Source organism: Streptomyces sp. NPDC003038, assembly GCF_040611115.1.
Lineage (GTDB): Bacteria > Actinomycetota > Actinomycetes > Streptomycetales > Streptomycetaceae > Streptomyces.
Genome location: NZ_JBEXNN010000001.1, coordinates 483,441 through 584,687 on the forward strand (window position 1 = coordinate 483,441; position 101,247 = coordinate 584,687).

At 72.5% G+C, this 101,247-nt stretch carries 79 protein-coding genes, 1 tRNA gene and 1 pseudogene (1 of these 81 cut by a window edge); 45 read left to right on the top strand and 36 right to left on the bottom strand.

The genetic code is table 11. The features are described 5' to 3' along the window. On the top strand, window positions 1-331 hold the 3' portion of the coding sequence (locus ABZX75_RS02240) for a MarR family transcriptional regulator (protein WP_355406847.1). 197 nt of this gene lie to the left of the window's left edge; 331 of the gene's 528 nt are visible here — the last part of the coding sequence; its start codon lies beyond the left edge, outside the window; it ends in the stop codon at window positions 329-331. Between the two features lie 159 nt (window positions 332-490). On the opposite strand, the gene ABZX75_RS02245 is transcribed toward ABZX75_RS02240, so the two are convergent. Continuing rightward, window positions 491-730, bottom strand: a complete 240-nt coding sequence (locus ABZX75_RS02245) for a hypothetical protein (protein ID WP_355406848.1) — start codon at window positions 728-730, stop codon at window positions 491-493. 20 nt (window positions 731-750) lie between these two features. Beyond that, window positions 751-2,889 (bottom strand): 4-alpha-glucanotransferase, encoded by a 2,139-nt coding sequence (malQ, locus tag ABZX75_RS02250; RefSeq protein ID WP_355406850.1) that lies wholly within the window; start codon window positions 2,887-2,889, stop codon window positions 751-753. Between the two features lie 439 nt (window positions 2,890-3,328). Between malQ and ABZX75_RS02255 the strand changes: the two genes are divergently transcribed. Next, entirely contained in the window at window positions 3,329-6,310 is a 2,982-nt protein-coding gene (locus tag ABZX75_RS02255) for a beta-N-acetylglucosaminidase domain-containing protein (RefSeq protein ID WP_355406852.1), read from the top strand. Between the two features lie 101 nt (window positions 6,311-6,411). On the opposite strand, the gene ABZX75_RS02260 is transcribed toward ABZX75_RS02255, so the two are convergent. After that, entirely contained in the window at window positions 6,412-6,948 is a 537-nt protein-coding gene (locus ABZX75_RS02260) for an HNH endonuclease (protein WP_355406854.1), read from the bottom strand. Between the two features lie 297 nt (window positions 6,949-7,245). On the opposite strand from ABZX75_RS02260, the gene ABZX75_RS02265 reads away from it, so the two are divergent. The 14 genes from ABZX75_RS02265 (at window position 7,246) to ABZX75_RS02330 (ending at window position 26,773) form a co-directional block, all read left to right on the top strand. Continuing rightward, window positions 7,246-8,334, top strand: a complete 1,089-nt coding sequence (locus tag ABZX75_RS02265; RefSeq protein WP_355406856.1) for a mechanosensitive ion channel family protein — start codon at window positions 7,246-7,248, stop codon at window positions 8,332-8,334. A 120-nt stretch (window positions 8,335-8,454) separates the two neighbouring features. Further along, window positions 8,455-9,720: an ROK family transcriptional regulator gene (locus ABZX75_RS02270; RefSeq protein ID WP_355406858.1), complete on the top strand. Its 1,266-nt coding sequence runs from the start codon at window positions 8,455-8,457 to the stop codon at window positions 9,718-9,720. 91 nt (window positions 9,721-9,811) lie between these two features. Further along, a complete protein-coding gene (locus tag ABZX75_RS02275) occupies window positions 9,812-11,146 on the top strand; it encodes an ABC transporter substrate-binding protein (RefSeq protein ID WP_355406860.1) in 1,335 nt (444 codons plus the stop codon). A 6-nt stretch (window positions 11,147-11,152) separates the two neighbouring features. Then, window positions 11,153-12,106, top strand: coding sequence for a sugar ABC transporter permease (locus tag ABZX75_RS02280; RefSeq protein ID WP_355406862.1), 954 nt, complete (start codon window positions 11,153-11,155; stop codon window positions 12,104-12,106). Next, window positions 12,106-12,942, top strand: a complete 837-nt coding sequence (locus tag ABZX75_RS02285) for a carbohydrate ABC transporter permease (RefSeq protein ID WP_355406864.1) — start codon at window positions 12,106-12,108, stop codon at window positions 12,940-12,942. Before ABZX75_RS02280 ends, ABZX75_RS02285 begins: the two co-directional genes overlap by 1 nt. Before the next feature lie 5 nt (window positions 12,943-12,947). Further along, on the top strand, window positions 12,948-14,222 hold the full coding sequence (locus ABZX75_RS02290; protein ID WP_355406866.1) for a 6-phospho-beta-glucosidase: 1,275 nt from the start codon (window positions 12,948-12,950) through the stop codon (window positions 14,220-14,222). A 212-nt stretch (window positions 14,223-14,434) separates the two neighbouring features. Then, entirely contained in the window at window positions 14,435-15,352 is a 918-nt protein-coding gene (locus ABZX75_RS02295) for a BadF/BadG/BcrA/BcrD ATPase family protein (RefSeq protein ID WP_355407025.1), read from the top strand. 296 nt (window positions 15,353-15,648) lie between these two features. Beyond that, window positions 15,649-16,932 (top strand): hypothetical protein, encoded by a 1,284-nt coding sequence (locus ABZX75_RS02300; protein WP_355407027.1) that lies wholly within the window; start codon window positions 15,649-15,651, stop codon window positions 16,930-16,932. Window positions 16,933-17,165: 233 nt separating this feature from the next. Further along, window positions 17,166-18,098, top strand: coding sequence for a glutamate ABC transporter substrate-binding protein (locus tag ABZX75_RS02305; RefSeq protein WP_355407029.1), 933 nt, complete (start codon window positions 17,166-17,168; stop codon window positions 18,096-18,098). 116 nt (window positions 18,099-18,214) lie between these two features. Then, window positions 18,215-19,474, top strand: a complete 1,260-nt coding sequence (locus ABZX75_RS02310; RefSeq protein ID WP_355407030.1) for a hypothetical protein — start codon at window positions 18,215-18,217, stop codon at window positions 19,472-19,474. Window positions 19,475-19,527: 53 nt separating this feature from the next. Continuing rightward, window positions 19,528-22,536 carry a tetratricopeptide repeat protein gene (locus ABZX75_RS02315; protein ID WP_355407032.1) on the top strand — a complete coding sequence of 1,003 codons (3,009 nt, stop codon included), beginning with the start codon at window positions 19,528-19,530 and terminating at the stop codon, window positions 22,534-22,536. 3 nt (window positions 22,537-22,539) lie between these two features. After that, window positions 22,540-24,210, top strand: a complete 1,671-nt coding sequence (locus tag ABZX75_RS02320) for a protein phosphatase 2C domain-containing protein (RefSeq protein WP_355406868.1) — start codon at window positions 22,540-22,542, stop codon at window positions 24,208-24,210. Between the two features lie 82 nt (window positions 24,211-24,292). Beyond that, on the top strand, window positions 24,293-25,657 hold the full coding sequence (locus ABZX75_RS02325) for a VWA domain-containing protein (RefSeq protein WP_355406870.1): 1,365 nt from the start codon (window positions 24,293-24,295) through the stop codon (window positions 25,655-25,657). A gap of 45 nt (window positions 25,658-25,702) precedes the next feature. Then, window positions 25,703-26,773 (top strand): FHA domain-containing protein, encoded by a 1,071-nt coding sequence (locus ABZX75_RS02330; RefSeq protein WP_355407033.1) that lies wholly within the window; start codon window positions 25,703-25,705, stop codon window positions 26,771-26,773. Here the strand turns inward: ABZX75_RS02330 and ABZX75_RS02335 are convergent. After that, window positions 26,770-27,762, bottom strand: a complete 993-nt coding sequence (locus ABZX75_RS02335) for a methyltransferase domain-containing protein (protein ID WP_355406872.1) — start codon at window positions 27,760-27,762, stop codon at window positions 26,770-26,772. The genes ABZX75_RS02330 and ABZX75_RS02335 overlap by 4 nt on opposite strands. A 97-nt stretch (window positions 27,763-27,859) precedes the next feature. On the opposite strand from ABZX75_RS02335, the gene ABZX75_RS02340 reads away from it, so the two are divergent. Then, complete coding sequence (locus ABZX75_RS02340) at window positions 27,860-28,264, top strand: globin (protein ID WP_355406874.1); 405 nt, start codon at window positions 27,860-27,862, stop codon at window positions 28,262-28,264. Window positions 28,265-28,353: 89 nt separating this feature from the next. Here ABZX75_RS02340 and ABZX75_RS02345 read toward each other — a convergent pair whose 3' ends face one another. The 9 genes from ABZX75_RS02345 to ABZX75_RS02385 all read right to left on the bottom strand — a co-directional run bounded on the left by ABZX75_RS02345 (window position 28,354) and on the right by ABZX75_RS02385 (window position 40,158). Then, entirely contained in the window at window positions 28,354-29,127 is a 774-nt protein-coding gene (locus ABZX75_RS02345; protein WP_355406876.1) for a hypothetical protein, read from the bottom strand. Then, entirely contained in the window at window positions 29,124-29,585 is a 462-nt protein-coding gene (locus ABZX75_RS02350; protein WP_355406878.1) for a thioesterase family protein, read from the bottom strand. The genes ABZX75_RS02345 and ABZX75_RS02350 overlap by 4 nt, the downstream gene beginning before the upstream one ends. Window positions 29,586-29,590: 5 nt before the next feature. Then, on the bottom strand, window positions 29,591-31,255 hold the full coding sequence (gene ettA, locus ABZX75_RS02355) for an energy-dependent translational throttle protein EttA (RefSeq protein WP_355406880.1): 1,665 nt from the start codon (window positions 31,253-31,255) through the stop codon (window positions 29,591-29,593). 301 nt (window positions 31,256-31,556) lie between these two features. Beyond that, window positions 31,557-32,789 carry an ALF repeat-containing protein gene (locus tag ABZX75_RS02360; RefSeq protein WP_355406882.1) on the bottom strand — a complete coding sequence of 411 codons (1,233 nt, stop codon included), beginning with the start codon at window positions 32,787-32,789 and terminating at the stop codon, window positions 31,557-31,559. A gap of 115 nt (window positions 32,790-32,904) precedes the next feature. Next, window positions 32,905-34,392, bottom strand: coding sequence for a phosphatase PAP2 family protein (locus tag ABZX75_RS02365; protein ID WP_355406884.1), 1,488 nt, complete (start codon window positions 34,390-34,392; stop codon window positions 32,905-32,907). 246 nt (window positions 34,393-34,638) lie between these two features. After that, window positions 34,639-35,814 (bottom strand): thioester domain-containing protein, encoded by a 1,176-nt coding sequence (locus tag ABZX75_RS02370; protein WP_355406886.1) that lies wholly within the window; start codon window positions 35,812-35,814, stop codon window positions 34,639-34,641. Between the two features lie 329 nt (window positions 35,815-36,143). Further along, a complete protein-coding gene (locus tag ABZX75_RS02375; protein WP_355406888.1) occupies window positions 36,144-36,551 on the bottom strand; it encodes a single-stranded DNA-binding protein in 408 nt (135 codons plus the stop codon). Window positions 36,552-36,650: 99 nt separating this feature from the next. Then, entirely contained in the window at window positions 36,651-38,501 is a 1,851-nt protein-coding gene (locus ABZX75_RS02380) for a GTPase (RefSeq protein ID WP_355406890.1), read from the bottom strand. A 4-nt stretch (window positions 38,502-38,505) separates the two neighbouring features. Next, complete coding sequence (locus tag ABZX75_RS02385; RefSeq protein ID WP_355407035.1) at window positions 38,506-40,158, bottom strand: GTPase domain-containing protein; 1,653 nt, start codon at window positions 40,156-40,158, stop codon at window positions 38,506-38,508. A gap of 332 nt (window positions 40,159-40,490) precedes the next feature. Between ABZX75_RS02385 and ABZX75_RS02390 the strand changes: the two genes are divergently transcribed. Continuing rightward, window positions 40,491-40,563, top strand: a tRNA-Arg gene (locus ABZX75_RS02390). A 730-nt stretch (window positions 40,564-41,293) separates the two neighbouring features. Beyond that, the gene (locus ABZX75_RS02395; RefSeq protein ID WP_355406892.1) at window positions 41,294-41,422 is read left to right on the top strand and encodes a hypothetical protein; all 129 of its coding nucleotides are present in this window, start codon (window positions 41,294-41,296) and stop codon (window positions 41,420-41,422) included. Window positions 41,423-41,641: 219 nt separating this feature from the next. On the opposite strand, the gene ABZX75_RS02400 is transcribed toward ABZX75_RS02395, so the two are convergent. Beyond that, entirely contained in the window at window positions 41,642-42,124 is a 483-nt protein-coding gene (locus tag ABZX75_RS02400; protein WP_355406894.1) for a phospholipase, read from the bottom strand. Between the two features lie 283 nt (window positions 42,125-42,407). Here ABZX75_RS02400 and ABZX75_RS02405 point away from each other — a divergent pair, with 283 nt between their 5' ends. After that, window positions 42,408-42,923, top strand: a complete 516-nt coding sequence (locus ABZX75_RS02405) for a hypothetical protein (protein ID WP_355406896.1) — start codon at window positions 42,408-42,410, stop codon at window positions 42,921-42,923. A gap of 65 nt (window positions 42,924-42,988) precedes the next feature. On the opposite strand, the gene ABZX75_RS02410 is transcribed toward ABZX75_RS02405, so the two are convergent. Next, window positions 42,989-43,801, bottom strand: coding sequence for an alpha/beta hydrolase (locus ABZX75_RS02410; RefSeq protein ID WP_355406898.1), 813 nt, complete (start codon window positions 43,799-43,801; stop codon window positions 42,989-42,991). 73 nt (window positions 43,802-43,874) lie between these two features. Between ABZX75_RS02410 and ABZX75_RS02415 the strand changes: the two genes are divergently transcribed. After that, on the top strand, window positions 43,875-44,573 hold the full coding sequence (locus ABZX75_RS02415; protein ID WP_355406900.1) for a 4'-phosphopantetheinyl transferase superfamily protein: 699 nt from the start codon (window positions 43,875-43,877) through the stop codon (window positions 44,571-44,573). Between the two features lie 79 nt (window positions 44,574-44,652). Here the strand turns inward: ABZX75_RS02415 and ABZX75_RS02420 are convergent, their stop codons facing one another. After that, a complete protein-coding gene (locus ABZX75_RS02420; protein WP_355406902.1) occupies window positions 44,653-45,207 on the bottom strand; it encodes a deaminase in 555 nt (184 codons plus the stop codon). A gap of 95 nt (window positions 45,208-45,302) precedes the next feature. On the opposite strand from ABZX75_RS02420, the gene ABZX75_RS02425 reads away from it, so the two are divergent. Both ABZX75_RS02425 and ABZX75_RS02430 read left to right on the top strand, forming a co-directional pair. Further along, the gene (locus ABZX75_RS02425) at window positions 45,303-45,716 is read left to right on the top strand and encodes a GNAT family N-acetyltransferase (RefSeq protein ID WP_355406904.1); all 414 of its coding nucleotides are present in this window, start codon (window positions 45,303-45,305) and stop codon (window positions 45,714-45,716) included. Between the two features lie 153 nt (window positions 45,717-45,869). Beyond that, complete coding sequence (locus ABZX75_RS02430; RefSeq protein WP_355406906.1) at window positions 45,870-47,042, top strand: S8 family peptidase; 1,173 nt, start codon at window positions 45,870-45,872, stop codon at window positions 47,040-47,042. A 130-nt stretch (window positions 47,043-47,172) separates the two neighbouring features. Here the strand turns inward: ABZX75_RS02430 and ABZX75_RS02435 are convergent, their stop codons facing one another. The 4 genes from ABZX75_RS02435 to iolC are packed head-to-tail and all read right to left on the bottom strand — an operon-like array spanning window position 47,173 to window position 52,436. Further along, window positions 47,173-48,672 (bottom strand): CoA-acylating methylmalonate-semialdehyde dehydrogenase, encoded by a 1,500-nt coding sequence (locus tag ABZX75_RS02435; RefSeq protein ID WP_355406908.1) that lies wholly within the window; start codon window positions 48,670-48,672, stop codon window positions 47,173-47,175. A gap of 11 nt (window positions 48,673-48,683) precedes the next feature. Next, window positions 48,684-50,570 (bottom strand): 3D-(3,5/4)-trihydroxycyclohexane-1,2-dione acylhydrolase (decyclizing), encoded by a 1,887-nt coding sequence (gene iolD, locus ABZX75_RS02440; RefSeq protein ID WP_355406910.1) that lies wholly within the window; start codon window positions 50,568-50,570, stop codon window positions 48,684-48,686. Beyond that, a complete protein-coding gene (iolB, locus tag ABZX75_RS02445; protein WP_355407037.1) occupies window positions 50,567-51,448 on the bottom strand; it encodes a 5-deoxy-glucuronate isomerase in 882 nt (293 codons plus the stop codon). Before iolB ends, iolD begins: the two co-directional genes overlap by 4 nt. 7 nt (window positions 51,449-51,455) lie before the next feature. Then, a complete protein-coding gene (gene iolC / locus ABZX75_RS02450) occupies window positions 51,456-52,436 on the bottom strand; it encodes a 5-dehydro-2-deoxygluconokinase (protein WP_355406912.1) in 981 nt (326 codons plus the stop codon). 69 nt (window positions 52,437-52,505) lie between these two features. On the opposite strand from iolC, the gene ABZX75_RS02455 reads away from it, so the two are divergent. The 3 genes from ABZX75_RS02455 (at window position 52,506) to ABZX75_RS02465 (ending at window position 54,989) form a co-directional block, all read left to right on the top strand. Next, window positions 52,506-53,417, top strand: a complete 912-nt coding sequence (locus ABZX75_RS02455) for a sugar phosphate isomerase/epimerase (RefSeq protein WP_355406914.1) — start codon at window positions 52,506-52,508, stop codon at window positions 53,415-53,417. A gap of 27 nt (window positions 53,418-53,444) precedes the next feature. Then, entirely contained in the window at window positions 53,445-54,458 is a 1,014-nt protein-coding gene (locus tag ABZX75_RS02460) for a Gfo/Idh/MocA family oxidoreductase (protein ID WP_355406916.1), read from the top strand. Between the two features lie 330 nt (window positions 54,459-54,788). Next, window positions 54,789-54,989, top strand: a complete 201-nt coding sequence (locus tag ABZX75_RS02465; RefSeq protein ID WP_344156417.1) for a MerR family transcriptional regulator — start codon at window positions 54,789-54,791, stop codon at window positions 54,987-54,989. Between the two features lie 205 nt (window positions 54,990-55,194). Here ABZX75_RS02465 and ABZX75_RS02470 read toward each other — a convergent pair whose 3' ends face one another. Next, the gene (locus ABZX75_RS02470) at window positions 55,195-56,424 is read right to left on the bottom strand and encodes a cation:proton antiporter (protein WP_355407039.1); all 1,230 of its coding nucleotides are present in this window, start codon (window positions 56,422-56,424) and stop codon (window positions 55,195-55,197) included. Window positions 56,425-56,589: 165 nt separating this feature from the next. Here ABZX75_RS02470 and ABZX75_RS02475 point away from each other — a divergent pair, with 165 nt between their 5' ends. Next, the gene (locus ABZX75_RS02475) at window positions 56,590-56,823 is read left to right on the top strand and encodes a heavy-metal-associated domain-containing protein (RefSeq protein ID WP_355406918.1); all 234 of its coding nucleotides are present in this window, start codon (window positions 56,590-56,592) and stop codon (window positions 56,821-56,823) included. Window positions 56,824-56,911: 88 nt separating this feature from the next. Continuing rightward, window positions 56,912-59,215 (top strand): heavy metal translocating P-type ATPase, encoded by a 2,304-nt coding sequence (locus ABZX75_RS02480; protein ID WP_355406920.1) that lies wholly within the window; start codon window positions 56,912-56,914, stop codon window positions 59,213-59,215. A 326-nt stretch (window positions 59,216-59,541) separates the two neighbouring features. On the opposite strand, the gene ABZX75_RS02485 is transcribed toward ABZX75_RS02480, so the two are convergent. The 3 genes from ABZX75_RS02485 to ABZX75_RS02495 all read right to left on the bottom strand — a co-directional run bounded on the left by ABZX75_RS02485 (window position 59,542) and on the right by ABZX75_RS02495 (window position 64,456). Continuing rightward, complete coding sequence (locus ABZX75_RS02485) at window positions 59,542-60,831, bottom strand: citrate synthase (protein ID WP_355406922.1); 1,290 nt, start codon at window positions 60,829-60,831, stop codon at window positions 59,542-59,544. 167 nt (window positions 60,832-60,998) lie between these two features. Continuing rightward, window positions 60,999-63,248: an ATP-dependent RecD-like DNA helicase gene (locus tag ABZX75_RS02490; RefSeq protein WP_355406924.1), complete on the bottom strand. Its 2,250-nt coding sequence runs from the start codon at window positions 63,246-63,248 to the stop codon at window positions 60,999-61,001. 221 nt (window positions 63,249-63,469) lie between these two features. Next, window positions 63,470-64,456 carry an EamA family transporter gene (locus ABZX75_RS02495; RefSeq protein WP_355406926.1) on the bottom strand — a complete coding sequence of 329 codons (987 nt, stop codon included), beginning with the start codon at window positions 64,454-64,456 and terminating at the stop codon, window positions 63,470-63,472. A gap of 100 nt (window positions 64,457-64,556) precedes the next feature. Here ABZX75_RS02495 and ABZX75_RS02500 point away from each other — a divergent pair, with 100 nt between their 5' ends. Continuing rightward, window positions 64,557-65,513, top strand: a complete 957-nt coding sequence (locus tag ABZX75_RS02500) for a LysR family transcriptional regulator (RefSeq protein WP_355406928.1) — start codon at window positions 64,557-64,559, stop codon at window positions 65,511-65,513. Between the two features lie 10 nt (window positions 65,514-65,523). Beyond that, a complete protein-coding gene (locus ABZX75_RS02505; protein WP_355406930.1) occupies window positions 65,524-67,362 on the top strand; it encodes a glycoside hydrolase family 3 N-terminal domain-containing protein in 1,839 nt (612 codons plus the stop codon). A gap of 42 nt (window positions 67,363-67,404) precedes the next feature. Here ABZX75_RS02505 and ABZX75_RS02510 read toward each other — a convergent pair whose 3' ends face one another. Together ABZX75_RS02510 and ABZX75_RS02515 are read right to left on the bottom strand one after the other, a co-directional pair. Further along, window positions 67,405-68,838: an aminopeptidase gene (locus ABZX75_RS02510; RefSeq protein ID WP_355406932.1), complete on the bottom strand. Its 1,434-nt coding sequence runs from the start codon at window positions 68,836-68,838 to the stop codon at window positions 67,405-67,407. Window positions 68,839-68,921: 83 nt separating this feature from the next. Beyond that, window positions 68,922-69,284, bottom strand: coding sequence for a hypothetical protein (locus ABZX75_RS02515; protein WP_355406934.1), 363 nt, complete (start codon window positions 69,282-69,284; stop codon window positions 68,922-68,924). 265 nt (window positions 69,285-69,549) lie between these two features. On the opposite strand from ABZX75_RS02515, the gene ABZX75_RS02520 reads away from it, so the two are divergent. Then, entirely contained in the window at window positions 69,550-70,104 is a 555-nt protein-coding gene (locus tag ABZX75_RS02520; RefSeq protein WP_355406935.1) for an EF-hand domain-containing protein, read from the top strand. A gap of 106 nt (window positions 70,105-70,210) precedes the next feature. Here ABZX75_RS02520 and ABZX75_RS02525 read toward each other — a convergent pair whose 3' ends face one another. Then, complete coding sequence (locus ABZX75_RS02525; RefSeq protein WP_355406937.1) at window positions 70,211-74,137, bottom strand: ABC transporter ATP-binding protein; 3,927 nt, start codon at window positions 74,135-74,137, stop codon at window positions 70,211-70,213. Window positions 74,138-74,378: 241 nt separating this feature from the next. Next, window positions 74,379-75,143 (bottom strand): GntR family transcriptional regulator, encoded by a 765-nt coding sequence (locus tag ABZX75_RS02530; protein WP_355406938.1) that lies wholly within the window; start codon window positions 75,141-75,143, stop codon window positions 74,379-74,381. 170 nt (window positions 75,144-75,313) lie between these two features. Here ABZX75_RS02530 and ABZX75_RS02535 point away from each other — a divergent pair. Then, window positions 75,314-75,598 (top strand): annotated as a pseudogene (locus tag ABZX75_RS02535) (ATP-binding protein); the annotation flags it as partial. Window positions 75,599-75,709: 111 nt separating this feature from the next. Here the strand turns inward: ABZX75_RS02535 and ABZX75_RS02540 are convergent. From ABZX75_RS02540 to speB, 5 genes are all read right to left on the bottom strand, one after another. Continuing rightward, window positions 75,710-76,324 (bottom strand): hypothetical protein, encoded by a 615-nt coding sequence (locus ABZX75_RS02540; RefSeq protein WP_355407041.1) that lies wholly within the window; start codon window positions 76,322-76,324, stop codon window positions 75,710-75,712. A 43-nt stretch (window positions 76,325-76,367) separates the two neighbouring features. After that, on the bottom strand, window positions 76,368-78,515 hold the full coding sequence (locus ABZX75_RS02545) for a hypothetical protein (RefSeq protein ID WP_355406939.1): 2,148 nt from the start codon (window positions 78,513-78,515) through the stop codon (window positions 76,368-76,370). Between the two features lie 12 nt (window positions 78,516-78,527). After that, complete coding sequence (locus tag ABZX75_RS02550; protein WP_355406941.1) at window positions 78,528-78,965, bottom strand: hypothetical protein; 438 nt, start codon at window positions 78,963-78,965, stop codon at window positions 78,528-78,530. 61 nt (window positions 78,966-79,026) lie between these two features. Continuing rightward, window positions 79,027-80,712 carry a thiamine pyrophosphate-binding protein gene (locus tag ABZX75_RS02555; protein ID WP_355406942.1) on the bottom strand — a complete coding sequence of 562 codons (1,686 nt, stop codon included), beginning with the start codon at window positions 80,710-80,712 and terminating at the stop codon, window positions 79,027-79,029. 35 nt (window positions 80,713-80,747) lie between these two features. Continuing rightward, window positions 80,748-81,713, bottom strand: coding sequence for an agmatinase (speB, locus tag ABZX75_RS02560; protein ID WP_355406944.1), 966 nt, complete (start codon window positions 81,711-81,713; stop codon window positions 80,748-80,750). 121 nt (window positions 81,714-81,834) lie between these two features. Here speB and ABZX75_RS02565 point away from each other — a divergent pair, with 121 nt between their 5' ends. The 3 genes from ABZX75_RS02565 to tesB all read left to right on the top strand — a co-directional run bounded on the left by ABZX75_RS02565 (window position 81,835) and on the right by tesB (window position 85,401). Further along, window positions 81,835-83,220, top strand: coding sequence for a PucR family transcriptional regulator (locus tag ABZX75_RS02565; protein ID WP_355406946.1), 1,386 nt, complete (start codon window positions 81,835-81,837; stop codon window positions 83,218-83,220). 104 nt (window positions 83,221-83,324) lie between these two features. Then, window positions 83,325-84,482 carry an acyl-CoA dehydrogenase family protein gene (locus ABZX75_RS02570; RefSeq protein ID WP_355406948.1) on the top strand — a complete coding sequence of 386 codons (1,158 nt, stop codon included), beginning with the start codon at window positions 83,325-83,327 and terminating at the stop codon, window positions 84,480-84,482. A gap of 40 nt (window positions 84,483-84,522) precedes the next feature. Beyond that, window positions 84,523-85,401: an acyl-CoA thioesterase II gene (tesB, locus tag ABZX75_RS02575; protein WP_355406950.1), complete on the top strand. Its 879-nt coding sequence runs from the start codon at window positions 84,523-84,525 to the stop codon at window positions 85,399-85,401. Window positions 85,402-85,431: 30 nt separating this feature from the next. Here tesB and ABZX75_RS02580 read toward each other — a convergent pair whose 3' ends face one another. Then, on the bottom strand, window positions 85,432-86,247 hold the full coding sequence (locus ABZX75_RS02580) for a phosphatase (protein WP_355406952.1): 816 nt from the start codon (window positions 86,245-86,247) through the stop codon (window positions 85,432-85,434). 68 nt (window positions 86,248-86,315) lie between these two features. Further along, window positions 86,316-86,894, bottom strand: a complete 579-nt coding sequence (locus tag ABZX75_RS02585) for a TetR/AcrR family transcriptional regulator (protein ID WP_355406954.1) — start codon at window positions 86,892-86,894, stop codon at window positions 86,316-86,318. A gap of 112 nt (window positions 86,895-87,006) precedes the next feature. Between ABZX75_RS02585 and ABZX75_RS02590 the strand changes: the two genes are divergently transcribed. From ABZX75_RS02590 to ABZX75_RS02635, 10 genes are all read left to right on the top strand, one after another. Next, the gene (locus tag ABZX75_RS02590) at window positions 87,007-88,623 is read left to right on the top strand and encodes a carboxyl transferase domain-containing protein (RefSeq protein ID WP_355406956.1); all 1,617 of its coding nucleotides are present in this window, start codon (window positions 87,007-87,009) and stop codon (window positions 88,621-88,623) included. Window positions 88,624-88,639: 16 nt separating this feature from the next. Further along, window positions 88,640-90,820: a biotin carboxylase N-terminal domain-containing protein gene (locus ABZX75_RS02595; RefSeq protein WP_355406958.1), complete on the top strand. Its 2,181-nt coding sequence runs from the start codon at window positions 88,640-88,642 to the stop codon at window positions 90,818-90,820. Then, window positions 90,817-91,767: a hydroxymethylglutaryl-CoA lyase gene (locus tag ABZX75_RS02600; protein WP_355406960.1), complete on the top strand. Its 951-nt coding sequence runs from the start codon at window positions 90,817-90,819 to the stop codon at window positions 91,765-91,767. Before ABZX75_RS02595 ends, ABZX75_RS02600 begins: the two co-directional genes overlap by 4 nt. A gap of 7 nt (window positions 91,768-91,774) precedes the next feature. Continuing rightward, window positions 91,775-92,935 (top strand): acyl-CoA dehydrogenase family protein, encoded by a 1,161-nt coding sequence (locus ABZX75_RS02605; RefSeq protein WP_355406962.1) that lies wholly within the window; start codon window positions 91,775-91,777, stop codon window positions 92,933-92,935. 204 nt (window positions 92,936-93,139) lie between these two features. Further along, window positions 93,140-94,177, top strand: coding sequence for an ABC transporter substrate-binding protein (locus ABZX75_RS02610; protein WP_355406964.1), 1,038 nt, complete (start codon window positions 93,140-93,142; stop codon window positions 94,175-94,177). 48 nt (window positions 94,178-94,225) lie between these two features. Next, on the top strand, window positions 94,226-95,125 hold the full coding sequence (locus tag ABZX75_RS02615; protein ID WP_355406966.1) for a siderophore-interacting protein: 900 nt from the start codon (window positions 94,226-94,228) through the stop codon (window positions 95,123-95,125). Between the two features lie 156 nt (window positions 95,126-95,281). Next, a complete protein-coding gene (locus ABZX75_RS02620; RefSeq protein ID WP_355406968.1) occupies window positions 95,282-96,772 on the top strand; it encodes an aspartate aminotransferase family protein in 1,491 nt (496 codons plus the stop codon). Beyond that, window positions 96,756-98,066, top strand: coding sequence for a SidA/IucD/PvdA family monooxygenase (locus ABZX75_RS02625; protein WP_355406970.1), 1,311 nt, complete (start codon window positions 96,756-96,758; stop codon window positions 98,064-98,066). Before ABZX75_RS02620 ends, ABZX75_RS02625 begins: the two co-directional genes overlap by 17 nt. Then, window positions 98,063-98,653: a GNAT family N-acetyltransferase gene (locus ABZX75_RS02630; protein WP_355406972.1), complete on the top strand. Its 591-nt coding sequence runs from the start codon at window positions 98,063-98,065 to the stop codon at window positions 98,651-98,653. The genes ABZX75_RS02625 and ABZX75_RS02630 overlap by 4 nt, the downstream gene beginning before the upstream one ends. Further along, the gene (locus ABZX75_RS02635; protein ID WP_355406974.1) at window positions 98,650-100,431 is read left to right on the top strand and encodes an IucA/IucC family siderophore biosynthesis protein; all 1,782 of its coding nucleotides are present in this window, start codon (window positions 98,650-98,652) and stop codon (window positions 100,429-100,431) included. The genes ABZX75_RS02630 and ABZX75_RS02635 overlap by 4 nt, the downstream gene beginning before the upstream one ends. 145 nt (window positions 100,432-100,576) lie before the next feature. On the opposite strand, the gene ABZX75_RS02640 is transcribed toward ABZX75_RS02635, so the two are convergent. After that, a complete protein-coding gene (locus tag ABZX75_RS02640; protein ID WP_355406976.1) occupies window positions 100,577-100,810 on the bottom strand; it encodes a hypothetical protein in 234 nt (77 codons plus the stop codon). Window positions 100,811-101,247 lie beyond the last annotated feature (437 nt).

The window sequence follows — 101,247 nt, forward strand, 5'->3', positions numbered from 1 at the left end:
GCGCGGCGAGTTCGACGTCATCGCCACCCTGCGCCGCTCGGGCGACCCTTACACCCTCTCGCCCCGCCAGCTGTCGGCCACCCTCATGCTCACCACGGGCGGCATGACGGGGCGTCTGGACAAACTGGAGAAGGCCGGGCTGCTCCGCCGCACGCCCGACCCCCACGACCGGCGCGGGCTCCAGGTCACCCTCACCGACCGCGGCCTCGCACTCATCGACGAGGCCGTCACCGTCGGGCTGGAGGTGCAGCGCGCCGCGCTCACCGGGCTGACGCACGAGGAGGTCGGCGTACTGACCGGCCTGCTCCGCAAGCTCATGGCCGGCGTCTGAGGCGCCGGGCCCGAACAGCCGGGGCCCGAAGAGCCGGCGTCTGAACGGCCGGGGTCCGAAAACGGACACGCCAAGGCGCCGGGGGTCGCACACGGCCGAATGGCTCGGCCGTGCGGACCCCCGGCGCCCGGGAAGTCCTACGGGGACGACCCGCCGGGGTCAGCCCTGCTTCTGCTGCTTGCGCGACTTGTCGCCGACCATCACGAGGCCCGTGATGACCAGGAACAGCACGATCGGCGCGGCCACGTACAGGCCGAGCGTCTCGGCAATGCTCAGACCCGGACCCGGGTCGTCACCGTCGTCGCGGGTCAGCGCGAGGGCGGGAGACGTCATCAGCAGCATCATCAGCGTCGTTCCGGCCGTGACGGCGCCGGCGCGCAGAGCGTTCTTCTTGTCCACGGTGCCAACGTAGCGAACAGCTAAACGGCCCGCGCGCCCGGGGGTGCCGTACGGGGTCCCGCGCCGGGCCCCAGCCCTTCCCGCACCGCGCTCAGCAGGGCGTTCGCCCGGGGCGACGCGGTCAGCTCCTCCAGGGTCAGCGGCCGCCCCTCGGCGTCGGCCACCGGCAGCCGCCAGTTGGGGTATTGGTCCCAGGTGCCCGGAAGGTTCTGCGGCCGCCGGTCGCCCACCGCGTCCGGCAGCCATACGCCGACCAGCCGCGCCGGGGTGCGCAGCAGGAACCCGTACAGGGCGCGTACGGCGGCCTCCTCACCCTTCGTCTCCAGCCCGAGCCCCTCCAGCACCTCCAGCCACTCGGCGGTGTCGGCAGCGTCCTCCGCGCGCTCCAGCTCCACCGGGCGGGTCAGCAGGCCGAGCCGGTCGCGCAGCTCCACATGGCCCCCGGAGAGCTTGGCGGCCGTGGGCGGCAGGTCGTGGGTGGTGGCGGTGGCCAGGCAGTCGGGCCGCCAGGCCGCAGGTCCGAGGGGACGGCCGTCGCCGCCCCAGTCCCGCTCGAACCAGAGCACCGAGGTACCGAGCACCCCGCGCCGGGTCAGTGAGTGGCGGACCCGCGGCTCCACCGTCCCGAGGTCCTCGCCGATGACGAGGGCTCCGGCCCGGTGGGCCTCCAGGACCAGGACCGCCAGCATCGCCTCACCGTCGTAGCCCACGTACGTGCCCTCCGCGGGCGGGGTCCCCCGCGGGATCCACCAGAGCCGGAACAGGCCCATCACGTGGTCGATGCGCAGGGCGCCGGCGTACCGGAACACCCCGCGCAGCAGGGCCCGGAAGGGCGCGTACGCGGAGCGCTCCAGCGAGTCCGGCCGCCAGGGGGGCAGCCCCCAGTCCTGACCGCGGGCGTTGAAGGCGTCGGGCGGCGCCCCCACCGTCGCCCCGGTGGCGTGGACGCGGGGCTCGGCCCAGACGTCCGCGCCCTCCGGGTGCACGCCGACGGCCAGGTCGTGGACGAGCCCGACGCTCATCCCCGCCTCCCGGGCGGCCCGCTGGGCGGCGGCGAGCTGGGCTTCGGTCAGCCAGGCGAGCCAGCTGTGGAACTCCACCCCCTCGGGCGACGCCTCGGCGCCCTCGGGCCAGCGCGCGCGGTCGGCGCCGTACTGCTCGGCCAGCGCGAACCAGGCGGCGTGCCGGGCCAGGACGGCTCCGCCCTCGGCGCGGAACCGGGCGAAGTCGGCGGCGCGGCCGGGCTCGCGCGGGACGGCGTACAGCAGTTCCAGGGCGGCGCGCTTGAGGGCCCACACGGCGTCCCGGTCGATCAGCGCCCCCTTCTCCAGGACCTGGCGGCGCAGCTCCCCGCCCCGGGCGGCGAGGTCGGCCAGGCGCTCCTGACGGGCGCACCGCGCGTGCTCCGGGATGTCCTCGATCCGCAGGTACACCGGGTCGGGGAAGCGGCGGGAGGACGGCCGGTAGGGGGAGGGATCGGTCGGCGTTCCGGGCACGGCCGCGTGCAACGGGTTGACCTGGATGAAGCCGGCGCCGTGGGTGCGGCCGGCCCAGCGGGCGAGCGAGGCGAGGTCGCCCAGGTCGCCCATGCCCCAGGAGCGTTCGGAGAGCAGCGAGTAGAGCTGGACGAGCAGCCCGTGGGTCCGCTCGGGCGCGGCCGGGGCCCGGTCGGGGGCCAGGATCAAGGTGGCCTCGGCCGTACGGCCGTCGGGCAGGGTGACGCCGATCCGGTGGACTCCCAGCGGGAGCCCGTCGGGCAGCGGCCCGCCGGGGCCGGTCTCCCACTCGGCGGCCCCGAGCCGGGCCCCGCCTCCGGCTTCGCCCCCTCCCGCCGGTCCGGGCTCGGGGTCCGGCCGCGGCGTTGGCTCCGCCGCCTCCGGCTCCAGGCGGATCCGGGTTCCCGGCGGCAGGGCGGACAGTTCGGGCGGCGGCGGCTCGCCCTCCCACCGCACGAGCACGGGCGGCAGCAGCCGCGCCGCTGCGGCCCGTTCCGCATCGGCCAGCCGCTCGCGGATGTCCTCGGGGGTGCCGGTGACCACGCCGAGCAGCGCGAGTACGGCGGCGACGGAGGCCTCCGGTACCGGGACGGTGACGTCCGCGGCGGGCTGGTAGGCGGTGGCGATGCCGTGCAGGGCCGCGAGCCGGGCCAGGTCGTCCATGTACGCACTCCTTCGTGCCTGAGTGGGAGTCAAAAGGCATGGAACACGGTCGGGAGGACCGCGGCCATGCCTTTCCTTACCGAGTCGGCCGGTGCTGACCGGTCTCGGCCGGTGCGGGCCTGCGCCGGCCGGTGCCGACCGGTGCTGACCGGTGCCGACCGGTGCCGACCGGTGCCGACCGGTGCTGACCGAGTGCGCCGGCTCCGGACGTGATCCGGTTACTCCCTCCGAAAGACGTCTCCGCCGAGGACCGCGTGCCCAGGACGCCCCCCGTTCACCCGTACGAGATGTGCCGACGGTCCGTCATGTCACGTTCTCGCGGCCCCGATGCGCCCGCGATGCGGCCCAGTGGCCGGCCACCCGCATTGACACTCCCGGCGCACAAGTGATGGGCTCGGGCGCATTCGTACGAGCGGGAGACGTCGAGACGGGAGGCCCGGTGCGGCTCAGGGGCAGGAAGCGGGCGACGGCCGTCGCCGTCGCCGTCATCGGGACGCTCCTGGGCGGCGCCGCGGCCTCGGGGCCGCCCGGAGCCTTGACGGCGCCGTCCGCACCGGTGAACCCGGCCCCGGACCCGGCCGCCGGAGCCGCCCCGCAGCCCCTCCTCGACCCCCGTTCCGACCCCCCGCGCACCACCGCCGAGGGGCCGGCCGTGTGGCCGCGGCCGCAGTCGATGACCGCCGACCCGGCGCGCGAGGTCCCGCTGGGCGCCGAGGCCGTGCTGGTGGCGCCGTCGGACGCCGATCCGTACGCGGTGCAGGTGGTACGGGACGCCCTGCGCGGGGCGGGCGTACGGACCCTGCACGAGCGGGCCCCCGGCGCGGCGCTGCCCGAGCGGGGTACGGTCGTACGGCTCCAGGGCCCGGACGCCCGGGAGGCGCTGCGGGCGCTGGGCGCGGCCGAGGCCGGCGACCTGCCGGACGGGGGCTACCGGCTGGCCGTGGGGCGCCCCGGGGGCCGGGACACGGTCGCGCTGGCCGGCATAGGGGAGGAAGGGCTGTTCCACGCGGCGCAGACGCTGCGTCAACTGCTGGCTGCGGGCGGGGGAAAGGCGCCCGGGGTCCTGGTGCGGGACTGGCCGACCGCACCCGTACGCGGGATCACCGAGGGCTTCTACGGGCAGCCGTGGACGCAGGAACAGCGCCTCGGGCAGCTGGACTTCATGGGCCGCACCAAGCAGAACCGGCTGCTGCTCGCGCCCGGCGACGACCCGTACCGGACGACGGGCTGGCGCCAGGAGTACCCGCGCGAGCGGCAGGAGGAGTTCCGCGCGCTGGCCGAACGGGCCCGTGCCAACCGGGTCGTGCTGGGCTGGGCGGTCGCACCCGGCCAGTCGATGTGCCTGTCCTCGGCGGCCGACCGGGCGGCTCTCGCCCGCAAGGTGGACACCATGTGGGAGCTGGGGTTCCGGGCGTTCCAGGTGCAGTTCCAGGACGTCAGCTACACGGAGTGGGGCTGCCGGGCGGACCGCGAGCGGTACGGGAAGGGCCCGGCGGCGGCCGCGAAGGCGCACGCGGAGGTCGCGGACGGACTGGCCGCACACCTCGCGGAGCGCCACCCGGGGTCGGCGCCGTTGTCGCTGCTGCCGACGGAGTACTACCAGGAGGGCGCCACCGCCTACCGGACGGCCCTCGCCGGCGCGCTGGACGGGCGGATCGAGGTCGCCTGGACGGGCGTGGGCGTGGTGCCGCGCACGATCACCGGGAAGGAACTGGCCGGGGCGCGCTCCGCCCTGGGCCATCCGCTGGTCACCATGGACAACTACCCGGTCAACGACTGGGACCCGGGCCGGATCTTCCTCGGCCCCTACACGGGCCGTGACCCGGTGGTGGCGGGCGGCTCGGCGGCGCTGCTCGCCAACGCCATGCCGCAGGGCACCTTGTCCCGCATCCCGCTCTTCACGGCGGCGGACTACGCGTGGAACCCGCGCGGCTACCGCGCCGGGGAGTCCTGGGCGGCGGCGGTGCGCGAGCTGGCGGGCCCGGATCCGCGGACGCGGGAGGCGGTGGCTGCGCTGGCCGGGAACACCGTCTCGTCGGGTCTGAAGCAGGAGGAGTCGGCGTACCTGAAGCCGCTGGTCGAGCAGTACTGGCGGGCCCGCGCGACCGGTGACCCGGCGGCGGGAGCCGATCTGCGCAAGGCGTTCACGGTCCTGCGCGAGGCCCCGGCCCGGCTCCCGGCCCTGTCGGGTGAGGCGGGGCCCTGGCTGGAGCGCCTCTCGCGCTACGGGACGGCGGGCGAGCTGGCGCTGGACGTGCTCCAGGCCCAGGCGCGCGGCGACGGCGCGGCGGCCTGGCGGGATGCCCGGGCGCTGGCGGCCGCCCGGCAGAAGCTGGCCGAGCCGGGCCCGGCGCGCGTGGACAAGGCCGTCCTGGACCCCTTCCTCGCGAAGGCGGCGGAGGCCGCGGACGCGTGGACGGGAGCCGCCCGCCGGACGGGCACGGTGACCGAGGATCCGCAGGCCTGGACGGTACGGCTGGACGCCGCGCGCCCGGTGTCGGCGGTGACGGTGATGACGGACCCGCTCGCGCCGGGGGTACGGGGGGCGGTCGTGGAGGCCCACGTGCCGGGCGAGGGGTGGCGCAAGGTCGCCACGGCCGAGGCGTCGGGCTGGACCCAGGTGGACACCGCCGGGCTGCGCGCGGACGCGGTCCGCCTCTCCTGGGCCGGAACCGCCCCCGCGGTGCACCAGGTCGTGCCCTGGCTCGGGGACGGTCCGGAGGCACGTTTCGAGCTGGCGGGCGGCGCCCGGACCGACGCCGAGATCGGCGGCGCCCCGCAGCGCGTCTCGGCGGAGCTGTCCGCGCTGCGCCCCGGCGAGGTCCGCGGCCCGCTGACGGCCCGGCCGCCCGCGGGCATCGAGGTCCGCCTCCCGGAGAGCGCCGTCGCCCCGCGCGGCACCCAGGTCTCGATCCCCCTGGAGGTCGTGGTCCCCCCGACGACCCCGCCGGGTACGTACGAGGTACCGGTGACCTTCAACGGGCAATCGCGCACCCTGACCGTCCGGGCGGTGGTCCGCACCGGCGGCCCGGACCTCCTGCGCACGGCGCGGGCGTCCTCCTCGGCGGACGAGACCCCGGACTTCCCGGCGTCGGCGGCCCTGGACGGCTCCGCGGCGACCCGCTGGTCGTCGCCGCCGGTGGACGGGGCGTGGTGGCAGGCGCAGCTGCCGGCCGCGGCCCGGATCGGCCGCGTCGATCTCCACTGGCAGGACGCCCACCCGTCGGCGTACCGGGTGGAGACCTCCGCGGACGGGGTGACCTGGCGGCCGGCCGCGGCGGTCCCGTCCTCCGGGGGCGGCCACGAGTCGCTGCGCATGGACGCCCCGGACACGCGGTTCCTCCGGGTGACGTGCGAGACGCGTGCGACGCGGTACGGCTGCAGCCTGTGGTCGGCGCAGGCCTACGCGGTCGTCCCTTAGGTCGTGTCCGGGCGCGGGGTCCGGGGCGGAGCCACGGCTGCCCGGACGCTCCGCCGGGCAGCGGGCGCGACCCGGCGGAGTCCCGGGCAGCGGAGCGCCCGTCAGGACGCCGCGACCCCGATGCGTTCCAGTGCGTCCTCGGCCCCGTACGGCTGGAGGTACGGCATCCACCGGGGATCCCGGTGCCCGGTGCCGATGATGCGCCAGGCCAGTCCCGACGGCGGCGCCGGCTGGTGGCGCAGGCGCCAGCCGAGCTCCAGCAGGTGCCGGTCGGCCTTGACGTGGTTGCAGCGGCGACACGCGGCGACGACGTTGTCCCACGCGTGCTGGCCACCCCGGCTGCGCGGGATGACGTGGTCGACGCTGGTGGCGACCCCGCCGCAGTACATGCAGCGGCCGCCGTCGCGTGCGAACAGCGCGCGCCGGGTGAGTGGAACGGGCCCCCGGTAGGGGACCCGCACGAAGCGCTTGAGCCGGACCACGCTGGGAGCGGGGACGACCCTCGTCGCGCTGTGCAGATAGGCGCCGGATTCCTCCAAGGAGACCGCTTTGTTCTCCAGGACGAGGACGAGCGCGCGGCGGAGCGGTACGACGCCGAGGGGCTCGTACGACGCGTTGAGGACCAGGACGTGCGGCACGGACTGCCTCCTTGTACGCCGGCGGCGCGTGGCTCGCGCCGGGACGATCTGCTCTCCAGTCTCTCCTCACCGCTGGTCGAAGCGCCACCACGCGCCCGTAACGGGTCCGAGGTGTTTTCGACCACACCCGGTCCGCGGGCCGCGAGCATCCGCAGGTGAATCCGGTCTCCGCGCTCCGACGGCACGAGGTGAAGGGAATGCCCCGTTAGTGTGGTTGGTCTGCCCGCACACTTCCTCCGGACTCCGTCCGGGGGACCCCCGTCAGTGGGCAGACCGCTACGCCTGGAGGTTCCCGCCGTGCCCTGGCCTGCCGCCTTGCTGCCCCTGGCAGCCGACAACCCGGACGCGTCCACCACGCTCAAGGAGACCCACGAGAGCGTCACCAACGCCGCGAGCTTCATCGAGGAGAACTGGGCCGGATGGCTGTACCTCGGCCTGCGGATCCTCCTCATCATCGTGATCGCCGCCGCGCTGCGCTCGGTGGTCCGCAAGTCGCTGACCAAGCTGATAACGCGGATGAACCGGGGCGCCGAAGCCGTCGAGGGCACGGCGCTGGGCGGGCTCCTGGTCAATGCGGAGCGGCGGCGCCAGCGCTCCGAGGCGATCGGTTCGGTGCTGCGCTCGGTGGCCTCGTTCCTGATCCTCGGCACGGCCGGGCTGATGGTGCTCGGGGCGCTGGACATCAATCTGGGCCCGCTGCTGGCGAGCGCCGGTGTGGCCGGTGTGGCGATCGGTTTCGGCGCCCGGAACCTGGTGACGGACTTCCTCTCCGGCGTGTTCATGATCCTGGAGGACCAGTACGGCGTCGGGGACAAGATCGACGCGGGGGTGGCCTCCGGTGAGGTCATCGAGGTCGGGCTGCGGGTGACCAAGCTGCGCGGGGACAACGGCGAGATCTGGTACGTGCGCAACGGCGAGATCAAGCGGATCGGCAACCTCAGCCAGGGCTGGGCGACCGCCGGTGTCGACGTCCAGGTCAAGCCGTCGGAGAGCCTGCCGCGGATCCGCGAGGTGGTCCAGCAGGTCGCCGACGGCATGGCGAAGGAGTCCCCGTGGGACGAGCGCCTGTGGGGCCCGGTGGAGGTGCTCGGCCTGGAAGAGGTGCTCCTCGCCTCGATGACGGTGAGGGTGTCGGCCAAGACGATGCCGGGCCAGCAGTTCGCGGTGGAGCGCGAGTTGCGCTGGCGGATCAAGGAAGCCTTCGACGCGGCGGGCATCGCGATCATCGGCGGCCTGCCCGCCCCGGACGAGGACGAGGCCCCGGCGGACCTGTCGGCCGCCGTCGCCGCGCCCTCGGCACTGGCGAACCCGGCCTCACCGCAGTCCCTGGCCACCACCCCCATCCCGCCGCCGGCCGCCGCGAGCGGTCCCAGGATCACCAAGTAACCCCCTCGTCACACCGTCCGCTGCCCCGCAGGTCATTTCCTGCGGGGCAGCGGCATTGACAGGCCGAAACGGCAACAGGAAACTTACCTAACAGTTCACCTCGGTGAGGGAGACCGCTCCATGCCCGCCGCCACACCCGGAACCCCCAGCCTGCTGCGCGCCATGAACGACCGGGCCGCACTGGAGCTCCTGCTGACGCACGGCCCCCTGTCCCGGACCCGGATCGGCCACCTGACCGGGCTCTCCAAGCCCACCGCCTCCCAGTTGCTGGCCCGCCTGGAGACCGCCGGACTCGTGATCGCCACCGGCACCGACGGCGGCCGCCCCGGCCCCAGCGCCCAGCTGTACGCGCTCAACGCCCGGGCCGCCTACGTCGGCGGCCTCGACGTCACCCCGGGACGCGTCCTGGCCGCCGTCGCCGACCTCACCGGCGAGGTCATCGGCACGCACGAGCTCCCGTACGCCGAGGGCGCCGACGCCGTCGAGCAGGTCACCGAGGCCCTCGACGGGGCCGCCAAGGCCGCCGGGCTCCACCGCGGCGACCTGCACCGGCTGGTCATCGCCACCCCGGGCGCCTTCGACCCCCGGACCGGCCAGCTGCGCTACGCCGGCCACCTCCCCGGCTGGCACTCCCCCACCCTCCTCGACGACCTGGCCGCGGCGCTGCCCATGCCGGTCGAGTACGAGAACGACGTCAATCTCGCCGCCGTCGCCGAACAGCGGCTCGGCGCTGCCCGGGGCCACGAGGACTTCGTCCTGCTGTGGAACGAGGAGGGCCTCGGCGCCGCCCTCGTCCTCGGCGGTCGGCTGCACCGCGGCTGGACCGGCGGCGCGGGCGAGGTGGGCTTCCTGCCCGTACCCGGCCATCCGCTGGTCCGGCAGGTCGCCCGGGCCAACACCGGCGGCTACCAGGAGCTGGCCGGAGCACAGGTGCTGCCCCGGCTCGCCGCGGAGCTGGGCGTCGAGGCCGAACCGGCCACCGCACCGAGCACCGCACCGGGCACCGCACAGGGCACCGCACAGGGCACGGTGCCCGACGCCTCGCACAGCCAGGAGGTCGCCGCCGCCGTCGCACTGCTCGCACGGGCCGCCGCCACGCCGGAGGGGCCCTACCTGGACTTCCTCCGGTCGTACGCCACCGCGCTCGCCACCGGTCTCGCCTCGCTCGTCGCAGTCCTCGACCCCGAGATCGTGGTGCTGTCCGGCGCCGTGATCACCGCGGGCGGCGATCCGCTGCGCGCCCTGCTGGAGGCCGAGCTCGCCGAGCTGGCCCCCTCGCGTCCCCGCCTGGTCAGCGGCGGGGTGCGGGAACGGCCCGTCCTGCGCGGTGCGCTGGAGAGCGCGCTGGCCACCACCCGCGACGAAGTGTTCGACACCTCCCGCTGACCCGCTCCTCCCCCCTCTCGCCCCCGTCCCCGTCCCCGAACGCGACTGGCACCCCTCCCGGCAGTTCCTCCCGTAGAGAGCGAGCACCGCCATGCCCAGAACCGGACGCCTGATCACCGCGGCCACCCTGATCGCCGCCATATCCGTGCTCGCCACCGCCTGTACGGGTCACAGCGGCGCCGCGGCCGCCGACGACCCGGACAAGGAGGTCACCCTCACCTTCTGGCACGGCTGGTCGGCAGCGAGCGAGGTCAAGGCGATCGAGGAGAACATCGCGCGGTTCGAGAAGGCGCACCCGAACATCAAGGTCAAGGTCACCGGCAACATGACCGACGGCAAGGTCAACCAGGCGCTGCGCGCGGGCGGGGACAAGGCCCCCGACGCGGTCGCCTCCTTCACGACCGACAGCGTCGGCACGTTCTGCAACTCACGCGCCTTCGCCGACCTGAATCCCTTCCTCCAGAAGTCCGGGATCGACAAGACGAAGGTCTTCCCCAAGACCCTGCTGGAGTACACCCAGTTCAACGGCAACCAGTGCACGCTGCCGCTGCTCAACGACGCGTACGGCCTCGTCTACAACAAGAACGCCTTCGCGGCCGCGGGCATCACCGAACCGCCGAAGACCTGGAGCCAGTTCACCGAGGTCGCGCAGAAGCTGACCATCGCGCGCGGGGACTCGTACGAGCAGCTCGGCCTCATGCCCACCTTCCACGGCTACGAGACCACCCCCATGCGGCTGGCCGCCCAGTGGAGCCCCACGTACTTCGGCCCCGACGGCAAGTCCAACCTGGCCAAGGACCCGGCCTTCGCGAAGATGCTGACCGCGCAGAAGGACCTGGTCGCCAAGCTCGGCGGCTACGAGAAGCTGGAGAGGTTCCGCAACACGTTCGGCGACGAGTGGAGCGCCGAGCACCCCTTCCACCGGGGCCAGGTGGCCATGCAGATCGACGGCGAGTGGCGGGCGTCGATGGCGAAGGAGGCGGGCGTCAGCTTCGAGATCGGCACGGCGCCGCTGCCCGTGCCGGACGAGCAGGCCGCCGACTACGGCAAGGGCTACCTCTCGGGCACGGTCATGGGCATCGCCTCGGTCAGCAAGAAGCAGAACGCGGCCTGGCAGCTGGTGAAGTACATGACGACCGACACCGAGGCGGTGGTGGCCTTCGCCAACGCCATCCACAACGTGCCGTCCACGCTGGCCGCCCTGGAATCCCCGAACCTCCAGGTGACCCCGGAGTTCAAGACCTTCATCGACATCGCCCGGCACCCGAAGTCGAGCACCACCCCGGCCCAGGCCGACGGCGGCACCTACCAGCTGACCTTCCAGGACTTCGCGTACGGGGTCGAGAAGGGGGACGTCACCGACCTCCAGGCCGGTCTCGCCAAGACCGACCAGCAGATCGACACGGACATCGCGAAGGCGAAGTAGCCCCCGATGCCCCGCACGCGTACGCACCCCGCGCGGGAGAAGCGCCGCCGCTCCACCCTGCGGACCGCGGCCTTCATGTCCCCCTGGCTGATCGGGTTCTCGGTCTTCTTCGCCTACCCGCTCGCCTCCACCGTGTACTTCTCCTTCACGAAGTACGACGGCTTCCGCCCACCCGTCTTCAACGGGCTGGACAACTGGAGTTACGTCTTCACGGACTACCCGCTGTTCTGGCCGGCGATGGGCAACACGCTGTGGCTGGTCGTGGTCATGGTCGGCTGCCGGGTCGTCTTCGGCCTCGGCGTCGGCCTGCTCATCACGAAGGTCAAGACGGGGGCCGGGGTCTTCCGGACCCTGTTCTACCTGCCCTACCTGGCCCCGCCGGTCGCCGCGACCCTGGCCTTCGTCTTCCTCCTCAACCCAGGCACCGGCCCCGTCAACACCCTGCTGGACTCGGTGGGGCTGCCCACGCCCGGCTGGTTCACCGACGCCGACTGGTCCAAGCCCGCCCTGACCGCCCTCGCGGTGTGGGGGATCGGCGACCTGATGGTCATCTTCATGGCCGCGCTGCTCGACGTACCGAAGGAGCAGTACGAGGCCGCCGAGCTGGACGGCGCCGGGGCCTGGGCGCGGCTGCGGCACATCACCCTGCCGAACATCTCTCCGGTCATCCTGTTCGCCGTGGTCACCGGGGTCATCCAGGCCATGCAGTACTACACCCAGCCGCTGGTGGCGGGAAAGGTGGCCTCCGGCGTGATCGGCGGCTCCGGCCAGCAGTTCGAGCCGGGGTACCCCGACAAGTCCACCCTGACGCTGCCCCAGGTCGTCTACAACGTCGGCTTCCAGCGCTTCGACTACGGCGCCGCATGTGTCGTCGCGCTGGTCCTGTTCGCCCTCTCCATGGCCTTCACCGCGCTCCTGATGCGCCGCCGTGGCGGACTGATCGGAGCAGGTGACCGCTGATGCCCCGCAATCGCAGAGCCGTACTGCACTGGGTCGCGGTCCACTCCCTGGCCGTGGCCGCCGCCCTCTTCTTCGTCCTCCCCTTCGTCTTCCTCCTGCTCACCTCCCTGATGAGCGACCGGCAGGCGCTGACCAGCGAGCTGTGGCCCGACACCTGGCAGTGGGGCAACTACGCCAAGGTGTGGGACACCCCGGGCTTCCTGACCTGGTGGCGCAACACCCTGCTGTACGCGGGACTCGGCACCCTGCTCACCGTGGTCTCCTCGGTGCCCGTCGCGTACGCGCTCGCCAAGTTCCGCTTCCGCGGACGGCGGCTCTCGCTGCTGCTGGTGATCGCGATGATGATGCTGCCGCCGCAGGTGGTGGTCATCCCGATGTACCTGTTCTGGGCCAAGCAGCTGGACCTGTCGGGGACCCTGTGGCCGCTGATCATCCCGATGGCCTTCGGCGACGCCTTCTCCATCTTCCTGCTGCGCCAGTTCCTGCTGACCATCCCCGACGAGTACCTGGACGCGGCCCGCGTCGACGGCTGCGGCGAGGTGCGCACCCTGCTGCGCGTCGTCCTGCCGATGGCCAAGCCGGGCATCGCGGCCGTCGCGCTGTTCCAGTTCTTCTGCGCGTGGAACGACTACTTCGGCCCGCAGATCTACGCCTCCGACAATCCGGCGGCCTGGACCCTCAGTTACGGACTGGAGTCCTTCAAAGGGGCCCACCACACCAACTGGAACCTGACCATGGCGGCGACCGTGCTGGTCATGGCACCCGTGATCGTCCTCTTCTTCTTCGCCCAGAAGGCGTTCGTCGAGGGAGTCACCCTGACCGGAGTGAAAGGCTAGTGCCCATGAAACTCGCAGTGGTGGGCGGCGGTTCCACCTACACCCCCGAGCTGATCGACGGCTTCGCGCGCCTGAGCGACACCCTGCCGATCGGCGAGCTCGTGCTGATCGACCCGGCCACCGAGCGGCTGGAGCTGATCGGCGGCCTGGCCCGGCGGATCTTCGCCCGGCAGGGGCACCCGGGCCGGGTCACCACCACCACCGACCTCGACGCGGGCGTCGCCGGCGCCGACGCGGTCCTGCTCCAACTGCGCATCGGCGGCCAGGCCGCCCGGCTCCAGGACGAGACCTGGCCGCTGGAGTGCGGCTGCGTCGGGCAGGAGACCACCGGTGCCGGCGGGCTCGCCAAGGCCCTGCGCACCGTCCCGGTCGTCCTCGACATCGCCGAGCGGGTCCGCCGGGCCAGCCCGGACGCCTGGATCATCGACTTCACCAACCCCGTCGGGATCGTCACCCGGGCGCTCCTCCAGGCCGGCCACAAGGCCGTCGGCCTGTGCAACGTGGCCATCGGCTTCCAGCGCAGGTTCGCGGCGCTGCTGGACCTGACGCCCGCCGACATCCACCTGGAACACGTGGGGCTCAACCACCTCACCTGGGAGCTGGGGGTCCGCAGGGGCGGGCCGGACGGCGAGGACCTGCTGCCCCGCCTGCTCGCCGCACACGGGGACGCGATCGCCGGGGACCTCCGCCTGCCGCGGGCGGTGCTGGACCGCCTGGGCGTCGTACCGTCCTACTACCTGCGCTACTTCTACGCGCACGACGAGGTCGTACGGGAACTCGGGACGAAGCCCTCGCGGGCCGCCGAGGTCGCCGCCATGGAGAAGCAGCTGCTCGCCCTGTACGGGGATCCCGCGCTCGACGAGAAGCCGGCGCTGCTGGCCGAGCGGGGTGGGGCCTTCTACTCGGAGGCGGCCGTGGACCTGGCGGCGGCGCTGCTGAGTGGCGGCGGCTCGGCCGTGCAGGTGGTCAACACGTACAACAACGGCACCCTGCCGTTCCTCCCCGACGACGCCGTCATCGAGGTGCAGGCGCGCCTCCACGGCACCGACGGCTCCGGCCCCGTGCCGCTGGCGGCGCCGCGCCTGGACCCGCTGTACGCCGGGCTGGTCTCGCACGTGAGCGCGTACGAGGACCTCGCGTTGGAAGCGGCGGTGCGCGGCGGGCGTGACCGGGTCTTCAAGGCGCTGCTGGCGCACCCTCTGGTCGGCCAGTTCGACCTCGCCGAAGGGTTGACGGACCGGCTCCTCGCGCACAACAAGGAGCACTTGGCATGGGCGTGAGCCGGCCCGCCGACCCGTCCGGCATCGACCCCGGCGCCGTGGCCGCCGACACCGCCCACGCCACCGACACCGACACCGACACCGACCGTCACGCCCGTCCCCGCCCCCCTTCCTCTCCCTCTCCTCTCTCCCCACCCTCCCCTCCGGCCGTGCTCGCCATCGACGCCGGCAACAGCAAGACGGACGTCGCGCTGATCGCCGCGGACGGCACCGTGCTGGGCACCGGGCACTCAGGGGGCTTCCAGCCGCCGCGGACCGGTGTGGAGGCGGCCGTGGACGTCCTCGGGCAGGCCGTCGCGGAGGCGGCGGAGGCAGCCGGGCTGCCGGCGCTGCGGCCCGGATCGCCGTACGCCCACCAGGTCTCGGCCTGCCTGGCCAACGCCGACCTCCCGGTGGAGGAGCGCCGGCTCGCGGACGCGATCAGCGCACGCGGCTGGGGCGCGGCCACCGAAGTGCGCAACGACACCTTCGCGATCCTGCGCGCGGGGCTGCCCGGGTCGGCCGAGCGCCGCGGCGTCGCGGTGGTGTGCGGGGCCGGCATCAACTGCGTGGGCATGCTCCCCGACGGGCGCACGGCCCGGTTCCCGGCGCTCGGGCAGATCTCCGGCGACTGGGGCGGCGGGAGCGGCCTGGCGGCGGAGGCGCTGTGGTGGGCCGCGCGGGCCGAGGACGGCCGGGGCGGCCCGACGGAACTGGCGGCGGCGCTGCCGGGGCACTTCGGGCTCGGTTCGATGTACGAGCTGATCGAAGCGCTGCACCTGGGCGCGCTGGCACAGCGGCGGACCCATGAGCTGGTGCCGGTGCTGTTCGCGGTGGCCGGAGCGGGCGATCCGGTGGCCTCGGCGATCGTGGAGCGGCAGGCGGAGGAGGTGGTGGCCCTGGCGGTGGTGGCGCTGGGCCGCCTCGGCCTGCTGGATCAGGAGGCGCCCGTCCTGCTCGGCGGCGGTGTGCTCGCCGCCCGGCACCCGCGGCTCAACGGGCGGATCGAGGAGCTGCTGGCCGAACGGGCCCCCTGCGCCCGGGTGTCGGTGGTCGCGGCGCCACCGGTGCTGGGCGCCGGGCTGCTGGGGCTGGACGCGCTCGGGTCCCCGCCCGAGTCCCATGGAAAGCTCCGTGCCCATTTCGGGTGAACCTGCCCCGGGGGGCGGTGGGTCTGGAACCGTGGCGGTCGCGGAAACGTATTGACGGTGAAGGGGTGGCGGGGGGCGCCCGCCGGGCGGACCGCCGTCGGAGGGGGTCTGGTTCGGGCGTCGGGTGGTGTGGTCCACCGTCACTACGGCCATACTGCTGCGGAGCAGGCAGGACCGAGGGGGAGGTCACGGTGGCGATCACATCACGCGCGCCCGCACCCGGGGGCGGTGTCCCGGTGCCGCCCGCGGCGCCGCCGGACCCGCCGCCCGGGCGCAGCACGGCCTGGGCCGAGGGTGTGGAGCGGCTGCGCGAGGCGGCGACGACCGAGCCCGGCCGGCTCCGGATCATCGGCGCCGTACTGGCCGGCCTCATCGTGCTGTTCGGCTCGGTCAGCCTGTGGGAGATCTCGGGCCGGATCACCGCCGCCGATGACGTGGTGGGCCGCAGCCAGCCGCTGAGCGCGGACGCCGCGAGCATCTACCGTTCCCTCGCCGACGCCGACACGGCGTCCTCCAGCGGATTCCTCGCGGGCGCCCAGGAACCGCGGGAGGTCCGCGAGCGGTACGAGAAGGACATCGCCAACGCCTCCCGGCTGCTGGTGAGCGCGGCCGCCAACACCGGGGCGGATGAGGAGTCCCGCAAGCAGATAACCCTGCTGAGCGAGCAGCTGCCCCGCTACACCGGCCTGATCGAGCAGGCCCGGGCCACCAACCGGCAGGGCCTGCCCCTGGGCGGCGCCTACCTCCGGTACGCCAATGAGCAGATGAGCACCCAGCTGCTGCCCGCCGCCCAGCGGCTGTACGAGGCCGAGACCGGCCGGCTCTATTCGGACTACGACGACGCCCGGTCCTGGCCGCTGGCCTCGATCGGGACGGGCGTGCTCGCGCTCGTCGGCCTGGCGTGGGCGCAGCGGCGCAACTACCGGCGTACGAACCGGGTCTTCAACCAAGGGCTGCTGGCCGCGACGGCCGCCTCCGTGGTGGTGCTGCTGTGGCTGGCCGTGGGGCACACGGTCGCGCGGGCGGGGCTGAGCGAGGCGCGGGCGGACGGTCAGGAGTCGCTGAAGGTGCTGGGCGACGCGCGGATCGCCTCCCTCCAGGCGCGGGCCGGCGAGAATCTGACGCTGATCGCGCGGGGCGCCGTACTGGCCGAGGACAACAAGTCCGACAAGTACGACGTCGACTTCACCACGAAGATGAAGCAGCTGGACGCGGGCCTCGCGACCGCGCTGCGGCTCGCCGACGACGCCGCCGGCCGCGAGCCCGTCACGCGTGCCGTGGAGGGCGTGAAGGAATGGAAGCAGCGGCACGCGGCGGCCCGGGAGACGGACCTGAAGGGCGACTACGAGCTCGCGCTGCCCCAGGTCATCGGGGAGAAGGAGAGCAGCGGGGCCGCGTTCGACACGGTCGACGCCTCCCTGGCGCTGGCGGTGGCCCATGAGCAGCGGGAGTTCACCCGGGCGGCCCGGGACGGGCTCGGCGCTCTGGACGGGTTGATGACGGGTGCGGCGATCCTGGCGGTCGTCGGCGCGGCGGCGGCGGTGCTCGGCATCGGGCGCAGGCTTTCGGAGTACAGGTGAGAGCGATGCGGATACGACGGAGGCGAGTCCCCCCGGGCTCCCAGAACCACGAGAGCCACCAGGGCCCCCAAAGCCCCGAGGGCGGTGAGGGCTGTGCGGGCTTCGCGGAACACGAGGACCACAGCGGCCACCACGGTCACAGCGGCCCCGGAGGGCACAACGTCGACGGGCCCGCCCCCGGCGGGGCGCGCCGGCTGGCGGGCCGGCTGCGCGGCTGGGGCGGGGTGAGCGCGATGGCGGCCGCCTGCGCGGTGACGGCCGCGGCGGTCCTGCTGCCGCTGGCCCAGGCCGCGCCGGACAGCAGCCCCCCGGCGGCGGTCCGCGCGCCCGCCGCCATGGCGGCGGCGCCGGCCGACACCTGCCAGGACCCGGAGGCCAGCCTGCGCCCCTCCGGGCTGGACGGGCCGACGATCGAGCGGATCCGCAGCGCGGGCAAGCTCGTCGCGGGCGTGGACCAGAACAGCTTCCGCTGGGGCTACCGCAGCCAGGCCGCCGGAGGCAGTCTCGACGGCTTCGACATCGACCTGGTCAAGGCCATAGCGAAGGACATCCTGGGCGACGAGAAGGCGGTCATCTACCGCGCCATCCCCACCAGTCAGCGCATCCCGGCGCTCCAGGAGGGGCGCGTGGACATCGTCGTCCGCACCATGACGATCAACTGCAAGCGGCTGGAGGACGTCGCCTTCTCGACGGCGTACTTCGAGGCAGGTCAGCAGGTCCTGGCCCCGAAGCGGTCCGGGATCACCGGATACGACGCCTCGCTCAAGGACAAGCGGGTCTGCACGGCGGCCGGTTCCACGGCTGAGGCGGCCCTCAAGTCCCAGTCGTACGGCTCGCACTCGGTCACCGTGCCCAACCAGCTGGACTGCCTGGTCCGTCTGCAGCTCGGCGAGGTGGACGCCATCGTCACCGACAACGCCCTCGCGGCCGGCCAGGCCGCGCAGGACCCCTCGATCGAGCTGGTGGGCAAGCCCTTCACCCGGGAGTTCTACGGGGTGGCGATGAACAAGGACGCCTCCGACCTGGTCCGCCGGGTCAACAAGGTGCTGGAGGACTACCGGGCGGGTGGTGGGGCCAGTCCGTGGATGGCCTCCTACGGTAAGCACCTCAAGCTCGTGCTGCCCGATGTGGCCGGGCCCCCCGCACCCAAGTACCGGGACGGGTGAGGCCGGTGGCGGAGACGGACGCGCGGAGTCACGTGCGGGCGCAGGGGCAGCCGGAGGAGAAGCCGGAAGCGGGGACGGAGGCGGAGGCGCAGTCGGTGGAGGCGGGATCGGCAGTGATGGACCGGGACGATGTCGACCGTGCGCTGGCGCGGCTCGGCGCGGAGCACGAGGCCGTCGAGACCTCCCTGCTGGCGCTCCAGGACCACGCCGGGCGCCGGCTGCTGGAGGGAGCCGGGCTGACCGGCGTCACCAAGGAGCGGTGGGCGGCCGCCGACGCGGCCATCACCCGGCTGTGGACGTACTTCGACGCCTACAGCGGGGCGCTGACCGCCGCCCGGGAGATCCGGGAGCGGCGTCGCTGGCCGAGCCGCGAGGACCTGGTCGAACTGACCGAGCGGCTGCGCGGGCCCGGAGTGCTGATCGCCGGGGCCGGGGTGGAAGGCGCGGCGCTGGCGGAGCGGATGTCGCTCGCCGCGCTGGTGGCCCGGATGAATGAGCTGTACGCGAGCTCGCTGGACGTGGTGGTGGCCGCCGACGCGGTGTGGTCGGCGTTGCCCGCCCGGATCGACCTGCTCGCCGCCGAGCTGCACCGCACCCGCTCGCTGGCCCACTCGGTGGGGGTGCGGCCGGGCGAGCACCCGTCGGGTGACGACCTGGAGGCCATCACCGCCGAGCTGGCGGAGCTGCGGGCGCGGGTGATCGCGGACCCGCTGGCATTCTGGCTGCCGGTGACGGGCAGTTCGGCGCCCGGTGGGGGCCGTCCGGACACGACGCGTTACGACCGGGCCGCGCTCGCGCTGGAGGACGTACGCCGGGAGGTGGAGGCGGTCCTGGCCGTGCGCCAGGATGCCGAGCAGCGGCTGATCAGCCTGCGGGATGTGCTCTCGCGGGCCGACCGGACCCTGGCGGAGGCGCGTACGGCGCGCGGCGAGGTACTGGCGAAGATCGCCGCGTCCGAGGTGCCCGCGGTGAGCGGTCCTCCGACGGTGCTTCAGGAGCAGCTCGCGGCGGCGGCCGAGCACCGGCGGCAGTCGCGGTGGCACCGGCTCTCTCCGCTCCTGGAGTCCTTGGAGGAGCGGGCGGAGGATGAACTGCGGCGGGCACGTGAGTCGTTGACGGCGGTGACCGCGCCCTTGGCGGTACGGGCCGAACTGCGCGGGCGCCTCGACGCGTACAAGGCGAAGGTGGCCCGGCACGGCATGGCGGAGGATCCGCTGCTGATCGAGCGGTACGACACGGCCCGGCGGATGCTGTGGAGCGCGCCCTGCGACCTGCGGGCCGCCGAGCAGGCCGTCCTGCGGTACCAGCAGGCGGCGGCCGAGGCACTGGTGCCGCAGCAGGCCCGGCCCGCGGGGCCGGGGAAGGAGGACGCGTGAGCCTGACCGGAACCGCGTGCGTTCGCCCCGGCTGCCCGGGGACGTATGAGGACATGGGCGGCGGCGAGCTGTACTGCGACACCTGCGGGCTGGCGCCGATCGGCTCCGTCGCGGCCGGCGCGGAGGAGTTGGTGTCGCCGCCGACGGGGATGACGAGCGCGGCACGGGGGTCCCTCGGGTCCCGTGGTTCGCTGGGCTCCCAGGGTTCTCATGGCTCTCATGGCTCTCATGGGTCTCATGGGTCTCATGGGTCCGGCCGGTCCTCGGCCTCGGCACGCTCCTCGCGCTCCTCGCGCTCCTCCTCGTCCCGGCGATCGGTGTCGGGACGGCTGTCGCGCTCCCTGTCGGGGACGGCCGCGTCCACCCGCTCGGTGTCGGTGCGCAGTTCCGGCTCGGCGGCGTCGTCCTCGGGGCGCAGCAGGCTGGGAGCCGGGCTGGTCAACATGCCGGAAGTACCGCGTCCCGATCCTTCGGCGGCGGTTCTGGAGAACCCGGAGGTGCCCGAGCGCAAGCGGTTCTGCTCCCGCTCGGACTGCGGGGCTCCGGTGGGCCGGGCACGCGGCGACCGGCCCGGCCGGACGGAGGGGTACTGCACCAAGTGCGGGCACCCCTACTCCTTCGTGCCCAAGCTGCGCGCCGGTGACGTGGTGCGCGGCCAGTACGAGGTGGCCGGCTGCCTGGCGCACGGCGGTCTGGGCTGGGTGTACCTGGCGGTGGACCGGGCGGTCTCGGACCGGTGGGTGGTGCTCAAGGGCCTGCTGGACACCGGGGACCAGGACGCGATGGAGGCCGCGATCTCGGAGCGGCGCTTCCTCGCGGAGATCGAGCACTCCAACATCGTGCGGATCTACAACTTCGTGGAGCACCTGGACCAGCGGACCGGTTCGCTGGACGGGTACATCGTCATGGAGTACGTCGGCGGCAAGTCACTGAAGGAGATCGCGAACGAGCGCCGCCGGCCGGACGGCAGACGCGACCCGCTCCCGGTGGAGCAGGCCTGCGCGTACGGGATCGAGGCGCTGGAGGCGCTCGGCCACCTGCACAGCAGAAACCTTCTGTACTGCGACTTCAAAGTCGACAACGCGATCCAGCAGCAGGACCAGCTGAAGCTGATCGACATGGGCGCCGTGCGGAGGATGGACGACGAGGAGTCGGCCATCTACGGCACGGTCGGCTACCAGGCGCCGGAGGTCGCGGAGCTGGGCCCCTCGGTCGCCTCCGACCTGTACACGGTGGCGCGGACCCTGGCCGTCCTGACCTTCGACTTCCAGGGCTACACCAATGTGTTCGTGGATTCGCTGCCGGACCCGCAGCACATCGAGGTGTTCGGGCGGTACGAGTCCTTCTACCGGCTGCTCGTACGGGCGACCGACCCCGATCCGGGGCGGCGGTTCGCCTCCGCGCAGGAGATGGCGGACCAGCTGACGGGCGTGCTGCGCGAGGTGGTGGCCCTCCAGACCGGCACCCCGCGACCGCAGCTGTCGACGCTCTTCGGGCCGGAGCTTCGGGTTCCGGACACCCGGCTGTTCGCCGACGAGGCGGGGTCGGACGTGTCCCGGCTCGGGATACGGGGCGCCTCCCGGCGGGGCGGGTGGTGGGGGTCGCGCGGCCGCGGTCCGTCCGAGCGAGCCTCGGCCGGTCTGCCCGGCCCGGGCGGACGGGCGGGCATGAGCCCGCCGGGCAGCGCAGCCGTGCCTCCGGGCACGCCCGTGGCCGGCCCGCGGGCAAGCACCCCGATTCCGGGGGGCGCACCGGGCCCGTGGGCGCACACCTCCGGCAACGGCACCCCGCCGGGCGGCACGCCCGGGCCCGGATCACCCGCCCGGGCGGGAACCCCGGCGGGCGAGCAGGCCCCGGCCATCGGAACGCCCGGCGCACCGGGCCCGTGGTCGTACTCCTCCGCGGGCGCCCCGCCCGTAGCCGGGTCACCGGCCTGGCCTGGCGGTTCGGCTGCGGCCGGTGGGGCGCCGCCGCTGCCCGGGCTCGGGAGCGCGGCCACGCATGTGGCGGCTGCGCCGGCCCCGGTGCCGGGGCCCCGGCCCGCGCCGGTATCCCCGGTATCCCCCGATGCGCCGTCGGCTCCGGCCAGGGGCGCGGAGGCGGGACCCGGACCGGTACCGCCGCCGCGCGCCACGGCGGCGGCACCGCTGGACGCCCGGGAGGCCGCGCTGGCCCTGCCCGTGCCGCTGGTGGACGCGGGCGACCCCAATGCCGGTTTCCTGGCCGGGCTGCTGGCCTCCGCTCCGGCCGACCTGCTGGGCGCGCTGGGCTCGGCTCCGGCCGATTCGGCCGAGCTGCGGCTGCGGGAACTGCGCGCCCGCCTGGAGCTGGGCGATCTGTCCGTGGCCGGAGCCGCCCTGACGGAGCTGGAGGCGCGGCATCCGGACGACTGGCGCGTGGTGTGGGCGCGCGGGATCGCCTCGCTGGCCACCGGCGAGGACGAGATCGCGGCCCTGTCCTTCGACGCGGTCTACGACGCCTTCCCGGGCGAGCCCGCGCCGAAGCTGGCCCTCGGGCTGTGCGCGGAAGTCCTGGGACAGTTGGACAACGCGGCCGAGTACTACCGGCTGGTGTGGACCACCGATCCGGGATTCGTGAGTGCGGCCTTCGGGCTGGCCCGGGTCCAGTTGGCCGCCGGTGACCGGGCGGGAGCCGTGCGCACGCTGGAATCCGTACCGGAGGCGTCGATTCACTACACGGCCGCGCGGGTGGCGGCCGTGCGCGCACGTCTGCGCGACCGGTCCCCTCACGAGCCGCTGCTGCCCGATCTGGTGGCCGCCTCCGACCAGGTGGAGGCGCTGCGGCGGCTCGGGCTGGACCCGGAGCGGCTCGAACGGCTCGCCACCGAGGTTCTGGGCTCGGCGCTGGACTGGGTACTGTCGGGGAGCCGGGGTTCCGACCCCGGCCGGACCTCGCTGCTCGGCAGTCAACTGGACGAGCGGAGCCTGCGCTTCGGCCTGGAGCGCTCGTACCGCGTTCTCGCACGGCTGGCGCAGCGGGGCGAGGAGAGGATCGAACTGGTGGAGCGGGCAAACCGTTTCCGTCCCCGGACGTGGGTGTGAGTGATGTCGATGCATCGGCTGTCGGGCTGCCCCAGCTGCGCGGAACCCTTCGAGGAGGGTGACCGTTTCTGCGGCGTCTGCGGTTACGCCGTCGGCGGCCCTCCGCCGTCCGACCCCCGGCCCACCCTCCCGATCACCCCGGCGCCGGACGCCCCGGCCGGGGGTACCCGCGCGAGCGGTGCGCCGGGCCCCCTCCCGGCCCCCTCTGCGGGCGGGTACGGGAGCCCCGTATCCGGCGGGGCCCGCGGCGTCGGCGAGCCCGCCCCCGGCTGGGGCAGCGTGGCCGCCGCGGCGCCGACCCTGGTCGACGACCCCGGAGGCTGGGCCGCGACGAACCCGGCGGAGCCGGAGCCGAGCCCGGGCGAAGCCCCGTACGGCACTGCCCCGCGGGGCCGGGCGGACGAGCCCGCGGCCCGGTACGACCTGCGCGCCGGCGCCGGGTCGCCCCCCGAGGGGACCCCGTGGGGGCCGGGCGAAGCCCCGTACGGCGCGGCCACACCGGGTCCTGCGGGTGGCGCGACACCGCCCGAGGGAACCCCTTGGGGCGCGGCCGGGTCCCCGGACGACGGCACGGGCGCGGGACACGAACCCCCGCACGCACCTCCGCGGGAACCCGCGCACGAACCCACGCACGAGCCTCCGCACGAACCTCCGCACGCCGACAGCCCCCAGGGGCCCGCGGTCGGTGCCAAGACCTGCGTCGCCTGCCGGGCCGGGCAGGTCGACACCGACGGGTACTGCGAGCACTGCGGGCACGCCCAGCCCCGCGAGCGCGACCACCTCGAAGAGGAGCTCGGCAGCGTCGCCGCCGTCAGCGACCGCGGGCTGCGCCACCACCGCAACGAGGACTCGTTCGCCGTGGCGGCCACCGCCCTGCCCGACGGCTCCGCCGCCACCGTGGCTATCGTCTGCGACGGCGTCTCCTCCGCGAGCCGCCCCGACGAGGCATCGGCTGCGGCGGCCGGCGCCGCCAACGAGGCTCTGCTCGACGCCCTCCCCCGCGGCACGCACCCCCAAGAGGCCATGCACGAGGCGATCCTGGCCGCCGCCACCGCCGTGAACGCCCTCGCGCCGCCGAGCCCGGGCGCGCAGAACGCCCCCGCCTGCACCCTGGTCGGCGCCGTCGTCAGCGGCGGCCTGCTGACCATCGGCTGGGTGGGCGACAGCCGCGCCTACTGGGTTCCCGACGACCGCGCCGCCCTGCCCCGCCGCCTCACGGAAGACGATTCCTGGGCTGCGCAGATGGTCGCCGCCGGTCTCATGGGGGAGGCCGAGGCGTACGCCGATGTCCGCGCGCACGCCATCACCGGCTGGCTGGGCGCGGACGCCTACGACCTCGAACCGCACACCGCCACCTTCAAGCCGGACCACGCCGGTGTGGTCGTGGTCTGCACCGACGGCCTGTGGAACTACGCCGAATCCGCTCGGGAGATGGCCCAGGTACTGCCCGTCGACGCCGCAGCCCGGCCCCTGCACAGCGCGCAGGTCCTGGTGGGACACGCCCTCGACGGCGGCGGCCATGACAACGTGACCGTGGCCATCGTGCCGTTCGCCGCGCCCCCGGGTCCCGGTCCGGGCCGCGAACCGGCCGCGCGAACGGAGCCACCGGCGGAACCGGAACCGGAACACCGATCGGAACCGGCAGCGGAAGCGGAAGCGCGTCCCCAGGTCTGACCCGCCTGCCCGGCCGACCCGCCTGCGCGCCTGCGCGCCTGCCCGCCCGACCCGCCCGCCCGAGCCCCTAGGAGTCCAGCCGATGGCGAACTTCGCCAAGCCGAGCGCCCCGCGCTTCAGCGTGGAGGTGTACCAGAACGAGTTCCTCCCCGAGGGCGGGCGGGACGTCCACGCCATCGTCACGGTCACCGCCTCCGGTGGCGCCGCCGCCACCCGCGCGGCGGCGGCCCACGGCGCGGCAGCCGTCGTGATCATGGTCGACTGCTCGGGGTCCATGGAGTACCCGCCCGACAAGATGCGCGGCGCCCGCGAGGCCACGGCCGCGGCCGTGGACACCCTGCGCGACGGCACCTCCTTCGCCGTGATCGCCGGTACGCACGTGGCGAAGGAGGTCTACCCGGGCCAGGGCCGCCTCGCCGTCGCCGACCCGGCCACCCGCGCCCAGGCCAAGGAGGCCCTGCGCGGCCTCCACTCCGGCGGCGGCACCGCCATCGGCACCTGGCTGCGCCTCGCCGACGGGCTGCTGCGCCAGTCCCCCGCCGCCCTACGGCACGGCATCCTGCTCACCGACGGCCGCAACGAGCACGAGGACCCGGCCGTTCTGCGCGCCACCCTCGACGCCTGCGCGGGCCGCTTCACCTGCGACGCCCGCGGTGTGGGCACCGACTGGGAGGTCAAGGAGGTGACCGGCATCGCGAACGCGCTGCTCGGCTCCGCCGACATCGTGGCCGATCCGGCCCACCTCACCGGGGACTTCACGCGCATGATGGAGAACGTCATGGGCAAGGAGGTCGCGGATGTCGCGCTGCGCCTGTGGACCCCGGTCGGCGTGGAGATCCAGTACGTCAAGCAGGTCTCGCCCACCGTCCAGGACCTGACCGCCCGCCGCACCGAGGCGGGCCCGCGCGCCGGCGACTACCCGACCGGCTCGTGGGGCGACGAGTCCCGCGAGTACCACGTCTGCGTCCGCGTCCCGAGCGCGACCGTCGGGCAGGAGATGCTCGCCGCTCGGGCCTCGCTCATCCTGCCCCCAGCGCCCGGGCCGACGGGAGCGGCGGGGACGACAGGACCGGCGGCGGCCGAACCGCCGACCGTCCTCGCGCAGGGCCTGGTGCGCGCGGTGTGGACGAACGACCTCGCCGCCTCCACCGCCATCAACCCGCAGGTCGCCCACTACACCGGGCAAGCGGAGCTCGCACAGGCCATCCAGCTGGGCCTGGAAGCCCGCAAAGTGGGTGATATCGACGGTGCCACGGCGAAACTCGGGCGCGCCGTACAGCTGGCCAGTGCCTCCGGGAACGCGGACACTGCCAAACTGCTGGCGAAGGTGGTGGATGTCGTCGACGCGGCGGCGGGTACTGTGCGGCTGAAAGCGAAGGTCGCCGATGCCGACGAGATGACTCTTGAAACGCGTTCGACACAGACCGTCCGAGTGAAGAAGACCTGAGAACCTGACGCGATGACGCAGGGAGAAGAAGGGGGAAGCGCCGCCATGCCGACCTGCCCGAACGGGCACCAGTCCGCGTCCGACGACTGGTGCGAGGTCTGCGGCCACCGCATGACCGCCCCCGAGAGCACCCCCGCGGCGCCGCCCTCCTACGGCTACGGCTTCCCCCCGAGCGCCGGCGAGCCCACCGCCCACGCCGAGCTCTGCCCGCAGTGCCGGACGCCGCGCGAGGCCATGGCCCCCTTCTGCGAAGAGTGCCGGTACAACTTCCTGACCCGTACGGCGACTCCGTACACGCCGCTCGCCCCGGAAACGGGAGCCGGCGCGCGCGGCCCGGAGGCCGGCGCCACGCCTCCCCCGCCGCCGCCGCCCGTGCAGCCGCCGGGCTCCTACTCCCAGGACCACTTCGAGTACCAGGGCTCCCGGCCGTCCCGGGTCAACCGCGCGGCCGAGCCCCTTCAGCGCGAGGACGACTGGCTGCTGCCGCCTCCCGTACACGAGCAGCCCTCACACCAGCAGCCGCAGCCGCAGCCGCAGCCGCAGCAACAGCAACAGCAACAGCAACAGCAACAGCAACAGCAACAGCAACAGCAACAGCAACAGCACGAGTACCAGCAGACTCCGCAGCCCCGGTACCAGCAGCAGCCGCCTCCCCAGGAGTACCAGCAGTACCAGCCTTCGCAGCAGCAGTCCTTCCCGCTCCAGGGCGGCGGCTCCTGGACCGCGACGATCGGCCCGGACCGCTCGTACTTCATGGCGATGATGCAGCGCAGCGGCCCCGAGGCCGCCGGACTCAACCTGCCGGCCTACTCCCCGGAGCAGCACCTGCCGCTCACCGGCGGCCAGATCACCATCGGCCGCCGCCGCGCCTCCACGGGCGAGTCGCCGGACATCGACCTGTCGGTGCCCCCGGAAGACCCGGGCGTCTCCCACCAGCACGCGGTCCTGGTTCAGCAGCCCGACCACAGCTGGGCCGTGGTGGACCAGAACTCCACCAACGGCACCACCATCAACGGCGGCGAGGAGCCGATCCAGCCCTACGTCCCGGTCCCGCTCACCGACGGCGACCGCGTCCACGTCGGCGCCTGGACCACGATCACCGTCCGCCGCGGCTAGCCGGTCCGCGCCTCGCCCAGGGGCCAGGCGTACGGCCCCTGGGGGTCGTCGAGCCACGACCACTGGCCCTCGGCGCTGACCGTGACCCCGAAGCGCTCGCGGGCCGGCCGGCCCTCGCGCCGCCACAGATCGAGGGCCTCGCGGGGGTGCAGTACACCCGCCGTCAGCATGAGCATGAACTGGAAGCGCTCGTTCTCCACCAGCTCGTACGGGATCCCGTGCGGGACCTCGGCCGGGGCGGGCGCCGCCGTCGCTCCGCGCAAGGGGACGAAGTACGCCGAGGTGTGCAGGAAGCGGCCCTCGGCGAAGTCGGCGTCCCGGACCGTGAGCGCGATCAGCCCGGTCGACAGGGGGGCCAGGATCCTCGCCCCGGGCCGGCACTGCCCGAGCCAGGCGTACGGGATCAGCGGCAGTGTGCAGGTCACCAGGATCCGGTCGAAGGGCGCCCGCGAGGGGCAGCCGCGGGCCCCGTCCCCGGTGACCACGGTCGGCCGGTAGCCGAGCTGGGCCAGGTGCGCCCGCGCGGACTCGGTGATCTCCTCGTCCAGGTCCACGGTGGTGACCAGGTCATCGCCGAGCCGGTGGCAGAGCAGGGCGGCGTTGTAGCCGGTGCCCGCGCCGATCTCCAGTACGTTGTCGCCGTCGCGCACCTCCAGCGCGTCCAGCATCTTCGCCATCAGGGACGGCTGGCTGCTGGAGGAGACCAGCTCACCGTCGCGCAGCCGGGTCGCGAGGGGCGTGTCGGCGTAGACCCCGCGCAGCCAGCGGGCCCGCCGCTCGGGGTCGGAGTCCTCGGCCCAGAGCCGTTCGTGGCCGGCGCCGCGGCCGGTCCAGAAGCAGGGGACGAAGACGTGCCGGGGCACGGCCGTGAAGGCCGCCCGCCAGGCGGGGTCGTCCAGCACCCCGGCGGCGGTCAGCTCCCGTACCTGGGCGGCGTGTGCGGTCTCCCGCAGATCGCGTGCCCCGGTGTGTGAGGAGTGCGCACCCATGCCTCCACTGTGCTGCGGGCGGCCCCGGCATGCGAACGCGCACGGGCGTGGTCCTAGGACTCGGGTCCTCCGTCCGGGCGTCTGAGACGATGGTCTGGTGAATGAGATTCCGCGGGGCACGCTTCAGGAGCAGACCTTCTACGAGCAGGTGGGCGGCGAGGACACCTTCCGCCGTCTCGTCCGGCGCTTCTACCAGGGCGTCGCCGAGGACCCGCTGCTGCGACCGATGTACCCGGAGGGGGACCTGGGACCCGCCGAGGAGCGGTTCGCGCTGTTCCTGATGCAGTACTGGGGCGGTCCGACGACCTACAGCGAGAACCGCGGCCACCCGCGCCTGCGGATGCGGCACGCCCCGTTCCAGGTGGACGCGGCGGCGCACGACGCGTGGCTGAAGCACATGCGGGTCGCGGTGGACGAGCTGGGCCTGGCGCCGGAGCACGAGGCGCAGCTGTGGCGGTACCTGACGTACGCGGCCGCTTCGATGATCAACACCACGGGCTGAGGCGTACACGGAATGGCGCGGACGGCGTGCGCGGCGCGGGGGCATGCGCGGCGCGGTGGCCGGAGCCGGAACCGGAACCGGAAGCCGAACTAGACCGGCCGCACCTGGAGGGCGCCCAGGCCGCCGGTGTTCCCGGGGCGGCGCGTGGCGATGGACCCGTACGGGGTGCGCAGCCTGAGCCAGCTTCCGGCGGCGAGCAGCGCCACCGGGTCGGGGGCGGCGGGTGCGGGGGTGCCGGGTGCGGGGGTGCCGGGTGCGGGGGCGGCGACGGGCACGGTGGACCGTATCGGCCGCAGGAAGCCCAGGGACTGCGCGGCGTGCACGGCGCGCAGCGGGAGTGCGGTGTCGCCCAGCGTGCGGGACCAGATCTCGCGGCCGATGCGGTCGCGCTCGGACCGGGTGCGGTGCTGCGGGGGCAGGGCCTCGTCGCGAGCCCGGAACTCGGCGACGGCGGCGGCGACGGCCGCCAGCATCGACTCGGGGCCGGGCAGCCCGGGCAGTTGCTGCCAGCCGCCGCGGGGCGGTAGCACCCCTGCCCACGGCGGGCCGGTGACGGGCTCGGGCACGGTCGCCCCGGCCGTCGCCTCGTCCACGGATTCCAGCAGCTCGCCGGCGGAGACGGTCAGGTCCAGCGGCATGCCGAGGGGCGCGGCGAGCCGCACCGTGCGGATGGCGAGGACCTCGAAGGACGGGGGCCGTCCGAAAACGGCGAGCGCACCGCCGCCCTCCCCCACGGCCTCCGGTGTGGGAGGTGCGCCCTGGAGGCGGACCGCGGCGGCGCGGTCGTAGTGCACCAGCCGGCCCAGGAAGGCGGCGAGGTCCGCCGCCTCCCCGGAGTCGGCGAAGTGCAGCCGCTCGTTCATGCGGCGAGGCGCCTTTCGGAGCGCGAGGTGGCGGGCTCGTCGAGGTACTTCTCCAGGAAGTGCCTCTCCTCGGCCGTGATGCGGCGGGGCCGCCCCTCGGCGAGGTTGTACGGCACGACCACGGTCGAGGCACGCACGTAGATCTTCTCGGGCGCGTCCTCGGTCGCCTCGTCCTTGACCTCGTAGCCGATGGTCAGGGACGCGGCGCCGATCCGGGTCACCCAGGACTCGATGAGCACCGGCTCGTGCCGGTGCACGAGGGGCAGCTTGTAGTCGATCTCGTGGCGGGCCACGACGGACCCGCCCGTGAAGGACTCGCTGCCCTCCCCCGGCGCGAGCCGGAACATGAAGTCGATCCTCGCTTCCTCCAGGTAGCGGAGGAACACCACGTTGTTGACGTGGCCGAAGGAATCCATGTCCGACCAGCGCAGGGGGCACTGGTAGTGATGTCTGGCCATACTTCTCAGCCTCGGGTGAGCTTCTTGTAGGTGGCACGGTGCGGACGGGCCGCGTCCGGGCCGAGACGCTCGATCTTGTTCTTCTCGTACGACTCGAAGTTGCCCTCGAACCAGTACCACTTGGAGTCGCCCTCGTACGCGAGGATGTGCGTGGCGACCCGGTCGAGGAACCAACGGTCGTGGGAGATGACCACGGCCGCACCGGGGAATTCGAGCAGGGCGTTCTCCAGGGAGGAGAGCGTCTCGACGTCGAGGTCGTTGGTGGGCTCGTCGAGGAGCAGCAGGTTGCCGCCCTCCTTGAGGGTCAGCGCCAGGTTGAGGCGGTTGCGCTCACCACCGGAGAGGACACCGGCCGGCTTCTGCTGGTCCGGGCCCTTGAAGCCGAAGGCGCTGACGTACGCGCGGGACGGCATCTCGACCTGGCCGACGTTGATGTAGTCCAGCTCGTCCGACACGACCGCCCAGAGGGTCTTCTTGGGGTCGATGTTGGCGCGGCTCTGGTCGACGTAGCTGATCTTGACCGTGTCGCCGACCTTGATGGCACCGGAGTCCGGCGTCTCCAGGCCCTGGATCATCTTGAAGAGCGTGGTCTTGCCGGCGCCGTTGGGGCCGATGATGCCCACGATGCCGTTGCGCGGGAGGGTGAAGGACAGGTCGTCGATCAGCACCTTGTCGCCGAAGGCCTTGGAGAGGTTGTTGACCTCGACGACGATGGAACCGAGGCGCGGGCCGGGCGGGATCTGGATCTCCTCGAAGTCCAGCTTCCGCATCTTGTCCGCCTCGGCCGCCATCTCCTCGTAGCGGGCCAGACGCGCCTTGGACTTGGTCTGACGCCCCTTGGCGTTGGACCGCACCCACTCCAGCTCTTCCTTGAGCCGCTTCTGGCGCTTCTCGTCCTTGCGGCCCTCGACCTTGAGGCGGGTGGCCTTCTTCTCCAGGTACGTGGAGTAGTTGCCCTCGTAGGGCAGCGCGCGGCCGCGGTCGAGCTCGAGGATCCACTCGGCGACGTTGTTCAGGAAGTACCGGTCGTGGGTGACGGCCACCACGGCGCCCGCGTACTTCGAGAGGTGCTGCTCCAGCCAGTTCACCGACTCGGCGTCGAGGTGGTTGGTGGGCTCGTCGAGGAGGAGCAGGTCCGGGGCCTCGATCAGCAGCTTGCAGAGCGCCACGCGGCGCTTCTCGCCACCGGAGAGGTTGGTGACGGGCCAGTCGCCGGGCGGGCAGCCCAGGGCGTCCATGGCCTGCTCCAGCTGGGCGTCGAGGTCCCAGGCGTTGGCGTGGTCCAGGTCCTCCTGGAGCTTGCCCATCTCGTCGAGGAGCGCGTCCGAGTAGTCGGTCGCCATCAGCTCGGCGACCTCGTTGAAGCGGTGCAGCTTCTTCATGGTGTCGGCGGCGCCGTCCTGGACGTTCTCCAGGACGGTCTTCGACTCGTCGAGCTTGGGCTCCTGCATGAGGATGCCGACGCTGTACCCCGGCGAGAGGTAGGCCTCGCCGTTGGACGGCTGCTCCAGGCCCGCCATGATCTTCAGAACGGTGGACTTACCGGCGCCGTTCGGGCCGACCACACCGATCTTCGCGCCGGGCAGGAAGTTCAGGGTGACGTCATCAAGAATCACCTTGTCGCCGTGCGCCTTGCGCGTCTTGCGCATGGTGTAGATGAACTCAGCCAAGAGAAACCGTCCGGCAGATCGATGGGTGGGCAGGCAGATACACCCCATCTTGCCTGACGTCCATCCCCCGGGGGAAACCCGTATCATCCCGGCGCCCTGACCTGGGGCGAGGTACGGGTGGGCGTGCGAGGGGCGCGACCCTCGGGCCGCGCCCCTCGCACGCCCCCTGCGCGGGGCGTGTGGCGCCTGTGGTGCGGGTGGTGCCTTGGTACCTGCGGTGCCTGGGTACGGGTGGTGCCTGGGTACGGGTGGTGTGTGGGTACGGGTGGTGCCTGGGTACGGGTGGTGCGTGGGGTGCCGGTCAGGCGCCGAGGTCCTGGCGGCGCCGGCGCGCGGCGAGCACCAGGCCCGCGCCCGCGGCGAGAGCGGTGCCCGCACCGGCTGCGGTCCAGGCCGTGGCGTCGGTGCCCGTGGACGCCAGCGAGCCGCCACTGCCGTTCGCGGTCGCGTTGCCGTTGCCGGTCGTGCCCGTGGTGCCGGTGGCGGTGGTGGTCCCGGTGGCCGCGACCTGCTGCGTGCCGGTGGCGGTGCCAGTGCCGGTACCCGTGCCCTTGCCGGTGGTCTCCGGGGCGGGCTTGGCGGCTTCCTCGGCGGCCTTCTTGTCCTTCGCGCGGGCCTCGTGCTGCCCGTTCTTGAGGAACTCGGCGCGGTCGGCCGGGGTGCCGTTCAGGGCGGCGAGGCCCGCCTTCACCAGTTCGGGACCTCCGCCGCTGATGATCTGGGCGATGCGGACGCGGTTGTCCTGGTCGCGCAGCTCGTACTGGGTGACCTCGAGGAAGTAGCGCAGCTCGGCCGGAGTCGCGCTGCCGTTCAGCAGCTTGCTGATCGCCGCCGACAGGATGGGGCCGTCGTCGGCCTGGTCGAGGCGGGCGAGCAGCACGCGGTCGTCCTCGGCGCGGGCCGTGTACTGGCCCGTCTCCACGAAGGCCCGGAGCTCCGCGGGCGTACCGTTGAGGGCCTTCTCACCCTCCTCGCGGACCGCGGGGCCGGCGTCCGGGGCCGACATGATCCGGCCGATTTCCACGCGGTCGTCGGAGGCGCGGGCCGTGTGCTGGCCCGTCTCCAGGAACGCGCGGAGTTCGGCGGGCGTGCCCTTGAGGGCCTTCTTCGCCGCCTCGCGCAGCGCGCGGCCCGACTTCGGGTCGTTGATGATCTGGGAGATCTCGACCGCGTCGTCCTCGGCGCGGGCCACGTGCTGGCCGATCGCCAGGAAGGTCCGGACCGCCGCCGGGCCCGCGTCCAGCGCCTTGCTGCCCTCGCGCCGCACGGCGGAGCCCGGCTTGGCGGCGTGCATGATCCGCAGGACCGCGATGCGGTCCTCTTCCTCCTGCTCACCCGAGTTGCCGGGCTTGTCGGCCGGCTTGTCGGCGGCCTTCCCGTCCGCCGCGTCGACCGGAGCCTGGTCGGGCGCGCTCGGCGCAGGCGGGGCGACCTGCGCGGGAGCGCCGTCGGCGGCGAAGGCCGGCGAGGCGAGCAGGACGGCCGGAGCAATGGCGGCAGCGGTGACGGCCGCAGCAATCCGGGACAACTTCACAGATGACACCCATGTTCTAAAGCCGATGATCACAATGACCGGCTCAATGTAGAACAGCTGGGCGACACGATCCATTTGATTGACCCGGACCCTTAGCGTCCGTTTTGGGCGGCTGTCAGCGCGGACGGTAGACGGTGAGCGCGTCGGGCAGCTCGTCCAGCACGAGAGCTGCCGGAGCCTCGGCGTACTCGCCGTCGTAGGCGAGCGGGGTGCCCGCCGGGATGTCCGCGACCCGCAGGCTGCGCAGGCGGGTCGCGGTGTGGACCGGGGAGCGCGTCAGCGGCCCCGCCAGGGCGGCGGCGAGCAGGCGGGGGCCGGGGCGCCCCCCGCCGTAGACGATCCGGACGTCGAGCAGGCCCTCGCCCAGGCTCTCGCGCCGGCGGGGGGTGGGGCCGGTGCCCTGGTACGTGCCGTTGCCCGCGAAGAGCAGCCACACGCTCCGGGGCCGCCCGGCGAGCCGCAGCCGCACCGGCCGCTGGGACCGCAGCACCCGCCAGGCCGCCAGCAGCGCGGCGGGACCGCCGCCGATGCGGGGACCGTACCGCAGCCGGTGGCCCAGCAGCTCCGGGTAGGCGCCGATGCTGAAGTTGTTCAGGAAGTAGTGGGGCTCGCCCTGCGGCCCGGGGGTGAATCGACCCACGCCGACGTGGACGGCCTGACCGCGGGCCAGGGCGTCGCAGGTGTCCTCGGCTCCGGCGAGCCCGAGGTCCAGCGTGAAGTGGTTCAGGGTGCCGCCGGGAAACACCGCGAGGGGTACCCCGGCCCGCAGCGCCGCCGTGGCCGCCGCGTTGACCGTGCCGTCGCCTCCGCATACCCCGAGCACGGTGGCCCGGGAAGCCGCCGCCGCCAGCTCGGCGGACAGCTCGCCCGCCTCGCACGGGATCACCTCGGCCTTGGGGAGCCGCTCGCGCAGTACCTCGCGCAGTAGGTCGAGCCGCGCGCCCGCGGTGCTTCCCGAACCGGTGTTGACCACCACCGTGAGCCCCGCTCCGTCGGGCAGCGCGGGCGCCCCGGCGGCCGACCGCTCGTCACCCGGCACGACCCGGGCCTCCCGCGCCCCCCGCGCGAGCCGTCGTACGGCGAACCCCGCGGCCACGCCCAGCGCCGCGCCCGCGGCCACGTCGGAGGGGTAGTGCACCCCGGTGTACACGCGGGAGAAGGCGACGGACACGGCAACCGGAGCCAGCACGGCGCCCCAGAACGGGGACTCCAGCGCCAGCCCGGTGGCGAAGGCGAAGGCCGAAGCCGAGTGCCCGGACGGGAAGGAGGTGGTCTGCGGCTGCGTCGCCAGCTGCCGCACCGCGGGCACACCCTCCAGCAGCGGCCGCGGTCGGCGTACGGACCACTTGCCGACGGTGTTGATGGTCGCGGAGGCCAGGGCCAGCGAGGCGATTCCGCGCAGGGCGGCCTTGCGGGCCCCGGCCGATCCGAAGACGCCCATCGTCGCGGCGGCCGCCCCCCACAGCACCCCGTGGTTCGCGGCCCGTCCGAGCCTGGGCAGCACCCGGTCCGCCCCGGGCCAGTGCCTACGCGCCACCACGTCGAACAACTGGCGGTCCCACCGCACGACCGCGCCTCGCCAGGTCAGCTCTTGATCAGCCATTCCCTGCCTCTACCCGAACCCACGGAACAGAATCGACCGGGCCCCCACCCGGCCCACCCCCGTCCCCCCGGCCTCAACCTGTCCGACCGACCCACCCGGTCCGCCCGGCCCATCCCGGCCCCCCGGTCGTCACCCGGCCCGCCGAGCCCCCCGGGCCGTCTGGCCGGCCCGGCCCCGGCCAGGCCGGACCTCACCGGCCAGCCGGACGCCAGGCCGGGCACCCCTCGGGCCCGGCCTGATCCTCTTCTAGAGCTGATCCTCTTCGTCCAGCGGGCGCTTGCGGAGCAGCAGGACCACCATGCCGCCCAGGACCACCAGTCCCACCGCCAGCGAGGCGATGACGGGCGTGGCCGCCGAGCTGCCGCTGGAGGCCAGGCGTTCCTCCTCCGGGGTGCCCTCCGAGGCGGAGGCGGACCGCGTGCCCAGCGTCACCGCCGCCGAGCCGGCTGCCGTGCCCGAGGTCGTGCCCGTCACCGTGCCCGTCGCCGCGTCCGGGCCCGTGCCCGCCGGGACCGCCGGTGGCTGCGGCCAGAGCGCCGTCGCCGTGGCAGCGGCCGCGGACACGCTGGAGCCGGCCACGATCTGCGCCTGGTCCGGCACCCCGCTGGTGAAGACCCGCCCGACCGGCACCTTGGTCGCACCGTGGACGGTGACCGAGGCCACCCCGTCGGGGGTACCGGCGGGCACCTCGAAGTACAGCCGACTCCCGTTCCCGGCGGTGTCCAGCGGCCGCCCCTCGGCGTCCACCACCCGCACACCCATCGCGACCGCCGCCGCGTCCGGGATGACCGACACGCTCTGCGCTCCGGTCCGCACCGTCACCGGTCCGAGCCGGGTGCCCACCGGCCCCGACACGTCCCCGGGATCCAGCCCCAGCGAAGCCGGCGGCTCCGGCAGCCGTTTGGCCTCCCGCTGCAGATAGTCGGCCAGTTTCTCCGCCGACGGGTCCGCGGCCTCCACCCGCGCCCCGTCCGCCAGCCGCCAGATCGCCACCTGGGTGCCGGCCGCCGCGCTCTCCGCCGTGAGTGCTCCGGCCCCCGCCGCCTCGGCGAGCCCCGCCAGGTCGTTCAGCTGCGGATAGGAGTGCTCCAGGACCCAGCGGATCCGGCCCGCCTCACCGTTGCGGGCGAGGGCGCTGCCGTTCCAGCCGCTCTCCGTGTACCGGGCCTGCGGCTGCGCATTGCCCGCGACGCCGACCCCGTAGGTCTGGAGCATCCCGCCGCCGTCCACCCGCATCTCGTAGAGCCCGGCCGGGATGTGCCGGATCGACCCGTCACCGGAGTGCAGGACCGCCTGCCCGTACGTCTTCAGCCCGTCCAGCACGGCGCTCGCACCCTCCGGGGACCGGGACGCCACCGGGCCGGAATCGGCGGCCGCCTGGGCGCCGGGCGCGGCGGTGAGGGCCGCGGCCAGCAGGGCCACCGCCAGCGGTCGCCGCGCGGAGGCCCGTACGGCGGCGGAAAACGCAGGAGACGCCGCCAGAGCCGCCGTAAGAGCCGCTGTAAGAGAACGGGAGGAAAAAGGAGGAGCGGAATCAGATCCAGGTGCGGAATCGGATCTGACGTCAGATCTGACGTCAGATCTGACCTCAGGTGTGGCATCCGATGCGGCATCCGAGGGGACACCGGGGGCGGATTGAGGAGCGGATTGAGGAGCGGAGGATGCGGGAACGGCAATCGACACAGTCTTCCCCTTCGGGCCAAAGACCCTGGTGCCCGTGAGTACCGGGGAATCCTAACTGCCCCGAACACTCAGACCACCGGAGCCTTCTGAGTGGCCATCAGTGGCGTGTCCGTCTTGACGACGCGGCGGAAGGCGGCCGTCCCGCGATTCAGGTCGTGCCCGATGGCGGTCGCGTCGATCTCCGCCGAAAACCAGCGATTGCCCTCCCCTTCGGGCGGATCCTCCCGGACCCGCAGCCGCCCGTGCACCACCAGCGGTTCCCCGACCGATACCGAACCGGCCAGATTCAGCGCGAGCGTCCGCCGCGCCCACACGGTGTAGAAGCTGGTGACACCATCGGTCCAGGCGTCTTTGCGCCGATCGAAATACCGTGGCGTCACCGCGAAACGGAACCTCGCCGACGGACCGTTCACCGTCTCCTTGTAGTCGATCTGGGTCGCCACACAGCCCACCAGCGTCACCAGGGTGTCGTTCATCCCGGCCGCCCTCCTCCACGTTCCGTACCCGCACGGACCATCCGCACGCGGTACGAACCAGGCTGGGGCCGCCTGCCGATTCCCGCTCCGGCCTGTGGATTACTGGCGGGTTGTGGACAACTTCGTCCCCCCTGCGGCCACCGCCGCATACTGCTCGCGCACCTCCCGGTAGCGCAGCAGCTCCGCCGCCACCGGCTCCAGCACCCGGGCCCGCCCGCACCCGGCCGCCGCCTGCCGCAGCCTTTGCTCCGCGTCCTGCCCGTACCGCCGGGCCGGGCCCCGGGCCGCGATCGAGCAGGCCCACTCCACCAGCGGTCCGCCCACGATGCCCGCCACCATCAGCAGCACCGGCGGCATCAGCTCCGGCTCCAGGACCCCGATGATCTGTCCCGCCAGCCACAGCCCGCCGTAGATCTGGACCAGCGTCATGGCCGCCTGCGCCAGCACGGCCGCCGGCCACCACGTGGGCCTCGGGGGCTTGACCCTCGGCACCGCGACCGCCGCCCCAAGGGTCACCGCCAGTTCGTCCAGTGCCTCCGGAAGCTGCTCGGCGCCGCGCACCGCGGTCTCCCGTACCGCCTGCGCCCAGGGTTCGGGCAGCCCGGTGACCGCCCCGTCGGCGACCGCCCGTACGGCCTGCTCCACCCGCTGACGCGCGGTCACCTCCTCCTCGACCGGCGCCTGCGCCGCCACGGAACCCCGGCCGCCGCCGATGGCCGCCAGGGCGGCCAGTCCGGACAGCGTGCGCGGGGCGCGGCGGCTCTCGTACCACCGCCACAGCCGCAGCCAGGGCGTCCCGCACGCCTTGCCGGCATTGCGCCGCCAGGCCCGCTCGGCGGCGAGCCCGGCCGCGTAGGCCCCGACCGCCTCCGCGAGCCGGTCCTCGAACTCGGCGCGCGCCGCCTCCCCGATCTCCGGCCCGGAGTGCCCGTCGGCCACGTACAGCGGCCGCAGGCGCGTGGCCGCCCGGTCGACGTCGGCGGAGATGCGGCGGGTCGCGGCGCCCTTCTCCTGGGTGAACTGCCCGAGGAGTTCGCGCAGCTCCGCGACGCCCTCCCCGGTGAGCGCGGACAGTCCGAGCACGGTCGCGCCGGGCTCGCCGTGTTCGCCGAGCGCGATGCCGTCCTCGTCGAGGAGCCGGCGCAGGTCGTCCAGTACGAGGTCGGCGGACTCGCCGGGCAGCCGGTCCACCTGGTTCAGTACGACGAAGGTCACCTCGGCGTGCCCGGCCAGCGGCCGCAGGTACCGCTCGTGCAGCACGGCGTCCGCGTACTTCTCCGGGTCTACCACCCACACCACCGCGTCGACCAGCGCCAGTACCCGGTCCACGTGGTCCCGGTGCGCGCCGACCGCCGAGTCGAGGTCCGGCAGGTCGACGAGGACCATGCCGCGCAGTGCCTCCGCCTCCGGGGTCTCGCGGGGCCGGCGCCGCAGCCTCCCGGGGATCTCCAGCCGGTCCAGCAGTCCGGCCGCCCCGTCGGACCAACTGCACGCGATGGGCGCGGCGGTCGTGGGGCGACGCAGGCCGGTCTCGGAGATCTGCACTCCTGCGAGTGAATTGAAGAGTGTGGACTTGCCGCTTCCGGTGGCTCCGGCGATCGCGACGACCGTGTGCTGGGGTGACAGCCCGCGTCGCGCCGCCGCCTCGTCCAGCACCCGTCCCGCCTCGGCGAGGGTCTTGCCGTCGAGCCTGGTCCGGGAGAGCCCCACCAGCTGGCGCAGCGCGTCCAGGCGCGCCCGCAGCGCCCGCCCCTCGGGGCTGAGCGGGGGCGCGGACGCCTTTCCGCCGTCGTTGCCGGCGCCGGAGACGGCCCGTACGAGCGCGTCGTCGCCCTCGTCACCCTCGTCGGCGCCGTTCTCCGCGCCCCGGCCGGCGGCCCGGTGGCGGGATCGCGCGATGAATCCGTCGTCCCAGCGGTCGTCGTCGGCTCGGTCGGTCAGGGTGGTCACCGCGTCACCTCTCCTTCTGCAGTACGGACAACGCGGCGATCAGTTCGGCCTGCGGTTCCGGGGTCACTTCGAGCGCCTCCAGCGGGGCGAGGCGGCGGTCCCGTTCGGCGCGCAGCACTTGGTCCAGGTGTTCGCCGACCAGCTCCCCGCCCCGGTCGCGCAGCCGCAGAGCGGCCTGTACGCCGATCCGCTCGGCGAGCTTCTCCCCCGCGGGCCGGGCCCGCTTGCCTCCGAGGAGGGCGGCGACGAGGAGGGCCGCGACGCCGTCCGGGTCGGGCGCGGGCTGCTTGTCGAGCCGCGCGACCTCCTCCTCGGCGAGTTCCTCCAGCACGCGCCGCCAGCGTCGTACGGCCATGCCGATACGTTCCCCCGCTTCCCTGTCGGGCGCCGGCAGGGGCACCGCACCGGCGGCCGGCTCGCGCCGCCAGGCCTCGGCGATCCGCTCGTCGGCGGCGGCGACGGCGCACTGGAGCAGGGCGGTGAGGGACTCGGCGAGGGAGTCCAGCAGTTCGTCGGCGCTGGTGTCGAGCGGGTAGCCGCGCCACCGCGTGAGCGCGTCCCCGGCGAGTACCGCGCCGTGGTCGAGCCGGTTGCGGACCCGCTTGCCCTCCCGCCTGTACGCGTCCTCCACGGCCGAGGTCAGCCGTACGGCGGCGGCGTACTGGGCGGCGACGGCGGAGGCCAGCTCCGGCATCCGCCGTCGGAGGGAGTCCAGCGCGCCGAGCGCGGTACGCCCGACGGCGTACTGCCGGGCGGCCGGATCCTGCGCGTGGTGGGCGAGCCAGGCGTACAGCGGCGCGACGGCACTGGCCGGGAGCAGGCCGCCCCCGCCGGCCGACTCGGGCAGTTCCGGCACCGTGAAGCGCGGTACGTCGCCCAGGCCGGCCCGGGTGAGCAGGGCCCCGTACTGCCGTGAGACCTCGGCCAGCACCTGGTGCGGGACCCGGTCGAGGACGGTGACCAGGGTGGCGTTGTACTGCTTGGCGGTGCGCAGCAGGTGCCAGGGCACGGCGTCGGCGTAGCGCGAGGCGGTGGTGACCATGACCCAGACGTCGGCGGCGCAGATGAGCTCGGCGGCGAGGGTGCGGTTCTCCACCACGAGGGAGTCGATGTCGGGGGCGTCGAGGATGGCGAGGCCGCGCGGCAGGTTGGAGACGGTCTCGATCCGCATCTCCCGGGTCGCGTGGGTGTGCCCGCGGCCGTTCCCGGTCCCGCTCCCACCCCCTCTCCCGGTTCCCCGATCGCGGGCCCGGTTCTTGGCCCCGGGGGCCACGTCCTCCTCCGTGTGCGGCACCCAGACCCGCATCAGATCGGGCAGTACCCGCATCCCGGCGAACCAGTGATGATCATCCGGATGGCAGACGAGCACCGGGGTGCGCGTGGTCGGACGCAGCACTCCGGCTTCGCTGACCTGTCGGCCTACGAGGGAATTGACGAGGGTGGACTTACCGGCCCCGGTGGACCCGCCGACGACGGCGAGCAGCGGCGCCTCGGGCGCCTTCAGCCGGGGTACGAGGTAGTCGTCGAGCTGCGCGAGCAGCTCAGCTCTGGTCTGGCGGGCGCGCGGGGCGCCGGGCAGAGGCAGCGGCAGACGCACGGACGCGACCCGGTCGCGCAGGGCGGACAGGGCATCGAGCAGCTGAGGCCGTACATCCAAGGTCACCACATGCGAAGAATGCCCAATTTAGGGCCATTTTTGAAGCTTATACGTCCTCTGCGCGCCGATCGCTACTTCGGCGGGACATTCCGGGCAGAGCAGACGAGTGGGACGCAGGCATAACGAGTACACAACACCCAGGGCGCCGCGGCGCAAAAGCGGTGCGAGAATCGCACCTGCCTGCGATTATCGGGACCGCTTCACCGAACCTCCACATCGTGGCACGCGAGTGAAGCAACCGGGACAAGGCGACCGGAGCCCTATCCTTGACCCGGCACGGACCACAGTCCCACCCCCACCCCGGGGCTCCAGGCCACCACGGCCACCTTCCGGCCCCCGTAGCTCAGTGGATAGAGCAGGTGCCTTCTAAGCACTTGGCCGCAGGTTCGAGTCCTGCCGGGGGCACTCTTTCTCCGTCACCCCGAGCCCTCCCTCGCGGGGGGCTTTCGTACAGGTCAGCGGCGCTTTGACGCGGTCGCCGTAGCGGTGGCGCAAGCCCCTGGGCCGCCCTTGCCGTGAGGGCGGCAGCCCGGCAGAACCCGGCTTCGGACGGCCCTTGGCGGCTGCTCTTCCCGAAAACCTCCCGGAATTCCGCCGCGACCGATCCGCCGGCGGGGCCACCGCGGGCAACTCGTACGGACCCTTATTGCATTTCTGGAAGTCGGCCAGCCGACCGGTGATATATCAGACATAAGAGGCGAGCGGATGGGGACGCTATCGCCCGCGCACGCGGCGACGTAGGCCGACGGGAGTCCGTTGTTCGGCCGGCTCGTCAGGCAGGTGCGCCGGAGGACGAACACGCACGCGCGGACGGGCGAGACGCACGCGTGTTCGTCGACTACCGCCTCACGAGCTTTGCTCCAGACGCGCCGGAAGACCGACCTGGCGAGCAGCCCACCCTGCTCTCCGGGAAACGGAGGTCGCCGGACTTGAGCCCGTCACGCGCCACGAGCTGGCACTGTCAGGCGCTCAACCGCCCGGCCTTCTCCCGCAGCGCCTGCGCTTCCGGCACCCCCTGTACCGGCGCAGCCGTACCCGCATGTCGCGGGGGGGCGGCCTGGACCTTCACCGAGCGGATTCCCTCGGCACATTCCGGGAAGTCGTTCCAGGTCGCCATCGCACCGTCCACATCGCCTTGGCGCAGCCGTACGGCGCCGAGGTCGGCGAGGACGATGGCGCGGGTGCGGCGGCGGTCGAGGCCGTGGATGCCGAGGGCGAGGTGCAGGTGCTCCTCGGCGGTGTCGAGATTCCCCCAGGCGGGTGAGGATCATGCCGCCCTCGTGGACCCACCGGCCGGGCGAGCAGTGGGGCCGCCCACGACTCGCCTGCCGCGACAGCGGGGCGGCCGATGGCGGACTCCGAAATCGCCAGGTGCTGGGTGGCCATCCGACGGTCGCTGCTTGGTGTGTCCGTGTCCGTGTCCGTGGCGGCGGTGGGGTCGTGGGGGGACGGCGGCCTCGGTGGTCTCTCTCCTGCCGCTCGGTCAGGAGATGCCGAAGAGCTTGACGGCCTGGTAGTACGTCCACGCGGTGCTGTCGCAGGAGGCCTTGCGCGCGCCGGAGTACTGCGCGCAGACGCGCCTCAAGTCCGCGTGGAAGGCGTCGTCCAGGCGGGGCTTGGCGGAACGGAACAGTCCTGCGGCCGTGTGGTTGCGGTAGCCGAAGTCGTGGCGGGCGCAGGCCCGGTGGAAGGGGAAGCCGAAGGGGTTGTCCGGGGAGGACGTGCAGTAATCCGTCGTCCAGTCGAAACCGTACGCCGTCCAGGCGTTCCGCTTCTCGCGCGCCTCGGCCCACGCCCGGTGGCTGGCCGCGCTGGTCTGCGTCCAGCGACTCAGCACCTGCGGCTTGTCCGTCGGGGCCGCCGATGCCGGGGGCGCGAGGACGAGCAGCGCCGTCGCGGCCGCGACAGCGGAGGCAAGAACAGGGGCGGGGGCAGGGGCAGGGGCAGCGGGACGACGACGGCGCATGGCGTTCCTTTGGGGCCGGGAGCGGTCAGGTCGCTCCCCGGCGAACTGCTCCGGGGGCCGCCGGGTTACTGCGCGTCGATGGAGTCGAGCATGGTGAGCCGGGCCGTGCGGCGGGCCGGTCGGGTCGCCCTGGCACCACGTCACCCACGCGCCGAACGAGGAACACCCCTCTCCGGAAGGACGCGCCGAACCTCAGGTATGACGCGTGTGCGACTTGCGGCAGAGATGGGATTCGTCCTGGGGAGGGACGCCCGGACAGGGGATCGTGGGCAGACTTGGAGGCATGAACCGCCGTCCGTTCGTCATCGCCGCCGCCACCGTGGGAGTGCTCGCCACCGCCGCCTTCGCGCTGCCCAACCTCCCGCCCAACCCTGTGACCGAAACCGTCAACGACCGTGTGTTCAGAGAGAAGAGCAAGCGTTTCGCGAGTGTCGCCGACGCGCCCACGCGGGGTAGGCGTGCGTTCGTCCTGCCGTCCTGGATACCCAAGGACGCCACCGACGTCCGAATACGGGCGCGCACGACTGGCGAGGCCCGGCTGATCCGGTTCACGCTGGGCGCGACACCGCTGGACGGGCCGCAGTGCGGCGCCGGCGCGCCGAAGCAGCTGGGCGGGCCGAAGCTGCGCGCCAAGTGGTGGCCGGGCGACACCCGGGCCGAGGAGCGGCCCGAGTGCCGGGACGTCCACCAGTACCAGGTCGCGGTGCGCGGTAAGCAGGTCTACGCCTGGACCGATGGCACCCCGTCACCGGACACGAGGATCCAGGGTGGCCACGGCACCCCGGCCGTGCACCGCTAGGGCGTGTATTTCGATGCATGCCCAAGCCGGGCACGGCTAGGGCGGGCACCGCCAGCCGGACAGCGCTAGGCGCGGGCGAGTGCGGTTGCCGCGGCGCGGGCGAAGCCGTCCGGGTTGTCCAGCATGATGTTGTGCCCGCAGTCGGGTACGGCCACGATGGCGACCCCGGCCGCCTTCAGGGCGTCGGCTCCCGGGAGCGGTCCGTCCGCCTCGGGGAGCAGGTAGCTGCGCGGGATCTTCAGCTCCAGCAGCAGCTCCCTCATGGTGGGCGTCGTGCCCGCGGTGAGATGGACGGCGCTGCGGTACAGCGCGGTCCGGCCGGCCAGCCGCATCGTGGCCCACCAGTGCGCGCCGACCCGGTCACGCACCTCGGCCCAGCCGCCGTTGAGGAACTCCTCCTCGGTGTAGGAGGCGATTCCGCTGCTCCCCGTCGCGGCGGCGGTGGGTGGGATCGGGTCCAGGTTGGCGTCGACCAGCACCAGCCGGGACACCAGGTGGGGATACCGGTCGGCGAGCACGATGGCCACGGCGCCGCCCATGCTGTGCGCGATCAGCTCGGCGCCTTCCGCACCGGCCTCGGTGAGGGCGGCCGCCAGCGCATCCGCATGCGCTTCGAGGGTGTAGTCGAACGTCTCGGGCCGGTCGCTGTGCCCGTGGCCCAGCAGGTCGACCAGCAGTGAGCGTCGCCCCGCCAGCAACGGATGCGTGGCGGTCGCCGCGAAGTAAGCGGGCGAGGTGGCTCCGAGTCCGTGCACGTACACCCGGACCGGCTCGGTCCCAACCCCCCGCTCCTTCTCCTCCTGCTCCTCCTGCTCTGACCCGGGCAGCTCGACCCAGCGGATCCGATCACCTTCCGGCGTCACGACGGCACTTCGCACGATGCATTCCCCCATGTCCTGGACGGACGAGGGTACCCAGTCCCGCGGCCACCACCTCGTCTACCCTCGTCGGGTGATCGAGACTGTGAACCAACTCGGCGGCGGCATACCGCGGATCCGGGCGCTCCCCCAGGGGGCGACCGCGGTGGTGTGGGCCCTGGACACCACGCTGGACGTGGTCGGCGGCCGGCCGGTCGACCGGGCGGAGGCCCTGCTGGACACGGCCGAACGCGAAAAGGCCGGGCGGCTGTTGCGCCCCGCCGACCGCCGGCGGTATCTGGCCTCCCACATCGGACTGCGGGTGCTGCTCGGCGCCTATCTGGAGCTGGCCCCGGAGAAGGTCACCCTGGTCCGTGAGGACTGCCCGTGCTGTGGTGAGCCGCACGGCCGTCCCGCCGTGGCCGGGGCCGGGACGCACTTCTCGCTGTCACACAGCGAGGACATGGCCTACTTCGCCTTCGCGGGGGTGCCGGTCGGGGTCGACGTGGAGGGGATCCCGAGCGCCGCCGCGGTGGCGGACGTGCTGACCGCACTGCACCCGGCGGAGACCGCCGAGCTGACCGTCCTGCCCGAGCCGGACCGCCGGACCGCGCTGGCCCGCGTCTGGTCCCGTAAGGAGGCCTGTCTCAAGGCCACCGGCGCCGGGTTGGCGCTCGGACTGACCGAGCCGTACGTCGGCTCCGCCCCCACCCCGGCCCGCGTCCCGGGCTGGACTCTGACGGATCTGCCCGCCCCCGTCGGCTACGCGGCGGCCCTCGCCCTGCGAGCCTGATCGGCCGCAGGGTTCCGAGCTCCGGGGCCCGGGCTGCGGGCTGCGGGCTTTCGGTCCTCCGGCCGGCGTACACCCTGGCTCACACCCCGGCCCGCCGCCTGCCGCGCGCCGCCGCCATCGCCCTGACGCACGGCCACATCCCGGCCAGCCACTCCTCCAGCGACCCGGCCGTCGGCAGACCCGGTGGGATGCTGTCGTGGAGGGCTACCGTCTCGCGTTCAACCGTGCGGTGGTGGGTGAGGATCTCCGGCTCGGCCGGGCCCGGTGCCGCCACCGCCACGCTGCGGAGGAACATCACGTTCGCCACCAGCAGCCATGCCGCATCGGCGACCGGCGCCGTCTCGGCCACTCCCGACGCGCCCGCGGAGCCGGTCGCCAGTGCCCACGGGTCCGGCGCCAGGTACCGCACCTGCCCCACTCCCGTGAACCGTGCCGCCGCCGCGCACATCGCGCACGGCTCCTGCGTGCTCCACAGCGCCGCCGAGCCGAGGTCCCACCCCCTCCGGGCCGCGCCGAGCACGTTCATCTCGGCATGGGCCAGCGGCGTCCCCCGCAGGGGTCCCGCCCCGGGCCCCTCCTCGTACGCCTCGTTGCGACCCTCGCACAGCACCGCGCCCGCCGCGTCCGTGAGCACCGCCAGACTGCCCGCCGTACCGGCTCCCGTACCGCCCGCCACTGCGTGCCGAAATCGAACTCCCCATCCGTCCTCCCCGCATTATCGTGACCGCCATGGACATCCGCCGGGCCCGCACTCCCGCCGAACTCGTTGCCGCCGAATCCCTCTTCGACGGTCCCGCCCGCGAGGACTGGTCGGAGCGCTTCCTCGCCGCCCCGGGACATCTGATGCTCATCGCCTACGTCGACGGCGTGCCCGCCGGCATGGTTTCCGGCATCGAGATGAGCCATCCCGACAAGGGCACGGAGATGTGCCTGTACGAGCTCTCCGTGGACGAGGGACACCGCCGCCGCGGAATCGGCCGCGCCCTGACCCTGGCCCTCGCCGACGAGGCGAGGGCGCGCGGCTGTTACGGCATGTGGGTGGGGGTCGACACCGACAACGAGGCCGCTCTCGCCACGTACGACTCGGCCGGCGCCCGAGACGAGGGCGTCTTCGCGATGCGCGGCTGGGCACTCACCCCGTAACCCCCTCCGCGGCGCGGCCCACCACACCCGCGCGCCGCACCCGCCCACAACACCGGCACGCCCACCCCGCCGTAGTCCCCGCGGCGGCGTGTCGTACGGCCACTCGGCGCACCCTCCGCGCGCCCGGCCCGGCGCTCGCCGAGCATCGGCCGCATGACCGCACTGACGACGCTCCTACCGGCCGCCGCGCTGCTGGCGGTGGCCACCGCCCTGCCACCGCACGCCCTCACCTCCGCCCCCTCCGCCACCGCCACCGCCACCGCCCCCTACGTCGTGGTCCTCAAGGACAGCACCTCCCGCGCCCCGACACGCGCCCTCGCCGCCGAGGCCGCGGACCACGGCGACCAGGTCGGGACCGTCTACGACGCCGTCCTGAACGGCTTCGCCGTCCGCACCACCCCCGCCCGCGCCGCCGTCCTGGCCGCCGACCCCCGGGTCGCCTCGGTGGAGCCGGACACACAGTTCCGCACCACCGACTCACAGCCGCAGGCGCCCTGGGGGCTGGACCGGATCGACCAGCGCGAGCTCCCGCTCGACGGCTCGTACACGTACGCCAGCAAGGCCGAGGGCGTTACGGTCTACATCGTGGACACCGGGATCAACATCGGCCACCAGGAGTTCGGCGGCCGGGCGCGGGCCGGTTACAACGGCGTGTTCCTGGAGTCCTCCGGCGACTGCAACGGCCACGGCACGCACGTCGCGGCGACCGCGGGCGGGGCGACGTACGGGGTCGCGAAGGGCGCCTCGCTCGTCGCCGTGAAGGTGGCCGACTGCCGCGGGCGGGGACGACTGTCGGCCATGGTGGGCGGTCTCGACTGGATGGTGAAGGACGCCACCGCGGCCCCCGCCACCCGGGCCGTCGCGAACATGAGCATGAGCGGCCGCCGCAGCTACGCCCTCGACGCGGCGGTGGCGCGCGCCGTCGCCGCCGGGATCACCTTCACCGTCGCCGCCGGGAACGACGACAGGGACGCCTGCGCCGGATCCCCGTCCCGTGTCCCCGAGGCCGTCACGGTCGGAGCGACCGACGCCGCGGACCACCGTGCGGGGTTCTCCAACCACGGCCCCTGCGTGGACCTTTCGGCGCCGGGCGTGGGTGTGGTCTCGGCCTGGAAGGGCTCCACGACCGCCGCGGCCAGGGCCTCCGGCACCTCCATGGCGGCCCCGCACGCGGCGGGGGTCGCGGCGTTGATCCTGGCGGGCGGTACGGCGAGGACCCCGGCGCAGGTCTCCCAGGCCCTGGTACGCAGCGCCGTGCCGGACCGGATCACCGCCCTCCCGGCCGGTACGCGGAACCTGCTGCTGCACATCCCGACCGACCGGTGACGATGCCGCCGGGCCGGGCCGCTCCCGGCGGAACCGGCCCGGCACCGGCCCGTAACGAGCTCGACACCGGCCCGGAGGCGGGCCCGCCTCGGCGGGCGCCGCGAGCGCCCGGGGCGGCCGCGATCTGCGGTCAGTGGTTGCGCGGGAAGCCCAGGTCCACGCCGACCGGGGCGTCGGCCGGGTCGGGCCAGCGGGTCGTGACGACCTTGCCGCGCGTGTAGAAGTGGATGCCGTCGTTGCCGTAGATGTGGTGGTCGCCGAAGAGCGAGTCCTTCCAGCCGCCGAAGGAGTGGTAGCCCACCGGCACCGGGATCGGCACGTTGACGCCGACCATGCCGGCTTCGATCTCCAGCTGGAAGCGGCGGGCGGCGCCTCCGTCGCGGGTGAAGATCGCGGTGCCGTTGCCGAACGGCGAGGCGTTGATGAGCGCCACGCCCTCCTCGTAGGTCTCGGTGCGCAGGACGCACAGCACCGGGCCGAAGATCTCGTCGCGGTAGGCGTCGGAGTCGGTCTTGACGTTGTCGAGCAGGGACAGGCCGATCCAGTGGCCGTTCTCCCTGCCTTCGACCGTGTATCCGGTGCCGTCCAGGACCACGTCGGCGCCCTGTGCGGCCGCGCCCTTGACGTACGAGGCGACCTTGTCGCGGTGGGCGGCCGTGATCAGCGGGCCCATCTCGGAGGCCGGGTCGTCGCCGGGGCCGATCTTGATCTTCTCTGCGCGCTCGCGGATCTTCTCGACGAGGGTGTCGGCGATGGAGCCGACGGCGACGACGGCGGAGATCGCCATGCAGCGCTCGCCGGCCGAGCCGTAGGCGGCGGAGACCGCCGCGTCGGCGGCCGCGTCCAGGTCGGCGTCCGGCAGCACGAGCATGTGGTTCTTGGCTCCGCCCAGCGCCTGGACGCGCTTGCCGTTGGCGGAGGCGGTGGTGTGGATGTGGCGGGCGATGGGGGTGGAGCCGACGAAGGAGACGGCCGCGATGTCGGGGTGGGCCAGGAGGGCGTCGACCGCCACCTTGTCGCCGTGGACGACATTGAGCACGCCCGCCGGCAGGCCGGCCTCGCTCGCCAGCTCGGCGAGCTTGTTGGAGGCTGACGGGTCCTTCTCGCTCGGCTTGAGGATGAAGGTGTTTCCGCAGGCCACGGCCAGGGGGAACATCCACATCGGGACCATCGCCGGGAAGTTGAACGGCGTGATGCCCGCGACGACGCCGATCGGCTGGCGGATCGAGGCGACGTCCACGCGGTTGGACACGGAGGTCGACAGCTCGCCCTTGAGCTGTGTGGTGATCCCGCAGGCCAGCTCGACGATCTCCAGGCCGCGTGCGACCTCGCCCAGCGCGTCCGAGTGGACCTTGCCGTGCTCGGCGGTGATCAGCTCGGCGATGGCGTCGCGGTTGGCGTCCAGCAGGGCGCGGTAGGCGAACAGCACCTTGGTGCGGGCGGCCAGCGAGGACTGGCCCCAGGAGAGGAAGGCCTCCTTGGCGACGCGTACCGCCGCGTCGACCTCGGCGGCCGAGGCGAGCGCCACCTGCGTGGTGACCTCGCCGGTCGCGGGGTCGGTGACCGGGCCGTAGTTGCCCGACGCGCCCTCGACGGTCTTGCCACCGATCCAGTGGTTGACGGTCTTCATGCCTTACTCCTTCACAGATGGCGACGTCGCTGCGCGGCTTGCCGGTCGTACTCTTCGCGGGCCTCCGCCGCGGCCTTGCGGGTCGCGGTCTCGGCCACAGGAACATCCCACCACGCCTGCGCCGGAGGTGGGCCCGACACAGTGTCGGGTGTTCGGGTCTGTGCGTAGACACATGTGGGCCGGTCTGCCGCCCGCGCCTGCGCCAGGGCTTTCCGCAGGTCACCGACGGTGCGGGTGCGGATGACGGCCATCCCGAGGGAGGCCGCGTTGGCCGCCAGGTCCACCGGAAGGGGGTCACCGGTGTACGAGCCGTCGGGCGCGCGGAAGCGGTATCCGGTGCCGAAGCCCTCGCCGCCCACCGCCCCCGACAGGCCGCCGATGGAGGCGTAGCCGTGGTTGTCGAGGATCACCACCTTGAGCGGGATGTGCTCCTGGACGGCCGTGACGATCTCCGTCGGGTTCATCAGGTACGTCCCGTCGCCGACCAGCGCCCACACCGGGCGGCCGGGGGCGGCGAGCGCGACTCCGATGGCGGCGGGGATTTCGTAGCCCATGCAGGAGTATCCGTACTCCACGTGGTACTGGTCCGCCGAGCGGGTCCGCCACAGCTTGTGCAGGTCGCCGGGGAGGGAGCCGGCGGCGTTGATCAGGATGTCCTCGCCGTCCACCAGGCCGTCGAGCAGCCCGAGGACCTGGGCCTGGGTGGGCGCGGCGCCCTCGTCGGGGGCGGCGTAGGCCCGGTCGACGCGGGCCTCCCAGCGGTTCCTGCCCTCCCGGTACGCCGTCTCGTACGTGGATTCCACGCGGTGGCCGGATACGGCCTGCCGCAGTTCGTCGAGCCCTTCCCTCGCATCGGCGACCAGCGGCCGGGCGGCGAGCTTGTGGGCGTCGTACGGGTCGAGGTTGAGGCCGATGAACCGGACGGATGGATTCCGGAACAGGGTCGCGGAGGCGGTGGTGAAGTCCGTCAGCCGCGTCCCGGCGGCGATGACGAGGTCGGCCTCCCGGGCCAGGTCGGCGGCGGCGGCCGTCCCGGTGTGGCCGATCCCGCCCACGTCGGCGGGGTGGCCGTACGGGAGGGCTCCCTTGCCCGCCTGCGTGACGGCCACCGGGATGCCGGTGGCCTCGGCGAAGGCCGCCAGAGCCGCCTGGGCCCCGCTGTGCCGGATCCCGCCGCCGGCGACGATCAGGGGGCACGCGGAGCCCCGTACGGCTTCGGCGGCCGCCGCGAGCTCACCGCGGTCGGGCCGGGGCCTGCGTACGCCCCAGACCCGCTCGGCGAAGAACTCCTCGGGCCAGTCGTACGCCTCCGCCTGCACGTCCTGCGGCAGGGCGAGGGTCACCGCACCGGTCTGCACGGGGTCGGTGAGCACCCGCATGGCCTGGAGCGCGGCCGGGATCAGGGCCTCGGGGCGGGTGATCCGGTCGAAGGAGCGGGAGACGGGCCTCAGGGTGTCGTTGACGGAGACGTCACCCGCGTAGGGGAGTTCGAGCTGCTGGAGCACGGGGTCGGCGGGCCGGGTGGCGAAGGTGTCCCCGGGCAGGAGGAGCACCGGGATCCGGTTGATCGTGGCCAGGGCGGCGCCAGTGACGAGGTTGGTGGCGCCGGGCCCGATGGAGGTGGTGACCGCATGCGCGGACAGCCGCCCGCTCTGCCGGGCGTACCCGACGGCGGCATGGACCATCGCCTGCTCGTTGCGGCCCTGGAAGAAGGGCATGTCCTGCTTGCCGCTCTCCAGGAGTGCCTGCCCGACCCCGGCGACGTTCCCGTGCCCGAAGATCCCCCAGGTGGCGGCGATCAGCCGCTGCCGCCGGCCGTCGCGCTCGGTGTACTGGCGGGCGAGGAAGCGTACGAGCGCCTGCGCGACGGTGAGCCTGCGCGTACTCGTCGGGCTCATCGGGGCTCCTCCGGTCGGGGGAAGGGCAGTCGCGGGTCGATGTCCTGACCGGCCCAGGCGGACCGGATCCAGCCGTGGTCGGGGTGGTCCCGGATCAGCCACTCCCGCATCCGGTCCGGTCCGGCCATCACGTTCAGGTAGTACATGTCGTGCCCGGGCGCGGCGATGGACGGCCCGTGCCAGCCGTCCGGGATGAGCACGGCGTCGCCGGTCCGCACCTCGGTGAGGATGTCGGTCTTCCCCGCCGGGGAGGGGGTCACGCGCTGGTAGCCGAAGCCGGGCGTGTCACCGTGCGGGGCGATCTCGAAGTAGTAGATCTCCTCCAGCCGGGACTCCTCGCCGGGGCGGTGCTCGTCGTGCTTGTGGGGCGGGTACGAGGACCAGTTGCCGCCGGGGGTGAGCACCTCGACGGCGATGAGCCGGTCGCAGCCGAAGGCGTCGGCGGCGGCGAAGTTGTTGACCTGGCGGGAGCACGGGCCGGCGCCGCGCAGCTCGACGGGGACGTCCGCGGCGGGGCCGTAGCGTGCGGGCAGGGCCGTCTCGCAGCGCGCGCCGACGAGCGCGAAGCGCCCGCCGGCGGGAGAGGTGACCTCCGCGTGCGCGTCCCGGGGCAGGTACGCGAAGTCGGTGGTCCCGGCGAACACGCCCGCCCGTCCCCGCAGTTCGAAGGTCTGCGATCCGCTGCCGGGCTCTGCGCGGCCCCGCGCCTGCGGCGAGGCTGACGGAGTCCCGCCCGGCCCGCCCGGCCGGCCCGGTGCCCGGCAGTGCACCGCGCACCCGCCCGACAACGGGAGGACGATCCACTCCGTCTCCCCGCACGGGTGCGCGTACGTCTCACCCCGCGCGAGGTCGAGCACGATCAGCCTCGTCCACTCCATCCCCCACTCAGACACCACCGGCACGCCCGAGCACCTCCTCCACCTCGTGCGGATACGGCATCGCCGAAGAGCACGCCAGTCGCGAAGCCACGATCGCCCCGGCCGCGTTCGCGTACCGCATCACCCTCGACAGCTCCCACCCGGCGAGCAGGCCGTGGCACAGCGCGCCCCCGAAGGCGTCTCCCGCGCCCAGGCCGTTGACCACCTCCACCGGGACCGGCGGGACTTCCACGGCCGTGCCGTCGCGGTGGACGGCCAGGACCCCGGCCGGGCCCCGCTTGACCACCGCCAGCTCGACCCCCGCGGCGAGCAGCGCCCGCGCCGCCGCGTACGGCTCGGACTCCCCCGTGGCGATCGCGCACTCCTCGGCGTTGCCGACGGCCACCGTCGCGTGGGCCAGCGCCTGTTCGTAGTACGGCCCGGGCTTCTCCCGCCAGAGCACCGGCCGCCAGTCCAGGTCGAACACCGTCGCCCCGGACTCCCGCGGCCTGCCGGATTCCGTACGCGCCTCCAGCGCGGCCAGCGTGGCGGCTCGGCTCGGCTCCTCGCTCAGCCCCGTCCCCGTCATCCAGAACACCCGCGCCGACCGGACCGCCTCCAGGTCCAGCTCGCCGGGGTGGATCTCCAGGTCCGGAGCCTTCGGCAAGCGGTAGAAGTACAGCGGGAAGTGGTCGGGCGGAAAGATCTCGCAGAAGGTCAGCGGCGTCGGCAGGCCCGCGATCTCGCCCACCCACCGGTCGTCCACCCGGAACCCCCGGAGTTCCGCGCGCAGATACGCACCGAAGGGATCCGCCCCGGTACGGGTGATCAGCGCCGCCCGCCGCCCCAGCCGGGCGGCCGCGACGGCCACGTTGGCCGGGGAACCGCCCAGGAACTTGCCGAAGGACTCGGCTTCGGCCAGGGGCACGCCGGTCGTCAACGGGTAGAGGTCCACCCCGATCCGCCCCATCGTGATGAGGTCGAACGCGAACGGATCACCGGTCACCATCAGTCCTCCCGCTGGTCTTCCACGTCATCTTCACGGTGCCGTCGAGCCTCGCACCCTAAGGTGGCCGTCATGACGTCCTCCCCACCCGCGTTGACCCGTATCCGCATCGGTTCGGCTCCGGACTCCTGGGGTGTCTGGTTTCCCGACGACCCCCTCCAGACCCCCTGGGAGCGGTTCCTCGACGAGGTCGCCGACGCCGGGTACGAGTGGATCGAACTCGGCCCCTACGGCTACCTGCCCACCGATCCCGCCCGCCTCTGCGACGAAACCGCCCGGAGGGGCCTGCGCGTGTCCGCCGGCACCGTCTTCACCGGACTCCATCACGGGCCCGCCGTGTGGGAGGACACCTGGGAGCACGTGTCGCGGATCGCGGCCCTCACCCAGGCCATGGGCGCGGCCCACCTCGTCGTCATTCCTTCCTTCTGGCGTGACGACAAGACCGGGGAGATACGGGAGGACCGCACCCTCACCCCCGGCCAATGGCGCGAACTGACCACCCAGACCGAGCGCCTGGGCCGGGAGGTGCAAGACCGGTACGGGCTGCGGATCGTCGTCCACCCGCACGCCGACACCCACATCGACACCCCCGAGAACGTGGCCCGCTTCCTGGACGCCACCGACCCGGACCTCGTCTCCCTCTGCCTGGACACCGGGCATTACGCGTACTGCGGCGGCGACAGCGTCCAGGCCCTGGAGACCTTCGCCGAGCGGATCGGTTACCTCCACCTCAAGCAGGTGGATCCGCGGATCCTCGCCGAAGTCGTCGCGCACCAGGTGCCCTTCGGGCCGGCCGTGGGCCGCGGGGTGATGTGCGAGCCGCCGTCGGGCGTGCCCGCGCTGGAGCCCGTACTGGCGGCGGCCCAGCGGCTGGGCGTGGACCTCTTCGCCATCGTGGAACAGGACATGTACCCCTGCCCGCCCGACCGGCCGCTGCCGATCGCCCGCCGCACCCGTGCCTACCTGCGCTCCTGCGGCGCCTGAGGCCCGACGTCTGAAGGAGGAGCTGACATGACCAGCACGCTCGGCATCGCCGTCATCGGCACCGGGAAGATGGGCGCCGACCACGTCCGCCGGATCGGACGGACCGTCGGCGGGGCCCGGGTCGTGGCCGTCGCCGATCCGGACGGGGACCGGCTCAAGGAGGTCGTGGGCGCCCTGGACGGGGCGAGCGCGCACACAGACCCGGCGGCCGCGATAGCCGCGCCGGGGGTGCAGGCCGTACTGATCGCCTCCCCCGGGCCCGCCCACGAGGAGGCGATCCTGCACGCCCTGGAACGGGAGCTGCCGGTGCTGTGCGAGAAGCCGCTGACGCCGGACGCGGCGGGGGCGCTGCGCGTCATGGAGGCGGAGCGGCGGGTGGGCCGGCGGCTGGTGCAGGTGGGGTTCATGCGGCGCTACGACGCCGAGTACGAGCGGCTCAAAGAGCTGCTGGACGCGGGTGGCATCGGGCGGCCGCTCTTCCTCCATTGCCGGCACCGCAACGCCGCCTCGCCGCCCTTCTTCACCAGCTCCATGCTGATCAGCGACTCCGTGGTGCACGAGGTGGACGCGGCCCGGTGGCTGCTGGGGCAGGAGATCACGGCGGTGTCCGTACTCTCCCCCACCCCCTCCTCGGCGGCACCGGAGGGGCTGCGCGATCCCCGGCTGGTGCTCCTGGAGACCTCCGGCGGCGCCGTCGTCGACGTGGAGATCTTCGTCAATTGCGGCTTCGGCTACCAGGTGCAGTGCGAGGCGGTCGGCGAGTCGGGCAGCGCCCGCATCGGCGACGGCCACGCGATGGTGGTCCAGTCCGCGGGCCGGTGGGGCGGCGAGATCGACCAGGACTTCACGGTGCGTTTCGCCGACGCCTACGACCGCCAGTTGCGGCGCTGGGTGGCCGCGGCCGCGCGGGGCGGGGTGACGGGACCGAATGCGTGGGACGGCTACGCGGCGGCCGTGGTTTCCGAGGCGGGCCTGGAGGCCGCGCGCAGCGGCGCACGGACCGTGGTGGAGCTGGTGGAGCGGCCGCCGCTGTACCGCTGAGCCCGCGCGCGGCCCTGTCGCCCCGGACCCGGATCGCGGACCCGGCCCGGCCTGTCGCCGCGCCGGGTCCGTGACGGTCCCACAGCGACGCGGGCGCCGGGCCCCGGCCCAGGGCCCCGGCCGATGTGTCACGCCTGTCACGGGCGTCCCTCTTGTGTCACACATGTCCGCATGACGCGGGTTTTCCGTCACAAGCATTCAACAGCCCCTCCCCTGCCCTCGTCCCGCGTCGTTCCCCGGGAACAACGCGAGTGATCGTCAGTGTCCACGCGCCGGCTCCCCCGACGGCCTCCCGGCCGGCCCCGCGGCGTGGACGAGGAGGTGTCGTGCATGAGCGACCGACAGCTGTGGTCGTACAAGGAGATCGCCGCCCACATCCGGGTGCAGCCGGACACCGTGCGCTCGTACCGCAAGCACGGGCTTCTGCCCGCGCCCGATCATGTGGAGGGCGGCAAGCCCTACTGGTACGCGGACACCATCCGCACCTGGGTCGCCCGCCGCCCCGGCAACCGGGGTCGCCGCGAGGAGTGACCGCCCGCCGACCGTGCGGTTCGGTCCGCGCGGTCGCACACCCCGCGGAACCCGGTGTCGAAGGCGGGAGTGATGACCTCGTGGCGTGTCGGCTCCGCCCCGACGGTCCCCGTGCGCTCCCCGACCTGACCCCGGTCGGTTCCGCTCCCGGCCGTCGGGGCCGTTGGGGGCCGTTGTGGCCGTCACCCCGTGAGGCAGCGGTCGATCACCACGACTCGCTCTCACCCACCCGGTCCGGGCTCCGCTCCGCGGGCTCCGCGACTCGCCCGCCCCGCCTCCGCAAGCGGAGCCCCACCAGCGGAAACACCAGCACGGACAGCATCCCGGCCCCCACCAGCGCCGCCGCCTCCCCGGGCTCCACCGCGCCGTCCCGCACCCCCAGCGTGGTGATCGCCACCACCAGCGGCAGGGCCGTCGACCCGAACAGCACCAGCGCCGACCGGTCCCGCCGCCCCAGGTCCCGCGGAGCCAGCAGCCACATCGGCAGGCCCCGTACCACCAGGAACAGCAACAGGAACACCGGCAGCAACAGCAGCACCCGCCCGCCGGCGAGCAGCGCCTTCAGGTCGAACTGGACCCCGGTGACCACGAAGAACAGCGGCACCAGGAAGCCGAAGCCCATGGCCTCGACTTTCGACAGCACGGTCTCGCTGCTCTGCGGCGCGGCCCCTTGCAGCACCAGCCGGGTGATCAGCCCGGCGGCGAAGGCGCCCAGCAGGATGTCCAGCCCGAGCACTTGGGCCAGTGCCAGCATCGCCACGAGCAGCAGCACCACCATCCGTACCGCGAACTGCGCGCTCGTGTGCAGGGTCTTGGCGATGACGTTCGAGAACCAGGGCGACTTGGGCCGCAGCGCCCAGAACACCGCCGCCGCCGTCAGCACGGCGAAGGCCGCCAGCAGCGCCGCCGAACGCGCCGGGGCCCGCCCGCTCAGCAGCAGCGCCATGGCGATGACCGGCCCGAATTCACCGACCGACCCCATCGCCATCGTCACGGAGCCGAAGCGGCTCTTCAGCTCGCCCGCGTCCCTCAGCACGGGCAGGATCGCGCCGAGCGCGGTGCTGGTGAGCGCGGTGCCGACGTAGACGCCCTTGGAGAATCCGCCGCCGTGGGCGAGCAGGGTGCCGAGCCCGAGTCCCAGTGCGAGCGCGGCCAGCCAGGCCCACAGGGAGCGCTTGAGGGTGTCCCCCTTGACCTCGTCGAAGCGGATCTCGTACCCGGCCAGGAAGATCAGCATGGCGAGGCCCAGCTGGCTCAGCACGTCGATCACCTCACCGGTCCCGGCCCATCCGAGGACGTCCGGACCGACGAGGATCCCGAGCAGGATCTCGAAGATCACCAGAGGTACGGGCAGCCACCGTGAGACCCCGTACGCGAGCAGCGGCGCGAGGACGGCGACAGCCATGATCAGGACGAGCGTTCCCGGGTGATCCATATGCGCCATTTACATATAGTTCAGACAGGTCGTCCAGTTCACAAAACCAGGGTGGGTACTCGCATTTATACCCCCTAGGGGTATAGTCTTTCCGTGTCGGGAGGACGGTGGAGGGATCCGCCGCACCTTCCGGTGACCGGACACGCCCCTGAAGAGGAGAACGACATGAGCGCCGAGACGGACACCCAGACCACCACCGTCTACCGGGTGACCGGCATGACCTGCGGGCACTGCGAGGGCGCGGTGACCGCCGAACTCTCCGCCCTGCCGGGCGTCAGCTCGGTCAAGGCCGTCGCCGCGACCGGCGAGGTCACCGTGGTCTCCGCCGCTCCGCTCGCCGACGAGGACGTACGCGCCGCGGTGGACGAGGCCGGCTACACCCTCGCCGACCAGGCCTGAGCACCTCTCTTTCGGCAGTGCCCCGCCGGGTCGTACCGGCCGGCTCATACTGGTTCCGTACGACCCGGCCCTCCCCCTGGAGCCGGACATGAGCAGCAGCACCGTGCACGACGGACCCGTAGCGGCAGCGGCGGACGCGGCGGGACCCGCCACCGAGGTCGAGCTGACCATCGGCGGGATGACCTGCGCGTCCTGCGCGGCCCGCATCGAGAAGAAGCTGAACCGGATGGACGGGGTCACCGCCACGGTGAACTACGCCACCGAGAAGGCGCGGATCTCGTACGCGGGTGACGTGCGGGTCGCCGACCTGATCGCGACCGTCGTGAAGACCGGGTACACGGCCGAGGAGCCCCCGCCACCGGCGCCCGAGCCGCAGGCGGTCGCCGCCGAGGGCGCCGAGCTCGACCCGGAACTGGCCGCGCTGCGCGGTCGACTGCTCGTCTCCGCCACCCTCGCCCTCCCCGTCGTACTGCTCGCGATGATCCCGGGCCTCCAGTTCGACAACTGGCAGTGGCTCTCGCTGACGCTCGCCGCCCCCGTCGTCGTCTGGGGCGCCCTCCCCTTCCACCAGGCCGCCTGGACCAACGCGCGGCACGGCGCCGCCACCATGGACACCCTGGTCTCGGTCGGCACCCTGGCCGCCTTCGCCTGGTCCCTGTGGGCGCTGTTCTTCGGCCACGCGGGCATGCCCGGCATGCGCCACGGCTTCACCCTCTTCACAGTTCAGGGGGGCACCATCTCCCGCACGGACGGCTCCTCCGCCATCTACCTGGAGGTCGCCGCCGGCGTCGTCAGCTTCATCCTCCTCGGCCGCTACCTGGAGGCCCGCTCCAAGCGGAAGGCCGGCGCCGCCCTCAAGGCACTCCTGGAACTGGGCGCCAAGGACGTCACCGTCCTGCGCGGGGGGCGGGAGATCCGCGTCCCGGTCGGCGCGCTCGCGGTCGGCGACCGGTTCGTCGTACGCCCCGGCGAGAAGATCGCCACCGACGGCACGGTCGTCGAGGGCAGCTCGGCCGTGGACGCCTCCATGTTGACCGGTGAGTCCGTCCCGGTCGACGTATCCGTCGGCGACGCCGTCACCGGCGCCACCGTCAACGCCTCCGGCCGCCTGCTCGTCGAGGCCACCCGGATCGGCGCCGACACCCAGCTCGCCCGGATCGCCAGGCTCGTGGAGGACGCGCAGAACGGCAAGGCCGAGGCGCAGCGCCTCGCCGACCGGATCTCCGCGGTCTTCGTGCCGATCGTCCTGGTGCTCGCGCTCGCGACCTGGGTCACCTGGATGCTGATCACCGACAACCCGACCGCCGCCTTCACGGCCGCCGTCGCCGTCCTGATCATCGCCTGCCCCTGCGCCCTCGGTCTGGCCACGCCGACCGCGCTGATGGTCGGCACCGGCCGGGGCGCGCAGCTCGGGATCCTGATCAAGGGCCCCGAGGTGCTGGAGTCCACCCGCCGCGTGGACACCATCGTCCTGGACAAGACCGGAACAGTCACCACCGGCCGGATGACCCTGTCCGGCGTCTTCCCCGCCGCGGGCACCGACGAGCTGGAACTGCTGCGCCTCGCCGGGGCCCTGGAGCACGCCTCCGAGCACCCCATCGCCCGGGCCATCGCCACCGGCGCGGCGGAGAGGGTCGGCGCCCTGCCGGTCCCCGAGGGCTTCGTGAACCTCGCCGGGCTCGGTGTACAGGGGGTGGTCGGCGGGCACGCGGTGCTGGTGGGCCGCGAGCGGCTGCTGGCCGACTGGTCGATCGCGCTGCCGGCCTCTCTCGCGGGGGCCAAGGCGGCCGCCGAGGCCGCGGGCAGCACGGCCGTCCTGGTGGCCTGGGACGGCGAGGCCCGCGGCGTCCTGACCGTGGCCGACGCCGTCAAGGAGACCAGCGCCGAGGCGGTGACCCGGCTGCGCGCCCTGGGGCTCGCCCCGGTGCTGCTGACCGGCGACAACAAGGCCGTGGCCGAGACGGTGGCCCGCGAGGTGGGCATCGACGAGGTGATCGCCGAGGTCCTCCCCCAGGACAAGGTGGACGTCGTACGCCGCCTCCAGGCGCAGGGCCGTACGGTCGCCATGGTGGGCGACGGGGTCAACGACGCGGCCGCGCTGGCCCAGGCCGACCTGGGTCTGGCCATGGGCACCGGGACCGACGCGGCCATCGAGGCGGGCGACCTGACCCTCGTACGGGGCGACCTGCGGGTGGCCGCGGACGCGATCCGGCTGTCCCGGCGGACCCTGGCCACCATCAGGGGGAACCTGTTCTGGGCCTTCGGCTACAACGTGGCGGCCCTGCCGCTGGCGGCGGCCGGCCTGCTCAATCCGATGATCGCGGGGGCCGCGATGGCCTTCTCGTCGGTCTTCGTGGTGACCAACAGTCTGCGGCTGCGCTCCTTCCGCTAGTGGATCACCTCCTCGATCCGTACACACTTCCTTCACGGGAGACGCAGATCACAGTGATGGCAACGTAACCATCCGGGGTCGTCGTGGGTCTAATGGGTCGATGCCGGAACGTCTTGGGGGACGTCCGTGGCATCGGCCGGCCGGGACGCGTGCCGCGGGAAGCTTTGAGCGGCCCTCCCGACCCGAACGGGTCCCGGCACACACCGACGCCCCGGCGCGGATCCCGTGGGGGGAATCCGTACCGGGGAAAGGAAAGCGCCCCGACCGTCGACCCGTGGGGGGATCGATGGCGGGGCGCTTTTCGTACGCCGTGAGAAGCCTCGGGGTCAGCGGGCCTCGACCGGGACGAAGTCGCGCAGGACCTCGCCGGTGTAGATCTGGCGCGGGCGGCCGATGCGGGAACCCGGCTCCTTGATCATTTCGTGCCACTGGGCGATCCAGCCGGGCAGCCGGCCGATCGCGAAGAGCACGGTGAACATCTCGGTCGGGAAGCCCATGGCCCGGTAGATGAGACCGGTGTAGAAGTCCACGTTCGGGTAGAGGTTGCGCTCGACGAAGTACTCGTCGGCCAGCGCGTGCTCTTCCAGCTTGAGCGCGATGTCGAGCAGCTCGTCGCTCTTGCCGAGCGCCGAGAGGACATCGTGCGCCGCCGCCTTGATGATCTTCGCCCGGGGGTCGAAGCTCTTGTAGACGCGGTGCCCGAAGCCCATCAGGCGGACGCCGTCTTCCTTGTTCTTCACCTTGCGGATGAAGGCGTCGACGTCGCCGCCGTCGTTCTTGATGCCTTCCAGCATCTCCAGCACCGACTGGTTGGCGCCACCGTGCAGCGGACCCCACAGTGCGGAGATGCCGGCCGAGATGGAGGCGAACATGTTCGCCTGCGAGGAGCCGACCAGACGCACGGTGGAGGTCGAGCAGTTCTGCTCGTGGTCCGCGTGCAGGATCAGCAGCTTGTCCAGCGCCGAGACCACGACCGGGTCCAGGTCGTACTCCTGGGCCGGCACCGAGAAGGTCATGCGCAGGAAGTTCTCGACATATCCGAGGTCGTTGCGCGGGTAGACCACCGGGTGGCCGACCGACTTCTTGTACGCGTAGGCCGCGATCGTCGGGAGCTTGGCCAGCAGCCGGATCGTCGAGAGGTGGCGCTGCTTCTCGTCGAACGGGTTGTGGCTGTCCTGGTAGAACGTCGACAGCGCGCTGACCACGGAGGACAGCATCGCCATCGGGTGCGCGTCACGCGGGAAGCCGTCGTAGAAGCGCTTCACGTCCTCGTGCAGCAGCGTGTGCTGGGTGATCTCGTTGCGGAACGACGCGAGCTGGTCGACGGTCGGCAGCTCACCGTTGATCAGCAGGTACGCGACCTCGATGAAGGTCGAACGTTCGGCCAGCTGCTCGATCGGGTAACCGCGGTAGCGCAGGATGCCCTGCTCGCCGTCGAGGTAGGTAATGGCGGACTTATAGGCGGCGGTGTTTCCGTAGCCACTGTCCAGAGTGACCAGCCCGGTCTGGGCCCTCAGCTTCGCGATGTCGAAGCCCTGGTCACCAACGGTGCTCTCAACCACCGGGTAGGTGTATTCACCGTCCGCGTACCGCAGTACTACAGAGTTGTCGCTCACGTCATCCCTCACCGACGTAGTGCCTCTTCTTCGAGGTGCCCTGACTGCCTCTACCTTCCCCCATTTGCCGCAGGAGAGTGCACTCGGGGTCGGCCTTTGGTGTTTTTGACGGCACTGAGTGCCGCCAACCTGCACATCCTGCCCCTTCCGCGCCGGTTGCGGAAACCCTAGGTGATGTTTCCCACCGGTATGCGGCCGGACAGCCTAGGGGCGACGGCCGTGTACCTCCTGCCTGCGGAAACCGTACGCACCGCCTGGCCGAGGGCCTTGCGGGACCCGACGAGGACGACCAATTTCTTCGCCCGGGTCACCGCCGTGTAGAGCAAGTTGCGCTGGAGCATCATCCAAGCCCCGGTGGTGATCGGGATCACCACCGCCGGATATTCGCTCCCCTGGGAACGGTGGATGGTGACGGCGTAGGCGTGGGCCAGCTCGTCGAGCTCCGCGAACTCGTAACCGATCTCCTCGTCCTCCTCCGTCCGCACCGTCAGGCGCTGTTCGTCGGGGTCCAGGCCGGTGACCACGCCGACCGTGCCGTTGAAGACGCCGTTGGCGCCCTTCTCGTAGTTGTTCCGGATCTGGGTCACCTTGTCGCCCACCCGGAAGACCCGGCCGCCGAACCGCTTCTCGGGCAGGCCGGGCCGGGCGGGCGTAATGGCCTGCTGGAGCAGGCCGTTGAGGTTCCCGGCGCCCGCCGGGCCCCGGTGCATGGGCGCGAGCACCTGGATGTCGCGGCGCGGGTCCAGCCCGAATCTGGCCGGAATCCTCCGGGCGGCCACATCGACGGCGAGCCGCCCGGCCTCCTCGGTGTCCTCCTCGGCGAAGAGGAAGAAGTCCGGCAGACCGTCGGTGATCGGCGGCAGACCGGTGTTGATGCGGTGGGCGTTGGTGACCACGCCCGACTGCTGCGCCTGCCGGAAGATCCGGGTGAGCCGGACGGCGGGCACCGGACCGCCCTCGGCGAGCAGGTCCCGCAGCACCTCCCCGGCGCCCACCGACGGCAGCTGGTCCACGTCCCCCACGAGCAGCAGGTGCGCTCCCGGCGCCACGGCCTTGACCAGCTTGTTGGCCAGCAGCAGGTCCAGCATCGAAGCCTCGTCGACGACGACCAGGTCCGCGTCGAGCGGCCGCTCGCGGTCGTACGCCGCGTCCCCGCCCGGTTTCAGCTCCAGCAGCCGGTGCACCGTGGAGGCCTCGGCCCCGGTGAGCTCGGCCAGCCGCTTCGCCGCCCGCCCGGTGGGCGCGGCGAGCACGACCTTGGCCTTCTTGGCGCGGGCCAGCTCGACGATCGAGCGGACGGTGAAGGACTTTCCGCAGCCGGGCCCGCCGGTGAGAACGGCGACGCGGCGCGTGAGCGCCAGCTTCACCGCGTCCCGCTGCTCCGGGGCGAGCTCGGCCCCCGTCCGCCCGGCGAGCCAGCCGAGGGCCTTGTCCCAGTCCACGTCCTGGAAGCCGGGCATCCGGTCGTTCTCCGCGTGCAGCAGCCGGCGCACCTGCCCCACCAGCGACAGTTCGGCCCGGTGGAAGGGCACCAGGTACACGGCGGCGAGCGCGGGGCCGCCCTGCGGATCGGGTACGGACTCCCGTACGACCCCTTCCGGGTCGGCGGCGAGCTCGGCCAGGCAGTCGATCACCAGCCCGGTGTCCACCTGGAGCAGTTTGACGCCGTCGGCGATGAGGCGGTCCTCGGGCAGGAAGCAGTGGCCCTGGTCGGTGGACTGGGACAGGGCGTACTGGAGGCCGGCCTTGACCCGTTCGGGGCTGTCGTGCGGGATGCCGACGGCCTGGGCGATCCGGTCGGCGGTGAGGAAGCCGATGCCCCACACGTCGGCGGCGAGCCGGTACGGCTGGTTCTTGACCACCGAGATGGAGGCGTCGGCGTACTTCTTGTAGATGCGGACCGCGATGGAGGTGGAGACGCCGACGCCCTGGAGGAAGACCATCACCTCTTTGATGGCCTTCTGCTCCTCCCAGGCGGCGCCGATCAGCTTGGTCCGCTTGGGGCCGAGCCCGGGCACCTCGATCAGCCGCTTCGGCTCGCCCTCGATGACGTCGAGGGTGTCGGTGCCGAAGTGCTCCACGATCCGCTCGGCGATCTTCGGGCCGATGCCCTTGATCAGGCCGGAGCCGAGGTAGCGCCGTATGCCCTGGATGGTGGCCGGAAGCACCGTGCGGTAGTTCTCCACCGTGAACTGCTTGCCGTACTGCGGGTGGGAGCCCCAGCGGCCCTCCATGCGCAGCGACTCGCCGGGCTGGGCGCCGAGAAGGGAGCCGACGACCGTGAGGAGGTCCCCGCCGCCGCGACCGGTGTCGACGCGGGCGACGGTGTACCCGCTCTCCTCATTGGCGTAGGTGATGCGCTCCAGCACCCCCTCGACCACTGCCAGTTCTACCGCCCGCGCCCCGTTCACTGCCATGGCACGAAGCTACCTGCCGGCGCCGACAGCCCGGCAGGCCTGTGGACAACACCAAAGGGGGTCCGGCCTCGCGGCCGGACCCCCTCACGGTTACCCCTCCCGTGCCGGACTTCCCGATCCCCCCAGATCCCCTCCCGGAAGTGCCGACGCAGGGTACGACCCCCGATGGCCCCGGAGGGTTGCGCCCGGAGGCGCAGATTTACCTTTCCGTTACCCAAGGCCTACCGGCGAGCCGGGCCGAATCGTGCGGCGGCACGGAGCGCAGCCGCAACCGGAGCATCGGGAGCCGTACCGGCCGTTGCCGTACGGCCTGCCGGGCTCACCGGGCTCGCCGGGCTCGCCGGGCGCGCCGGGGCCAGTGAGGTGAGCGCCACCCCGCCGACCAGGAGCAGCGCCGCCAGCCAGCGCGGGCCCGAGACGGACTCGCCCAGGACCAGGGCGGCGGAGGACATCCCGAAGACCGGGACCAGCAGCGAGAACGGTGCGACGGAGGAGGCCGGGTAGCGGCGCAGCAGGTAGCCCCAGGCGCCGAAGCCGAAGACGGTGGACACCCAGGCGACGTAGCCGATGACGGCGGCCCCCGACCAGTCCAGGGCCCGCAGCGCGGCCAGGTCCCGCTCGGGCCCCTCCAGCAGCAGCGAGAGCGCGAACAGCGGCAGCACCGGGACCGTGCACACCCACACCATGAAGTTGAGCGCGTCGGGCGGGGATGCCTTGCGGGTCAGGACGTTGGAGACGCCCCAGCAGGCCGCGGCCGCGACGACCAGCGTGAAGCCGAGCACCGGCCCGGTCGTGCCCCCGTCCGCGGTCGCCACGGCTGCCACGGCGATCCCGGCGAGGGCCACGCCCATGCCGAGCACCCGGACCGGGCCGGGCCGCTCGCGCAGCACGAGCGCCGCGAGCACGGCGGTGAAGACGGCCTGGATCTGGAGCACGAGGGAGGACAGCCCGGCCGGCATCCCGGCGTCCATGCCGGTGAAGAGGAGGCCGAACTTGGCGATGCCGAGGACCGCCCCGACCGCGAGGATCCATCTCCAGGCGACCTTGGGGCGGCCGACGAAGAACACGGCGGGCAGGGCGGCGACGAGGAAGCGCAGGGCGGACAGGAGCAGCGGCGGGAAGTGGCCGAGGCCGATCTCGATGACGACGAAGTTGAAACCCCAGACGGCGGCGACGAGGACGGCGAGTGCGGTGTGTACGGGACGCATGCTCCGAGCATCGAGGGCCCGACCATGTAGCACCAGCGCGGATCTCTTCCGGAATGGATGAAGCGTTGCTTACGCGTGGTGGGAGTGCCACGATGGACGCATGCTCGATCTCGCCCGGCTCCGCGCCCTGCACGCCGTCTCCGTCCACGGTTCGGTGGCAGGGGCGGCGGCCGCCCTCGGCTACACCCCCTCCGCGGTCTCGCAGCAGATCGCCAAGCTGGAGCGGGAGACCCGCACCACCTTGCTGGAACGGCGGGGGCGGGGGGTCGCGCTGACCGAGGAGGCGCGCCATCTGGCCGACACCGCCCAGGAGTTGCTGGCGATCGTCGAGCGTGCCGAGACCACCCTGGAGGAGCGGCGGGGGCAGCCGAGCGGGCTGCTGTCCGTGGCCGCGTTCGCCTCGGCGGCGCGCGGGCTGCTGCCGGGAGTCCTGGCCGACCTGGCCCGCCGTCATCCGGCGCTGGACGTGCGCCTCACGGAGGTGGACCCGCATCTGTCCGTGGAGCTGGTGGCCCGGGGCGTCACCGATCTGGCGGTCGCCCATGACTGGGACATCGCCCCGCTGCCGGCCCCTGAGGGGATCGAGCAGGCGGTGATCGGGGACGACCACTGCGATCTGGTCGTCCCCGAGGGGCACCCGTTCACCACCCGGACGGTCATCCGGCGGGCGGACCTCGGCGGCCAGCGCTGGGTGTGCCAGCCGCCCGGCCGGGTCTGCCACGACTGGCTGATGCGGACGTTGCGCGCGGCCGGCTTCGAGCCCGACATCGCCCATGTCGCGGAGGAGAACCACACCATCGTCGCCCTGGTCGCCGCCGGACTGGGGGTGGCCGTGGTGCCCCGGCTGGGCACCGGCGCGCTGCCGCCCGGGGCGGTGGCCGTCCCGCTCGAACCGGGCCCCGTACGCAGGCTGTACGCCCTGTGGCGGAGCGGCGCCGCCCGCCGCCCGGCGATCACCGAGGCCGTCCGGACGCTCCAGGAGCACTGGGCCCGGGTGGCCCCCCTTCCGGGGGACCTCCCGAGTGTCCGTGGCTCCCGGGCCGTAGCCCCGCAGTAGGGTCCGGCGCGTGCCGTACCAAGCCTCCCGCCGGACCCTGCTCGCCGCGGCCGCCATGGCCGCCGTCACGGCTGCCTGCGCCACCTCCTCCGCCGCGGGCGCCCACCGCCTCCGCCGCTCCCCCGACGGCCCGCGCTCCCCCGCCGAAGACCCGGGGCGGGGCGGGCCGCCGGCCCGCCACCCCGACCGGGCCGGGCTGCGCGGCCTGGTGGAGGGGATGAGCCTGGCCGAGAAGGTCGGGCAGCTCTTCGTCTCGCGGGCGTACGGCCATTCGGCGACCGACCCCGACCCGGTGGACGCCGAGAAGAACCTGGCGCTCTTCGGGGTGCGCACCGCCGCGGAGCTGGTCTCCCGCTACCACCTCGGCGGGATCATCTACTTCGCCTGGGCCCACAACACCCGTACCCCGCGCCAGATCGCCGAGCTGTCGGACGGCCTGCAGAGGGCGGCCCTCACCACGGGCCCCCGCATCCCGCTCCTGCTCTCCACCGACCAGGAGCACGGCGCCGTCGCCCGCATCGGCAAGCCCGCGACCCTGCTGCCCGGGGCGATGGCGCTCGGCGCGGCCGGTTCCCCCGCCGGCGCCGAGCGGGCCGCGCGCATCGCGGGCGAGGAGCTGGCCGCCATGGGCATCCGGCAGAACTACGCGCCGGTGGCCGACGTCAACGTCAATCCGGCCAACCCGGTCATCGGCGTACGGTCCTTCGGCGCCGACCCCGGCGCGGTGGCCGCCCTGGTCGCCGCCCAGGTCCGCGGCTACCGGAGCGCCCGGGTCGCCGCCACGGCCAAGCACTTCCCCGGCCACGGGGACACCGAGACCGACAGCCACGTCGGGCTCCCGGTGATGCGCCACACCCGCGCGCAATGGGAGCAGCTGGACGAGCCGCCCTTCCGGGCCGCGGTGGAGGCGGGCGCGGACGCCGTCATGACGGCGCACATCGTCTTCCCCGCGCTCGATCCCTCGGGGGACCCGGCGACCCTCTCCCGGCCGATCGTCACGGGCCTGCTGCGCGAACGCCTCGGCTTCCGGGGCGTGGTGGTCACGGACGCGCTGGACATGGCCGGGGTCCGCCAGAAGTACGGGGACGGCCGGGTGCCGGTCCTGGCCCTGAAGGCGGGCTGCGACCAGCTGCTGAACCCGCCGGACCTGGGGCTCGCGTACCGCAGCGTGCTGGCGGCCGTGGAGTCGGGCGAGCTGACGGAGGAACGCATCGGGGAGTCGGTGCTGCGCATCCTGGAACTGAAGTCCCGCCGGGGCCTCTTCGAGGAGGCGCACCCTGCCGCGCGACGGGTGGACGCGCTGGTCGGCGCCCCCGGGCACCTGAAGGCCGCGGACGAGATCGCGGCCGCCACGACGACCCTGCTGGCCAATCCCGTGAACCTGCTGCCCTTCGACCCGGCGGCCCGTCCCCGGCTGCTGGTGACCGGGACGGACCCGGTGTCCCCCACGGGTACCACAGGGCCCCCTACGGCCGTACTGGCGCGGGAGCTGGCCGCCCTGGGCTGCGCGGCGACGGCCCTGCCGCCCGCCCGCGCGGTGGCCGCGGCGCCCGGTCACGCTGCGGTCCTGGTGTGCACGTACAACGTCCCCGAGGGGGACGGCGAGCAGCGCGCGCTGGTCACGCGGCTGCTGGCCACCGGGGTACCGGTGGTCGTGGTGGCGATCCGCAACCCGTACGACCCGGCCCGGCTGCCCACCTGCGCGGCGGAGGTGGCGACGTACTCCTGGACGGATGTGGAACTGCGGGCGGCGGCCCGCGTGATGACCGGCGCCGTGCGCCCGGCCGGCCGCCTCCCGGTCCCGGTGCCGGGCCGCTACCCGCTGGGCCACGGGCTGACGTACGGTTAAGCGCGCACGCCGGTCCGTGGCCCCTCGGGGCCTGCCCGGGAGCTACGGCCGCAGCTGCGCCTCGCGCTCCATGTCGTGCTGGTCGAGCTGCGCGTCCGGCGAGGCCAGCGGCGTCGCCCGGCCCGCGTCGGCGAGCGCGGCGGCCGGGGCCACCCCGGCCCACTGCAGGATCTTCGCGGTGGCCAGCGCCTTCTCGCCGTCCAGGAGCTTGGAGACGTTGGCCCCGTGGTTGGCGCCCGGCGCGGTCATGACGTAGCTGTCGCGCACCCCGTACCCGAGGCGGAACGGCTCGGCGCTCCACGGGTCGTTCTGGCCGTTCACGAACAGCATCTGGTGGGCGTTGTTGCGCACCCAGTTGTCCACGTCCGCCATGGCTCCCGGCTGGAAGGTCATGGGGATGTCCCGCGGCACGAACTCGCGCGGCGCCTGGTAGCCGTAGCGGCTCAGGTTGCCCAGGTGCGGCTGCTTGATGTCGGGTGAGCCGAGCTGCGTACCGGCCTGGTAGTAGTACGGCGTGTACGTCTGCAGGCCCTGGTCGGCGTAGGCCGAGAAGCCGGAGATCGCGTCGATCGTGTCCCAGATCTCCTGGTCGCTCGCGGTCGCGGCCGTCGGGATCGAGGCGCAGTCGGCGAGCAGGCTGTACTGCCAGAAGGCCCACACGTAGTCGAGCACGACGGCCTCGTAGGCCTTGTCGAGGTTGCCGACGGTGGTGAAGGTCCAGCCGTTCTCGGCCGCGGCGGCGGCGTACTTGGCCTCCAGCGGCTCACGGCGCACGAGCGCCTCGCGCTGGACCGCGTTCAGCTTGTCGCGGCACTCCTTGGTACCGACCTTGGCGAAGAACCGGTCGTAGGCCGAGTCCTCCTTGTTGACCACGTCGTTGGGCGCGACGTACGCGACGACGCCGTCCATGTCACGCGGGTAGAAGCGCTCGTAGTACGTCGCCGTCATACCGCCCTTGCTGCCGCCCGTGGCCAGCCAGTTCTTGGTGTAGGTCTTCTTCAGCGCGGTGAAGATGCGGTGCTGGTCGCTCGCGGCCTGCCAGATGTCCAGGTTCGCCCAGTTGGCCGGGTCGGGCCGAGAGGGCGTGAAGAATCGATACTCCATGGACACCTGGTTGCCGTCGACGATGGTCGTCGGCTCACTGCGGCGCGGGTTGGTGTTGACGTTGTAGCCGGAGGTGAAGAACACCGTCGGCCGGGAGACGTCCTTGTGCAGAAGGGTCAGGCGCTGCTTGAAGGTGCCCTTCCACGGCTGCCGGTGGTCGACCGGCTGCTCGTAGTTCAGTACGAAGAAGCGGTAGCCGGGGTACGGCTTCTCCTCGATCAGACTCATCCCCGGGATACCGAGGATCTGGTCCTTGATGTCCGTCGCGGCCGCAGGCTCCGCGGCGGTGGCCGCCTGAGCCGTGGAGCCGGCCGCACCCATGGTGCCGATCAGCACCACGAGCGACAGCAGCCATCCGAGCGTCTTGCGCATTCACCCTCCCCTTGAGTTCACTTGGTCGCCGTGAACCTAGCCGGGTCAATGCGCCGCTGACCAGACCTAGTTGGGCCGCACCCTCAGCACAGGATCCAGCCGGTGTCAGCCGATCCGGACCCCACGCTGCCTTTTACATACACGCAGCGGCTGATCGCACCGACGGTGACAGGGCCCGCATAACGGGTGAACCGCCCCGCATCGCGGACCGGGAGACCGCCGCGCGGCTGGATGCTCACCTCCATCCGCCGCCGCTCACCCGGCACGCGGGCCACGGCCATGGCGCAGGCCTGCGTGCGGCTCTTGAACACCCGGATCTCACCCGTTCCGAAGGTCACCGTCTTGGCCAGCCGGCCCGCACAGCCCCCGGCCGCGGCGTGCGCGGCTTGCGCGGGCGGCGCCGCGAACAGTCCGCCGGCGCAGAGCCACAGCACCGCCGCGAACACCCCCAGGCTCGCGGCCCGTCGGCCACGCCCCCTCCACCCCTGCTGCAACACCCTGTCCCCCGATCAGTCGTACGTACAACGCGCGTACGCACGTACGACGCCCGGGCACGCCCGAAGGTTGCGGTGGTACCGCTCACCTCCGGTCACCCCTCCCTCGTACGAGTGCATCCGCAACGCCCCAGCCGCAGAACGGGAGTTCGCGATCAACGGGACGTTACGTTAGGCGATCGGAACACCGCCTGCCGTAGCCGTGAAAGGCACTGAAATGACGAACGACCTGCTCGACCGCAAGCTGGAGCGCGCCTTCACGCACCTGGACGCCGACGGGAGCGGCGTGATCGACGCCGACGACATCATCTCGCTCGGGTCGCGGCTGCTGTCGGCCCTCGCGGAGCCGGCCACCTCGCCCAAGGCGGACGTGGTGATGGCCGGGGTCGCCGACTTCTGGCAGGACCTGTTCACCGAGCTGGACATCGACCGGGACGGCAAGGTCACGCCCGAGGAGTACAAGCTGGGCATGACGCGGCTGTACGCGCACGGCGGGCCCGCGTACGACCGGTCGTTCCGGCCGATGGTGAAGGCGATCCTCACGGTCGTCGACACGGACGGCGACGGGCGCATCAGCCCGGAGGAGTTCCACCGGTTCCAGGAGGTCTTCAACCCGGAGCTGAACCGCTCCGACGCCGAGGCGCTGTTCACACGGATCGACAAGAACACGGACGGCACCCTGTCCGTCGACGAACTCCTCGTCGCCGTCCGCGAGTACTACACGGGCACCGACGAGGACGCCCCCGGCAACCTGCTCTTCGGCGAGCTCTGAGCCCTCGCGCGGCCAGGACCGGCGACGGCGCGGGACGCTCTTCCTGGGGCGGGGCGGCCCGCGCCGGACGCGCCGCCGTCGCACCCGGAGGGCCGCCCGGCAGGACTCACGCGGCGGCTCGCTCGTCCTCTCCGACGAAGGTGCGCCACAGCTCGGCGTACCGGCCGCCGCGCCCCAGGAGTTCGGCGTGGGTGCCGTCCTCCACGACCCGGCCCCGGTCCATGACCACGACCCGGTCCGCGCGGGCCGCCGTGGTCAGCCGGTGGGCCACGACCAGGGTGGTCCGCTTGCCCGCGAGCCGGTCGGTGGCCTGGTTGACCTGGGCCTCGGTGGCCAGGTCGAGGGCGGCCGTGGCCTCGTCCAGCAGCAGCACGTCCGGGTCGACGAGCTCGGCGCGGGCCAGCGCGATCAACTGGCGCTGTCCCGCGGAGAGGTTGCGGCCGCGCTCGGCGACGGTGTGCAGGTAGCCCCCGTCGAGGGTGGCGATCATCTCGTGGGCGCCGACCGCGCGGGCGGCGGCCTCCACCTCGGCGTCGCTCGCCTCGGGGCGCCCGTAGGCGATGGCGTCGCGGACCGTCCCCGGGAAGAGGTAGGGCTCCTGGGGGACGACGCCCAGCCGGTGGCGGTACGCCGTCAGGTCGAGCTCCCGCAGATCGGCGCCGTCGGCGGTGATCCGGCCGGAGGTCGGATCGTAGAACCGGGCCACCATCTTGACGAGGGTGGACTTGCCGGCTCCGGTCTCGCCGACGAAGGCGACGGTCTGCCCGGCGGGTATTCGCAGGCTGATTCCGGCCAGCGCTTCGCCCTTCTCACCCCGCTCCTCGGCGGTCCCGTACTGGAAGCGGACGTCCTCGAAGGCGATCTCGCCGCGCAGCGCCGGCACCTCGCGGGGTGCGGTGGGCCGGGGGGTGCTGGTGGGCTCGCGCAGCAGCCCCTGGATGCGGCCGAGGGAGACGGTGGCCTGCTGGTAGCCGTCGAAGACCTGGGAGAGCTGCTGGACCGGGGCGAAGAACAGGTCGATGTAGAGCAGGTACGCCACCAGTGCGCCGGTGGTGAGCGTGCCCGCCTCGACCCGGCCCGCGCCGACGATCAGCACGGCGGCCGCGGCGCCCGAGGACAGCAGCTGAACGAAGGGGAAGTAGATGGATATCAGCCACTGGCCACGGACGCGGGCCTCGCGGTACGCGTTGCTGCGCTCCGCGAACCGGGCGGCGCCCGAACGCTCGCGGCGGAAGGCCTGGACGATCCGCAGCCCGGACACCGACTCCTGGAGGTCGGCGTTGACCAGGCCGACCCGGTCGCGGGCCAGCTCGTAGACGGCGACCGACTTGCGGCGGAACACGATCGTGCCGACGACCAGGACGGGGAGGGTGGCGAAGACGATCAGCGCCAGCTCGATGTCGAGGACGAGCAGGGCGATCAGGATCCCGAGGAAGGTGAAGACGGAGACGACGGCGGTGACGAGCCCGGTCTGCAGGAAGCTGGACAGGGAGTCCACGTCGGTGGTCATCCGGGTCATGATCTTGCCGGTCAGTTCGCGCTCGTAGTAGTCGAGGCCGAGGCGCTGGAGCTGGGCGAAGATCTTGACGCGGAGCGAGTACAGCACGCGCTCGCCGGTCCGGCCCGTCATCCGGATCTCGGCGAACTGCGCGGCCCATTGCGCCACGACGACGGCGAGGGCGAGGGCGGCGGCCACCCAGACGGCGCCGAGCGCGGCCTGTTCGACGCCCTGGTCGATGCCGTGCCGGATCAGGACGGGCAGCAGCAGTCCCGAGCCGGCGTCGAGGGCGACGAGGCCGAGGCTGACGGCGAGCGGGGCCCAGAACCCGCGGAGCAGGCGGCGCAGACCGTAGCTCTCCTCGGCGGACGCGGCGCGCGTCTCGTCGACGTCCGGCCGGTCGACGGCGGGCGGCAGCGCGGCCACCTGCGCGAGCAGGTCGGGGGTGGCGGGCATGCCGGCGACGGCGCCGGCCATGGAGGGCGGCCCGGCCACGGGCGCGCCGCTCCCGGCGGCAGGGGCGGAGGACGAGCCGGACGCGGAGGCGGAGCCGGAGCCCGGCGCGGAGGCGGAGCCCGAGCCCGGCGCGGACGCGCTGTCGGACTTCTCCTGCCGCCGCCACAGCTCGGGGGTGACCCCGCCCGACACCCTCCGCTTGGCGTTGACCGGCTCGGAGTCGATCTCGGCTTCGAGCTCGATGTCGCGCTCGAGGTTCCCCTCGATGTCACGCTCCATGTCGCGCTCGAATTCGGTCATCGCCGGCGCCTCGGCGGTCCGCGGCGAGCCGGCTCCGAGGGCGTCGGGATCGGTCAGCAGCCTGCGGTACAGGGGAGAACGGCGCTCCAGCTCCTCGTGCGTCCCGATGTCGGAGAGCCGCCCGTGGTCGAGTACGGCGATCCGGTCGGCCAGCCCGAGCGTGGAGCGGCGGTGGGCGATCAGCAGGGTGGTCCGGCCCGCCATGACGCTCCGCAGCGCCTCGTGGATCTCGTGCTCGACGCGGGCGTCCACGGCGGAGGTCGCGTCGTCGAGGAGCAGCAGCCGGGGGTCGGTGAGGATCGCCCGGGCGAGGGCGATGCGCTGGCGCTGGCCGCCGGAGAGGGTGAGCCCCTGTTCGCCGACCTTGGTGTCGTACCCGGCGGGCAGGGCGGCGATGAACCCGTCGGCCTGGGCGGCGCGGGCCGCGGCCTCGATCTGCTCGTCGGTGGCGCCGGGGTGCCCGTAGGCGATGTTGGAGCGGATGGTGTCGGAGAAGAGGAAGGAGTCCTCGGGGACGGTGCCGATGGCCGCGCGCAGCGACTCGTACGTCAGCTCGCGGACGTCGTGGCCGCCGACGCGGACGGCGCCGCGGTCGACGTCGTAGAAGCGGGGCAGGAGCAGCGAGACGGTGGACTTGCCGCTGCCGGAGGCTCCGACGACGGCCACGGTCTCGCCCTCCGCGACGGAGAGCGAGAACCCGTCGAGCACGGGCCGTTCGGGGTCGTAGCCGAAGACGACGTCGTCGAACTCGACGGTGGCGGGCGCGTCGGCGGGCAGCTCGTGGGCGCCCTCCCGGATGACGGGCTCGGTGTCGATGAGCTCGAACACGCGCTCCACGCCGGCGCGGGCCTGCTGCCCGACGGTCAGCACCATGGCGAGCATGCGCACGGGGCCGACGAGCTGGGCGAGGTAGGTGGAGAAGGCGACGAAGGTACCGAGGGTCACCTGGCCGCGGGTGGCCATCCAGCCGCCGAGGGCCAGCATGGCGACCTGCCCGAGGGCCGGAACGGCCTGGAGGGCGGGGGTGTAGCGCGAGTTGAGGCGGATGGCCCGCATCCGCGCGGCGAACAGCCCGCGTCCCGCCTCGCGGAGCTTGCCGGTCTCCTGCTCCTCCTGGCCGAACCCCTTGACGACGCGGACGCCGGTCACGGCGCCGTCGACGACGCCGGCGACGCGGGCGGCCTGGGCCTGCGCGTACCAGGTGGCGGGGAAGAGCTTCTTGCGGCTGCGCTTGGCGACGAACCAGAGGGCGGGGGCCATGAGCAGCGCGACGACGGTCAGCAGCGGCGACAGCCACAGCATGATCCCGAGGGATATCCCGAAGAGGAGGAAGTTCCCGATCGTCATCGGGAGCATGAAGAGCAGGCCCTGGATGAGCTGGAGGTCGCTGGTGGCGCGCCCGACGACCTGCCCGGTGGACAACTCGTCCTGCCGGCGCCCGTCGAGGCGGGCGATGGCGTCGAACATGTCGGTGCGCAGGTCGTGCTGCACGTCGAGGGCGAGACGCCCGCCGTAGTACCTGCGGATGTAGGTGAGCACGTAGACGAGGAGGGCCGCGCCTATGAGCGCGCCGGCCCAGGGCGCCATGTCCTTGGACTTGTCCCCGATGACGTCATCGATGATCACCTTGGTGACCAGCGGTACGAGCGCCATGACGGCCATGCCGGCCAGTGAGGATCCCAGCGCGAGCAGCACATTGAGCTTGTACCGCCAGGCATAGGCTGCCAGCCTCCTGGCCCAGCCCTGTTTCTCCCCAGCCGCCGTCTCCGCCGTCGCCACGTGGTGCCTCCCCGTCGTCCTGTGCTGCCGCCTCCCCCAACGCGCCGACCGGCGGATTTCATCCCGCCGCCACAATCGAACAGCCTTACGCCGTCCCGCGCGCGGCGGCCTGACCCGTCCGGGTCACGGCCCGCAGGGCGGCTTGATGGTGTCCTCGGCGGACTCAGTCCCGAGCACCTCGGCCGCGGCCGCGAGGGCCTCGTCGTCGACTTCCACGTGGATACGGGACATGCGGTGCCTCCTAAGGGGCGTCGAACTCGTATTCCAGGACGTACGCCGAGGCGTCGAGGACCATCTCGTTGACCTCGACCACCCTGCCCTCGGCCGCGAAGGCGGTACGGACGATCAGCACGACGGGAGTCCCGGCGGCCAACCCGAGCCGCGCGACCTCGTCGGGACTCGGCATCCGCGAGCGGACCTCTTCCCGGAACCGGACGGGCCCGACGCCCAGCTCGGAGAGCCGCGCGTAGATCCCGCCGGGCCCGCTGTCGGGCTCCGCGATGGGCGTGCCGGCCACGAGCGCGGCGTCGAGGTACGAGGTGGCCGCCATGACGGCCTCCCCGTCGAGCAGGAACCTCCGGCGGCGCACGGTGGCGACCGCGCCGGCCGCGAGCCCTAGCAGCGAGGAGACGTGGCCGGGCGCGGCCTCCTCCGCGACGCTGAGGAACTCGACCTCGGGGTCGTGCCCTCTCCCGTCCGCGCCCCAGATGGACCCACCACTGCCCCACACCTCGACAGACAGCCTCTGGATCCCGCGCCGCCGGATACCGACCCGGAACTCCCGCACGAAGACCCCGGCACCCTTGCGAGCCTCGGCCAGCCCTTCGGACTGGAGCACCCCCAGTGCCTGCCGGGCGGTCATCCGCGCGACCTCGTAGGTGCGCATGAGGTCGCTCTCGCCCGGCAGCCGGTCGCCAGGCCCGTACTCGCCCGATGCGATGGCGTCCTTCAGCTCGTCAGCCATGCGCTGGTACTTGGGCTTCCGTCGCGCAACGTCCTTCGGCATCCGGTCCTCCCCCGATCATCACCGGCCAGCCTAGGGGTCTCAGCGGGGCCACGAACGCCACATGCCGACCAACGCGCGCCGCCATCGAACATATCTAGATACCTCTTGACGGTGACTCAGGGTCGCGATTCACTTGCATCAGGTATCTAGATAGGTGAGGCCCCATGACCATGCCCTCTGCCGATGAGATCTTCTTGCTGCTCCCCCGCAGCGCCCAGGCCCCGGGACGGGCCCGCGCGCTGTTGCGTGAGCGGGTCGCCGAGTGGGGTGTCGACGAGGACCCCGGCGCGACCGCCGAGCTGCTGCTCTCCGAGCTGGTCACCAACGCCGTCCGGCACGCGCGGGCCCCGCAGGGGCGGGACATCGGGATCCGGATCGCCCGTTACGACGGGATGCTGCGGGTGGAGGTCGCCGACGCCGGCCCCGCCGTCAAGCTCACGCCACAGGTCGTGGCGGAGTGGGACGAGCGGGGCCGGGGGCTCGCGATCGTGGCGGCCCTGGCCGAGCGCTGGGGTGCTGCCCCCGGCGGCACGGGATCGGCAAGGCCGTCTGGGCCGAGGTGCCGGTCAGGGGGTAGGGAGCGGCTTCACCACGGGTGGCTTCCCCAGCGGCTTGTTCTCGCAGCCGAGGGCTTCGGTGACGCGGCGCGTCATCAGGTAGGTGAATGCGGTCTGGCGGTCCCGGGCCGTCTGGTCGATGTCCGTCCGGCCGATGTTGGGCACGTATGAACCGTTCGCGTAGAGCCACGCCGACTTCGACGCCTCACCGCGCTCGCCCGGCATATCGCACTGGACGTACAGCCTCGTGTAGGTGTCGCTAGTCTCGCCGAAGGCATCGTTCGCCTCATACGGAACACCCTTGGACCTGGAGGACTCCTCGTCCTTCGAGGCTCTCGGAATCCATCCGAACCCGAACGTCGATCGTTTGCCGCTTTGCTGGGTCCCCAGGATGTAGGCGCAGGAGTAGACCGGAAGCGTCATCTCCGCCGCGCCCGCCTTGGACAGCTGGTTCTCCAGCTTCTCCGTCAGGCGCCCCGTCCGGTTTTGAACCTCGGTCACGAACGTATCCGTGCGCAAGATCTCTCGCAGGAGCTCCCCCTCCTGCGAGGACCCGACGACCTCACAGAGGTGGTCGACCTTCGCCTCGGAGTCGCCCGAGGTGCACGACGCCAGGGTCAGCACACAGACGAGTGCAGCCGTAGAGCGTCCGAGAGTCTTGATCACGTCACGGCCTGAGATGTGCACGAGCAGCTTCCCGTCCCGAGGTGTAGCCCTCGCCCGCCTCGTTCTTGGCGTGCTCGAACGCGGCATCACCTCCGATGTCCCGATCACGTCCCCACGCATCCAACATGTCGTTGGTCGCCTCCACGCCCGCTCCGTAGTTGTTGCTGGAATCCTTCTTGCTCTGCTCCTCTGCGTCGTCCTTCATGCCCTCGACCCACTCGTACTTGAGCGAGTCGATCAGGGAGCCACCGAGCGTGCCCACGACCGGGATCTCGCCGATGAGCCCGTTCGCGGCGGCAGCCGTGTGTTCGGACGTGCCTTCCGCCCACTTGACCGCGTCGTCTTCCTTGTCCTTGTAGACGTCGGCGCCGATGCCGTTGAGTGCGCCGTTGGCCGCGCCGATGTCATGGGCGATGTTGTCCCAGTCCGCGCTCACCCCGTGCATGTCGCTCTTGAACGGGGCGGCAGCCTGGAGCTGCGCTGCCCCGTACGCCCGCTCCGCCTCGACCATCAGGGCGTACGCCGGGCCGTCGTCCGCGATGCCGCGCATCACGCGGACCAGGCTGCCCTGGCCGACTGCGATCTGGGCATTGTCGCCCGAACCGTGGATCGAATCCTTGCCGCTGACCATGCCCAGGTCCCCGTTCTGACCGCCGAGGATCTCGTGGGTGTCGGCCACGTAGTCCACCAGCGCCTTCGCCATCGGCTGGCGCAGGCCCTCCAGGTCCTCCTTGAACTCGTCGCCCTTCATGCCGGCGTCGAGCAGCTGGATCGCCTCGTGCATCACGCGCGCCTGGCCCTCGGTGTGCGGCCCCGGCGGGCCCAGCTTCTCGCCGTCCGCGTGACCCGTGGCCGCCGCCTGGATGGCCGCGCCCAGGCCTTCCGCCTTGTTCGGGTTTTCGAGGTCCATGCTGCCGTAGCCGCCCGAGAGCCACTCGGTCGGCCACTCGCGGTCGGTGAGCATGTAGTCCAGGTGGTCGTTGTTGTTGCCGGGCGCGGCGGGGTCGAGGAAGTACTCGGCCGAGGCCGGGTCCTTGGCCATGATGCCGAGCAGGCTGTCCAGCGGGTCGGGGACCAGGTTCGGGCGGGCCGCGTCGAAGGCGTGGTTGAAAACGTACGCCTTCGACTTCTCGGTCTCGATGATGCCGTTGCCGATGTCGTTGAGGAACTGCTTGCCGTAGCCGTCGCCGTTCCCCATGAGGGTCACGAGGGCCGTGTACCCGTGCATCGGCCGCGCGCCCTTGGCGAGGTTGTCGTCGCCCAGCTCCTTGAGTCCGTTGACGAAGGGCTTGTAGGCGTAGCTGTCCGGGTCCTTGGTGCCCGAGGCGATGGTGCCTGCGAGGCCGGAGTTGATCGACTCGTAGAGCTTCTTGTCGGCGGCCGACGCACCGCGGTCGTTGGACGCCAGGTTCATCTGGTCCGCGAGCAGCAGGGTGTCCTTCGCCCCCAGCGAGTTCAGGTACGCCTCGCTGAAGTGCTTGTCCCCGGAGTTCTGCTTCAGGAGGTCGTTGTAGTGCCGCAGCTCTTCCGGAGAGGCCTTGCCGTCACGGATCTTCTGGGTGAGCGCCAGCGCCTCCACGGCCTCGACGTCGTTGACGGGCTTGGAGTTGAAGCCGAACATCGCCGTGCCGTCCGCCCCCGACGCGTTCAGCAGGGCGACCTTGACGTCCGCGTCGAACTCCGTGACCGCCTTGACCGTGTCCGCGATCCGCTGCGTCCAGGAGCGCTCGACCTCCGGGAGGTCGGGGTCGTGGCGCACCGCGTTCGCAGTGGCCGCGTCGGCCTTGGAGAAGTCGTAGCTCGCTATGCCGGCGTCCGAGACCTTCATGCCGGCGGTCACGGCGTCCGAGACGGCGGACGTGACCCGCCCCTTGAGGTCCGTGAACCGGGCGTGCGCGTCACGGAGCAGGGACTCCATGGCCAGGGCCTCCTTCTGTGCAGCGGCGAACTCCTGGCGTGTCATGGAGGAGTTGGCGGCAGCGGTGGTGGCGCTGGAGCCCAGCCAGCCGTTGCCCGCGGAGACGCTCTGGACCTCGTCCTTGTAGACGTCCTCCATGGTCTTGAACTGTGTCGCCATGGCCTTCCAGCCGTCGGCGGCCGTGGTGAGCGCGGACAGGTCCGTCTGCATGATCTCGGTGTAGTTCGGCACGTACGTCTCCCCTTACAGTCCCTTGATCTTGGACTGCACCGGCTGGAAGCTCTGGCCCGTCAGCTGGTCGTTTCCGGTGAACAGGTTCGACGCCCCGCGCAGCGCCGTCTTCTCCGAGTTGAGCCGGCCCATCAGGCGCTTGACCTGGTCGTCCCAGTGTGTGTGCGCCTTCGTCAGACCGGCCGCCGTCTCCCAGCCGCTGAAGGCCTTGACGGCGTTCTTGGTCGGTTCGTCGGCCGCGTCCGCGGCCTTCGTCGTGCCGGGCTGGAGGACGTTCTCGATGGTGTTGGCCGCCTTCTTCTTCTCGGGAGGGGCCGTGGCCAGCATCCCGAACCCGGGCGCCGTCGAGCCGCCCTGATCGGCGGGGAGCTGGTTCAGTCTCATCTGCGGCGACGGGGCCTCGGTCGTGTCCGCCTGCTTGTGCCGGCCCCACTCTTCCTCGAACGACACCGTTCCCCCTCGCACTCCGCCCACCCGATCAAGGCCACCCTAGCGAGCCTCCGGCCGAGCCCTAAACGTGCGTGGGGGCGAACATGCGGAGTTGTGCCGGAATGACCAGGACCGAGGGGCCGGGAGTGGCGAGCGCCTTCGCGAGGTCCGCGCGGAGGGTGTCCGGGGAGGTCAGGGTCGCCGGGACGGCGAAGGATTCCGCCAGGGCCACGAAGTCGGGTCGGGTCAGTTCCGTTGCGGTCGTGCGGCCGTCGAAGGAGTCGGTCATGTACTCGCGCAGGATGCCGTAGCCGCCGTCGTCCACGATCAGCCAGGTGACGTCGAGGTCGTGCTGGCGGGCCGTGGCCAGTTCCGCGATCGAGTACATCGCGCCGCCGTCGCCGGAGACCGCCAGGACCGGGGTGCCCGGTTCCGCGACGCAGGCGCCGAGGGCCGCCGGGAAGGCGTAGCCGAGGCCGCCCGCGCCCTGCGCCGAGTGCATGGTGTTGGGGTGCTTCGGGTCGAAGCCCGACCAGGCCCAGTAGCCGAGGATCGTCATGTCCCAGAAGGAGGGGGACCGGGGCGGCAGGGCCTGCCGGATGGAGGTGAGGAGCTGCCGCTCCAGGCCCACGTCCTGGCCGGCGAGGCGGGCCGCGATGTCCGCCAGGACCATGCGGACGCGCTCGGGGGCGTACGGGTCCTCGCGCTCGGCCACCGTCTCCAGCAGGGCCTGGAGCGCCAGGCGGGCGTCCGCGTGGATGCCGAGGGCCGCGTGGTTGGACTCCAGCTTTCCGAGGTCCGCCTCGATCTGCACGACGCGGCCGGTGGGGAAGAACGTGTGGTAGTTCGAGGAGAGTTCGCCCAGGCCGGAGCCCACGACGAGCAGGACGTCCGCGTCCTCCAGGAAGTCCGTCATGTGGCGGTCCTCCAGCCAGGACTGGAGCGAGAGCGGGTGGTTCCACGGGAACGCGCCCTTGCCGCCGAAGGTGGTGACCACGGGTGCGTTCAGGCGCTCCGCGAGCTGCTTCAGCTTGCCCGCCGCGTCGGAGCGGACCACTCCGCCGCCCGCGATGATCACCGGGCGGGAGGCGTTCTCCAGCCAGTGCGCGGCCAGGGCGGTGAGCTCGGGCCGCGGGGCCAGTTCGTGCGGGGTCGCGTCCATGCCCGTGACTTGCGGGATGACCGTCTCGGCCCGGATCACGTCCTCGGGGATCTCCACCCAGACCGGCCCGTGGGGAGCGGTGAGGGCGGACTCCCACGCCTCCGCGATCACCGAGGGGATCTGCGAGGGGGCGCGGGCCACGTGGACCGACTTCACCACGTCCCGGAAGGAGGCGGCCTGGTCCCGCAGCTCGTGCAGGTGTCCGCGCCGGCCGCCGCCCAGGCCCGCCACCGGCACCTGGGAGGAGATGGCGAGGACCGGCGCGGACGCCGCCGCGGCCTCCGCCAGCGCCGGCAGGGCCATCAGGGCGCCCGGGCCCGTGGAGAGGAGGAGGGGGACCGCCTCGCCGGTGATCCGGCCGTACGCGTCCGCCGCGAAGCCCGCGTTGTTCTCCGTCCGCAGGGTGATGAGACGGAGGTCCGAGCGCCCCACCGCGTCGAAGACGCCGAGCGCGTGCTGCCCCGGCAGCCCGAAGGCGGTGGTCGCGCCGAGGGAGCGCAGCGTTTCCACGACCAGGTCCCCGCCCGTGCGCCCCGGCGGCGGTGCCAGGGCGGCGGCCGTCTGGGCCTCGGTGGGACGGAGAACCAGGTCGTGGTCGTGCGTCACGTGCGCTTACTCGCCCTTCGGGTACGCCGGTACCGTCACTTGGCAGCCTTCGAGGCCGCGATCTGACGGCTCATGATCGTGGTCAGCTCGTACGCGGTGTGGGACGCCGCGACCGAGGTGATCTCCGCGTGATCGTACGCCGGGGCGACCTCGACCACGTCGGCGGAGACGAGGTTGCAGGACGACAGCCCGCGGATGATCTCCAGCAGCTCGCGGGAGGTCATGCCGCCCGCCTCCGGGGTGCCGGTGCCGGGGGCGTGCGCCGGGTCCAGGACGTCGATGTCGATGGAGATGTAGAGCGGGCGGTCGCCGATGCGCTGGCGCAGCTGGTCGGCGACCTCGTCGGCGCCGCGGCGGTAGACGTCCGCCGAGGTGACGATGCCGAAGCCCATCTTGGCGTCGTCGTCCAGGTCCTGCTTGCCGTACAGCGGGCCGCGCGTACCGACGTGCGACAGCGCCTCGGTGTCGAGGATGCCCTCCTCCACCGCCCGCCGGAAGGGGGTGCCGTGCGTGTACTCGGCGCCGAAGTAGGTGTCCCAGGTGTCCAGGTGTGCGTCGAAGTGCAGCAGGGCGACCGGGCCGTGCTTCTTCGCCACCGAGCGCAGCAGCGGCAGGGCGATGGTGTGGTCGCCGCCGAGGGTCATCAGGCGGGAGCCGGCGCCGAGCAGCTCGTCGGCGGCCGCCTCGACCGTCTCGACGGCCTCGTTGATGTTGAAGGGGTTCACGGCGATGTCACCGGCGTCCGCGACCTGCGCGAGGGCGAAGGGAGAGGCGTCCTGGGCCGGGTTGTACGGGCGCAGCAGGCGCGAGGCCTCGCGGATGGCGTTGCCGCCGAAACGGGCGCCGGGGCGGTACGAGACACCGGAGTCGAACGGCACGCCGACGACGGCGACGTCCGCGGAGCCGACCTCGTCGAGGCGCGGCAGCCGGGCGAAGGTGGCGGGGCCCGCGTACCGCGGGATGCGGGAGGAGTCGACGGGTCCGCGCGGCTGCGTGCTCATGGGGGGTGCCCTTCCGGAGGTCCTACGGGTGCGATGCGGTGATTCGAGCGTAAGCGGACACCCTCGGGGCGCGAAGTGTACGTTCTATCCATCCAGCATCCCCGATGTGTACGGAGTATCCATGGAGGCCCCACCCACCCCGCCGGTTCCCCTCGGTGTGCTGCTCCCCGACGGGGAGCTGGGCCTTCGGCACCTCGCGGGGCCGGCCGAGGCCGATGTGCACGGGGTGCACGCCTCCGAGATGGCGGACCCCTCGCCCTACCTGCTCGGCGGTGAGCTGCTGCTGACCGCCGGGGCGGAGCTCGGGACGGACCCTGACCGCTACGTGGCCCGGCTCGTCCGGGCGGGCGTGGCGGCGCTCGGCTTCGGGGTCGCCCCCGTGCACGAGACGGTGCCGCCGGGCCTCGCCGAGGCGTGCGAGCGCTCCGGCCTGCCGCTGCTCGAAGTCCCGCCGGGCACTCCCTTCACGGCGGTGGCCCGTACGGTCTGGCGGCTGATGGCGGAGGCCCGCACCCGCGAGCTGCGCCGGGTCACCGAGGCCCAGCAGTCCCTGGCCGCCGCGGCGGCCCGGCCGGATCCCGTCGCGGCCGTATTGTCCCGGCTCGCGGCGGCTCTCGGGGGCCACGTCGTACTGTTCCCGGCCGGGCGGGAGACGGCGGGACGGCACCTGCCGCCGGAGACCGCCGAAGCCCTGACCGCCCTCGTCACCCGGGTCAGCCCGCCCGGTGGTCCCGCCACGGCCACCGACTCCGCCTCGGGCTGGCTCCTGGCCGCGCACTCGGTGGGGGAGGGCCGCGTCCTGGGCACCGCCGTCCCGGACCGCACCCCGGGCGACCACGCCGTCACCGCCATCGCGGCGGTCCTGCTGTCCCTGCTCACCGCCCCCCGTCCGGCGGGCGACGAGGCCGCCTCCCTCACCCGGCTCCTCCTCGGCGGCTCCCCCGCCGACGCCCTGACCCCGGGGCCCTGGCACGTGGTCCACGCCCGCGGCTCCGGCGACCCGCAGGCCCTGGCGGCCGCGCTGGGGACCGTACTGCTGGACCCGGGCGGGCGCGGCGTACGGCTGCTCACCGACCGGGAACCGGCCCCGCAGCCCGGATGGCGCCTCGGGGTGAGCGCCCCGGCCGCCCCCGCGGAGCTGCGCACGGCCGACGCGCAGGCGGCCCGGGCACTGGAGCGCGCCGAGGCGGCCCGGACCCCGCTGGCCCGGCACACCGACGGCGGCCTGGGCACTCTGCTCGACCCGGCGCGGGCCCGCGCGCACGCCGAATCGCTGCTGGCCCCGCTGAACGGCACCCACCGCGCCACCCTGCGCGCCTGGCTGGCCCACCACGGCAGCTGGGACCGCACCGCCGCCACCCTCGGCGTCCACCGCAACACGGTCCGCCAGCGCATCGCCCGCGCCGCCGCCCTCCTGGACGCCAACCTCGACGATCCCGACACGCGCATGGAACTGTGGTTCGCGCTACGTTCCCTGGACACGAAGGACAACCCGCCAGTAACTTAATCTGAGCAAGCGCTTAGAGCTCAGCCATCAACTGAGCCACCACGACGGCGCGCAGCCACCTCCGCGAGAGCGGAGGCGGTTTAGCCGCAGAGGGGAGTCCGGCCGTGCGCCGTACCGTTTTCAACGAGGACCACGAGGCGTTCCGCGAGACCATTCGCGCCTTCATCGAGGCGGAGGTCGTCCCCGTCTACGACGAGTGGTTCCAGGCCGGCCAGGCGCCCCGTGACTTCTACTACAAGCTCGGCGAGCTGGGCGTCTTCGGCATCAACGTGCCCGAGGAGTTCGGCGGCGCGGGCCTGGACACGCACAAGTTCGAGGCCGTGCTCTACGAGGAGACCTCGCGCGCCGGCGTGAACTTCGGCGGCTCCGGCGTGCACGTGCTGCTCGCCCTGCCCTACATCAAGATGCTCGCCGTCGACGAGCAGAAGAAGCGCTACCTGCCGAAGTTCGTCTCCGGTGAGGAGATGTGGGCCCTGGCCATGACCGAGCCGGGCACCGGCTCCGACGTCGCCGGCATGAAGACCACCGCGAAGCTCTCCGAGGACGGCACCCACTACGTCCTCAACGGTTCCAAGACCTTCATCACCGGCGGCGTGCACGCCGACCGCGTGATCGTCTGCGCCCGTACCTCCGCCCCGCGCGAGGACGACCGCCGCTTCGGCATCTCCCTGTTCGCCGTGGACACCAAGTCCGAGGGCTACTCCATCGGCCGCAAGCTGGACAAGCTCGGCCTGCGCACCTCGGACACCGCCGAGCTGGCGTTCGTCGACGTGAAGGTCCCGGTCGAGGACCTGCTCGGCGAGGAGAACAAGGGCTTCTACTACCTCGGCGCGAACCTGCCCTCGGAGCGCTGGGGCATCGCCTTCGGCGCGTACGCGCAGGCCAAGGCCGCCATCCGGTTCGCCCAGGAGTACGTGACGGACCGCACCGTCTTCGGCAAGCCGGTCGCCCACTTCCAGAACACCAAGTTCGAGCTGGCCGCCTGCCAGGCCGAGGTGGACGCCGCCGAGGCCGTGGCCGACCGTGCGCTGGAGGCCCTGGACGCCGGGGAGCTGACGGCCGCCGAGGCCGCCTCCGCGAAGCTGTTCTGCACCGAGGTCGCCCACCGTGTCATCGACAAGTGCCTCCAGCTGCACGGCGGTTACGGCTACATGAACGAGTACCCGATCGCCCGCCTGTACGCCGACAACCGCGTGAACCGCATCTACGGCGGCACCAGCGAGGTCATGAAGTCCATCATCGCCAAGTCCATGGGCCTGTAAGGCCGGTAAGGGATGGAGCGAGGGCACTTAGCCTTCCCCCATGAACGAGGCACTGACGACGCTCCTCGATCTGCTCGACCTGGAGCAGATCGAGGAGAACATCTTCCGCGGTACCAGCCGCTCGGCGCTGGTACCGCGCGTCTTCGGCGGCCAGGTCGCCGCCCAGGCGCTCGTCGCGGCCGGCCGGACCGTGCCCGAGGACCGCGCCGCGCACTCGCTGCACTCGTACTTCCTGCGCGCCGGGGACCCGGGCGCGCCCATCGTGTACTCCGTCGACCGGATCCGCGACGGGCGCTCCTTCACCACGCGCCGGGTCGTCGCCGTCCAGCACGGCCAGCCGGTCTTCCACCTCTCCGCGTCCTTCCAGACGTACGAGGAGGGCCTGGACCACCAGGCCGCCATGCCCGCCGCCCCGGACCCGGAGACACTGCCCACCGCGGCCGAGTCCCTGCCCGCGTACCGGGAGGTCTTCCGCGACCCGGACACGGTGGAGCGGCTGGTCGAGGCGCGCGGCGCGGTGGACCTGCGGTACGCCACCACGCCGCCCTGGGGCAGCATCGGCGAGCCGGTGGAGCCGCGCTCGCAGGTGTGGTTCCGTACGGCGGGCAAGCTGGACAGCGCCGATCCCCTGCTGCACACCTGCCTGGCCACGTACGTCTCCGACATGACCCTGCTGGACTCGGTGCTGCTCGCGCACGGACGGGGCGGGTGGGCGGTGGGCGACGTGGTGGGCGCCTCACTGGACCACGCGATGTGGTTCCACCGGCCGTTCCGCGCGGACGAGTGGCTGCTGTACGACCAGGAGTCGCCCTCGGCGGCGGCCGGCCGGGGCCTGGGCCAGGCCCGCATATGGACCCAGGACGGCCGCCTGGCCGTGACGGTCATCCAGGAGGGCGTCGTCCGCGTCCCGCGCGGCTAACTGCCCCGGGCCCCGCAGCGGCGCCGCACGTCAGGCGGCGTCCAGCAAGCCCGCCGCGTCCAGCAGGTACGCCACCAGCGGGTCGTAGTACCGCGGGTCGCGGACGTGGTCGTCGAGCGGGACCGCCACCTGGAGGGTGCCTTCGGCCTCGCCGAGGAAGAGCGCCGGGTCGTTGCAGTCCGCGTAGCCCACCGCGTCCAGGCCCCGCTGGGCCGCGCAGCCCGCCCAGCCGTGGTCGGCGACGACCAGGTCCGGCCGGGGGCGGTTCGCCGCCGTGAGCCCGTCCAGGATCGCGGCCATCGGCTCCGGCGAGTGGGTGTGCCACAGGGTCGCGCCCCGTTCCAGGACCGCGACGTCCGCGAACTGCCACACCGAGCCCTCGTCGGCCGTCAGGCCCTGCGGGATCACCACGATCTCGCAGCCCGCGGCACGCAGCGCCTGCGCCGTGGCCCGGTGGACGTCCAGCAGGCCGCCCGGATGCCCGGTGGCCAGCAGCACGCTCTGCCGGTCCAGCGCGGCCTTCCGCAGCCGCGCGGCCATCCGGTCCAGGCCGGCCACGGTCAGCTCGGGGTCGATGGTGTCCTGCCCGTACCGGAACTCCGGGTCGTCCACGACCCCGCACCGCTCCGCCATCACGGCGAGCACGTCCTGCTCGTCCGCCCAGCGGCCGCCCAGTTCCAGGCCGAGCCAGTAGTGCCGGTCGCCGTTGGCGAGTTTCCGGTAGTGGGCGAGGTTGTTCTCGCGCGGTGTGGCGACCTGCCCCGCGATCCGCGTGCGGACCAGGTGGTCGATGAGTTCGGCGCGGGTGGGTACGGGCGTCTCTATCGGCTTCGGCATACGGGCCATTCTGCCGCCGCCCGGCCGGAGCCGTCCGCTCCGTCCCGGCTCGCGGACACCCCTGCCCCGCGGCCACCTCACCCCGACAGCGCCCCGAACGCCCCGTGCGCGAGCCTGCGCAGCAGCGACTCCGTCGCCTCCCGGCCCAGCGCCGCCAGGTGGGGGGTGGAGTTCAGCAGTCCGAAAACCGCGTGCACGGACACCCGTACCTCCGCCTCGCCCACCTCGGGGTGCAGTTCCCGTACGACGTCCACCCACAGCTCGACGTACTGGCGCTGGAGCTGCCGTACGAGCTTGCGGTCGGCGTCCCGCAGGCGGTCGAGCTCGCGGTCGTGCAGCGTGATCAGCGCCCGGTCGTCGAGCGCGAAGTCGATGTGGCCGTCGATGAGGGAGGACAGGACCAGGGCCGGGTCGCCCACCGCTTCCGCCACCCGGTGGCGGCCGCCGGTCAGCAGCCGTTCGCTGATTCCGACCAGCAGCTCGGCGAGCATGGCGTCCTTGCCCGCGAAATGCCGGTACAGGCCGGGGCCGCTGATGCCCACCGCGGCCCCTATCTCATCGACCCCGACGCCGTGGAATCCGCGCGCGGCGAAGAGACGAGCGGCCTCATTGAGGATCTGCTCGCGACGGGTGGGGGCGGCCGCTCTGGTGCTCATGGGAGTCCATTCTAGACAGGGCCGTTAGCGGTCGTTAACCTAGGCCCCACACGCGTTAACGACCATTAACAGCGTGCACCGAGCAAGTGGACCGAGCAAGGGAGCTCGACCGATGCAGCAGGCACCAGTGCTGACGAGCGCCGCGGACCCGGCGTCCGAGGCCTGGCGGACCAACGAGGCCGCCCACCATGAGCTGACCGAGGACCTGCGCGCCCGGCTCGCCGCGGCCCGGCTCGGCGGCGGCGAGAAGGCCCGCGCCCGCCACACCGCCCGCGGGAAGCTGCTCCCCCGCGACCGCGTGGACACCCTCCTGGACCCCGGATCCCCCTTCCTGGAGCTGGCCCCGCTGGCCGCCGAGGGCATGTACGGGGGCGCGGCCCCGGCGGCCGGGGTCATCGCGGGTATCGGCCGGGTCAGCGGCCGCGAATGCGTCATCGTCGCGAACGACGCCACCGTCAAGGGCGGCACCTACTACCCGATGACCGTCAAGAAGCACCTGCGCGCCCAGGAAGTGGCCCTGGAGAATCGTCTCCCCTGCCTCTACCTGGTCGACTCGGGCGGCGCCTTCCTGCCCATGCAGGACGAGGTCTTCCCCGACCGCGAGCACTTCGGCCGCATCTTCTACAACCAGGCGCGCATGTCGGGGGCGGGCATCCCGCAGATCGCCGCCGTCCTCGGCTCCTGCACGGCGGGCGGGGCGTACGTACCGGCCATGAGCGACGAGGCCGTCATCGTCCGCGGCCAGGGCACGATCTTCCTGGGCGGTCCACCGCTGGTGAAGGCGGCCACCGGCGAGGTCGTCACGGCCGAGGAGCTCGGCGGCGGCGAGGTCCACTCCCGGGTCTCCGGTGTGACCGACCACCTCGCGGAGGACGACGCGCACGCGCTGCGGATCGTACGGAACATCGTGGCGACCCTGCCCGCACGCGGGGCCCTGCCCTGGTCGGTCGAGGCCGCCGAAGAGCCCAAGGTGGACCCGTACGGGCTGTACGGCGCGGTCCCCGTCGACTCCCGCACCCCGTACGACGCCCGCGAGATCATCGCGCGGGTCGTGGACGGCTCCCGCTTCCAGGAGTTCAAGGCGGAGTACGGGCAGACGCTGGTGACCGGCTTCGCCCGGATCCACGGGCACCCGGTCGGGATCGTCGCCAACAACGGCATCCTCTTCTCCGAATCCGCCCAGAAGGGCGCCCACTTCATCGAGCTGTGCGACCAGCGCGGCATCCCGCTGCTGTTCCTCCAGAACATCTCGGGCTTCATGGTCGGCCGCGACTACGAGGCCGGCGGCATCGCCAAGCACGGCGCCAAGATGGTGACGGCGGTGGCCTGCACCCGGGTCCCCAAGCTGACGGTGGTGGTCGGCGGCTCGTACGGCGCGGGCAACTACTCGATGTGCGGTCGGGCGTACTCGCCGCGGTTCCTGTGGATGTGGCCCAACGCCAAGATCTCCGTCATGGGCGGGGAGCAGGCGGCCTCCGTCCTGGCCACGGTCAAGCGGGACCAGATCGAGGGTGCGGGCCAGGAGTGGCCCGCCGAGGACGAGGAGGCCTTCAAGGCCCCGGTCCGCGCCCAGTACGAGGAACAGGGCAACGCCTACTACGCCACCGCGCGACTGTGGGACGACGGGGTCATCGACCCGATGGAGACCCGGCAGGTGCTGGGACTGGCCCTGACCGCGTGCGCGAACGCCCCGCTGGGCGACTCGGGCTTCGGCATCTTCCGTATGTGACGTGAGGACCTCTTCGATGTTCAGCACTGTTCTGGTCGCCAACCGCGGCGAGATCGCGGTACGGGTCATCCGCACGCTGCGGCAGCTCGGCATCCGCCCCGTGGCCGTCTTCAGCGACGCCGACGCGGACGCCCGCCACGTACGGGAGGCCGACACGGCCGTCCGGATCGGCCCGGCGGCGGCCGCCGAGAGCTACCTGTCGGTGGAACGGCTCCTGGACGCGGCGCGCCGCACCGGGGCCGAGGCCGTCCACCCGGGGTACGGGTTCCTCGCGGAGAACGCGGCCTTCGCGGCGGCGTGCGCGGAGGCCGGCCTGGCCTTCATCGGGCCGCCCGCCTCCGCGATCTCCCTCATGGGCGACAAGATCCGGGCGAAGGAGACGGTGAAGGCCGCGGGCGTGCCCGTGGTGCCCGGTTCCTCCGGCAGCGGCCTGACGGACGGCGAACTCGTCGCGGCGGCCGAGAAGATCGGCATGCCGGTGCTGCTCAAGCCCTCGGCGGGCGGCGGCGGCAAGGGCATGCGGCTGGTGCGGGACGCGGCCGTGCTGGCCGAGGAGATCGCGGCGGCCCGCCGCGAGGCCCGCTCCTCCTTCGGTGACGACACCCTGCTCGTGGAGCGGTGGGTGGACCGGCCGCGGCACATCGAGATCCAGGTGCTGGCGGACGCGCACGGGAACGTGGTCCACCTCGGCGAGCGGGAGTGCTCGCTGCAGCGACGCCACCAGAAGGTGATCGAGGAGGCGCCGAGCGTCCTGCTGACGCCGGAGCTGCGGGCGTCGATGGGAGCGGCTGCGGTGGAGGCCGCCCGCTCGTGCGGGTACGTCGGCGCGGGCACGGTGGAGTTCATCGTCCCGGGCGGCGATCCGTCCTCCTACTACTTCATGGAGATGAACACCCGGCTCCAGGTGGAGCACCCGGTGACGGAGCTCATCACGGACCTGGACCTGGTGGAGCAGCAGCTCCGGGTGGCGGCCGGAGAGCCGCTCGGCTTCGACCAGTCCGGCGTCCGGCTCACCGGCCATGCGATCGAGGCCCGCGTCTGCGCGGAGGACCCGGCGCGCGGGTTCCTGCCGTCCGGCGGAACCGTGCTCGCGCTGTCGGAGCCGTCGGGCGGGGCGGTCCGCACGGATTCGGGGCTGCTGGCGGGCGTGCCGGTGGGCTCGACGTACGACCCGATGCTGTCGAAGGTCATCGCGTACGGACGGGACCGGGCCACTGCCCTGCGGGTGCTGCGGGGTGCGCTGGCGGACACGGTGATCCTCGGCGTGCAGACCAACGCCGGTTTCCTGCGGCGGCTGCTGGCCCACCCGGACGTGGTGTCCGGGGACCTGGACACGGGCCTGGTCGAGCGGGACCTGGCGTCCTTGCTGCCCGAGGGGGTGCCGGACGAGGTGTACGCGGCGGCGGCCATGCTGAATGTCCCCCACCCCGCCCCTTCCGGCAGTGCCGATATGCGGCTCCGCCGCGTGGGGGCTCTGCCCGGACCCGCGCCTCAAACGCACCCGGACTCCGTCCGCGGGTACCCCGTGGCGGGGCTGGAAGGGTGGGTCGACCCGTTCGATGCCGCCAACGGCTGGCGCCTGGGCGGCACACCCGCCTGGACGGTCCACCACTTCCGGCTCCCCGGCCAGGATCCCGTGGCGGTCCGGTCTCGCGCCCAGGGCACCGACCACGAGCTGCTGATCGGCGAGGCCGGCACCGATCCGGCCCCGCCCGGGGGTATCCCCGGACGGAGTCCGCGTGCGTTTGAGGCGCGGGGTCTGCGGCAGAGCCCCGGCGCACCGGCCCGCGGCCGGATCGTGGCCCGCACCGCCGACAGCGTCACCGTCGAACTCGACGGCGTGACCCACCGCTTCTCCTACGCCACCTCCCCGGAGGGGACCTGGCTCGGCCGCGACGCCGACAGCTGGCACGTCCAGCACCACGACCCCGTCGCGGCCAAGGGCGCGTCCCACGCCGGGGCCGACACGCTGGCCGCCCCCATGCCCGGCACCGTCACCGTCGTCAAGGTGGCCGTCGGGGACGAGGTGACGGTCGGCCAGAGCCTGCTCGTCGTGGAGGCCATGAAGATGGAGCACGTCATCTCCGCCCCCCACGCCGGGACCGTCACCGAGCTGGACGTCTCGCCCGGTACCACCGTCGCCATGGACCAGGTCCTGGCCGTGGTCACCCCTGCCGAGGAGAAGGAGGACGCATGAACGGGCTGCCCATGAACGTCCCGGCCGCCGAGCTCCCCGCGCGCGTCCGGATCCACGAGGTCGGCGCCCGCGACGGGCTCCAGAACGAGAAGTCGGCCGTCCCGACCGAGATCAAGGCCGAGTTCATCCGCCGTCTCGCCGCCGCCGGGCTGAGCACGATCGAGGCCACGAGCTTCGTACACCCCAAGTGGGTTCCCCAACTGGCGGACGCCGAGCAGCTGTTTCCCCAGGTACGGGACCTGCCCGGGGTCAGCCTGCCCGTCCTCGTCCCCAACGAGCGCGGCCTCGACCGCGCCCTCGCCCTCGGGGCCACCCGCATCGCCGTCTTCGGCTCGGCCACCGAGACCTTCGCCGCCCGCAACCTCAACCGCACCGTCGCCGAGTCCCTCGCCATGTTCGAGCCCGTCGTGGCCCGGGCCAAGCAGCACGGGGTGCACGTCCGCGGCTATCTCTCCATGTGCTTCGGCGATCCCTGGGAGGGCGCCGTCCCCGTCCACCAGGTGGTCTCCGTCGCGAAGGCCCTGCTGGACCTCGGCTGTGACGAGCTGAGCCTCGGCGACACCATCGGCGTCGCCACCCCGGGCCATGTCGGGGCCCTCCTCGCCGCGCTGAACGAAGCGGGCGTCACGACCGACCGTATCGGCGTGCACTTCCACGACACCTACGGCCAGGCGCTCTCCAACACCCTCGCCGCGCTCCAGCACGGCGTGACCACGGTCGACGCCTCCGCGGGCGGCCTCGGCGGATGCCCGTACGCGAAGAGCGCCACCGGCAACCTCGCCACCGAGGACCTGGTGTGGATGCTCGACGGCCTCGGAATCGAGACCGGCGTCGATCTGGCCGCCCTCACCGCCACGAGCGTGTGGATGGCCGATCAGCTGGGCCGGCCCAGCCCCTCCCGTACCGTCCGCGCGCTCTTCAACAGGGCACAGTCCCACAAGGAGTAACGAAGACATGTCCCTCGACCACCGGCTCAGCGCCGAGCACGAGGAACTCCGCCGCACCGTCGAGGAGTTCGCGCACGACGTCATTGCACCGAAGATCGGTGACCTGTACGAGCGGCACGAGTTCCCGTACGAGATCGTCCGCGAGATGGGCCGCATGGGCCTGTTCGGCCTGCCCTTCCCGGAGGAGTACGGCGGCATGGGCGGCGACTACCTCGCCCTCGGCATCGCCCTGGAGGAGCTGGCCCGCGTCGACTCCTCGGTCGCCATCACCCTGGAGGCGGGGGTCTCCCTCGGCGCCATGCCCCTCTACCTGTTCGGCACCGAGGAGCAGAAGCAGCGGTGGCTGCCGAAGATGTGCTCCGGCGAGATCCTCGGCGCCTTCGGCCTGACGGAACCGGACGGCGGCAGTGACGCGGGGGGCACCCGCACCACCGCCGTGCGGGACGGCGACGAGTGGGTGATCAACGGCTCGAAGTGCTTCATCACCAACTCCGGTACGGACATCACGGCTCTGGTCACGGTGACCGCCGTGACGGGCCGCAAAGCCGACGGGCGCCCCGAGATCTCCTCGATCATCGTCCCGTCCGGCACTCCCGGTTTCACGGTCGCCGCCCCCTACTCCAAGGTTGGCTGGAATGCATCGGACACGCGTGAGCTGTCCTTCCAGGACGTACGGGTCCCCCTCGCGAACCTGGTCGGCGAAGAGGGCCGCGGCTACGCGCAGTTCCTGCGCATCCTGGACGAGGGGCGCATCGCGATCTCCGCGCTGGCGACCGGCCTGGCGCAGGGTTGTGTCGACGAGTCGGTGAAGTACGCCAAGGAGCGCAAGGCCTTCGGCCGCCCGATCGGTGACAACCAGGCGATCCAGTTCAAGCTGGCGGACATGGAGATGCGCGCCCACATGGCCCGCATCGGCTGGCGCGACGCTGCCTCCCGTCTCGTCAACGGGGAGCCGTTCAAGAAGGAGGCGGCCATCGCGAAGCTCTACTCCTCGACGGTCGCCGTCGACAACGCCCGCGAGGCCACCCAGATCCACGGTGGCTACGGGTTCATGAACGAGTATCCGGTGGCGCGCATGTGGAGGGACTCCAAGATCCTGGAGATCGGCGAGGGCACCAGCGAGGTGCAGCGCATGCTCATCGCCCGCGAGCTGGGCTTCTCCGCCTGACGCACCCGCAGCAGAACGCTGCCTCCCCCGGTCCGCGCGGTACACCGGGGGAGAGTCCGCGCCCGCCCGCGGCGGGGGCGGGGACCACGAGGGACCTCGGAAAAACTTAGGGCCCCCTTATCGTTTTCGGCCAAGGTTAGGCTAACCTTCCCTCCGAACGGCCTCGTGGCCGCCCTGCACCCACGCACGAAAGCGGACATCGCCATGCCCAAGTCCCGAACCACCCCCCTCTCCCGCCGCGGCCTGATCGCCGCCGGCGGCGCCCTCGGCCTCGTCGCGGCGCTCACCGCATGCGGCGGCGCCGACTCGGCGAAGGGCGACGGCGGCAAGGACAAGGGCGCCTCGGCCTCGGGTCCCTGGTCGTTCAAGGACGACCTCGGGAAGGACGTCACCGCCAAGTCCACGCCGAAGAACATCGTCGCCTTCACGGGTACCGCGGCCGCCCTGTACGACTACGGCATCCCGGTCAAGGGCGTTTTCGGCCCGACCAAGACCGCCGACGGCAAGCCCGACGTCCAGGCCGGCTCGATGGACATCTCCAAGGTCGAGATCCTCGGCAACGTCTACGACGAGTTCAACGTCGAGAAGTACGCGGCCCTCCAGCCCGACCTGCTCGTCACCAACACCTGGGACGGCACGTACTGGTACGTCCCGGAGGCCTCCAAGGACAAGATCCTGAAGCTGGCCCCGGCCGCCGCCATCTCCGTGGGCGGCGACGCCACCCTCGACAAGGCGCTGGCGCGCACCGCGGACCTCGCCAAGTCCCTGGGCGCCGACATGAACGCCAAGACCACCGTCGACGCCAAGGCCCGCTTCGAGGCCGCCTCCGCGAAGCTGCGCGAGGCCACCAAGGCGAACCCGGGCGTCAAGGTGCTCGTCGGCTCGGGCTCCGCCGAGCTGTTCTACGTCTCGACCGCGAAGACCTCGGCCGACCTGAAGTACTTCGAGTCGCTCGGCGTCGAGTTCGTCACCCCGGAGAAGCTGGACGAGGGCGGCTTCTTCGAGAGCCTCAGCTGGGAGAACGCCGGCAAGTACAAGGCCGATGTGGTCCTGCTCGACAACCGCACCGGCACCCTGCAGCCGGAGGAGCTGAAGGCCAAGCCGACCTGGGCCGAGCTGCCCGCCGTCAAGGCCGGCCAGATCACCCCGCGCGTGACCGAGCCGATCTACTCGTACGACAAGTGCGCCCAGATCCTGGAAGACCTGGCGAAGTCCATCCAGAACGCCAAGAAGGTCAGCTGACCTTCGGCGCCCGCTCGCGCCTACCGAATCCCAGGGGGGACTCTCCGCATGACCGTCACCGCACCCGACGCCCCGGCCGTGGCCCACTTCCGGTTCTTCGAACTCGAAGTGCTCCGCACGCGCCGCCTCGGGCACTCGTTCCTGCGCGTCACGTTCGGCGGTGAGTCCCTCGCGGACTTCCGCTCGGGCGGCTACGACCAGAGCCTCTCGCTCTTCCTGCCGCCCGCGCACCAAGAGCACACCGTGCTCTCCTCCACCGACGAGGACACCTGGTTCGGGGCCTGGCGGGGGATGCCGGACGAGGAGCGTCCGGTGATGCGCTCCTACACCGTGCGCGAACAGCGCCGTACGGCCGGGGGCGTGGACGAGCTCGACATCGACTTCGTCCTGCACGGAGACGCGTCTCCCGCCTCCCGCTGGGCCGGACGGGCCGTCACCGGCCGCCGGATCCTGGCGATCGGGCCCGCCGTCGCGGAGAACAAGTCGGTCCGGTTCCAGCCGCCGGCCGCCACCGACGCGATCTGGATGTACGCGGACGAGACCGCCCTGCCCGCCGCGGTCGCGATCCTGGACCGGCTGCCCGCCGGCACCCGGGTCCGGGCCTGGTTCGAGGTCCCGCACGCCGACGACCGCCTCGCGCTGTCGACGCTCGCCGACGCGGACATCACCTGGATCGTGCGCGAGGCCGCGGGCCGGGAGCGCACCGAGCAGGTGCTGACCGCGCTGCGCGCGGCCGTTCCGGCCCCAGCCGAAGCCCCGTACGTCTGGCTCGCGGGCGAGGCCGGCACGATCCGGGCGGTGCGCCGCCACTTCGTACAGGAACGTTCCGTCGATCGCCGCGCGGTGCGCTTCACCGGCTACTGGCGGCTCGGTGCGACCGAGGAGGAGCTGCTCGCCGAGGCGTACGCGGGCAAGGCCGCCAGCGAGGAACCCACTTCCGAGCTGTAGCAGCGCCGCGCTCAACTCCAGCTGCCCGCAAGGCGCTTGGCAGACGGGTCCCGACCTTCCGGTCGGGGCCCGTCCGCATTTGGATCAGAGCTTAGGTTAGGCTAACCTAATTCCAGCTTGCCCACCCCCCGCTCTTCCCTGCCCGGAGGAAAGTTGATGCGTTCGCATCTGCTCAATGAGACGACCGCGGACCTCTACCGGCGTTCCGTCACCGAGGGCGTCGCACGCGTGGCCGCCAAAATCGCCACCACACAGCGGCCGCACACCGGTATATCCGTCGACGAACTCGCCCCGGTCATCGCTGGCATCGACCTGGACACGCCGCTGGAAGACCCGGCCGCCGTCCTCGACGAGCTGGAAGAGGTCTACCTGCGCGACGCGGTGTACTTCCACCACCCGCGCTACCTCGGGCACCTCAACTGCCCCGTCGTCATCCCGGCGGTGCTCGGCGAGGCGATCCTCTCGGCCGTCAACTCCTCCCTGGACACCTGGGACCAGTCCATCGGCGGCACGCTCATCGAGCGCCGCCTCATCGACTGGACCGCCCAGCGCATCGGCCTCGGCCCCGGCGCCGACGGCATCTTCACCTCCGGCGGCAGCCAGTCCAACTTCCACGCGCTGCTGCTCGCCCGTGACGAGGCCTGCCGGATCGTGATGAAGAACAGCGAGCGCGCCCTCCCGAAGTCCGAAGTCCTCCCCAAGCTCCGGATCTTCACCTCCGAGGCCAGCCACTTCAGCGTGAAGAAGTCGGCCGCCATGCTCGGGCTCGGCTACGAGGCCGTCATCTCCGTCCCCGTCGACCGCAACCGCCGGATGGACACCTCCGTGCTCGCCCTGGAGCTGGAGAACTGCGAGCGCGAGGGCCTCTTCCCGATGGCCGTCGTCGCCACCGCCGGCACCACCGACTTCGGGTCCATCGACCCGCTCCCCGAGATCGCCCGCCTGGCCGCCGCGCACTCCGCGTGGATGCACGTGGACGCCGCGTACGGCTGCGGACTGCTGGTCTCCCCCACCCGCCGGCACCTGCTCAACGGCATCGAACTGGCCGACTCGGTCACGGTCGACTACCACAAGTCCTTCTTCCAGCCGGTCAGCTCCAGCGCGATGCTGGTCCGCGACCGCGACACCCTCAAGCACGCCACGTACCACGCGGACTACCTCAACCCCCGCCGGATGGCGGAGGAGCGGATCCCGAATCAGGTCGACAAGTCCATCCAGACCACGCGCCGCTTCGACGCGCTCAAGCTCTGGATGACCCTGCGCGTCATGGGCGCCGACGGCATCGGCTCGCTCTTCGACGAGGTCGTCGACCTGGCCGCCGCCGGCTGGGACATCATCGACGCCGACCCTCGCTTCGAGGTCGTCGTCAAACCGCAGATCTCCACCCTCGTCTTCCGGTACGTACCCGCTCTCGAAGGCGCCGACGTGCGCGACGACCTCGTCGACGAGGCCAATCTGCACGCCCGCAAGGCACTGTTCGCCTCGGGCGAGGCCGTCGTCGCCGGCACCAAGGTGGACGGCCGCCAGTACCTGAAGTTCACCCTCCTCAACCCGCAGACCACGACGTCCGACATCGCGGCCGTCCTCGACCTTCTCGCCGCTCACGCCGAGCAGTTCCTGGGAGAATCCCTTGTCCACGCCTCGTGAACCCCGTCAGCCCCTCGACTTCATCGGTGTCGGCGTCGGTCCCTTCAACCTGGGACTCGCCTGCCTGACCGCGCCGATCGACGAGCTCGACGGCCTCTTCATCGAGTCGAAGCCGCACTTCGAGTGGCACGCCGGGATGTTCCTGGACGGCGCGCACCTGCAGACGCCGTTCATGTCGGACCTCGTCACGCTCGCCGACCCGACCTCGCCCTTCTCCTTCCTGAACTACCTGAAGGACCAGGGCCGGCTGTACTCCTTCTACATCCGGGAGAACTTCTACCCGCTGCGGGCCGAGTACAACGACTACTGCCGCTGGGCGGCCGACCGCCTCGACAACGTCCGCTGGTCCACCTCCGTCACCGAGGTCACCTACGACGAGCGGGCCGGGCTGTACGAGGTGCACACCGACCGGGGCGAGACCTTCCAGGCCCGCCGCCTGGTCCTGGGCACCGGAACCCCGCCCTTCGTCCCCGAGTCCTGCGCGAACCTGGGCGGCGACTTCCTCCACAACTCGTCGTACATGCAGAACAAGGCCGAGCTCCAGCAGAAGAAGTCGATCACCCTGGTCGGCTCCGGCCAGAGCGCCGCGGAGATCTACTACGACCTCCTCGCCGAGATCGACGTGTACGGCTACCAGCTCAACTGGGTCACCCGCTCCCCGCGGTTCTTCCCGCTGGAGTACACCAAGCTGACGCTGGAAATGACCTCCCCGGAGTACGTGGACTACTTCCACGCCCTCCCCGAGGACACCCGCTACCGGCTGGAGACCCAGCAGAAGAACCTCTTCAAGGGCATCGACGGCGATCTCATCAACGCCATCTTCGACCTGCTCTACCAGAAGAAGATCACCATGCCGGGGCCGGTCACCACCACCCTGATGACCAACACCTCGCTGAACAGCACGGCGTACGACACCACCACCGGCACCTACACCCTGGGGCTGCGCCAAGAGGAGCAGGAACGGGACTTCTCCCTCACCTCCGAGGGCCTGGTCCTGGCCACCGGGTACAAGTACCGCTTCCCCGAGTTCCTCAGCCCCGTGCGCGGCCGGCTGAACTTCGACGGCCACGGCCGACTGGACGCCGCCCGCAACTACAGCGTCGACACCACCGGCCGCGGTGTGTTCCTCCAGAACGGCACGACCCACAACCACTCCCTCACCTCGCCCGACCTGGGCATGGCCGCGTACCGCAACGCGTACATCATTGGTGAGCTCCTCGGCCGCGAGTACTACAAGGTCGAGAAGTCCATCGCGTTCCAGCAGTTCGCAGCCCCGGAAGGCACGCACGTATGAGCACCACCACCACCGAGATCCTGTACACGCGCACCGACGCGGCCCTCGGGACGTTCAGCATCCGCCCCATGGACCCCTTCGCCGACGCGGAGCTGCTCCACGGCTGGGTCACCCACCCCAAGGCCGCGTTCTGGATGATGCAGGACGCCTCGCTTCCGGACGTGGAGCGCGAGTACATGAAGATCGCCGCGGCCGAGCACCACGAGGCCTTCATAGGCCTCCACGAGGGCCGCCCGGCCTTCCTCATGGAGACCTACGACCCGGCCGAGCTGGAACTGGTCGGCCTGTACGAGGCGCAGCCCGGCGACGTCGGCATGCACTTCCTCGTCGCGCCGAGCGACCGGCCGCTGCACGGCTTCACCCGCGCGGTCATCACCACCGTCATGGCCGCCGTGTTCGCCGACCCGGCGACCGAGCGCGTCGTGGTGGAGCCGGACGTCCGCAACACGGCGGTGCACGCCCTGAACGCGGCGGTCGGCTTCGTGCCCGAGGGCCCGGTCCGCAAGCCGGAGAAGGAAGCCCTGCTGAGCTTCTGCACCCGCGCGCAGTTCGAGGCCGCCACGGCCGCGCAGGGGGTCTCCATATGAGCCTCGCCGACGCCGTCTCCCACCTCTCCCCCGAGCTGTGGGTCCGCGCCAACCGCGCGCTGGTCCGCAAGGCCCTCGCGGAGTTCTCCCACGAGCGCCTGCTCACCCCGAAGCCGCTCGGCGACGACCGCTACGCGGTCCTCAGCGACGACGGCACGGTGGAGTACCGCTTCACGGCCGCCCTGCACGCCCTGGACCACTGGGCGGTGGAGGAGTCCTCCATCACCCGCCACCGGGGCGGCGAGCAGCTGGAGCTGGACGCCCTGGACTTCCACATCGAGCTGCGCGAGGCCCTGGGCCTGAGCCCGGAGGTCCTGCCGGTCTACCTGGAGGAGATCTCCTCCACCCTGGCCGGCTCGGGCTACAAGTACACCAAGCCCCAGGTCTCCTCCGCCGTCCTCGCGAAGTCCTCCTTCCAGGACATCGAGACGGGCATGACCGAGGGCCACCCCTGCTTCGTGGCGAACAACGGCCGCCTCGGCTTCGGCGTGCACGAGTACCTCTCGTACGCCCCGGAGACGGCGAGCCCGGTCCACCTGGTGTGGGTGGCGGCCCGCAAGGACGTCTCCACCTTCACGGCGGGCGCGGGCCTGGACCACGACTCGTTCATCCGCGCCGAGCTGGGCGAGGTGGCCGTGGCCGGCTTCGCCGCCAAGATGGCCGCCCTCGGCCTCGACCTGGCCGACTACCACCTGCTGCCGGTGCACCCCTGGCAGTGGTGGAACAAGACCACGGTCACCTTCGCCGCCGAGATCGCCAACCGCCGCCTGGTGCTGCTGGGAGAGGGCGAGGACGCGTACCTGGCGCAGCAGTCGATCCGGACCTTCTTCAACACCACCACGCCGACGAAGCACTACGTCAAGACGGCGATCTCGGTGCTGAACATGGGCTTCATGCGAGGCCTGTCGGCCGCGTACATGGAGGCCACCCCGGCCATCAACGACTGGCTCCACCAGCTGATCCAGTCGGACCCCGTCCTCCGGTCGGTGGACTTCTCGATCATCCGCGAGCGCGCGGCGATCGGCTACCACCACCGCCAGTACGAGCGGGCCACCGACCGGTACTCCCCGTACCGCAAGATGCTCGCCGCACTGTGGCGCGAGTCCCCGGTGAACTTCGTGAGCGGGGAAGAGCGCCTCGCCACCATGGCGTCGCTCCTGCACGTGGACGCCGACGGCAAGTCCTTCGTGGGCGCGCTGATCGCCGAATCGGGCCTGACGCCCGCCGAGTGGTTCGGCCACTACCTCCGTGCCTACCTCGTCCCCCTCCTCCACTGCTTCTACCAGTACGACCTCGCGTACATGCCGCACGGCGAGAACACGATCCTCGTCATCGAGGGCGGCGTGGTGAAGCGGGCGATCTTCAAGGACATCGCCGAGGAGATCGTGGTCATGGACCCGGACGCGGTCCTGCCGCCCGCGGTCGAGCGGGTCCGGGCGGACATCCCGGAGGACATGAAGCTGCTGTCCATCTTCACGGACGTGTTCGACTGCTTCTTCCGCTTCCTGGGCTCGATCCTCGTCTCGGAAGGCATCTGCGAGGAGCGGACCTTCTGGCAGGCGGTGGCGGACTGCGCCCACGCGTACCAGGACTCCGTCCCGGCCCTCGCGGACCGCTTCGAGCGGTACGACCTGTTCGCGGAGGAGTTCCAGCTGTCCTGCCTCAACCGCCTCCAGCTGCGGAACAACAAGCAGATGGTCGACCTCGCCGACCCCTCCGCCGCACTCCAGCTGATCGGCACCCTCAAGAACCCCGTCGCGCCCTTCGCCCGGCGGTGACCAGGGGGGTGGGCGGGGCTGTCGATACGGTCCCTCGGCAGCCCCGCCCGTCCCCCCAGTGCGACGGCGTGTCCGTGAAGCCCATGTCTGGCCCTCTTCACGGACACGCCGCGCCATCACACCTGCGCCCTCCCGCGCGCGCCGCTCAGCTCGTGGACGGGCCTTCGTACGCCCAGCAGGTACAGGAACGCCCGTTGGGCGCCAGCTCGCCGGCATCGAACATGTCCCCGGAGCACCAGCCTCCGTCGTGGTGGTCGGCCGGGAGGTGGCCGCAGCCGCGACAGGCGGTCGGGTCGGGCCGGACGCACGCGATGCCGACGGCGAACAGAACGAGCGGCGTGATGGCGATCGCCAGCAGGATCCAGTCGTCGGATGCCAAGGCGTCACTCTCCGCAGCCGCCGCAGCCGCCCCCGGACGGCTCCTTCTCCCACCAGGAGCGCCCGCCTTCCGGCTCCGAGCCCCCGCTCGACGCCTCGTGGGGCGGCGCCTCGGGCTCGTCCTTCCACCAGAACCGCGTGCAGCCGCAGACTCCGAGTCCGCCGGGCGCACCGAGGCACGTCCCGAGGGACAGGGCATGGACGCCGCGGGGGTGGTCGCATCCTCCGCATATGTGCGCTGTGAACCCGGCCATTCGGTGCCCCCACATCCATCGGTCTCCACCAGCCGTGCGGCAAGTCTGATGATATCGAGGCCAGTTGCGGAGTCGCCTTCTAGAAATACCCTCTACTGAGCTTGTAGGCGTGTTGTCGTGAAGGTAAGGCCGGTTGCGGTGAGGCATCCGTCGATGATGTCGCTGCGGTACTGGATCTGGCGGA

What these genes read in the sequence shown, in the direction of transcription:
- malQ (WP_355406850.1), bottom strand. Translation starts at nt 2,889, where the DNA reads ATGGACGACCTGGCCCGGCTCGCGGCCCTGCACGGCATCGCCACCGCC.
- ABZX75_RS02270 (WP_355406858.1), top strand. Translation starts at nt 8,455, where the DNA reads ATGCCCGCCGCCACACCCGGAACCCCCAGCCTGCTGCGCGCCATGAAC.
- ABZX75_RS02275 (WP_355406860.1), top strand. Translation starts at nt 9,812, where the DNA reads ATGCCCAGAACCGGACGCCTGATCACCGCGGCCACCCTGATCGCCGCC.
- ABZX75_RS02280 (WP_355406862.1), top strand. Translation starts at nt 11,153, where the DNA reads ATGCCCCGCACGCGTACGCACCCCGCGCGGGAGAAGCGCCGCCGCTCC.
- ABZX75_RS02285 (WP_355406864.1), top strand. Translation starts at nt 12,106, where the DNA reads ATGCCCCGCAATCGCAGAGCCGTACTGCACTGGGTCGCGGTCCACTCC.
- ABZX75_RS02290 (WP_355406866.1), top strand. Translation starts at nt 12,948, where the DNA reads ATGAAACTCGCAGTGGTGGGCGGCGGTTCCACCTACACCCCCGAGCTG.
- ABZX75_RS02305 (WP_355407029.1), top strand. Translation starts at nt 17,166, where the DNA reads ATGGCGGCCGCCTGCGCGGTGACGGCCGCGGCGGTCCTGCTGCCGCTG.
- ABZX75_RS02310 (WP_355407030.1), top strand. Translation starts at nt 18,215, where the DNA reads ATGGACCGGGACGATGTCGACCGTGCGCTGGCGCGGCTCGGCGCGGAG.
- ABZX75_RS02315 (WP_355407032.1), top strand. Translation starts at nt 19,528, where the DNA reads ATGGGCGGCGGCGAGCTGTACTGCGACACCTGCGGGCTGGCGCCGATC.
- ABZX75_RS02320 (WP_355406868.1), top strand. Translation starts at nt 22,540, where the DNA reads ATGTCGATGCATCGGCTGTCGGGCTGCCCCAGCTGCGCGGAACCCTTC.
- ABZX75_RS02325 (WP_355406870.1), top strand. Translation starts at nt 24,293, where the DNA reads ATGGCGAACTTCGCCAAGCCGAGCGCCCCGCGCTTCAGCGTGGAGGTG.
- ABZX75_RS02330 (WP_355407033.1), top strand. Translation starts at nt 25,703, where the DNA reads ATGCCGACCTGCCCGAACGGGCACCAGTCCGCGTCCGACGACTGGTGC.
- ABZX75_RS02335 (WP_355406872.1), bottom strand. Translation starts at nt 27,762, where the DNA reads ATGGGTGCGCACTCCTCACACACCGGGGCACGCGATCTGCGGGAGACC.
- ABZX75_RS02345 (WP_355406876.1), bottom strand. Translation starts at nt 29,127, where the DNA reads ATGAACGAGCGGCTGCACTTCGCCGACTCCGGGGAGGCGGCGGACCTC.
- ABZX75_RS02350 (WP_355406878.1), bottom strand. Translation starts at nt 29,585, where the DNA reads ATGGCCAGACATCACTACCAGTGCCCCCTGCGCTGGTCGGACATGGAT.
- ABZX75_RS02365 (WP_355406884.1), bottom strand. Translation starts at nt 34,392, where the DNA reads ATGGCTGATCAAGAGCTGACCTGGCGAGGCGCGGTCGTGCGGTGGGAC.
- ABZX75_RS02375 (WP_355406888.1), bottom strand. Translation starts at nt 36,551, where the DNA reads ATGAACGACACCCTGGTGACGCTGGTGGGCTGTGTGGCGACCCAGATC.
- ABZX75_RS02400 (WP_355406894.1), bottom strand. Translation starts at nt 42,124, where the DNA reads ATGCGCCGTCGTCGTCCCGCTGCCCCTGCCCCTGCCCCCGCCCCTGTT.
- ABZX75_RS02405 (WP_355406896.1), top strand. Translation starts at nt 42,408, where the DNA reads ATGAACCGCCGTCCGTTCGTCATCGCCGCCGCCACCGTGGGAGTGCTC.
- ABZX75_RS02425 (WP_355406904.1), top strand. Translation starts at nt 45,303, where the DNA reads ATGGACATCCGCCGGGCCCGCACTCCCGCCGAACTCGTTGCCGCCGAA.
- ABZX75_RS02430 (WP_355406906.1), top strand. Translation starts at nt 45,870, where the DNA reads ATGACCGCACTGACGACGCTCCTACCGGCCGCCGCGCTGCTGGCGGTG.
- ABZX75_RS02435 (WP_355406908.1), bottom strand. Translation starts at nt 48,672, where the DNA reads ATGAAGACCGTCAACCACTGGATCGGTGGCAAGACCGTCGAGGGCGCG.
- iolD (WP_355406910.1), bottom strand. Translation starts at nt 50,570, where the DNA reads ATGAGCCCGACGAGTACGCGCAGGCTCACCGTCGCGCAGGCGCTCGTA.
- iolB (WP_355407037.1), bottom strand. Translation starts at nt 51,448, where the DNA reads ATGGAGTGGACGAGGCTGATCGTGCTCGACCTCGCGCGGGGTGAGACG.
- iolC (WP_355406912.1), bottom strand. Translation starts at nt 52,436, where the DNA reads ATGGTGACCGGTGATCCGTTCGCGTTCGACCTCATCACGATGGGGCGG.
- ABZX75_RS02455 (WP_355406914.1), top strand. Translation starts at nt 52,506, where the DNA reads ATGACGTCCTCCCCACCCGCGTTGACCCGTATCCGCATCGGTTCGGCT.
- ABZX75_RS02460 (WP_355406916.1), top strand. Translation starts at nt 53,445, where the DNA reads ATGACCAGCACGCTCGGCATCGCCGTCATCGGCACCGGGAAGATGGGC.
- ABZX75_RS02465 (WP_344156417.1), top strand. Translation starts at nt 54,789, where the DNA reads ATGAGCGACCGACAGCTGTGGTCGTACAAGGAGATCGCCGCCCACATC.
- ABZX75_RS02470 (WP_355407039.1), bottom strand. Translation starts at nt 56,424, where the DNA reads ATGGATCACCCGGGAACGCTCGTCCTGATCATGGCTGTCGCCGTCCTC.
- ABZX75_RS02475 (WP_355406918.1), top strand. Translation starts at nt 56,590, where the DNA reads ATGAGCGCCGAGACGGACACCCAGACCACCACCGTCTACCGGGTGACC.
- ABZX75_RS02480 (WP_355406920.1), top strand. Translation starts at nt 56,912, where the DNA reads ATGAGCAGCAGCACCGTGCACGACGGACCCGTAGCGGCAGCGGCGGAC.
- ABZX75_RS02490 (WP_355406924.1), bottom strand. Translation starts at nt 63,248, where the DNA reads ATGGCAGTGAACGGGGCGCGGGCGGTAGAACTGGCAGTGGTCGAGGGG.
- ABZX75_RS02495 (WP_355406926.1), bottom strand. Translation starts at nt 64,456, where the DNA reads ATGCGTCCCGTACACACCGCACTCGCCGTCCTCGTCGCCGCCGTCTGG.
- ABZX75_RS02500 (WP_355406928.1), top strand. Translation starts at nt 64,557, where the DNA reads ATGCTCGATCTCGCCCGGCTCCGCGCCCTGCACGCCGTCTCCGTCCAC.
- ABZX75_RS02510 (WP_355406932.1), bottom strand. Translation starts at nt 68,838, where the DNA reads ATGCGCAAGACGCTCGGATGGCTGCTGTCGCTCGTGGTGCTGATCGGC.
- ABZX75_RS02520 (WP_355406935.1), top strand. Translation starts at nt 69,550, where the DNA reads ATGACGAACGACCTGCTCGACCGCAAGCTGGAGCGCGCCTTCACGCAC.
- ABZX75_RS02530 (WP_355406938.1), bottom strand. Translation starts at nt 75,143, where the DNA reads ATGCCGAAGGACGTTGCGCGACGGAAGCCCAAGTACCAGCGCATGGCT.
- speB (WP_355406944.1), bottom strand. Translation starts at nt 81,713, where the DNA reads ATGAGCACGCAGCCGCGCGGACCCGTCGACTCCTCCCGCATCCCGCGG.
- ABZX75_RS02565 (WP_355406946.1), top strand. Translation starts at nt 81,835, where the DNA reads ATGGAGGCCCCACCCACCCCGCCGGTTCCCCTCGGTGTGCTGCTCCCC.
- tesB (WP_355406950.1), top strand. Translation starts at nt 84,523, where the DNA reads ATGAACGAGGCACTGACGACGCTCCTCGATCTGCTCGACCTGGAGCAG.
- ABZX75_RS02580 (WP_355406952.1), bottom strand. Translation starts at nt 86,247, where the DNA reads ATGGCCCGTATGCCGAAGCCGATAGAGACGCCCGTACCCACCCGCGCC.
- ABZX75_RS02585 (WP_355406954.1), bottom strand. Translation starts at nt 86,894, where the DNA reads ATGAGCACCAGAGCGGCCGCCCCCACCCGTCGCGAGCAGATCCTCAAT.
- ABZX75_RS02590 (WP_355406956.1), top strand. Translation starts at nt 87,007, where the DNA reads ATGCAGCAGGCACCAGTGCTGACGAGCGCCGCGGACCCGGCGTCCGAG.
- ABZX75_RS02595 (WP_355406958.1), top strand. Translation starts at nt 88,640, where the DNA reads ATGTTCAGCACTGTTCTGGTCGCCAACCGCGGCGAGATCGCGGTACGG.
- ABZX75_RS02600 (WP_355406960.1), top strand. Translation starts at nt 90,817, where the DNA reads ATGAACGGGCTGCCCATGAACGTCCCGGCCGCCGAGCTCCCCGCGCGC.
- ABZX75_RS02605 (WP_355406962.1), top strand. Translation starts at nt 91,775, where the DNA reads ATGTCCCTCGACCACCGGCTCAGCGCCGAGCACGAGGAACTCCGCCGC.
- ABZX75_RS02610 (WP_355406964.1), top strand. Translation starts at nt 93,140, where the DNA reads ATGCCCAAGTCCCGAACCACCCCCCTCTCCCGCCGCGGCCTGATCGCC.
- ABZX75_RS02615 (WP_355406966.1), top strand. Translation starts at nt 94,226, where the DNA reads ATGACCGTCACCGCACCCGACGCCCCGGCCGTGGCCCACTTCCGGTTC.
- ABZX75_RS02620 (WP_355406968.1), top strand. Translation starts at nt 95,282, where the DNA reads ATGCGTTCGCATCTGCTCAATGAGACGACCGCGGACCTCTACCGGCGT.
- ABZX75_RS02630 (WP_355406972.1), top strand. Translation starts at nt 98,063, where the DNA reads ATGAGCACCACCACCACCGAGATCCTGTACACGCGCACCGACGCGGCC.
- ABZX75_RS02635 (WP_355406974.1), top strand. Translation starts at nt 98,650, where the DNA reads ATGAGCCTCGCCGACGCCGTCTCCCACCTCTCCCCCGAGCTGTGGGTC.